The sequence below is a fragment of the Janthinobacterium sp. PSPC1-1 genome, assembly GCF_049897625.1.
GTDB classification, from domain to species: domain Bacteria; phylum Pseudomonadota; class Gammaproteobacteria; order Burkholderiales; family Burkholderiaceae_D; genus Janthinobacterium; species Janthinobacterium tructae.
In genome coordinates, this window is record NZ_JAFCWP010000009.1 from 114,896 (window position 1) to 228,427 (window position 113,532).

At 61.6% G+C, this 113,532-nt stretch carries 96 protein-coding genes and 4 tRNA genes (2 of these 100 only partly in view); 46 read left to right on the plus strand and 54 right to left on the minus strand.

All coding sequences use genetic code 11. The annotated features are described in order from the left end of the window. The 9 genes from ACP7EG_RS23745 to ahpF form a co-directional block, all read left to right on the plus strand. On the plus strand, positions 1-280 hold the 3' portion of the coding sequence (locus ACP7EG_RS23745) for a sugar ABC transporter ATP-binding protein (protein WP_426089548.1). It extends 1,271 nt beyond the left edge of the window; the window shows 280 of its 1,551 coding nt (coding positions 1,272-1,551); its start codon lies beyond the left edge, outside the window; the stop codon is at positions 278-280. An 18-nt stretch (positions 281-298) separates the two neighbouring features. Further along, on the plus strand, positions 299-1,270 hold the full coding sequence (locus tag ACP7EG_RS23750; protein WP_426089549.1) for an ABC transporter permease: 972 nt from the start codon (positions 299-301) through the stop codon (positions 1,268-1,270). A gap of 21 nt (positions 1,271-1,291) precedes the next feature. After that, complete coding sequence (locus tag ACP7EG_RS23755; protein ID WP_426089550.1) at positions 1,292-2,350, plus strand: LacI family DNA-binding transcriptional regulator; 1,059 nt, start codon at positions 1,292-1,294, stop codon at positions 2,348-2,350. Further along, a complete protein-coding gene (gene rbsK / locus ACP7EG_RS23760; protein ID WP_426089551.1) occupies positions 2,347-3,258 on the plus strand; it encodes a ribokinase in 912 nt (303 codons plus the stop codon). The genes ACP7EG_RS23755 and rbsK overlap by 4 nt, the downstream gene beginning before the upstream one ends. Before the next feature lie 4 nt (positions 3,259-3,262). Then, on the plus strand, positions 3,263-3,655 hold the full coding sequence (gene rbsD, locus ACP7EG_RS23765; protein ID WP_426089552.1) for a D-ribose pyranase: 393 nt from the start codon (positions 3,263-3,265) through the stop codon (positions 3,653-3,655). Between the two features lie 134 nt (positions 3,656-3,789). Further along, positions 3,790-6,597, plus strand: a complete 2,808-nt coding sequence (locus ACP7EG_RS23770) for an EAL domain-containing protein (protein ID WP_426089553.1) — start codon at positions 3,790-3,792, stop codon at positions 6,595-6,597. A gap of 176 nt (positions 6,598-6,773) precedes the next feature. Then, positions 6,774-7,172, plus strand: coding sequence for a DUF3597 domain-containing protein (locus ACP7EG_RS23775; RefSeq protein WP_426089554.1), 399 nt, complete (start codon positions 6,774-6,776; stop codon positions 7,170-7,172). A gap of 188 nt (positions 7,173-7,360) precedes the next feature. Next, positions 7,361-7,924, plus strand: coding sequence for an alkyl hydroperoxide reductase subunit C (gene ahpC, locus ACP7EG_RS23780; protein ID WP_034780873.1), 564 nt, complete (start codon positions 7,361-7,363; stop codon positions 7,922-7,924). Between the two features lie 98 nt (positions 7,925-8,022). Further along, positions 8,023-9,618, plus strand: a complete 1,596-nt coding sequence (gene ahpF, locus ACP7EG_RS23785) for an alkyl hydroperoxide reductase subunit F (protein ID WP_096232554.1) — start codon at positions 8,023-8,025, stop codon at positions 9,616-9,618. 69 nt (positions 9,619-9,687) lie between these two features. Here the strand turns inward: ahpF and ACP7EG_RS23790 are convergent, their stop codons facing one another. The 8 genes from ACP7EG_RS23790 to ACP7EG_RS23825 all read right to left on the minus strand — a co-directional run bounded on the left by ACP7EG_RS23790 (position 9,688) and on the right by ACP7EG_RS23825 (position 14,918). After that, positions 9,688-10,026 carry a CzcE family metal-binding protein gene (locus ACP7EG_RS23790; RefSeq protein ID WP_426089555.1) on the minus strand — a complete coding sequence of 113 codons (339 nt, stop codon included), beginning with the start codon at positions 10,024-10,026 and terminating at the stop codon, positions 9,688-9,690. Between the two features lie 134 nt (positions 10,027-10,160). Continuing rightward, positions 10,161-10,784 (minus strand): ABC transporter ATP-binding protein, encoded by a 624-nt coding sequence (locus tag ACP7EG_RS23795; RefSeq protein WP_426089556.1) that lies wholly within the window; start codon positions 10,782-10,784, stop codon positions 10,161-10,163. Next, complete coding sequence (locus tag ACP7EG_RS23800) at positions 10,775-11,878, minus strand: hypothetical protein (protein ID WP_426089557.1); 1,104 nt, start codon at positions 11,876-11,878, stop codon at positions 10,775-10,777. Before ACP7EG_RS23800 ends, ACP7EG_RS23795 begins: the two co-directional genes overlap by 10 nt. A gap of 159 nt (positions 11,879-12,037) precedes the next feature. Further along, positions 12,038-12,114, minus strand: a tRNA-Asp gene (locus tag ACP7EG_RS23805). Positions 12,115-12,171: 57 nt separating this feature from the next. Further along, a tRNA-Val gene (locus ACP7EG_RS23810) sits at positions 12,172-12,247 on the minus strand. A 217-nt stretch (positions 12,248-12,464) separates the two neighbouring features. Then, positions 12,465-12,541, minus strand: a tRNA-Asp gene (locus ACP7EG_RS23815). 54 nt (positions 12,542-12,595) lie between these two features. Continuing rightward, a tRNA-Val gene (locus ACP7EG_RS23820) sits at positions 12,596-12,671 on the minus strand. 99 nt (positions 12,672-12,770) lie between these two features. Further along, complete coding sequence (locus ACP7EG_RS23825; protein ID WP_426089558.1) at positions 12,771-14,918, minus strand: S9 family peptidase; 2,148 nt, start codon at positions 14,916-14,918, stop codon at positions 12,771-12,773. A gap of 142 nt (positions 14,919-15,060) precedes the next feature. On the opposite strand from ACP7EG_RS23825, the gene dinB reads away from it, so the two are divergent. Together dinB and ACP7EG_RS23835 are read left to right on the plus strand one after the other, a co-directional pair. After that, a complete protein-coding gene (gene dinB / locus ACP7EG_RS23830) occupies positions 15,061-16,245 on the plus strand; it encodes a DNA polymerase IV (protein WP_426089559.1) in 1,185 nt (394 codons plus the stop codon). 118 nt (positions 16,246-16,363) lie between these two features. Next, a complete protein-coding gene (locus ACP7EG_RS23835; RefSeq protein ID WP_071075042.1) occupies positions 16,364-17,260 on the plus strand; it encodes a recombination-associated protein RdgC in 897 nt (298 codons plus the stop codon). Between the two features lie 135 nt (positions 17,261-17,395). On the opposite strand, the gene ACP7EG_RS23840 is transcribed toward ACP7EG_RS23835, so the two are convergent. Both ACP7EG_RS23840 and ACP7EG_RS23845 read right to left on the minus strand, forming a co-directional pair. Continuing rightward, complete coding sequence (locus ACP7EG_RS23840) at positions 17,396-20,164, minus strand: TonB-dependent receptor plug domain-containing protein (protein ID WP_426089560.1); 2,769 nt, start codon at positions 20,162-20,164, stop codon at positions 17,396-17,398. Between the two features lie 521 nt (positions 20,165-20,685). After that, on the minus strand, positions 20,686-21,171 hold the full coding sequence (locus ACP7EG_RS23845; protein WP_034781194.1) for an asparaginase domain-containing protein: 486 nt from the start codon (positions 21,169-21,171) through the stop codon (positions 20,686-20,688). A 151-nt stretch (positions 21,172-21,322) separates the two neighbouring features. Between ACP7EG_RS23845 and ACP7EG_RS23850 the strand changes: the two genes are divergently transcribed. Further along, entirely contained in the window at positions 21,323-22,096 is a 774-nt protein-coding gene (locus ACP7EG_RS23850) for an L-asparaginase (RefSeq protein WP_426089561.1), read from the plus strand. Here ACP7EG_RS23850 and ACP7EG_RS23855 read toward each other — a convergent pair. Further along, positions 22,084-23,097 (minus strand): D-2-hydroxyacid dehydrogenase family protein, encoded by a 1,014-nt coding sequence (locus tag ACP7EG_RS23855; RefSeq protein WP_426089562.1) that lies wholly within the window; start codon positions 23,095-23,097, stop codon positions 22,084-22,086. The genes ACP7EG_RS23850 and ACP7EG_RS23855 overlap by 13 nt on opposite strands. A 328-nt stretch (positions 23,098-23,425) precedes the next feature. Here ACP7EG_RS23855 and ACP7EG_RS23860 point away from each other — a divergent pair, with 328 nt between their 5' ends. Then, the gene (locus ACP7EG_RS23860) at positions 23,426-25,297 is read left to right on the plus strand and encodes a phosphoenolpyruvate carboxykinase (GTP) (RefSeq protein WP_426089563.1); all 1,872 of its coding nucleotides are present in this window, start codon (positions 23,426-23,428) and stop codon (positions 25,295-25,297) included. A gap of 169 nt (positions 25,298-25,466) precedes the next feature. Next, entirely contained in the window at positions 25,467-26,003 is a 537-nt protein-coding gene (locus tag ACP7EG_RS23865) for a hypothetical protein (RefSeq protein ID WP_426089564.1), read from the plus strand. Positions 26,004-26,073: 70 nt separating this feature from the next. Here ACP7EG_RS23865 and uvrA read toward each other — a convergent pair whose 3' ends face one another. Then, positions 26,074-28,923, minus strand: a complete 2,850-nt coding sequence (uvrA, locus tag ACP7EG_RS23870) for an excinuclease ABC subunit UvrA (RefSeq protein WP_426089565.1) — start codon at positions 28,921-28,923, stop codon at positions 26,074-26,076. 381 nt (positions 28,924-29,304) lie between these two features. On the opposite strand from uvrA, the gene ssb reads away from it, so the two are divergent. The 4 genes from ssb to ACP7EG_RS23890 all read left to right on the plus strand — a co-directional run bounded on the left by ssb (position 29,305) and on the right by ACP7EG_RS23890 (position 33,104). Further along, positions 29,305-29,826: a single-stranded DNA-binding protein gene (gene ssb / locus ACP7EG_RS23875; protein WP_426089566.1), complete on the plus strand. Its 522-nt coding sequence runs from the start codon at positions 29,305-29,307 to the stop codon at positions 29,824-29,826. Positions 29,827-30,049: 223 nt separating this feature from the next. Beyond that, positions 30,050-31,495, plus strand: a complete 1,446-nt coding sequence (locus ACP7EG_RS23880; protein WP_426089567.1) for a UbiA family prenyltransferase — start codon at positions 30,050-30,052, stop codon at positions 31,493-31,495. A 2-nt stretch (positions 31,496-31,497) separates the two neighbouring features. Beyond that, positions 31,498-31,863 carry a hypothetical protein gene (locus tag ACP7EG_RS23885; RefSeq protein WP_426089568.1) on the plus strand — a complete coding sequence of 122 codons (366 nt, stop codon included), beginning with the start codon at positions 31,498-31,500 and terminating at the stop codon, positions 31,861-31,863. Next, positions 31,863-33,104 carry a glycosyltransferase family 39 protein gene (locus ACP7EG_RS23890; RefSeq protein ID WP_426089569.1) on the plus strand — a complete coding sequence of 414 codons (1,242 nt, stop codon included), beginning with the start codon at positions 31,863-31,865 and terminating at the stop codon, positions 33,102-33,104. The genes ACP7EG_RS23885 and ACP7EG_RS23890 overlap by 1 nt, the downstream gene beginning before the upstream one ends. 56 nt (positions 33,105-33,160) lie before the next feature. On the opposite strand, the gene ACP7EG_RS23895 is transcribed toward ACP7EG_RS23890, so the two are convergent. Both ACP7EG_RS23895 and ACP7EG_RS23900 read right to left on the minus strand, forming a co-directional pair. Further along, positions 33,161-33,577 carry a hypothetical protein gene (locus ACP7EG_RS23895; protein ID WP_426089570.1) on the minus strand — a complete coding sequence of 139 codons (417 nt, stop codon included), beginning with the start codon at positions 33,575-33,577 and terminating at the stop codon, positions 33,161-33,163. A 49-nt stretch (positions 33,578-33,626) separates the two neighbouring features. Continuing rightward, positions 33,627-33,866 carry a hypothetical protein gene (locus ACP7EG_RS23900; protein WP_426089571.1) on the minus strand — a complete coding sequence of 80 codons (240 nt, stop codon included), beginning with the start codon at positions 33,864-33,866 and terminating at the stop codon, positions 33,627-33,629. Here ACP7EG_RS23900 and ACP7EG_RS23905 point away from each other — a divergent pair, their 5' ends adjacent. Further along, positions 33,867-34,646, plus strand: coding sequence for an acetoin reductase (locus ACP7EG_RS23905; RefSeq protein WP_426089572.1), 780 nt, complete (start codon positions 33,867-33,869; stop codon positions 34,644-34,646). Between the two features lie 73 nt (positions 34,647-34,719). On the opposite strand, the gene ACP7EG_RS23910 is transcribed toward ACP7EG_RS23905, so the two are convergent. Continuing rightward, on the minus strand, positions 34,720-38,301 hold the full coding sequence (locus tag ACP7EG_RS23910) for a M1 family aminopeptidase (protein ID WP_426089573.1): 3,582 nt from the start codon (positions 38,299-38,301) through the stop codon (positions 34,720-34,722). 9 nt (positions 38,302-38,310) lie between these two features. Then, complete coding sequence (locus ACP7EG_RS23915; RefSeq protein ID WP_071075057.1) at positions 38,311-39,237, minus strand: ABC transporter ATP-binding protein; 927 nt, start codon at positions 39,235-39,237, stop codon at positions 38,311-38,313. A gap of 257 nt (positions 39,238-39,494) precedes the next feature. Here ACP7EG_RS23915 and ACP7EG_RS23920 point away from each other — a divergent pair, with 257 nt between their 5' ends. Further along, positions 39,495-40,004 (plus strand): GNAT family N-acetyltransferase, encoded by a 510-nt coding sequence (locus tag ACP7EG_RS23920; protein WP_426089574.1) that lies wholly within the window; start codon positions 39,495-39,497, stop codon positions 40,002-40,004. A 6-nt stretch (positions 40,005-40,010) separates the two neighbouring features. On the opposite strand, the gene ACP7EG_RS23925 is transcribed toward ACP7EG_RS23920, so the two are convergent. Then, positions 40,011-40,859 carry a hypothetical protein gene (locus ACP7EG_RS23925; RefSeq protein ID WP_426089575.1) on the minus strand — a complete coding sequence of 283 codons (849 nt, stop codon included), beginning with the start codon at positions 40,857-40,859 and terminating at the stop codon, positions 40,011-40,013. Between the two features lie 222 nt (positions 40,860-41,081). Between ACP7EG_RS23925 and ACP7EG_RS23930 the strand changes: the two genes are divergently transcribed. After that, positions 41,082-41,828: a metallophosphoesterase family protein gene (locus ACP7EG_RS23930; protein ID WP_426089576.1), complete on the plus strand. Its 747-nt coding sequence runs from the start codon at positions 41,082-41,084 to the stop codon at positions 41,826-41,828. Here the strand turns inward: ACP7EG_RS23930 and ACP7EG_RS23935 are convergent. The 5 genes from ACP7EG_RS23935 to ACP7EG_RS23955 form a co-directional block, all read right to left on the minus strand. Beyond that, positions 41,821-43,164, minus strand: coding sequence for a sigma-54-dependent transcriptional regulator (locus ACP7EG_RS23935; RefSeq protein ID WP_426089577.1), 1,344 nt, complete (start codon positions 43,162-43,164; stop codon positions 41,821-41,823). The two genes, ACP7EG_RS23930 and ACP7EG_RS23935, sit on opposite strands and share 8 nt — an antisense overlap. Beyond that, positions 43,157-45,064, minus strand: coding sequence for a sensor histidine kinase (locus ACP7EG_RS23940; protein WP_426089578.1), 1,908 nt, complete (start codon positions 45,062-45,064; stop codon positions 43,157-43,159). Before ACP7EG_RS23940 ends, ACP7EG_RS23935 begins: the two co-directional genes overlap by 8 nt. 121 nt (positions 45,065-45,185) lie before the next feature. Then, the gene (locus tag ACP7EG_RS23945) at positions 45,186-46,178 is read right to left on the minus strand and encodes a porin (protein ID WP_426089579.1); all 993 of its coding nucleotides are present in this window, start codon (positions 46,176-46,178) and stop codon (positions 45,186-45,188) included. A gap of 108 nt (positions 46,179-46,286) precedes the next feature. After that, positions 46,287-47,600, minus strand: coding sequence for a dicarboxylate/amino acid:cation symporter (locus ACP7EG_RS23950; RefSeq protein WP_071075063.1), 1,314 nt, complete (start codon positions 47,598-47,600; stop codon positions 46,287-46,289). A gap of 383 nt (positions 47,601-47,983) precedes the next feature. After that, positions 47,984-50,317, minus strand: a complete 2,334-nt coding sequence (locus tag ACP7EG_RS23955; protein ID WP_426089580.1) for a catecholate siderophore receptor Fiu — start codon at positions 50,315-50,317, stop codon at positions 47,984-47,986. Positions 50,318-50,611: 294 nt separating this feature from the next. Here ACP7EG_RS23955 and nudC point away from each other — a divergent pair, with 294 nt between their 5' ends. Together nudC and folE are read left to right on the plus strand one after the other, a co-directional pair. Further along, on the plus strand, positions 50,612-51,451 hold the full coding sequence (nudC, locus tag ACP7EG_RS23960; protein WP_426089581.1) for an NAD(+) diphosphatase: 840 nt from the start codon (positions 50,612-50,614) through the stop codon (positions 51,449-51,451). A gap of 74 nt (positions 51,452-51,525) precedes the next feature. Next, the gene (gene folE, locus ACP7EG_RS23965) at positions 51,526-52,092 is read left to right on the plus strand and encodes a GTP cyclohydrolase I FolE (protein WP_034781250.1); all 567 of its coding nucleotides are present in this window, start codon (positions 51,526-51,528) and stop codon (positions 52,090-52,092) included. Positions 52,093-52,145: 53 nt separating this feature from the next. On the opposite strand, the gene ACP7EG_RS23970 is transcribed toward folE, so the two are convergent. Beyond that, positions 52,146-53,114 (minus strand): IS1595 family transposase, encoded by a 969-nt coding sequence (locus tag ACP7EG_RS23970; protein WP_426089582.1) that lies wholly within the window; start codon positions 53,112-53,114, stop codon positions 52,146-52,148. Between the two features lie 94 nt (positions 53,115-53,208). After that, a complete protein-coding gene (locus tag ACP7EG_RS23975) occupies positions 53,209-54,051 on the minus strand; it encodes an AraC family transcriptional regulator (protein WP_426089583.1) in 843 nt (280 codons plus the stop codon). 170 nt (positions 54,052-54,221) lie between these two features. Here ACP7EG_RS23975 and ACP7EG_RS23980 point away from each other — a divergent pair, with 170 nt between their 5' ends. Next, the gene (locus tag ACP7EG_RS23980; protein WP_426089584.1) at positions 54,222-54,656 is read left to right on the plus strand and encodes a hypothetical protein; all 435 of its coding nucleotides are present in this window, start codon (positions 54,222-54,224) and stop codon (positions 54,654-54,656) included. On the opposite strand, the gene ACP7EG_RS23985 is transcribed toward ACP7EG_RS23980, so the two are convergent. Beyond that, positions 54,650-55,015: a hypothetical protein gene (locus ACP7EG_RS23985; RefSeq protein WP_035822978.1), complete on the minus strand. Its 366-nt coding sequence runs from the start codon at positions 55,013-55,015 to the stop codon at positions 54,650-54,652. The genes ACP7EG_RS23980 and ACP7EG_RS23985 overlap by 7 nt on opposite strands. Positions 55,016-55,342: 327 nt before the next feature. On the opposite strand from ACP7EG_RS23985, the gene ACP7EG_RS23990 reads away from it, so the two are divergent. Then, positions 55,343-56,989, plus strand: a complete 1,647-nt coding sequence (locus ACP7EG_RS23990; protein ID WP_426089585.1) for a methyl-accepting chemotaxis protein — start codon at positions 55,343-55,345, stop codon at positions 56,987-56,989. A gap of 1 nt (position 56,990) precedes the next feature. On the opposite strand, the gene ACP7EG_RS23995 is transcribed toward ACP7EG_RS23990, so the two are convergent. After that, positions 56,991-57,416, minus strand: a complete 426-nt coding sequence (locus ACP7EG_RS23995) for a hypothetical protein (protein ID WP_426089586.1) — start codon at positions 57,414-57,416, stop codon at positions 56,991-56,993. Positions 57,417-57,606: 190 nt separating this feature from the next. On the opposite strand from ACP7EG_RS23995, the gene ACP7EG_RS24000 reads away from it, so the two are divergent. Then, the gene (locus ACP7EG_RS24000; RefSeq protein ID WP_426089587.1) at positions 57,607-58,305 is read left to right on the plus strand and encodes a glutathione binding-like protein; all 699 of its coding nucleotides are present in this window, start codon (positions 57,607-57,609) and stop codon (positions 58,303-58,305) included. Positions 58,306-58,319: 14 nt separating this feature from the next. On the opposite strand, the gene uraH is transcribed toward ACP7EG_RS24000, so the two are convergent. After that, on the minus strand, positions 58,320-58,730 hold the full coding sequence (gene uraH / locus ACP7EG_RS24005) for a hydroxyisourate hydrolase (protein WP_426089588.1): 411 nt from the start codon (positions 58,728-58,730) through the stop codon (positions 58,320-58,322). Positions 58,731-58,741: 11 nt separating this feature from the next. Further along, positions 58,742-59,236 (minus strand): GlcG/HbpS family heme-binding protein, encoded by a 495-nt coding sequence (locus tag ACP7EG_RS24010; RefSeq protein ID WP_426089589.1) that lies wholly within the window; start codon positions 59,234-59,236, stop codon positions 58,742-58,744. A 142-nt stretch (positions 59,237-59,378) separates the two neighbouring features. Here ACP7EG_RS24010 and ACP7EG_RS24015 point away from each other — a divergent pair, with 142 nt between their 5' ends. Further along, positions 59,379-60,089 carry a heavy metal response regulator transcription factor gene (locus ACP7EG_RS24015; RefSeq protein WP_426089590.1) on the plus strand — a complete coding sequence of 237 codons (711 nt, stop codon included), beginning with the start codon at positions 59,379-59,381 and terminating at the stop codon, positions 60,087-60,089. Beyond that, positions 60,086-61,504, plus strand: a complete 1,419-nt coding sequence (locus ACP7EG_RS24020; protein ID WP_426089591.1) for a heavy metal sensor histidine kinase — start codon at positions 60,086-60,088, stop codon at positions 61,502-61,504. The genes ACP7EG_RS24015 and ACP7EG_RS24020 overlap by 4 nt, the downstream gene beginning before the upstream one ends. Before the next feature lie 117 nt (positions 61,505-61,621). On the opposite strand, the gene ACP7EG_RS24025 is transcribed toward ACP7EG_RS24020, so the two are convergent. The 3 genes from ACP7EG_RS24025 to ACP7EG_RS24035 all read right to left on the minus strand — a co-directional run bounded on the left by ACP7EG_RS24025 (position 61,622) and on the right by ACP7EG_RS24035 (position 67,941). Continuing rightward, a complete protein-coding gene (locus ACP7EG_RS24025) occupies positions 61,622-64,960 on the minus strand; it encodes a DEAD/DEAH box helicase (RefSeq protein WP_426089592.1) in 3,339 nt (1,112 codons plus the stop codon). 175 nt (positions 64,961-65,135) lie between these two features. Then, positions 65,136-66,842, minus strand: a complete 1,707-nt coding sequence (locus ACP7EG_RS24030; protein WP_426089593.1) for a methyl-accepting chemotaxis protein — start codon at positions 66,840-66,842, stop codon at positions 65,136-65,138. A gap of 208 nt (positions 66,843-67,050) precedes the next feature. Continuing rightward, entirely contained in the window at positions 67,051-67,941 is an 891-nt protein-coding gene (locus tag ACP7EG_RS24035) for a LysR family transcriptional regulator (protein WP_426089594.1), read from the minus strand. A gap of 120 nt (positions 67,942-68,061) precedes the next feature. Here ACP7EG_RS24035 and ACP7EG_RS24040 point away from each other — a divergent pair, with 120 nt between their 5' ends. Further along, entirely contained in the window at positions 68,062-69,255 is a 1,194-nt protein-coding gene (locus tag ACP7EG_RS24040; protein WP_426089595.1) for a serine hydrolase domain-containing protein, read from the plus strand. Continuing rightward, positions 69,252-70,433 carry an MFS transporter gene (locus ACP7EG_RS24045; protein ID WP_426089596.1) on the plus strand — a complete coding sequence of 394 codons (1,182 nt, stop codon included), beginning with the start codon at positions 69,252-69,254 and terminating at the stop codon, positions 70,431-70,433. Before ACP7EG_RS24040 ends, ACP7EG_RS24045 begins: the two co-directional genes overlap by 4 nt. On the opposite strand, the gene ACP7EG_RS24050 is transcribed toward ACP7EG_RS24045, so the two are convergent. The 3 genes from ACP7EG_RS24050 to ACP7EG_RS24060 all read right to left on the minus strand — a co-directional run bounded on the left by ACP7EG_RS24050 (position 70,398) and on the right by ACP7EG_RS24060 (position 72,481). Then, complete coding sequence (locus tag ACP7EG_RS24050) at positions 70,398-70,943, minus strand: DinB family protein (RefSeq protein WP_426089597.1); 546 nt, start codon at positions 70,941-70,943, stop codon at positions 70,398-70,400. The two genes, ACP7EG_RS24045 and ACP7EG_RS24050, sit on opposite strands and share 36 nt — an antisense overlap. A 33-nt stretch (positions 70,944-70,976) precedes the next feature. Next, entirely contained in the window at positions 70,977-71,576 is a 600-nt protein-coding gene (locus ACP7EG_RS24055) for a MarC family protein (RefSeq protein WP_071075094.1), read from the minus strand. A 116-nt stretch (positions 71,577-71,692) separates the two neighbouring features. Further along, a complete protein-coding gene (locus ACP7EG_RS24060) occupies positions 71,693-72,481 on the minus strand; it encodes an AraC family transcriptional regulator (RefSeq protein ID WP_426089598.1) in 789 nt (262 codons plus the stop codon). A 103-nt stretch (positions 72,482-72,584) separates the two neighbouring features. Here ACP7EG_RS24060 and ACP7EG_RS24065 point away from each other — a divergent pair, with 103 nt between their 5' ends. From ACP7EG_RS24065 to ACP7EG_RS24075, 3 genes are all read left to right on the plus strand, one after another. Continuing rightward, positions 72,585-73,502 (plus strand): DMT family transporter, encoded by a 918-nt coding sequence (locus ACP7EG_RS24065; RefSeq protein ID WP_426089599.1) that lies wholly within the window; start codon positions 72,585-72,587, stop codon positions 73,500-73,502. A 40-nt stretch (positions 73,503-73,542) separates the two neighbouring features. After that, a complete protein-coding gene (locus ACP7EG_RS24070) occupies positions 73,543-75,153 on the plus strand; it encodes a toxin-antitoxin system YwqK family antitoxin (RefSeq protein ID WP_426089600.1) in 1,611 nt (536 codons plus the stop codon). A 359-nt stretch (positions 75,154-75,512) separates the two neighbouring features. After that, positions 75,513-77,246 (plus strand): methyl-accepting chemotaxis protein, encoded by a 1,734-nt coding sequence (locus tag ACP7EG_RS24075; protein WP_426089601.1) that lies wholly within the window; start codon positions 75,513-75,515, stop codon positions 77,244-77,246. A gap of 22 nt (positions 77,247-77,268) precedes the next feature. Here the strand turns inward: ACP7EG_RS24075 and ACP7EG_RS24080 are convergent, their stop codons facing one another. After that, positions 77,269-78,411, minus strand: coding sequence for an AI-2E family transporter (locus tag ACP7EG_RS24080; protein ID WP_426089602.1), 1,143 nt, complete (start codon positions 78,409-78,411; stop codon positions 77,269-77,271). Between the two features lie 147 nt (positions 78,412-78,558). Then, positions 78,559-79,455 carry an AraC family transcriptional regulator N-terminal domain-containing protein gene (locus ACP7EG_RS24085; RefSeq protein WP_426089603.1) on the minus strand — a complete coding sequence of 299 codons (897 nt, stop codon included), beginning with the start codon at positions 79,453-79,455 and terminating at the stop codon, positions 78,559-78,561. A gap of 182 nt (positions 79,456-79,637) precedes the next feature. On the opposite strand from ACP7EG_RS24085, the gene ACP7EG_RS24090 reads away from it, so the two are divergent. After that, positions 79,638-80,399 (plus strand): SDR family NAD(P)-dependent oxidoreductase, encoded by a 762-nt coding sequence (locus tag ACP7EG_RS24090; RefSeq protein ID WP_426089604.1) that lies wholly within the window; start codon positions 79,638-79,640, stop codon positions 80,397-80,399. 3 nt (positions 80,400-80,402) lie between these two features. Here the strand turns inward: ACP7EG_RS24090 and ACP7EG_RS24095 are convergent, their stop codons facing one another. Next, positions 80,403-81,362 (minus strand): hypothetical protein, encoded by a 960-nt coding sequence (locus ACP7EG_RS24095; RefSeq protein ID WP_426089605.1) that lies wholly within the window; start codon positions 81,360-81,362, stop codon positions 80,403-80,405. Positions 81,363-81,493: 131 nt separating this feature from the next. Here ACP7EG_RS24095 and ACP7EG_RS24100 point away from each other — a divergent pair, with 131 nt between their 5' ends. Further along, a complete protein-coding gene (locus ACP7EG_RS24100) occupies positions 81,494-81,886 on the plus strand; it encodes a hypothetical protein (RefSeq protein ID WP_426089606.1) in 393 nt (130 codons plus the stop codon). On the opposite strand, the gene ACP7EG_RS24105 is transcribed toward ACP7EG_RS24100, so the two are convergent. From ACP7EG_RS24105 to dnaA, 5 genes are all read right to left on the minus strand, one after another. Continuing rightward, positions 81,865-82,926: a diguanylate cyclase gene (locus ACP7EG_RS24105; RefSeq protein ID WP_426089607.1), complete on the minus strand. Its 1,062-nt coding sequence runs from the start codon at positions 82,924-82,926 to the stop codon at positions 81,865-81,867. The two genes, ACP7EG_RS24100 and ACP7EG_RS24105, sit on opposite strands and share 22 nt — an antisense overlap. A 179-nt stretch (positions 82,927-83,105) precedes the next feature. Beyond that, positions 83,106-84,026: a bifunctional helix-turn-helix transcriptional regulator/GNAT family N-acetyltransferase gene (locus tag ACP7EG_RS24110; protein ID WP_426089608.1), complete on the minus strand. Its 921-nt coding sequence runs from the start codon at positions 84,024-84,026 to the stop codon at positions 83,106-83,108. Positions 84,027-84,169: 143 nt separating this feature from the next. After that, positions 84,170-86,668: a DNA topoisomerase (ATP-hydrolyzing) subunit B gene (gyrB, locus tag ACP7EG_RS24115; protein ID WP_426089609.1), complete on the minus strand. Its 2,499-nt coding sequence runs from the start codon at positions 86,666-86,668 to the stop codon at positions 84,170-84,172. Between the two features lie 153 nt (positions 86,669-86,821). Further along, positions 86,822-87,928 carry a DNA polymerase III subunit beta gene (gene dnaN / locus ACP7EG_RS24120; protein WP_034754341.1) on the minus strand — a complete coding sequence of 369 codons (1,107 nt, stop codon included), beginning with the start codon at positions 87,926-87,928 and terminating at the stop codon, positions 86,822-86,824. Positions 87,929-88,077: 149 nt separating this feature from the next. Next, the gene (dnaA, locus tag ACP7EG_RS24125; RefSeq protein ID WP_034781304.1) at positions 88,078-89,472 is read right to left on the minus strand and encodes a chromosomal replication initiator protein DnaA; all 1,395 of its coding nucleotides are present in this window, start codon (positions 89,470-89,472) and stop codon (positions 88,078-88,080) included. 513 nt (positions 89,473-89,985) lie between these two features. Here dnaA and rpmH point away from each other — a divergent pair. From rpmH to ACP7EG_RS24160, 7 genes are all read left to right on the plus strand, one after another. Continuing rightward, a complete protein-coding gene (gene rpmH / locus ACP7EG_RS24130; protein WP_010401996.1) occupies positions 89,986-90,120 on the plus strand; it encodes a 50S ribosomal protein L34 in 135 nt (44 codons plus the stop codon). Positions 90,121-90,143: 23 nt separating this feature from the next. Further along, complete coding sequence (gene rnpA, locus ACP7EG_RS24135) at positions 90,144-90,581, plus strand: ribonuclease P protein component (protein ID WP_096238200.1); 438 nt, start codon at positions 90,144-90,146, stop codon at positions 90,579-90,581. Next, entirely contained in the window at positions 90,578-90,838 is a 261-nt protein-coding gene (gene yidD, locus ACP7EG_RS24140) for a membrane protein insertion efficiency factor YidD (RefSeq protein WP_010401993.1), read from the plus strand. The genes rnpA and yidD overlap by 4 nt, the downstream gene beginning before the upstream one ends. A gap of 11 nt (positions 90,839-90,849) precedes the next feature. Then, positions 90,850-92,580, plus strand: a complete 1,731-nt coding sequence (gene yidC / locus ACP7EG_RS24145; protein ID WP_426089610.1) for a membrane protein insertase YidC — start codon at positions 90,850-90,852, stop codon at positions 92,578-92,580. 185 nt (positions 92,581-92,765) lie between these two features. Beyond that, positions 92,766-94,145, plus strand: coding sequence for a tRNA uridine-5-carboxymethylaminomethyl(34) synthesis GTPase MnmE (gene mnmE, locus ACP7EG_RS24150; RefSeq protein ID WP_096238198.1), 1,380 nt, complete (start codon positions 92,766-92,768; stop codon positions 94,143-94,145). Between the two features lie 9 nt (positions 94,146-94,154). After that, positions 94,155-94,460: a hypothetical protein gene (locus ACP7EG_RS24155; RefSeq protein WP_426089611.1), complete on the plus strand. Its 306-nt coding sequence runs from the start codon at positions 94,155-94,157 to the stop codon at positions 94,458-94,460. 92 nt (positions 94,461-94,552) lie between these two features. Continuing rightward, on the plus strand, positions 94,553-94,753 hold the full coding sequence (locus tag ACP7EG_RS24160) for a hypothetical protein (RefSeq protein ID WP_426089612.1): 201 nt from the start codon (positions 94,553-94,555) through the stop codon (positions 94,751-94,753). 18 nt (positions 94,754-94,771) lie between these two features. Here the strand turns inward: ACP7EG_RS24160 and ACP7EG_RS24165 are convergent, their stop codons facing one another. Together ACP7EG_RS24165 and ACP7EG_RS24170 are read right to left on the minus strand one after the other, a co-directional pair. Further along, the gene (locus tag ACP7EG_RS24165; protein WP_426089613.1) at positions 94,772-95,407 is read right to left on the minus strand and encodes an Hpt domain-containing protein; all 636 of its coding nucleotides are present in this window, start codon (positions 95,405-95,407) and stop codon (positions 94,772-94,774) included. 103 nt (positions 95,408-95,510) lie between these two features. Next, complete coding sequence (locus ACP7EG_RS24170; RefSeq protein ID WP_426089614.1) at positions 95,511-96,464, minus strand: CAP domain-containing protein; 954 nt, start codon at positions 96,462-96,464, stop codon at positions 95,511-95,513. A 238-nt stretch (positions 96,465-96,702) separates the two neighbouring features. Between ACP7EG_RS24170 and pssA the strand changes: the two genes are divergently transcribed. After that, positions 96,703-97,473 carry a CDP-diacylglycerol--serine O-phosphatidyltransferase gene (pssA, locus tag ACP7EG_RS24175; RefSeq protein WP_168208581.1) on the plus strand — a complete coding sequence of 257 codons (771 nt, stop codon included), beginning with the start codon at positions 96,703-96,705 and terminating at the stop codon, positions 97,471-97,473. On the opposite strand, the gene ACP7EG_RS24180 is transcribed toward pssA, so the two are convergent. The 10 genes from ACP7EG_RS24180 to ACP7EG_RS24225 all read right to left on the minus strand — a co-directional run bounded on the left by ACP7EG_RS24180 (position 97,470) and on the right by ACP7EG_RS24225 (position 107,245). Beyond that, positions 97,470-98,396, minus strand: a complete 927-nt coding sequence (locus tag ACP7EG_RS24180; protein WP_426089615.1) for an aldo/keto reductase — start codon at positions 98,394-98,396, stop codon at positions 97,470-97,472. The genes pssA and ACP7EG_RS24180 overlap by 4 nt on opposite strands. Positions 98,397-98,543: 147 nt before the next feature. Further along, positions 98,544-99,689: a D-alanyl-D-alanine carboxypeptidase family protein gene (locus ACP7EG_RS24185; RefSeq protein WP_426089616.1), complete on the minus strand. Its 1,146-nt coding sequence runs from the start codon at positions 99,687-99,689 to the stop codon at positions 98,544-98,546. A gap of 113 nt (positions 99,690-99,802) precedes the next feature. Continuing rightward, complete coding sequence (locus tag ACP7EG_RS24190; RefSeq protein WP_099761801.1) at positions 99,803-100,456, minus strand: alpha/beta hydrolase; 654 nt, start codon at positions 100,454-100,456, stop codon at positions 99,803-99,805. A 48-nt stretch (positions 100,457-100,504) separates the two neighbouring features. Further along, a complete protein-coding gene (locus ACP7EG_RS24195; RefSeq protein WP_034781335.1) occupies positions 100,505-100,822 on the minus strand; it encodes a (2Fe-2S) ferredoxin domain-containing protein in 318 nt (105 codons plus the stop codon). Between the two features lie 40 nt (positions 100,823-100,862). After that, a complete protein-coding gene (locus ACP7EG_RS24200; protein WP_426089617.1) occupies positions 100,863-102,050 on the minus strand; it encodes a VanZ family protein in 1,188 nt (395 codons plus the stop codon). A gap of 10 nt (positions 102,051-102,060) precedes the next feature. Further along, entirely contained in the window at positions 102,061-102,675 is a 615-nt protein-coding gene (locus ACP7EG_RS24205; protein WP_426089618.1) for an ABC-type transport auxiliary lipoprotein family protein, read from the minus strand. A 12-nt stretch (positions 102,676-102,687) separates the two neighbouring features. Then, on the minus strand, positions 102,688-103,647 hold the full coding sequence (locus tag ACP7EG_RS24210) for an MlaD family protein (protein ID WP_096238189.1): 960 nt from the start codon (positions 103,645-103,647) through the stop codon (positions 102,688-102,690). Continuing rightward, entirely contained in the window at positions 103,647-104,546 is a 900-nt protein-coding gene (locus tag ACP7EG_RS24215) for an ABC transporter ATP-binding protein (protein ID WP_426089619.1), read from the minus strand. Before ACP7EG_RS24215 ends, ACP7EG_RS24210 begins: the two co-directional genes overlap by 1 nt. Further along, a complete protein-coding gene (locus ACP7EG_RS24220) occupies positions 104,546-105,679 on the minus strand; it encodes an MlaE family ABC transporter permease (RefSeq protein WP_426089620.1) in 1,134 nt (377 codons plus the stop codon). The genes ACP7EG_RS24215 and ACP7EG_RS24220 overlap by 1 nt, the downstream gene beginning before the upstream one ends. A gap of 57 nt (positions 105,680-105,736) precedes the next feature. After that, entirely contained in the window at positions 105,737-107,245 is a 1,509-nt protein-coding gene (locus ACP7EG_RS24225) for a DUF4080 domain-containing protein (protein WP_426089621.1), read from the minus strand. Between the two features lie 141 nt (positions 107,246-107,386). Between ACP7EG_RS24225 and ACP7EG_RS24230 the strand changes: the two genes are divergently transcribed. The 3 genes in view from ACP7EG_RS24230 to ACP7EG_RS24240 are tightly spaced (each overlapping or abutting the next) and all read left to right on the plus strand, a layout consistent with a single transcriptional unit that may run on beyond the window. Beyond that, positions 107,387-108,997: a DUF2138 family protein gene (locus ACP7EG_RS24230; protein ID WP_426089622.1), complete on the plus strand. Its 1,611-nt coding sequence runs from the start codon at positions 107,387-107,389 to the stop codon at positions 108,995-108,997. Further along, positions 108,997-109,668 (plus strand): DUF1175 family protein, encoded by a 672-nt coding sequence (locus ACP7EG_RS24235; RefSeq protein WP_426089631.1) that lies wholly within the window; start codon positions 108,997-108,999, stop codon positions 109,666-109,668. The genes ACP7EG_RS24230 and ACP7EG_RS24235 overlap by 1 nt, the downstream gene beginning before the upstream one ends. Next, on the plus strand, positions 109,665-113,532 hold the 5' portion of the coding sequence (locus ACP7EG_RS24240) for an alpha-2-macroglobulin family protein (protein ID WP_426089623.1). It continues 686 nt past the right edge of the window; 3,868 of the gene's 4,554 nt are visible here — the first part of the coding sequence; it begins with the start codon at positions 109,665-109,667; its stop codon lies off the right edge, out of view. Before ACP7EG_RS24235 ends, ACP7EG_RS24240 begins: the two co-directional genes overlap by 4 nt.

Below are 113,532 nucleotides of genomic sequence, written 5' to 3' on the forward strand. Positions count from 1 at the left end.
CTGTCCCGTGATGCTGTTCGACGAGCCCACGCGCGGCATCGATATCGGCGCCAAGTTTGATATTTATCAGGTGCTGGCCGAACAGGCGCGCCAGGGCAAGGGCCTCGTCATCGTCTCGAGCGACTTGCGCGAGCTGATGCTGATCTGCGACCGCATCGCCGTCATGAGCGCCGGCAGCATCGTCGAGACCTTCGAGCGCGGTGCCTGGAGCCAGGACGCGCTGCTGTCGGCTGCCTTCTCCGGCTATTTGACCCCCACTTCCACTCCAGCTGCGGCCTGATCCGCCGGAAAGATTCCCATGACCACCAATTCCTCTCCTTCGTATCTGCAGCGCAGCCTGGCCGATCTGAAAAACTATGCGGGCCTGATCGGCGCTTTGCTCGCCATGTGCGTGCTGTTCTCGTTTGCCAGCGAAAACTTCTTTACCCTCGCCACCCTCAGCACCCTGTCGAACAACATCCCGACCCTGGTGGTGATGGCCGTCGGCATGACTTTTGTCCTGATCATCGGCGGCATCGACCTGTCCGTCGGTTCGGTGATGGCGCTGGCCGCTTCCGTGCTGTCGCTGGCCGTCGTGCACTGGGGCTGGCCTGTGTGGAGCGCGGCCCTGCTGGGCATGTTCGTCGCCGCCCTGTGCGGCGCGACGACCGGCCTGATTTCCGTCGGCTGGCGCATCCCCTCGTTCATCGTCTCGCTGGGCGTGCTGGAAATGGCGCGCGGCCTGGCGTATCAGGTGACCAATTCGCGCACGGAATACATCGGTAGCGCCGTTGACGGCATCAGCTCGCCCATCGCGTTTGGCCTGTCGCCGGCCTTCATCGCCGCCATCGCTATTGTTGTGATCGGCCACCTGGTGCTCACGCGCACGGTGCTGGGACGCCACTGGATCGGCATCGGCACGAATGAAGAAGCCGTGCGTTTGTCCGGCATCAATACGAAGCCGTCAAAAGTGCTGGTGTTTGCCTTGATGGGCTTTCTGGCCGGCGTGGGCGCCCTGTTCCAGGTCTCGCGCCTGGAAGCGGCCGACCCAAACGGCGGCGTGGGCATGGAATTGCAAGTGATCGCCGCCGTCGTGATCGGCGGCACGAGCCTGATGGGCGGGCGCGGTTCCGTCATCAGCACGTTTATCGGCGTGTTGATCATTTCCGTGCTGGAAGCGGGCCTGGCGCAGGTGGGCGTATCCGAACCCGTGAAACGTATCGTCACGGGTCTGGTGATCGTCGCCGCCGTGGTACTCGACACTTACCGCCGCCGCGGCGAGCGCGCATAATTACAGGAGAAAGCGCGGCCAATGGCAACCATCAAACAAGTGGCGCAGGCGGCGGGGGTGTCGTTTACCACCGTGTCGCACGTCCTCAACAATACCCGCCCCGTCAGCGACGCGGCGCGCCGCGCCGTGCTGGCGGCGGCGGAACAATTGCATTACGTGCCCAGCGCCCTGGCGCGCTCCTTGCGCAGCCGCAGCACGGGCACCATTGGCCTGATCATTCCGAATAATACGAATCCGTATTTTTCGGAAGTGGCGCGCGGCATCGAGGACAGCTGCTACGCGGCCGGCTACAGCGTGATCTTGTGCAATTCCGATGACGACCCCGTCAAGCAGCGCGACTACTTGAACGTGCTCTTGACCAAGCGCTGCGACGGCCTGATCCTGTCCGCGCTGGCCGACAGTGATGGCGAACTGCTGCGCAAGATGAAGGTGCCGGCCGTGCTGCTCGACCGCGCGCCCAGCGACCTGGCCATCGATGCCGTGGCCGTCGACAACCGCGCCGGCGGCGTGCTGGCCGCGCGCCATTTACTGGGGCTGGGACGCCGGCGCCTCGCTTGCATCGCCGGTCCCCGCGAAGTGAGCATTTCCAATGAGCGCATCGCCGGCGCGCGCAGCGCCATGGCGGACGCGGGCGTGGTCCTGGCCGACGCCCTGTGCCGCCATAGCGATTTCACGAGCGCGGGCGGCTATGCGGCCGCGCTGGATTTGCTGGCGTTGCCGCCAGACCAGCGCCCCGACGCCTTGTTCTGCTGCAATGACCTGATGGCTTTTGGTGCCCTGCGCGCCGCCGCCGAGCGGGGCATTGCCGTGCCCGTGGACCTGGCCGTGGTCGGCTTCGACGATATCGACCTGGCCAGCTTCGTGCATCCGGCCTTGAGCAGCGTGGCGCAAAACACGCGCGAACTGGGACACATCACGGCCGCCTGCCTGCTGGCGCGCATTGCCGACCCCACCTTGCCGCGCCAGCAGCGCAGCATCGCCCCCGAATTGCACGTGCGCGGTTCCAGCGTGGCCGCCACGGTAACTTCTGCTGTACCTACTTCTTCTCCTGCAACTGAACTGATGGGAATGACATCATGATCGTGGTTATCGGCAGCATCAATATGGACCTGGTCTTGCGCGTGCCGCGCATGCCCCTCCCCGGCGAAACCCTGACGGGCGGCGCGTTTCGCACCATTCCTGGCGGCAAGGGCGCCAACCAGGCCGTGGCCTGCGCGCGCCTCAGCGGCAAAGTGGCCGCCGGTGGCCAGCAAGTGGCCATGGTCGGCTGCGTGGGCGATGACGCGTTTGGTGTGACCCTGCGCGCGGCCCTGGTGGGTGACGGCATCATCGACAGCCACATCACCACCTTGCCCGGTGTCGCGTCCGGCATCGCCTCCATCCTGGTCGATGACAACGGCCAGAACAGCATCGTGATTGCCGGCGGCGCCAACGATCTGTTGAGCCCCGCGCACATCGACGCGGCCAAAGAGCTGATCGAGCAGGCCGATATCGTCGTGCTGCAGCTGGAAACGCCGATGGCCACCGTCGTGCACGCCATTAAACTGGCCCGTTCGCTGCGCAAGACGGTGGTGCTGAACCCGGCCCCGGCCGCCAGCCTGCCGGCAGGCGTGCTGGAACTGGTCGACTACCTGATTCCGAATGAAATCGAAGCGGCCATGCTGGCCGGCGTCAGCCCGCAAGGCGCGGATGCCAAGGCGCTGGCCGCCGCCCTGCAAAAGCTGGGCAGCGACAACGTCATCATCACGCTCGGCTCCAAGGGCGTGCACGCGGCCCTGTATGGCGGCGATTATGATTTCGCGGCCGAAGTGGTGCAAGCCGTCGACACGACGGCCGCCGGCGACACCTTCATCGGTGGTTTTGTCGCGGGCCTGGCGTCCGGCATGGACGAGGCGGAAGCGATTGGCCAAGGCCAGCGCGCAGCCGCCTGGAGCGTCACCAAGCCCGGTGCGCAAACCTCGATTCCCCACTTGCACGAGCTGTTCTGAGACCATGAAAAAAACACCACTGCTCAATATTGCTCTGTCGCAACTAATCGCATCGCTCGGTCATGGCGACATGCTCGTCATCGGCGACGCGGGCTTGCCGTCGCAGCCTGGCGTGCCCCTGATCGACCTGGCCCTGACGCGCGGCATTCCCGGCTTCATTGATACCGTGAACACGGTGCTGAGCGAAATGCAAGTGGAATACCATTTGCTCGCCAGCGAGTTACCGCAGCACAACCCGGCCATGGCGGCGCGGGTGGCGGCCCTGGCCTTGCCCGATGCGCGCCAGGTGACGCACGAGGAGTTCAAGCAATTGAGCAAGGGCGCGCGCGCCATCGTGCGTACGGGTGAGTGCAGTCCGTATGCCAACATCATTTTGGTGGCGGGCGTCGTGTTCTAGCGCAAATAATGGTGAAACTGTTTGCCAAAAACATCAACGTTATTGTCCTCACTGAAATAATTATCCTTCGGCAAAAGGGGCGGCTACAATAGCCTTACCCCTGCCAGCTCGGCAGTTTCCTGTGGTGTCCTGCCATGCCGATGAAAGCATCCGACGCTTTCCGCTGCTGTTTCAGTCTGCTGCTGTGCCTGGCCACGCCCGCCCGTGCGCTGGAACCTATCTCTTTGCAGCTCAATTTCACGCATCAGTTCCAGTTTGCCGGCTATTACGCGGCCATCGAGCAAGGGTATTACCGCGAGGCGGGGCTGGAGGTCAAGCTGGTTGAAGGCGGTGGCGGGCAGCTAGCCGAGGCAGCCGTGCTGACGGGCCAGGCCGAGTATGGCGTGGGCAACAGCACCTTGCTGCTCAGCCGGCTGGCGGGCAAGCCCGTGGTGGTGCTGGCTGTGGTGTTCCAGCATTCGCCCAGCGTGCTGCTGATGCGCCAGCATGGCGGCGCGCCCGACGTACGCAAGCTGGTGGGGGCGCCCGTGATGATCGGTGCGGCCGGCGATGTAGCTCTTGCATCTGATGAAGTATCGCTGTTCTTGCAGAAAATGGGCGTCGCGCCGCAGCAGATGCGCCACTTGCCGCCCAGCTACCGGATCGAGGATTTGATCGATGGCAAGGTCGACGCCATTGCCGCGTATTCCACCAACGAACCGGACTACCTGGACCGGGCGGGCTTTCCCTACTACCAGTTTACGCCGCGCACGGCCGGCATCGACTTCTACGGCGACAACCTGTTTACCAGCGAGTACGAACTGCGCCGCCATCCCGAGCGCGTCAAAGCGTTCCGCGCGGCCAGCCTGCGCGGCTGGCAATACGCGATGGCGCACCGCGAGGAAATGGCGCGTCTGATCCACGTCAAATACAGCCAGCGCCACGACCACGCGCATCTGCTGTACGAGGCGCAACAGATGGAATTGCTGCTGCAGCCCGTGCTGGTGGAACTTGGCTACATGAATCCCCAGCGCTGGCAGCATATCGCCGACACCTATGCCGCCATGGGCGTGCTGCCGCGCAATGCCACGGACAGCCGCGCCTACCAGGGCTTTTTGTATCGCCCCGTGCCGGGCGCCGACCTGGGCTGGCTGTATCTGTCGCTGGGCGTGGCGGGCAGCTTGCTGGCCGTGTCGGCCGCCTTTCACTTCAGCAACCTGGCACGCGAGCGCCGCCGTACGGAAGAAACCATCCGCCAGGGGGAATTGCGCTTTCGCACCATGTTCGAGGAAGCACCGATGGGCATCGCCCTGATCGATACCGTGAGCGGACAGTTTCTCGACATCAATCCGCGCTACCTGGCCATCGCCGGGCGCAGCCTGGAGCATATGAAGCGCTCGAGCTGGATGGAGATCAGCCATCCCGACGACGTGGCAGGCGAGCAGGCGCACGTGGCGCAGCTGCTGGCGCGGCGCATGCCGGGCTTTCGCCACGCCAAGCGCATCGTGCGTCCCGATGGCGACGTGGTGTGGGTCGATGCCTCGGTGACGGCCATCGCCACGGCCTGCCACGGTGGGCCGCACCACCTGTGCATGCTGGAAGATGTGACGGACAAGCGGCAAACGGAAGCGCTGATCTGGCAGCAAGCCAATTTCGATACCCTGACGCAGCTGCCGAACCGCCGCATGTTCCACGAGCGCCTGCGCCAGGCGCTGGCCCAGGGACGGCGCGATACGAGCCGCGTGGCCATCCTGTTCATCGACCTCGACCATTTCAAGGAAGTCAACGACACCCTCGGCCACCACCAGGGCGATATCTTGCTGATCGAAGCGGCGCGGCGCATCCGCGTGGGCGTGCGTGAGACGGATACGGTGGCGCGCCTGGGCGGCGATGAATTCACGGTGATCCTGTCCGATCTCGATGATCTGCAGCAAGTTGACCGCATCGCGCGGCAAATACTCGACGGCTTGCTGGCGCCGTTCTTGCTGGGGCAGGAGCAGGCCTTCGTCTCCGCCTCGATCGGCATCACCCTGTATCCGGACGATGCGGGCACGATCGAAGACTTGCTCAAGCATGCGGACCAGGCCATGTATGTCTCGAAAGGCGCGGGGCGCAACCGCTACAGTTATTTCACGCCCGCCATGCAGGTGGCGGCCGTCAACCGTATGCGCCTGGGGGCGGACTTGCGCACGGCCTTGCGCGAACAGCAGATGCAGCTGTATTACCAGCCCATCGTCGAGCTGCATGGCTGCACTATTGTCAAAGTGGAAGCTTTGCTGCGCTGGCACCATCCGCAGCGGGGCATCGTGTGCCCGCCGGATTTCCTGGCGCTGGCCGAGAGCAGCGGCTTGATCGTCGACATCGGCGACTGGGTGCTGCGCACGGCGGCTGCGCAACTGTTGCGCTGGCGCGCGCAGGGCCAGGCCATCGGCTTGCCGGGGCTGCAACTGTGCCTGAACCAGTCGCCGCTGGAGCTGCAGCGCGAAGTGGAGGCGCCCGGCACTTGGCTGCGCCAGCTGATGGCGCTCGATGTGCCGGCTTCGGCCATCGTGCTCGACATGCGCGAAGATGCGCTGCTGGGCGCCGGCAGCGGCAACGGCATGGCGCAGCGGCTGCAGCACTTGCGCGAGGCGGGCTTGCAGATCGCCCTGGACAACTTCGGCAGCGGCCCCGCCTCGCTGACGCAATTGCAGCAGTGCAGTATCGACTACCTGAAGCTCGACGGCGTGCTGGTGCGCAAGCTGGCGCCCGGTGCCAGCGAACTGGTGTTGTGCGAAGCCATCGTCACCATGGCGCACAGGCTGGGCTTGCAAGTCATCGCCGAAGGGGTGGAGACCGAAGAGCAGCGCGCGCGGCTGCTGGAAATCGGCTGCGATTTTGCGCAAGGCGAGCTGTTTGCGCCGCCGCTGGCCATCGAAGCGTTCGATGCGCTGCTGCATGCCCGGCGGCCCTTGCACCCTTGAAACAGGCGTGCCCTGCCACCAGATGTCCACTGGCCCTGCGGGACAGGGCTCCCGGCCTGAACGGGCTTATACTCGACAGGCTGGCGCCTGCGCCCGGCTCCAGCTGTCACCGGTTCGCGTCATGAACCGGGCGCGCAGGCAAACCTTCTTCCATTCACTCAACTCGAGGTGACCTCATGGGCATTTTCAGCAATATCTATAACAAAATCTTCCACCATGCGTCCGACGCTGCTCCGGCAGCCACGCCAGTGGCCGCTACCGACGCGCCAGCGGCGGCCGCACCGGCAGCCGCCGCTGCACCAGCGGTTGCCGTGCCGGTGGTGGACGTGGAAGTGGTGCTGGTCGACCTGGCCAGCAAGAACGCGGAAACACTCAATTGGCGCACGTCCATCGTCGACCTGATGAAATTGCTTCAACTCGACAGCAGCCTGGCTTCGCGCAAGGAACTGGCGCAAGAGCTGCACTTCGCGGGCGACACCAACGATTCGGCCAGCATGAATATCTGGCTGCACCGCCAGGTGATGATCAAGCTGGCGGAAAACGGCGGCAAGGTACCGGAAGAACTCAAAAACTAAAGACCCGGCGGCAGGAAGGGGAACCCTTTTTGTCGCTGTTCAATCCTGTGGGAACTGCCTATCATGGAGTTCCCATCATGTAACGATAGCTAAAACTAATTGAAACTATTGTTACAATCAATTTTGCATATGGGCTAAAACCCCTTACACTAGAGTCTTACTGATTCACCACACGAGAGGAAATGATTATGTCGCTCATCAATACCCAAGTTAAACCATTCAAGGCAACCGCATTCCACAATGGCAAATTCGTCGACCTGACGGAAGCGTCGCTGAAAGGCAAGTGGTCGGTATTCGTGTTCTACCCAGCCGACTTCACCTTCGTTTGCCCAACCGAACTGGAAGACCTGGCCGATCACCACGCCGAGTTCCAGAAGCTGGGCGTCGATGTCTACGGCATCTCGACCGACTCGCATTTCGCGCACAAAGCATGGCACGACACCTCGGACGCGATCAAGAAAGTGCAATACGCACTGATCGGTGACCCGACCGGTACCCTGTCGCGCAATTTCGAAGTCATGATCGAAGAAGAAGGCATGGCACTGCGCGGTACCTTCGTCATCAATCCAGACGGCTTCATCAAAGTGCTGGAAGTGCATGACAACGGCATCGGCCGTGACGCATCGGAACTGTTGCGCAAAGTTAAGGCAGCTCAATACGTTGCCGCTCACCCAGGCGAAGTTTGCCCAGCCAAATGGACGGAAGGCGCAGCAACGCTGACCCCATCGCTGGACCTGGTTGGCAAGATCTAAGTTTCGATGCACCACGTAGCAAACAAGTAGTTACCGCGATGCCGGACCGGGCGTCCGGCCCGGCATTCGCCTAAATATTTGTAAAGGAAGAAATAATCATGTTAGATGCAACCCTCAAAACCCAACTGAAATCCTACCTGGAAAAAGTGGTGTATCCGCTTGAGCTGGTCGCTTCTCTCGATGACAGCGCAAAAGCCCGCGAGATGAAGGAATTGCTCCAGGAGATAGTCCTGTTGAGCGACAAGATCACGCTGGTCGAGCGCCTTGACGCTGGCGTACGGGTGCCGTCGTTCAGCATCAACCGTACCGGCTCCGATATCGGCGTGCGTTTCGCCGGTGTGCCGCTGGGCCACGAATTTACCTCGCTGGTGCTGGCGCTGCTGCAAGTGGGCGGCCACACCATCAAGTTCGACGATGCTGTGATCGAGCAGATCCGCAACCTCGACGGCGATTACGAGTTTGAAACGTTTATTTCGCTCTCCTGCCATAACTGCCCGGAAGTGGTGCAGGCATTGAATGCCATGGCGGTGATCAACCCGCGCATCAAGGTCACCACCATCGATGGCGGCGTGTTCCCGAAAGAAGTGGAAGAGCGCCAGATCATGGCCGTGCCGATGATGTTCCTGAATGGCCAGCATTTTGGCCAGGGACGCACGAATGTCGAGGAAATCCTCGCCAAGCTCGACACCAACGCCGGCGCACGCCAGGCGGCAGCGTTGAGCAAGAAAGATGTATTTGATGTACTGATCGTCGGCGGCGGTCCTGCCGGCGCGGCAGCGGCCATCTACGCGGCCCGCAAAGGCATCAAGACGGGCGTGCTGGCCGAGCGTTTCGGCGGCCAGACCCTCGACACCATGGCCATCGAGAATTTTATTTCCGTCAAGGAAACCGATGGTCCGAAGTTTGCCATGGCGCTGGAACAGCACGTCAAGACCTATGACGTCGACATCATGAACACCCAGCGCGCCAGCAAGCTGACGCCAGGCAAGCTGATCGAGATTGAAACGGCGAATGGCGCCATCCTGAAAGCCAAAACCGTCATTCTGGCCACCGGTGCCCGCTGGCGCGAAATCAACGTGCCGGGCGAGAAGGAATACCGCAACCACGGTGTCGCCTACTGCCCGCACTGCGATGGCCCCTTGTTCAAGGGCAAGCGCGTGGCCGTGATCGGCGGCGGCAACTCGGGTGTGGAAGCGGCGATCGACCTGGCCGGCCTGGTAAAACACGTGACCCTGATCGAGTTCGGCGCGGAATTGCGTGCCGATGCGGTGCTGCAACGCAAGCTGCACAGCCTGCCTAACGTGACCGTGATCACCTCGGCGCAAACCACAGAGATCCACGGCGACGGCAAGATCGTCAATGGCCTGAGCTACACGGACCGGGTCAGCGGCGAGTCGAAAAAGGTCGAGCTGGAAGGCGTCTTCGTGCAAATCGGCCTGGTGCCGAACACGGAGTGGCTGAAGGGGACAGTGGCACTGTCGCGCCACGGCGAAATCGAAGTCGATGCCCGCGGCCAGACCTCGATCCCCGGCGTATTTGCGGCCGGCGACGTTACCACGGTGCCGTACAAGCAGATCATCATCGCCACCGGCGAAGGCGCCAAGGCAGCCCTGTCCGCCTTTGACCACCTGATCCGCTCGGACGACGAGGAAGTGGTTGAAGAAGCCGCAGTAAAAGAAGCGCTGACGGCATAAGCTGTCCAGCCGCAAAAAAAACCGGAAGCACCGCAAGGCGCTTCCGGTTTTTTTACGTGTAGAGGAGACTTAGCTGCCCGCGTACAGGGGATTGGCGGCGACATACACCTGCACGCCATCGACGGGCATGTCCTGCGGCGCGATCTCGCTCAGGGCGAATGTCGTTTGATGGTTAAAAGTTTGCACGTGCCAGGTAAAACGCTGGCCTGCGCGTGCGATGGTGACGGTTTCGCCGCGCGTGACGTTGATGTGGCGCGTGTCGGTCTGCAGCTCGATGCTGCGCTGGGCGGCGGCGTGCGGGGCGCTGCTGCCATAGTCGGCGGCCGTGCCCAGGGGGCCGGCTGCAATGGCCGAGGTGGCAAGGACGGCGCACAAAATCGCCAGGGCGCTGCGGTGGGTGTTCAACATAATTTCTCCAAGAATAAGCCATGCGCGGTGAGTAACCGTGCCGTGTTGTTGTCGTGGCTGCACCGGGATCGCCGGTTTTTGCAGCACGGCATCGTAAGCGTTTCTTGGGCGATTTGCAAAGTTGTATTTCCTGTCTATATTTCCACCGTCGCCGCCAGCGGCACGTCCGGCGCCAGGTGGCTGGTCAGCACGATGCACTGGCGCGCCAGGCGGGCCGGATCGGACAAGCGCTGGCGCAAGTACGCCATGGCGGATGCGTCGAGGCCATTGAACGGTTCATCGATCAGCAGCAATCGCACGGGCAAGGCCAGGGCCAGGGCCAGTTGCAGTTTTTTGTGCTGGCCCAGCGAGAGGGCGGTGATGCTTTGCTGCAAGGTGGACGTCAGGGCAAACGCGCTCAGCTCGTCGTTCAGCAGCGACTGGTCACTGCCCGGGTACAGGGCCAGGTGCAGGTCGAGAAATTCATGCACTTGCAGCCAGGGCAGGGCAGGCGCGTCGCCGCCGCAATAGAAGGCTTGCGCGCGGTAGGCCAGCGGCATGCAGCCGCTGTCGATGTCGTCCAGGCGGATGGCGCCGCGCGCGGGCAGCAGGGCGCCGCCCGCCAGTTTCAGCAAGGTCGTCTTGCCGGCCCCGTTCGCACCGCGCAGCCAGCTGATGCCGGGGCCGAATTGCAGATTGCAGCCCTGGAAGACGCTGTGCGTGGGGAAGTGAAAATCGAGGTGCTCGATGTGCAGGGTAGGAGAGGCATTCAATTCCATAATTCGCTTCCGATGGCGCTCAAGGCAAGGATGGACAGGACGACGAGGACGACTCTACCCCGCGCCGTGAGGCGGGGCAGGCCGACGATGGCCAGCAGGGCCACGCTGGCCGTGAGGGCGTAGACCGTGGTCACGCGCTGCTGCAAGGCGGCGGGATCGATGCAGTACAACAAGACGCCAGCACCCAGCAACACGGCAAACGGCGGCAGCAGGCTGGCGGCGCAAGCCAGGCGCGTCAAGGCCGTGTTGGCCAGGGGCCATGCGTTCAACGATGGACGCAGCACGGCGATCTGCTCGCGCACGGCCTTGTCGCCGCGGTCCGTCACAATGACCAGGCTGGCGCTGGCCAACAAACCGAGTAGCGGTGCTGGCACCAGGGGTGCGCGCAGCAGCCAGGCCAGCATGCTGGCGCCAGCCGTGACCAGCAGCACGCTTTGCTGGATGCCAATCACATTGTCATTGCGCCAGAACGGCAGCCAGAACAGCTGGCGCCACAGGAACACAGTGCGCCAGCGGGGAGGCTGCGGCACATAGGCCGTCATCGTGGGCGGGCGCGCCCTGTATGCGGGGCGCGGGGCGCGCAGGCGCTGCGCCACGATGAGTGTCGTCAGCAGCCAGGCCACCAGCCAGGCGGCGATGGTGGCGGCCATGCCGGGCACGACAACCGGGCGTAACCAGGGCGGCGACTGTAGCAGCCAGATGCTGGTCGAGACGGCATAGGCGAGGCCCAGCGGCAGCATCAACAAACCGGCCACGGCCACATCGGCTTGCCAGCGCAAACGCGTCGGCAAGGGCAGCTGGCGCAGCCAGGCGGCGGTATTCGCCGGCAACAGGCGCTTGCGCAGCAGCCAGGCGGGCAGGCAGGTCAGCAGGACTTGCGCGCCGACCACGCCCAGGGCGGCGGGCCAGGGCAGGGTGACGGCGAGAAAGCCGGGCAGGGCGATGACGCTGAGTAAGCCCAGCAGGACGGGACCGGCCAGGAACACGAGGATTTCCATGGAACTGGCCAGGCTGGCGGCAAATTGCAACAAAGCATGATGGGCCAGGCGCAAGCGCAGGACGAGGTAGGGGGAAAGACTGTGGGGCAGGCGCATCAGGCTGGAGCTGCAGAGTCAGGAGGAGCGCTGATTCTAACAGCCGGGGTCAGACCCCCGGACAAGTTAGCGTTGAGCTTGACGTTGGCGGTGTTGAGGGTCTGACCCCAGAATGGGAAAAGCCCTTCGGTTCAGAGAACCAAAGGGCTTTTCTTTTATTGGCGGAGCGGACGGGACTCGAACCCGCGACCCCCGACGTGACAGGCCGGTATTCTAACCAACTGAACTACCACTCCAAGCTCGTATGATCTGTGTTGCTGATCCATGAAGCACTGGATAATTTTCTGTATTGGTGGTGGGTGCTGAGAGGCTCGAACTCCCGACCTACGCCTTGTAAGGGCGCCGCTCTACCAACTGAGCTAAGCACCCGCATACCCAGAAAACTATCCCGACGTTTGTCACCACGTCTGGAAGAGGCACTATTATAGGGGGCGCTTTCGTGCTTGTGCAACTATTCTTGAGGGGGAAAAGCAGTTTTTTTGCTGAAAAGTGCAAAAATGTTCAAGCAAGGGAGTACGGACGTGTTTTTGGCTGCTGAAATGGGAAAAGCCCTTCGGTTCAGAGAACCAAAGGGCTTTTCTTTTATTGGCGGAGCGGACGGGACTCGAACCCGCGACCCCCGACGTGACAGGCCGGTATTCTAACCAACTGAACTACCACTCCAAGCTCGTATGATCTGTATTGCTGATCCATGAAGCACTGGACAGTTTTCTGATTTGGTGGGTGCTGAGAGGCTCGAACTCCCGACCTACGCCTTGTAAGGGCGCCGCTCTACCAACTGAGCTAAGCACCCGTTGCTTGTCTCAGAAAACCATCCCGACGTTTGTCACCACGTCTGGAAGAGGCGCTATTATAGGATGGCTAAAATCCTTCTGCAAGCGCTTTTTTCACATTATTCCGTGATATTCCATTGGGAGAGCATCCACGCCATATTAAACGCATTCTCGGCGATGGCGTTGTAGCGGCCCGAGGCACCGCCGTGGCCGGCGCCCATATTCGTTTTCAGCAGCAAGGGATTGCTGTCCGTCTTGTACGCGCGCAGCTTGGCCACATATTTTGCCGGTTCCCAGTACATGACCTGGCTATCGTTCAGGCCCGTCGTCACCAGCATGGCCGGATAATTCTTACGCGCAATGTTGTCGTAAGGCGAGTAGCTGAGCATGTAGTCGTAGGCCGCCTTCTGGTTCGGGTCGCCCCATTCCAGGTATTCGCCCGTCGTCAGGGGCAGGCTGGCGTCCATCATGGTGTTCATCACGTCGACGAACGGTACGGCCGCGTGCACGGCATGGAACAGGTCGGGGCGCATGTTGACGACGGCGCCCATCAGCAAGCCGCCGGCGCTGCCGCCCTGGATGATCAGCCGGTTCGGGCTGGTCCATTTTTCGCGCACCAGGTAGTCGGCGCTGTCGATGAAGTCATTGAAGGTGTTTTTCTTCTTCATCAGCATGCCGTCTTCATGCCAGGCTTCGCCCATGTCCGTGCCGCCGCGGATATGCGCCTGCGCATAGATGACGCCCCGCTCCAGCAGGCTGATGCGGCTGATGGCAAAACTGGCTTCCGTGGAAATGCCATACGAGCCATACGAGTACAGCAGCAGCGGCGCAGAACCGTCGAGCTTGACGCCCTTCTTGTAGACGATCCACAGCGGCACTTGCACGCCATCGCGCGCTGTCACCCACAGGCGCTGCGTGGTGTAGCGGCTGCCGTCAAAGCCGCCGACGATTTCCTGCTGTTTCAGTACCGTGCGTTTGCCGTCCTGCATGTTGACGTCGATGACGGTGGGCGGCGTGACGGGCGACTGGTAGGACATGCGAAATTGCGTGGCGGAAAATTGCGGCGTGCCGGCCGCCGTGGCCAGGTAGACGGGGTCGTCGAACTGCACCGTCTTCCAATTCTTGTGCGCAAAATCATAGATGCGCGCGCGGTTCAGGGCACGCGCCTTTTCCATCACCACCAGGTAGCCCTGGAACACGTCGATGGACTGGATCACGGCGTCCTTGTTGTGCGGCACGACGGGTTTCCAGTGTTTCGGCTGTGGCGCAGACAGCGGTGCGCTGACGACGCGGAAATTCTTCGCCTCCTTGTTGGTCAGAATATACAGCTGGCCGTCGCGGTGTTCGACGCCGTAGCGGTGGCCTTTTTCGCGTTTCAGCACGCTCTGGAAATTGCCTTCCGGCTTGTTCGTTGGCAACAGCAGCACTTCGCTGGTATCCGTGCTGCGCGCGGTGAGCACAAAGTAGCGCTGGTCGCGCGTGCGGCCCACGTTGATGGCGAATTGTTCCAGCGGCTCGTGGTAGACCTGCTGCGGCGTGCCGCCCAGGGCCAGGCGGAACAAACGGTCCGAACGCTTGGTGGTGGCGTCTTCCTGCGTCAGCATCAGCGTGGCATTGTCCGCCGCCCAGGCCAGGGACGTGACACGCGGCATGGTGTCGCCCAGCAACTTGCCCGTCTTCAAATCCTTGACATGCAGCTCGTACTGGCGGAAACCCGTCGTGTCGGTGGTGTAGGCCAGTAGTTGCTCATTCGGGCTGATGGCAAACGCGCGCACGGCAAAGAATTTGTGGCCTTCGGCCAATTGATTCTGATCCAGCAAGACTTCTTCGACCGCCTGCGCATCGTAGGCGCCATGTGCACCGACAGGGCGGCGGCAATGCAGCGGGTATTGCTTGCCCGCTTCCGTGCGCGTGTAATAGTAAAAGTTACCCTGGCGCGCAGGCACGGACAGGTCCACTTCCTGCATGCGGCCCTTGATCTCCGCAGTCACCTTGTCGGCCAGCGGCTGGATCGGGGCCGTGACGGCCGCCGTGTAGGCGTTTTCCGCATTCAGGTAATCGATCACGGCAGGATCAGTCTTCTTTTGCAGCCAGCGGTAGTCGTCCGTGACGAGCGTGCCGTGGCGCGTTTCTTGCCAGGCTGTCTTGGCGGCGACAGGGGCGGCGACAGGGGCGGCGGCATCGGCGGCCAGCGCTGGCGCCAGCGTGGACAGCAGGATGGATGAGCAGACGGCCAGGTGGCGCAAAGCTTGATGTGCTGTAGACAAGGGAACTCCTTTTTATAGTCGTGTCAGGATTGTAATCTTGCCATTGAGAAAAGCAACTGCGGTGCCCGTGCGTTTCAACTTGCATCCACGGGCATTTCCAGCGATACTGTATATAACTACAGTGTCCTGCCGCGAGGTGTCCTTGACCACATCTGCCTCCCCACTTCCCGAGCCACCCGTCGCCCGCCGCTGGATTGCTCACCTGGACATGGATGCCTTCTTTGCCTCCGTGGAATTGCTGAAATATCCGCAATTGCGCGGCGAAGCCGTCGTCATCGGCGGCGGCCGGCTGCAGCAACCGGTGCTGCAGGAAGATGGCACGCGGCAGTTTGCGCGCATGCGCGATTACGTGGGGCGCGGCGTCGTCACCACGTCGACCTATGCGGCGCGCAAGTTCGGCGTATTTTCCGCCATGGGCATCATGAAAGCGGCCAAGCTGGCGCCCGACAGCATCCTGCTGCCAGCCGATTTCGAGGCCTACCGTGAATACTCCGCCCGCTTCAAGCAAGCCGTGGCCCATCTGTGCCCCATCATCCAGAACGTGGGCATCGATGAAATCTATGTCGACCTGACGGAATACGGCGAGCAGGCGCCGGCCATGGCGGCGCGTCTGAAGGCGGCCGTGTTTGAGGCGACGGGCCTGTCGTGCTCGGTCGGCCTGGCGCCCAACAAATTGCTGGCAAAAATCTGTTCCGACCTGGAAAAGCCCGATGGCTTGACCATTTTGTCGCCCGAGGATATCGAAACCAGGGTCTGGCCCTTGCCGGCGAAAAAAATCAATGGCATCGGTCCGAAAGCGACGGCCAAGCTCGAAGCGCTGGGCATCGTCACCATCGGCGAGCTGGCGCGGGCCGACATGGCCATGCTGCGCACGCAGTTCGGCGACCTGTACACGGGCTGGCTGCGCCAGGCGGCGCTGGGCCTCGACGAGCGGCCCGTGCAGACGAGCCGGGAAACCAAGTCCGTCAGCCGCGAAACGACGTTCGAGCGCGACTTGCAGGTGGTGCGCGACCGCGCCACCCTGTCGGAAAAGCTGGAAAGCCTGTGCACACGCGTGGCGGGCGACCTGGATAAACAATCGCTGGCGGGGCGCACGGTGGGCATCAAGCTGCGCTTCGAGGATTTCAGCACCGTCACGCGCGACATCACCCTGCCCAGCGCCACGGCGGACGCCACCGCCATCCTGCGCGCCAGCCGAGATTGTCTGCGGCGCGTGCCATTTGACAAGAAAATTCGCCTGCTGGGCGTGCGTATCTCGACCTTGTCCGATCCGGCCGTTATCACTCGGCAGGCGCCGGCCCAGGCGGAGCTGTTTCCCGCCCTGTAGCGGCATTCCCTATTGATTACAAGCATCGCGCCAGTCCGCGCTTTTGACGGCATTCCCGTGTCGAAAGTGTAGAATGGCGTTCCCCTGGCACTACTGAAACAAACGGAAGACAAAAACTATGTGGTTCAAGAATCTTCAGATTTACCGCCTGCCCGCACCATGGGCTTATACGCCAGAACAACTGGAAGAGGCCTTGTCCTCGAACAAATTTACGCCGGCGACCAGCATGGATCTGATGCGCCAGGGCTGGGATACGCCACGCCCGAATGGCGGTCTGGTGCATGTGGTCAACAAGCAGATGCTGATCTTGCTGGGCACGGAAAAGAAACTGTTGCCAGCGACCGTCATCAACCAGGTGGCCAAGGCCCGCGCTGCCGAGATGGAAGAAGCGCAAGGCTTTGCGCCGGGTAAAAAGGCCATGAAAGAATTGAAGGAGCGCGTGGCCGACGAGTTGCTGCCGCGCGCCTTCAGCATCCGCAGCAATGTCTGGACCTGGATCGACCCCGTCAATGGCTGGCTGGTGGTCGATGCCGCCAGCCCGGCAAAAGCCGATGAAGTCATCAAGCTGCTGTTGAAAGCCGTCGATAAACTGCCGCTGGAAAGCCTGCGCGTGCAGCGCTCGCCCGTGGCGGTGATGACGGAATGGCTGCAGGCCGACGATGCGCCTGCCGGCTTCACGGTCGATATGGACACGGAATTGCGCGCCACGGGCGAGAGCAAGGCCACCGTGCGCTATGTGCGCCACACCCTGGAAGCGGACGACGTGCGCCGCCACATCGCGGCCGGCAAGCAGTGCACGCGCCTGGCCATGACGTGGAACGACAAGATCTCGTTCGTGCTGACGGAGTCCCTGGCCATCAAGAGCGTCAAGCCGCTGGACGTGATCAAGGAAACGGAATCGAGCACGAAGAACGACGACGAGCGTTTCGACGGCGACCTGATGCTGATGACGGGCGAGCTCGCCAAGCTGATGGCCGATGTGGTCGAAGCTTTGGGCGGTGAAGCAACTGCATAAAAGCAGTTGTACAGGTACGGAAAAGGAGCTGCCGCTCCTTTTTTTACGCCTGTGGAATATGTTGCTGCATAAAAAAAAGCGCCTTGCACGGTGAGTGCAAGGCGCTTTCGAAGCCAGCTAATTCAAGTTTTTATATTAGAACTTGTACGAACCGGTGATGTAGAACGTGCGCAGCATCGGATCGGCGTAACGCGGATCGAAGCCAACCTGGTGGCCGGACGACGCACGCAGCGACAGCGGCGGATTGCGGTCAAACAGGTTCTTGATACCGGCACGGATCGACGTTTTGTTGTTGATCGCGTAGCGGCCTTGCCAATCGAAGGTGATGTGCGACGGCACGTCCAGGCGGATTGTTTCTACGCCTTTGGTCTCGACGTTGTACACCTCGGTCAGGGCATCGGTGTAGCCATTGCGATAGTTCATCACCATCGTGTTGCTCAGCTTGCCGGTGTCCAGCGTGGCGGTCAGCTTGATCAGATCGCGGAACGTCACGGCCTGGTTGATGCCGTAGATGTTCAGGCTGCTGGTCCAGTCGTTACGCGTACCTGGCACGGTGTAGTCTGCCTTGAGCATGTGGGTGCCGTTCAGGTTCACGGTCAGGTTGCCGAAGTCCAGCTTCTTGCGCGCCGTCATGTCCCAGTCGATACCACGGTTATGCATTTGGCCGATGTTCATGGCCAGCGACTTGAATGCATAGAATGCCTTCGGGCTTTCCGCCGGCGTGAACATGGTGAAGTAATCCTTGTATTTTTCCGGATTCGAGAAGGCCAGCGATTCGGCCACCGACGATACGGCGTCAAAGATTTTCACATCCCACAGGTCGGCACCGAACGAGAAGCTCGAGTTAGGCTCGACACGGAAACCGGCCGTGAATTGCTTCGACGTTTCCGATTTCAGGTCAGGATTACCACCGGACAGGCGGTTGTATTGCTTTTTGCTGTCCTGGCAGCCTGCGGTACCCGGGAACGGGCAGTCATACGAGGTGGCGGTGAAGCCGGAGCTGACCAGTGGCTGGCCCAGGTCCAGCATGCTTGGCGCCTTGAAGCCTGTGCCGTAGGAGCCGCGGATCAACAACGATTGCACTGGCTGCCAGCGTGCCGACACTTTGTAGGTCGACGCGCTTTCGCTCTTGCCGGTAGTGGTGTGGGTCAAGCCATTGTCGACTGCCGACACATTGTCCAGTCGCGCGCCGATGGTTACTTCCACGGTCTTGGTGACAGGGGCCAGCAATTCGGCGAAGACACCATACGTTTTGCGGCTCAGGTCATAAGCCTTCTTGCTTTCAAAGCCATAGATGGTGTCCTTGGTGGCACCGGCATCTGGCGTTTGCTCGTAGCTGTATTCGCGGTAGTCGCCGCCGATGCCGATGTTGGCCATACCGCCTGGCAAGCTAAACACTTCACGCGAACCATGCGCATCCACGCCGCGCAGGGTGGTCGATGCGGTACGCACGGAACCGCTGAATTGCGAGTCGTTGATCAGTTGCTGAATCGCGGCCGATTGTTGGCCTGGCAACGCCAAGGGATTGAAATCCTTGTTGTTGAGCAAGGACAGGAGGTTCCCGCGTTTGGCATAGCCGCCGACGTAGCGCTCGTTGATCGCGTTTTTCGACCATGTCAGGCCGCTGCTGTAGTTCCAGCCGGCGAACTCGCCTTCGACGCCCACCACCAGATGCTTGGTGTCGGTAATCGACTGGCTGGCACGCGGGCCCCAGTCGACGAGGCGGTAGTTGGCGATGACCGACGACAGGCCGTCTTGCTGGGCCGTCGTCAGGCCAGGCTGGATATATTGGCCGTAGCTAGGCAATTGCGTGATCTTGCCGGTGTCTGGATCGCGGTTGAACAGCGTGATCGGCACCGGATTGGCGGCGATACGCGCCGTCAGGTCATAGTGCGACAGCGCCACTTCGGCAAAGGCCGTCATGTCGTCCGAGACCTTGTAGCTGGCGCGGGTAAACAGGCTGTCGCGCTTCGATTGCGGCACGATTTCCACCATCGAGGCGCCATCGAAACCGCATGCATTGGTATTCGTCTGCAAGACATAGCTTTGCGGTGCGCAATCGCCGTTGGCCTGTTTGTAGGGATTGTAGGTATAGCCCTTGGTCGGCTTGTTGTCCTTGAAGGACAGCGCGACGTTGGCCGGAGCTGCGGACGTGCTGGTATTGTTGTAGACGTAGTTCTTGCCGTTGCGGCTGAACGGAATGTAACCGCTGCGGGCGAACGAGCGGTCGGTGGCGCGCACTTTCTCTTGCTCGTCGTGACGATAGCTGACCATCACGTTGTAGCGGTCTTCATCCAGATTACCGAAACCGTAGGTGATGTTGGTATTCCAGCTATTGCCGCCGCCGCTGTGTTCGGGCGCGGTGTAGGTGGCTTCGACGTTGCCGCCTTGCATGTTCTTCTTCAGGATGAAGTTAATCACGCCGGCAATGGCGTCCGAGCCGTACAGGGCCGAGGCGCCGTCGGTCAGGATTTCGACACGTTCAACCGCGCTCATCGGGATGGCGTTCAGGTTGACTGTATTGTCGGCGCCTTGTGGCGCAATGCGGCGGCCGTTCAGCAGGACCAGGGTATAGCTTTCGCCGATGTCATGGATCGAGGCGCTGGTACGACCACCGGAATCGGAACCGGCTGCCGTGGCGCCGATCTGGAAACCTTGCATGGCAGGCAGATTTTGTACCAGGTCGGCAATCGTGGTGGCGCCGGTCTTGGCGATCGCTTCGAGCGACAGACGCTGCACTGGCAGTGCGCCTTCGACGGCAATACGCTTGATGCTCGAACCGGTAATTTCAACTTTTTGAATTGCTTCGTCCGCCATGGATTGGCCAGAGAACAAGACGCTGCCTGCCAGGACGGTCAGGGCCAGGCGTACGCTGCGCACGCCAATTTTTTCTTTAAATGCCATTGTAACAATTACTCCGTAGTAGTTTTAATAACGACAAGCGGTACACGAGCACGTATCCAGCCATCGGATAGATGACCAGCGGTGCTCGTGTACGGTAGGTGGAACCACGTCGGTGGGAGGTGGAAGACTACGTAGTGCAATATTGTTATAAATGCACTTATTGCTTGTCGAGGCGAACATTATGTCGTCTCAGCAAGAAAAAATGCACCTAAACCGTGTCAGATTTGGCAATAAATTATAGATACAGAAGAATATTTAAGCAAATTGTTAAATCACAGTTTTATATTTATAAATATCGGTGTTTTTATAAATGATAGCTGGTGTTTTTTTACAACATAAAATTATTGTATTGGCAATTTGATGTTTTACCTATAATAATTCGATGAAATCTGTTGTATTGCTGAATTTATGAAAAGTGAAAAACGTAAAAAAAGCCCGTCGAAAACGGGCTTGTTGAATTGTGACAGGATGTTAGTCAGACCGTTTTCCAGTCTGCTTTTTGCATCCTGCCTGCCATCGGCTTACAAGGGCTGGAACACGCCGGCGGCGCGGTTCTTTTGCACATTGTCCCAGGCGAAGATCTGGCCATTCATGGCCACGTACACGCCGGCTGGCAAGGTTTGCGCCACGCCGCAGGCAAAGCCCAGGTTGAACAGGGCATCGGAATTGTCGATTTCGTAGGGAATCATGGCGCCCGTCAAAATCACCGTTTGCTGCAGGTTCGCCGCGCCCAGCACTTGCGCCGTCTCGCGCATGGTGTCGGTGCCGTGGATGATGACGATGGCTTTTTCCTGTGCCGCGCGGCACGAGGCCAGCACGCGCTGGCGGTCCGCATCCTGCATGTCGAGCGAATCGAGCAGGGGCAGTTGCTCCAATGCGACGGGTGCCGTCATGCGCGCGCGGGCAATCGCTGCCGGCAAATGACTGTCGGAAAAGCCCAGGGTACCGTTCAATTCGTTGTAGTGTTTGTCGAAAGTGCCGCCGGTGGCGAGTATGCGCAAAGTCATGATGTGGTCACGATGTCAGTGGAGAATGACGCGCATGATAGCGTGGATTGTGTGCCTTGCGTGAATGGCGGGCCGTTGCAGATCGCATCTGGAAAATTTGGTCATCTGTGAGTACACTGGTTTCTTTGTTTGCCTGCCACCCCGACTCCGTATGAAAGCGCTCGCTCCCGGCACCGTTATTTTTCACCGCCACCGCGGCTATGGCGTCATCACGTCCGTGAATCTGCTGACGGGCTGGATCGCCGCCCGTTTCGGCAGCGAAGCGCGCACCCTGGACCTGAACCTGTCGACCGACGACGTGCAGTTTGCCGATGGCGAAGCGATCCTGTTTCGCCGCGCGCCGCCCGACCGCATGCCGCATGCGCGTCTGATGGCCATGGTGCGCGAGCTGCACCAGGCCGGCTATCAAAAACTGTATCTGTATTCTTGGCCCAAGCCGTCCGGCCTGCACTGGCGCTGGCATTTGTTTACGGGGCCGCGCGACTGGATGCAGCGGCCCTGGCGCGAAGGTTGGTACGGTTCGGGTGCCGATTACAACGTCAACCCCGTGATGGGCTGGGGCGATACGCCCGGTGCCACCACCGGCGAGCTGATCGATGCCCTGGCGCGTTTCGATCCGCAAGGCCTGGCGCAGGCGCTGGGACGGGACGACGACCATAGCGACTGGTTTGGCCGCGTCTGCGACGCTCTATTACCCAACTATATGTACAGCCTGGACATGCAGCGCACCCCGGGCGAGCCCTTGCAAGACATGCCGCCCGTGCCGGTGGTCGCCGTGCGCGCCGGCGTGGCGCCGTATGCCGGGCCGGACATCGCCTGGCCACCCGGCTGGGCCGGCCTGTGGCGCGGCCGGCACGCGCTGCCCGCGCCCGCCATCCGCATCACGGGCGAGCCTGACCTCATCAAGGGGTTTCAGCGCTCCTGAGGGGCTTGCCGCGCATGCTGCAACACCTCGGGATGGAGCAGGCGCGTGCATTCATGCTGCGCAAAATCGACGATGTTTTGCAAGGCGTAGCGGAAATACAGTTCATAGCTGTCACGCTCGACGTAGCCCAGGTGTGGCGTGGCCAGCACGTTCGGCAGCAGCAGCAATGGCGCACCTGGCGCCAGCGGCTCGTCCGTGAATACGTCCAGCGCGGCCGCGCCCGGGCGCCCCTGCTGCAGCGCCGCTTCCAGAGCGCCCTCGGCCACCAGTTCGGCGCGGCTGGTGTTGACGAAAAGCGAGTTTGGCTTCATGCGCGCCAGGTCCTCGGCTGTTACCAGGCCGCGCGTCGTCTCGGACAGGCGCAGGTGCAAGCTCAATACGTCCGCTTGTTCAAAGAAGGCTACACGCGAGGTGGCGGCCGTATCGCCGGCCGCGACGGCCGCCGCGCGGCTCGCTTCGCTGCCCCACACGAGAATGGTCATGCCGAAGGCGCGGCCATAGCCGGCGATCAATTGACCGATCTTGCCGTAGCCCCAGATCGCCAGGGTGCGCCCCTTGAGCACCGTACCGAGCATGTTGCGCGCCGGCTCGATGGATGACGTTTGCCACAGCCCTTCCTGTAAATGTTGCGCGTACGGCACGATCTTGCGCTGCGCCGCCATGATCAGCGCCCACGTCAGTTCGGCCGGCGCCGTGGGCGAGCCGATGCCTTCCGCGATGGCGATGCCCAGTTCCGTGGCGGCCGCCACATCGATGTGGCCGCTGACCTTGCCCGTTTGCGAAATCAGTTTCAGGTTCGGCAGTTTCGACAGCAAGGCGCGGTTGAAACTGCTGCGTTCGCGGATCAGCACCAGCGCGTCGAACGGCGCCAGGCGGATGGCCAGCTGACCCAGGCCCCGCGCCGTATTGCTGAACACTTTGACCTCGTGGCCATCGAGCAATTTGAAACAATCGAGGCCGCGCACGGCATCCTGGTAATCATCGAGTATGGCAATTTTCATGGTGGATGGCCGATTTTAGTAAGGATTTGGTAGGGAAATAACAGGATACGGGAAATGCTGAATAGCCTACTACATTAGTCAAGCTATTCTCCTACATTTTTGCGAGAATAGCTGATTGGCGGGTGTACAATCGCCGGCACTTTTGAAGCTTCCTGAGTATAGTTATAACGCAAACTGTTCCCGCAGCCTGGGTGCATGATCCAGGTAAACGACACCAGAGCCCTGCCCGCGTGAGGACGCCGCCCGCAGTGAGCCGCAGCCACCTCTCAACGATGCTGCCCGTCTTGCCGGAATGACCAGAATTTCTTTTATTGGTATTGGAGGTAATATGAATCAGCCCGTCATGGGTGGCGTCGCCGCACTCAACGTCCCAGCTTATATTAAACAACAGAAACTGATCAACTGGGTGGCCGACATTGCCGCGCTGACCAAGCCGGAGCGTATTTACTGGTGCGATGGTTCGCAGGAAGAGTACGAGCGTCTGTGTGCCGAAATGGTTGCCAGCGGCACCATGAAAAAACTCAACGCCGAAAAGCGCCCGAATTCCTATCTGGCCTGCTCGGACCCGAGCGACGTGGCCCGTGTCGAAGACCGCACGTATATTTGCTCGGCAACGAAAGAAGCGGCCGGCCCGACGAATAACTGGACCGAGCCTGGCGAAATGCGCCACACCCTGAACGGCCTGTTCGATGGCTGCATGCGCGGCCGTACCATGTACGTCGTACCCTTCTCGATGGGCCCGCTGGGCTCGCCCATCGCGCACATCGGCGTGGAACTGTCCGATTCGCCGTATGTCGCCGTGAACATGAAGGTCATGACCCGCATGGGCCGTGCCGTGTACGACGTGCTGGGCACCGATGGCGAATTCGTGCCGTGCGTGCACAGCGTGGGCGCACCATTGGCTGCCGGCCAGCAAGACGTGAAATGGCCGTGCAACAGCACCAAGTACATCGTGCATTTCCCGGAAACGCGTGAAATCTGGTCTTTCGGTTCGGGCTACGGCGGCAACGCCTTGCTGGGCAAGAAATGTTTCGCCCTGCGCATCGCTTCAAACATGGGCTACCAGGAAGCGCAGGCGTCCGACAGCAATCCGGGCTGGCTGGCCGAACACATGCTGATCTTGGGCGTGGAATCGCCGGAAGGCAAGAAGCATTATGTCGCGGCAGCGTTCCCATCGGCCTGCGGCAAGACCAACTTCGCCATGCTGATCCCGCCGGCAAGTTTTAACGGCTGGAAAGTGACCACCATCGGCGACGATATCGCCTGGATCAAGCCCGGTGCCGATGGCCGCCTGTACGCGATCAACCCGGAAGCCGGTTACTTCGGCGTGGCGCCGGGCACGAACGAAAAAACCAATTACAACTGCATGGCGTCCATGCGCGACAACACGATTTTCACCAACGTGGCGCTGACGGATGACGGCGACGTCTGGTGGGAAGGCTTGACGAAAGAAGCGCCAAGCCACCTGATCGACTGGCAGGGCAAGGACTGGACGCCGGCGTCCGGTACCAAGGCGGCGCACCCGAACGCGCGCTTCACTGTTGCTGCTACGCAAAACCCTGTGATCGACGCAGCCTGGGACGATCCGGCCGGCGTGCCGATCTCGGCCTTCATTTTCGGTGGCCGCCGCTCCACTACCGTGCCGCTGGTCACCGAAGCGCGCAACTGGGTCGAAGGCGTCTACATGGCCGCCACCATGGGTTCCGAAACGACGGCTGCGGCCGTGGGCCAGATGGGCGTCGTGCGCCGCGATCCATTTGCCATGTTGCCGTTTATCGGCTATAACATGAGCGATTACTTCCAGCATTGGCTGGACATGGGCGTCAAGGTGGGCAAGGTCAACCCGGCGGCCCTGCCGAAGATCTACTGCGTCAACTGGTTCCGTACGGACGAGGCCGGCAAATTCGTCTGGCCTGGCTTCGGCGACAATATGCGCGTGCTGAAGTGGATGCTGGAGCGCATCGAAGGCACGGCAGGCGGCGTGGAAAACCTGTTCGGCACGACGCCGCAGTATGGCGACCTGAACTGGGATGGCTTGCCATTCACGCAGCAACAGTTCGACACCATCACTTCGATCGACAAGGCGGCGTGGCGGGAAGAATTGAAATTGCATACGGAGTTGTTTGAAAAACTCGCGTATCATCTGCCGCAAGAATTGGCAGATCACAAGGCTGCGCTGGAAAAGCGGCTGAGTGCATAAAGTTTAGTAGTGGGGGAGAAACACGCCGGCAAAGACTGGCGTGCGATAAATGACACGCCGGCAATGACTGGGGTGCTAGCAAAAAGAGAAACGGCGCGGATTGCATGAGTAATCCGCGCCGTTTTTTATTGCCGGTATAATAATTGTCCTGTGGAAATTATTTGCTGTCATGCCTGCTCAAAACATAAAAAAAACGATCATCATCATTTGCACCGTGGCCGCCTGCCTGCTCGGTAGCAGCGCCCATGCCGAGCACCGCCAGGATTGCGAGAGCATCGAGTATGCCCGGCAGTATGGCGTCACGCTGGAAGCAGGGCTGAAGAGCAATGTCGAGCGCCTGCGTAAGCAGCAGGCGCACTATCACAAGACGCTCGATGGCATGCTTGCAGAAATGAAGCAAGGCGGTATCTGGTCCGATGAGGACGCCGGCCGTTTCTTCCAGACCGTGTGGACGGATGAAGAGGGCAAGGCGGTCGACACGCAGCGCCAGAAGGCTGGCGAGCGCTACAAAGTCCAGGCGATGGCGGCGCAAGCCTGGAATGGCCAACGCGGCCAGTCGCCGGAAATGCTGCGGGGCATGTGCCTGCTTGGGCCGCGCCTGCTGGAAGACGGTGCGGCGCTGTATGAGGCGCTTGAGTACTCCTGGGCCTACTTGCAGACGAAACTGGAACGCGTTGCCAAAGCAAACAAGGTGAGCAAACCCTGACGTTTGTGCGGAAACAAAAAATGGCGCGAATTGTCTGGACAATCCGCGCCATTTTTTCAAGTGTTGCAGCTTATTGCTTCAGCAGCGGCCCCAGGTATTTACCCGTCACGCTGGCCGGGTTCAACGCCACGTCTTCCGGCGTGCCCGTGGCAATGATCTGCCCGCCACCGGCACCCCCTTCAGGGCCCAGGTCGACCAGCCAGTCGGCCGTCTTGATGACGTCCAGGTTGTGCTCGATGATCACCAAAGTGTTGCCCTGGTCGCGCAGGCGGTGGATGACTTTCAACAGCAGGTCGATGTCGTGGAAGTGCAAGCCCGTGGTCGGTTCATCGAGGATGTACAGGGTACGTCCCGTGTCGCGTTTGGACAATTCCAGCGACAGTTTGACGCGCTGCGCTTCGCCGCCAGACAGGGTGGTGGCGCTCTGGCCCAGTTTGATGTAGCCCAGGCCCACGTCGAGCAGGGTTTGCAGCTTGCGCGCGATCAAGGGCACGGGCTTGAAGAATTCATGCGCCTCTTCCACCGTCATGCCCAGCACTTCCGTGATGCTCTTGCCCTTGTAGTGCACTTCCAGGGTTTCGCGGTTGTAGCGCTTGCCGTGGCACACATCACATGGCACGTAGACATCGGGCAGGAAATGCATTTCGACCTTGATCACGCCATCGCCCTGGCACGCTTCACAGCGGCCGCCTTTCACGTTGAACGAGAAGCGTCCTGCGCTGTAGCCGCGTTCCTTGGCCGTCGGCACGGTGGCGAACAGATCGCGGATCGGTGTAAACAAGCCCGTGTAGGTGGCGGGGTTCGAGCGCGGCGTGCGGCCGATGGGCGCCTGGTCGACGGAAATAACTTTGTCGAAATGTTCCAGGCCGCTGATCGATTCGTGCGGCGCCGGTTCCGTCTGCGAACCATACAAATGGCGCGACAGGGCCGGATATAAAGTATCGTTGACGAGCGACGACTTGCCGGAGCCGGACACGCCCGTCACGCACGTCATCAAGCCCACCGGCAAGCTCAGCGACACTTTTTTCAGGTTGTTGCCCGTCGCGCCAGTAATGACCAATTGCTTTTCCGGATTGCTGGCGTGGCGCTTGGCTGGTACGGCGATTTTCAGCTTGCCGTTTAGGTATTGCGCCGTCAGCGATTTCTTGTTCTTGAGAATGTCTTGCAGGGTGCCTTCGGCGATGATTTCGCCACCGTGCACGCCCGCGCCGATGCCCATGTCGACGATGTAGTCGGCCGTGCGGATGGCGTCTTCGTCATGCTCGACCACCAGCACGCTGTTGCCGATGTCGCGCAAGTGTTTTAGCGTTTCGATCAGGCGGTCATTATCGCGCTGATGCAAGCCGATCGACGGTTCGTCGAGCACATACATGACGCCCGTCAAACCGGAGCCGATTTGCGACGCCAGGCGGATGCGCTGTGCTTCACCGCCCGACAGCGTGTCGGCGCTGCGGTCCAGCGACAGGTAATCGAGGCCCACATTGTTGAGGAACTTCAGGCGCGAAATGATTTCTTTCACGACCCTGTCGGCGATCTCTTTCTTGGCGCCCGTCAGTTTCAGTTTTTCAAAGAATTCCAGGGTCTCGCGCAGCGGTTTTCCCGCCACCTCATAGATGGCGCGCTGCTGCTTGCCCGTGCCGACCTTGACGAAGCGCGCTTCCACGCGCAGGCGCGCGCCATCGCATGAGGGGCAGCATTTTTCATTGATGAACTTGGCCAGTTCTTCCTTGACGGCCATCGAATCCGTCTCGCGGTAGCGGCGCTGCAGATTGTTGACCACGCCTTCGAACGTGTGTTCCTTGATGACGGTGCGGCCCCGTTCGTTGACATAGGTAAACGGAATCACTTGCTTGCCGGAACCGTACAACACGGCTTGCTGGGCATTCAGTGCCAGCTGCTCGAACGGCATGTCCAGGTCGAATTCATAGTAGGCGGCCAGGTTCGACAGCATCTGGAAATAAAACTGGTTGCGGCGGTCCCAGCCCTTGACGGCGCCCGAGGCCAGCGACAGATTCGGGAACGCGACGATGCGTTTCGGGTCAAAGAATTCGATGTGCCCCAGGCCATCGCATTCCGGGCAGGCGCCCATGGGGTTGTTGAACGAGAACAAGCGCGGTTCCAGTTCCTGCAAGGAATAACCGCACACATTGCAGGCGAATTTATTCGAATACACGTGTTCCTTGGCGGTATCCATTTCGTAGGCGATGGCGCGGCCATCGGCCAGCCGCAGGGCCGTCTCGAAACTTTCCGCCAGGCGCTGCTTGATTTCCTGGTTCACCTTGACCCGGTCGATGACGACGTCGATCGTGTGTTTTTCGGTTTTCTTCAATTTCGGCAGGTCATCGACTTCATAGATTTTCGCCGCATGCGTGCCGCTCTGTACGCGAAAGCGCACGAAGCCCTGCGCCTGCATCTGCTCGAACAGGTCGACATGTTCGCCCTTGCGATTCGCGACGACGGGCGCGAGGATCATCAGTTTGGTGTCTTCCGGCATGGCCAGCACGGCATCGACCATTTGCGATACGGACTGGGCGGCCAGCGCGTTTTCCGGATGGTCGGGGCAGTACGGCGTGCCCACGCGCGCGTACAGCAGGCGCAAATAGTCGTGGATTTCCGTCACGGTGCCCACCGTCGAGCGCGGGTTATGCGATGTTGCCTTCTGTTCGATGGAGATGGCGGGCGATAAGCCCTCGATCAGGTCGACGTCCGGTTTTTCCATCAATTGCAGGAACTGGCGCGCGTACGCCGACAGCGATTCGACATAGCGGCGCTGGCCCTCAGCGTACAAGGTGTCGAAGGCCAGCGAAGACTTGCCGGAGCCGGACAGGCCGGTAATCACGATCAGCTTATTGCGCGGCAAATCGAGATTGATATTCTTGAGGTTATGCGTGCGAGCGCCGCGAATGCGGATCTGTTCCATGTGATTGCCTTGCTTTCAGTGAGTGGTGCGGCCGGCGCATTGTGCCTGGGTGCAGATGAGGAGCCACAACGGGTCAACCTGTAACTATAGCCGGGTTTTGCTCTGCATGCCTGAGGCGTCCATGGGCGGATTGCGCCGCCGGGCGAACGTGCCCCGACAAAGTTTGATACAGATGCGTGCAGATGTTTAAACACTGTATATAATACCAGTATTCAAGTTTCTTGTTTTCACCTGCCATGAAAAAAACGTGCTGCCGCACGGGAGAGGGCGTCCGCCAGAAAGCGTGTGCTTTGCGCCGCGTGGTCGCTTATAATCCTCGTTTAGTACACTAAACTAACGCGCGGGACACCGGCTCCCGCTGCAGTTCATCAGGAGTTATTCATGGCATCAGTCAACAAAGTCATCATCGTCGGCAATCTGGGCCGTGACCCGGAAATCCGCTACATGCCTAGCGGCGACGCGATCGCCAACATCGCCGTGGCCACTTCGTACAAATCGAAGGACCGCAACACGGGCGAACAAAAAGAATTGACAGAGTGGCACCGTATCTCGTTCTTCGGCCGCCTGGCGGAAATCGTCGGCCAATACCTGAAAAAAGGCTCGTCCGTCTACGTCGAAGGCCGTCTGCAAACCCGTAAATACACGGACAAGGACGGCGTCGAGAAGTACGCAACCGACATCATCGCGGAACAGATGCAAATGCTGGGCGGTCGCTCCGGCATGGGCGGCGACGCCGGCGGTGGCGATGACAGCTACGGTGGCGGTGGCGGCTACGACGCCCCGGCCCCGGCCCCGGCCCCGCGCCAGGCACCCGCTCCGCGTCCAGCCCCGGCACCGGCACCACGCCCGGCACCGAAGCCAGCACCGAACTTCTCGGATATGGATGACGATATTCCGTTCTAAGACGCAATACGGCTCATCTGTAAACAACGCCTCGCGAATCTTTGATTTGCGAGGCGTTTTTATTGGAGGTTTGGGTCTCTTTTCGGTGCTGCCGGCCTTCAGTTCAAACGGATAAGCGCTCTCTTCCTTGATCTATGTCGGTTATCGCCATCATGGCTCACCCTATAATTTAAGGACTGCTCTCGGCACTTCATCCGCAGTGCCACACCAGAATAGGGAGACCATGGTGGCTATTTCGACCAAAGCGCCCCTGGTTGTCGATCTTGACGGCACGCTGACGCCAACCGATACCCTGCTTGAATCCGTCGTCAAGGTGGTGAAGCAATCCCCGCTCAATTTGCTCCGCATGCCGTTCTGGCTCATGCGAGGGCGGTCAGGCTTCAAGGAAGCCATTGCAGCGCATGCCAGCATCTCGGGCGAACACCTCCCTTACCGTGCGTCACTGCTGGATTACCTGCGCGAGGAAAAGCGGAAGGGCCGCATGATTGTCCTGGCGACGGCGGCCCACCATTCGATTGCCTGCAACGTGGCCAGGCACCTGGGCCTGTTTGACAAGGTGCTGGCGACGCAAGCCGGTCACAACCTCAAGGGCAGGGCCAAGCTGCAAGCCATTCAGGAGCAGGTAGGGCCATGCTTTGTGTATGCTGGCGACAGCAAGGCAGATATCCCCATCTGGCAAGCCGCCAAGGCGGCGGTGCTGGTCGATGTCGCCTGGCGTACGGGCCAAACCGTTCGACGGCATGTACCGATCGAACGCGAGTTTCCGGGTGAGAGCGGCGGGTTGGGCGTGTGGATGAAAGCCCTGCGTGTCCACCAGTGGTTAAAGAATCTGTTGCTGTTCGTCCCCCTGCTGACGGCATTCTCATTCCTCGACCTGGGCAAGATGCTCACCATGGCCGTGGCCTTCATGGCTTTCTCCCTGGCCGCCTCCGCCAGCTACATGGTCAACGACCTTTGGGACCTGGAAAGCGACAGGGCACACCCCCGCAAGCGGCTGCGCCCTTTTGCCAGTGCCCGCCTGCCGATTCTGACGGGTCTGGTCGTGGCGGCGGCGGCGTTGCTCCTGGCCCTCGTTCTGGCCTTTTCGGTGTCCCATGCCTTCCTCCTGATGCTCCTGCTTTACCTCGTGCTGACCAGCGCGTATAGCTGGGTGCTCAAGGAATACGTGCTGATTGACGTGCTCATGCTATCGCTGCTGTATACCCTGCGCATCCTGGCCGGTTCGGTTGCCATTGGTACCGCCACCAGTTCCTGGTTGTTGGCTTTCTCGGTCTTCATGTTCCTCAGCCTCGCCCTGGTGAAGCGCTGTGCGGAGCTGCTCACCCTGGAAGAGAATGGCAAGGCAGCCACGCGTGGACGCGATTACCGGGTGACCGATCTGGCGGTGTTGTGGCCCCTGGGGGGCGGGGCGGCCCTCTCTGCCGTGGTGGTGTTCGGGCTGTTCATCAGTGCGCCGGAAACGCAGGGGCGCTATGGCACCCCGCAAATGCTGTGGCTAGTTGCCCTGGGATTGATTTACTGGCTTGCGCGCCTGTGGGTGAAAACATCCCGGGGGGAAATGCACGATGACCCGGTGATTTACGCCCTCAAGGACCACGCTAGCCGCATGACCGTATGCGCCATGGTGGCCATCATGCTGGGAGCGCATTTCCTCGTATTGGGTACCTAACCATGAAAACGCTCTGCATTGCCATCCTGAGCATCGCGCTATCCGTCATGGCGCAGTTCTCATTGAAGGCCGGCATGTCCGGTGCAGGGGTGAAGGCAATGATGGCAGAGCCCAAGTCTTTCATGACCCTCATCCATATCCTCACGGACAAGTATGTCCTGGGGGGCTTCTTCTTGTATGGCTTGGGCGCGGTGGCCTGGCTTGGCGTGCTGTCGCAATGGGAGGTGAGCAAGGCCTATCCCCTGGCAGGCCTGGGATTCGTGCTCACCCTGCCCATCGCTTACCTGCTAGGCGAGCAGGTAAGCATGTCCCGTGTGATTGGCGTGGCGCTGATCTGTGCAGGGGTGTGGTTGGTGGGGAGGAGTTGATGAATGATAAACATGATACCCAACAACAGCAAGATTGGCTGTGGCTGGCAATCATCGCAGGCCTCGGCTGTGCCCTGAGGGTTGCGGCGATGGCCGGCTTCCAGCATGTGCCAGAAAACGATGAACTTGCCTACAGGAGTATGGCGCTCAACCTGCTTGGCGGACACGGAATTGTCGACAGCATGGGCAACCATGCGATGTATAACGTGGGCTATTCCCTGTTTATTCTCGCCCCCGTCTTTTTCCTCTTCGGCGAAGACCTCCTGGCGGTTCGCCTGGTAAACATGTTCCTGGGAGGGGTGGCAATCATCCTGTGCTATCTGGTGGCCAAGGAAGCGGGCGCAGGCAGGTTGGGGCGTCGCATCGCCGCACTCGCCTGGGCGCTGTACCTTCCGAACGGCATCTATGGGATGTATCTGGCCAAGGAAAACTTGATGATTCCCCTGATGCTGGGGGTCATGTGGTGCGCACTGAGATTGGCGCGTCAGCCCTCGAATACAGTGGCAATCGGGTGCGGGGCACTCTTGGGTCTGTTGGCATTGACTGGCAATGCTGCCTTGTCATTGCTGGCGGTCGTTGCCTTGGCGTTGCTGCTGTCTCCCGCATCGATGGTTCAGCGGGTAAGCATGGCCATGCTCGCGCTGTCAGTTGCGTTGGTGATGTCTGGCCCATGGCTGCTCAGGAACCTGCAAGTGATAGGCGCACCTGTCTTGAACACCAATGGCGGCTTTAATCTCTATTTGGGTAACAACCCGGCTGCGACAGGCATGTTTGTTTCCATCTCGGAGACACCACGTGGCCCTACCTGGGATGCCCTTCGGAAAACGGGAGAAGTCCAGGCCTCCGAGACCTTGAAACAGGAAGCTATTTCTTGGGTGCAGGCCCATCCAACTGCGTTCCTGACGTTGGCCGTGAAGAAAGCGGCTTACTTCTGGACGCCCCCCTTCCATGAGGGCAAAGGAGATCAGTCGTCGGCAGAAAAGCTGGTTCGTCTTTTGTGGGCGATACAGTTCCTGGTCCTGCTTGCCGCTGCGATTGGGACGCTGCTGATTCCAAGGCTAAGAAATCGGCAGGTCGCCCTGCTCTGGCTGGCGCTCGCGTGCTACACCGGCGTTCACATGTTGTTTTACGTGATACTCCGATACCGTGAACCCATCATGCCGGTCCTGGCAGTGATGGCGGGCCTGGTGCTTGAATCACTTGTGGCCGCCCGCCCCCAGGCAGCGAATCTGGCCAGATAAGATCGGCGCAGTACTCTCGACTCTTTTGCGCCCCTTGCCGTCATGCTGACGCAGACTCAATCGCGCAGCCGCATCTCCAGGCTGTAATTCGCCACCGCATTCCTGCGTGCCGCGTTGCGCATCAAATATACCTGCACGGTGTACTCGCCATCGGCCGGCAGTTTCGCCTGGTAACTGTTGCCGCTGGTCGAGCCGATGAATAGGGCTTCGTCCTGGCCTGGCTGGCGGATGTTGAAGTAATTCGATGACTGATTGGTCTTGAGCTTGACGCTGAGGGTCTGGCCGGCCTTGCCAGTGAGCGTGTATTCGGCCGTGGCGTAGCCCTTGATTTTGCCTTTCACGCTGTGCGCGTTCTTGCCTGCCGTCAATTCGACGTTTTCCTTGTGGACCGGATCGGCGCTCCAGGCGGGCGTGGTGAAAACGAGGGCCGCCAGCAGCAGGCTGGCGCGGAGGGGCAGTGGACGACGCAGCATATGGCACTCCTTTGAACGTGGATGAATAAGCAGGTGATGATGAGGCCATTCATCTTACGCCAGCGGCTGTCAGGCGCCTGTACGGCAGCGCGCGCATGGCCAGTTCGAGGATGGGTTTTTTCCCCTTTCTTGATCCAGGTACTTTTTTTGGCTGCGCACGTTTCAAGCTGAGGAAAAATTTCAATTTCAGGTAGGCTGAAGTGTCACTACGCTGCGGAACCGGCCGCGGGCGCTGCTGCGCCGGACCGGTTTTTTGCTGCTCTTTTTCCCTGTACTGAAAGGAACGCAAATGGGTATTTCCGGAAAAGTCGCGCTGGTCACGGGTGCAGCGCAAGGTATCGGCAAGGCCATCGCCTTGCGCCTGGCCAAGGATGGCGCCGATATCGCGCTGGTGGATTTGAACCAGGACAAGCTGGACACGGCTGCCGCCGAAGTGCGCGCGCTGGGGCGCCGCGCCGTCACCTTCATTGCCGACGTGTCGCAGCTCGATCAGGTGAGCGCCGCCGTGGCGTTTGCCGAACAAGAATTGGGCGGCTTCGACATCATCGTCAACAATGCCGGCATCGCGCAAGTACAGCCCTTGCTCGACGTCACGCCGGAAGAAGTCGACCGCATCATGCGCATCAATGTGCAAGGGACGCTGTGGGGCATCCAGGCGGCCGCCAAGACGTTCAAGAAACGCCAGCAGAAGGGCAAGATCATCAATGCCTGTTCCATCGCCGGGCATGACGGCTTCGCCCTGCTGGGTGTGTATTCGGCCACCAAGTTTGCCGTGCGCGCGCTGACGCAGGCGGCGGCCAAGGAACTGGCGGCCGACGGCATCACCGTCAACGCGTATTGCCCCGGCGTTGTCGGCACCGACATGTGGGTCGACATCGACAAGCGCATGGCCGAACTGACTGGCGCCGAGCTGGGTGCGACGTACAAGAAATACGTGGACGGCATCGCGCTGGGACGTGCCGAGACGCCGGAAGACGTGGCGGGGCTGGTCTCCTTCCTGGCGGGGCCGGACTCGGATTACATGACGGGCCAGGCGCCGCTGATCGATGGTGGACTGGTGTACCGTTAAAACACTGACGGCATAAAAAACAGGCCACGCTGTCGGTGACGGCGTGGCCTGTTTGCGTTGGTTCAAGCAAGCCCTAATTGAACGTGATTTCCTTGCGGTTATCGCGCGGGACGCGGTCGATCATCTTGTTGTAAGGATCAACACCCACTTCGAACGGTTTGTCCTTCACGGTGATGGTGATCACCGGGTCGCTGCCCGACACCCTGCGCTTGTCCGTGAACAGGACTGTTTCATCCTTTTCTTTGGCGCCAGGGGAGCGCGCGAAGATGGCGATTTCCACCGGCTCGTCATAGGCACGCGCGCTTTCCTTGCCCTTGCCGTCGGACTCCAGCTTGGCCAGGTGCAACTGCATGGTGACATCCCACTGGCCATCCTTGCGCTGTACGGCCGACGCCTGCGTCACGCGGTTGTCGTAGAAGACGATCTTCTCGAACAGGTCCGTGATCAGCGCCTGCTTGTCCTGCGGCGCTTCGGCGCGGATGTAGGCCAGCAGTTCCAGGGTGGTGGTGAACGGCGCCTGCTGATAGCCCTTGTCCTGCAGATAGCGTTTCAGGGCACGGTTCAGGGCTTCCTCGCCGAGCTCGTCGCGCAGGCGGTAGAACACCAGGCTGCCTTTGTTGTAGTGGATGTATTGCTGTCCTTCCACGCGCGCCAGCGGCTGTTCCTCGATGGCTTCGCCGCCGCGCCCGCTCAGGTAGCGGTCCAGTTCATAGCGCAGGAAGCGGCGCATTTTTTCGCGGCCATATTCCTTTTCCATCACCATCAGCGCCGAGTACTGCGACAGCGATTCCATCAGCATGGTGGCGCCCTGTACGTTGGCGCCGATCACCTGGTGGCCCCACCACTGGTGTGCCATTTCATGCGCCGTGACGTAGAACACGTAGTCGATGTCATCCTTGTCGCGCAGGTCGGCGATGAAGCCGATGCCTTCCGAATACGGAATCGTATTGGCAAACGACTGCGCGAAGCTCTGGTAGCCGGGGAATTCCAGGATGCGCACCTGCTTGTGCTGGTAGGGCGTGAACTGGGTGGTGTAGTAATCGAGCGACTTTTGCACGGAGGTAATCATGCGATCCGTGTTATAGCCATGCTTTTTATCAAAGTAAATTTCGATCGGTACGCCATGCCATTCGCCTTTCTTTACCTCCCAGCGGGCCGACAGGTAGGCAAAGAACGGCATCATCGGCTGGTCCATCTTGTAGCGGTAATAGCGGCGGCCATCCTTTTCCCAGCTTGCCTGCAGGTAACCAGGCGCCAGCGCGATCTGCTCGCCGCTGGTGGAGACGGTGGTGTCGAAATTGATCCAGTCCGCTTCATTGCCAAAGACGGTGTTGCCGTAGGCCGACTTGTCTTCCAGCTTGGCCATGCGCTGCGGTTCGCCCAGGCCCCGTTTGCGCCGTTCGTTGCGATCCGTCAACTCCATTTCCTTCGCGTAGCCGAAGTGGGGGAAGAAGGCCTGGTTGTTGAAGAAGCTGCCGTTCAGGTTGACCTGGTCCGGCGCGCCGTCGTTGGTGAAACCCTGATGCGTGACGGCCACCGTGAAGTCCAGCGGCAGGGTGGCGCCCGGTGCCAGCGGTTGCGCCAGCTTGAGGATGCTGAAGCCGAGTTCCTTGTCGTCGAGCGCGACCTTGTGCTCAGGCAAGTTCAACCAGTGCGTTTCCAGGTCCGGGTTGAGCTGGATGCGCAGGGTGTCGAGTGGCTGCTGCGTCTTGTTTTGCAGCACGTAGTGGCCCTTGATCAACACCTTGCGTTGCTCAGGATAGATATCCACATCGGCCTGGATGTCGGTGATCTTCAGCTGCGGCAAGCCCTTGTATTGCTTGTACAATTTCTCGTAGCGGGCCTGCTTGTCCATGCCGATGTCCGACGTCTCGTACTTGTTCAGCACGTTCGTGTTGTAGAAGATCCAGCCGCCCGTGCCTGCCCAGCACAGCACGACTACGGCCAGAGCGGCGCCAGCGCGGCCTTGCAGGCGCTGGCGGGCCAGGCGCACGCGCGCGCGCCAGTCGACGGACAGGCCGCGCACCCAGAACGCACGGGCCAGCATGATGAGCGCCACGGTAAACAGGCTCCAGTACAGGGAGAACCAGGCCCAGCCGGTCAGGAAGTGGCCATAGCCATTCATGTCCGAATACTTGATGGCCGGCGTGCCGCCGAAGGCGTACAGATTGTGTTCCAGATGCAGCATGCCCAGCACGGCTTGCGCCACCATCAGCAGGATCACCAGCAGGTAGCCGATGAACTTGTTATTCGATAGCACTTGCAGGGTGAGGGCGCACAATCCCATCAACACGAAGAAGAGGGAACCGAGCAGGGTGCCTTTCAGGTACAGGCCCAGCTCCACGGGCGCACCGCCCTTGACGAGCTGGAAACCGATGGCGGTGATGACGCCCACCAGCAGGTAGCCGGCGATGACGCCGATCAGGGCCGTGCACTTGGCCAGCAGGGGCACCCAGCCGGGCACGGGCATGGCATCGCTGACGTCAGCGATCTTGACCTGGCGCTCCTTGAAGATCAGCTCACCCGCATAAAAGGTGACGATGATGATCAACAGGAAGCTGAAGCTGTTGTTGATGCTTTGTAACATCAAATGGGTCATCGGATACACGGCCGTGCCGTACATGTTCTTGCCCACGCTGGAGCCGGCGATCAGGTTGATGATGCCGAACAGCAGCATGACGAGGAAGGGCACGCTCTTGAAGACGCCGGCGGCATCGAAGCGCAGGATCTGCCACCACTGGCGCCAGGCCGTTGCCGGGGTAAAGGTGGGAATGCTGCGCGGCAGGTGCAGCGGCGCGGTGACGGCCGGCGGGGCCGCAGGCGTCTTGTGCTTGCCGAACAGGCGCTTGCCCGTGCCCGTGCGCTGCGGTTTGAAGAGGATCACGGTGGCGGCAAACAGCACGACGGTAATGCCCAGCCACAGCAAGCGGTTGGCCAGCAGGAAACCGGACAGTGGCGGCAGGCTGGCATTCGACTCGGCGGCCGTGAAGTAGCGCGTCATGCGGCCAAAGGCGCGCACGCCGAAGGGGTCGAGCAGCACGGCATACCATTCATTGTTGATGTCGCGCGTAAATACCCCGGCCATGGCCCACAGCACGAAAAAGCCCAACACGCCCACGTACACGAGCATCATCGAACGCGTGGTGGCCGCCAGCAGCATCAGCAGGGCGCCGATGAAGAGCAGGTTGGGGATGACGATGACGGCGAAGCTCCAGGCATACGCATGCAGCGAGAACGCGCCCACGCGCTGCGCATCGACCCAGGGCATGACGGGGCCGAGCATGGTGGCCAGGGCAATGGCGACGAAGATCACCAGGCAGGCGACAAAGCCGGCGGCGAAGCGGCCGAACAGGTAATCCCACTTGCGCATGGGCGTGGCGAACAGCATGTCGGCCATGCCCACTTCGCTGTCGCGCAGCACGGCGCCGGCGATGAAGACGGTGACGAGAAACATCGCCAGCAGGCTGAAGATGCCCAGCATCTGCGCCACCACCGTGGGAGCGTTGCGGTTGATGTTGCCGATGGCGCCACCGATCTGCACCGAGTCGCTGGTGGTGGCGCCAAAGGCCATCAGGGCCATGATGATTGCAAAGACCCACAGCAGCGGCTGTTTCAGCTGGTAGACGAGGTCAAACTTGAAAAATTCCTTCCACATGGCGGCCCCTTACGCTGCCACGGCGGCTGAGGTGGCCGGTGCGGCAGCGGGAGCAGCGGCGCCGTGGCGGGCAGCGTTGCGCACGTGCAGGAAATACACGTCTTCCAGATCGGCGGCGATCTGCACGAAGCCGCTGTCGGGCTGGCTGTCGGCATACACATTGATTTGCGGCTTGCCGCCCACCAGGCGCGTCGACAGCACGTTCAAGGTTTGCTGGTACTGCGCCAGTTCTTCCGTCGTGACACTGCGGCGCCAGACCTTGCCGTGCAAGGTATCGATGGCCGCCTGCGGCTCGCCCTGCACCAGCACCTGTCCCTTGACGATCATGGCCATGCGCGGGCACAGGTCCGTCACGTCATCGACGATGTGCGTCGACAGAATCACCACCACTTGTTCGCCGATCTTCGCCAGCAGGTTCAGGAAGCGGTTGCGTTCGTCCGGGTCCAGGCCGGCAGTGGGCTCATCGACGATCACCAGGCGCGGTGCGCCCAGCAGGGCCTGGGCGATGCCGAAGCGCTGGCGCATGCCGCCCGAATACGTGCCCAGGTTGCGCTTGCGCGCTTCCCACAGATTGGTTTGCTGCAGCAAGGCTTCCACGGCTTCCTTGCGCGGGCCCTTTTCCGTCAAACCTTTCAGGACGGCAAAGTGGTTGAGCAAGGTTTCCGCACTGACCTTCGGATAGACGCCGAAATCCTGCGGCAAATAGCCGAGCTGGCGGCGCAAGCCAGCCTTGTCCTTGAGCACATCGAGGCCATCGAAATGGATGCTGCCGCTGTCGGGATCTTGCAAAGTGGCAATGGTCCGCATCAGCGAGGACTTCCCTGCGCCATTCGGTCCCAGCAAGCCGAACATTCCGTTGGGAATCTCCAGGCTGACATCGTTGATGGCCTTGACGCCATTGGCATACGTTTTGTTCAGCTGTTTGATCGATAGCATGTGCAGCACTCTCCAGAGCTTGGGTCTAAAAAGCCGGCAGATACCTGTCTGCCGGTCTGTGCAAGGGGGTCGCCCCTGTTTTCTGTCAACCGCGATGGCGGATGTTACTTAAAGACAATAATATATAAGCAATTGGGAAAAAAGTAATCTTTTTGCGACCGGAGGCGGAAAGACGGGCATGAAATGCCCCAGGCGGGGATGAGTGACGGTGATAAGATCGCGCACTGGATCGACACCACCGTGGAGGAAAGCTTTTCATGCATGCCATACACAAGATCATCACCTTGCGCGCCATTGCCCCGGGCGAAGAGGAGGCACTGGCGCGGCTGTTTCAACTGTACTGTTATGACAATTCCGCCTGGAGCGGCGAGGCGCTGCTGGCCGATGGCCGCTACGATGTGTGCGATGCGGGGCTGGCGTCGTATGTGCACGCAGCCGGCCATTCGGCCAGCTGGATCGAGGTCGATGGAGAGTTGGCCGGTTTTTTCATCACGGAGCCTGGCATGGCGGGTGAGCTGGCAGTGCAGGAGTTCAGCGACTTTTTTATTCTGAAGCAATACCGGCGCCGGGGCGTGGCGCTGGAAGTGGTGCGCAGGGTGCTGCTGGACAGCGCGCAGACGTGGCTGGTGGCAACGTTTCGCGACGATGCCGCTGCCTGCGCGTTCTGGCGTCACGCGTTTGCATGTCTACCGTTTGCCAGGGTCGAGGCGTACGACGATGCGGCCTTGCCGCAGTTCCAGCTGACCTTGCTGAAACCGGCGGCCTGAGCGCGTTTAGAAGCGCACTTTCACATACGCCGACGGTCCCGTCAGGCGAATGTTCAGGTCGGCATTGCGTTCGCTGTCGCGGTGCAGCTTGATTTTCGAAATGCCGTAATCGGCCACGAAACCGATGTTCTTGAACGGAAACCATTCCACGCCGACATTCCCGCCGTAGATATGACCGTTGATGCGTCCGCCGTTTTTCTTGATGCCCGACGCTTCCACATACATGCGCAAGTCTGGCGTGAAGGCGTGGCGCCAGCCCACTTCCAGCAGCGGCGCAAACGCGTGCTCGCCGATGGAGTCGCGCGCCGTGGCCGTTTCGCCATTGACGACGCCGGTGGCCGTGCCGTTCAGGTTAGCATGGTAGTAGGCGGCACCCAGACCGATGCCGAAGGTGTCGTTGCCGCTGCCCAGCCACCATTTATAGGCCAGCTTGGCCAGGTCCAGCTTCAGATCCGCATTCGCCGTGGCCGTACCCGTGACGGGCTGGCCATTGATGATGGTCTCGCCCGTCAGGCTTGGCGTGTAGGATTTGTCGTAGCGGTAGTAGTCGAATGCCAGGCCGTGGCGGTCGCCGATCAGCACATCCGCCTTGATGCGCGGGATGGTCGTGTGGCTTTGCTTCGATTCGGGCGCGTCGATGCGGCCAAACTGTGTGTCGGCGCCGATATTGATGCGCGGATCGGCGGAAAATGCCCCGACCGAGATGCTGACACGGTCCAGCGTGGGCGATGGCTCGGCCCGCGCCGTGGCGGCCGCCGTGGCCATGCCCAGCACACCCAGCATCATGGCACCGCGTAAGGCGAGGTGGTGCGGACGTGGTGGGGACAGGCGGGCAGACACGGACATGGAAAACATGGGGCAACTCCTCAAAATAAAGTGAAAACTGTCGCGACGCTTGGGCGGCCCACGCTGGGCAACAGTGCAATGAGGAAATGGTAGCAATTGTTACTTTTGAATTACGTAGCCGCACGGCGCAAGTGGCCGTCGGATTTGTCCTACCGTGTGTAATAGCTGGTACCCACACCGGCATTGCCTGCAACGCAGGACGCGTGCAGAATGGTGCGCACAGGAGGAAACATGAGAATCGCCGCTATTTCCGATATCCACGGCAACCTGGAGGCGCTGGAGGCCGTGCTGGACGACATCGCCCGGCGTGGCGTGGACGTGACTGTCAACCTGGGCGATATCGTCTCGGGCCATCTGCAGCCGCGCGCCACGGCGGCGCGCCTGATGGGGCTCGACTTGCCCACCATCCGCGGCAACCACGAGCGCCAGCTGCTGGCTGATCCGGCGCGCATGGGCGTGTCCGACGCTTTTGCGCGCGCGCAACTGCTGCCCGAGCAACTCGCGTGGATCAATGCGCTGCCCGCCACCTTGCGCTTGCGTCACGATGTGCTGCTCGTGCATGGCACCCCGACAAGCGACCTCGTGTATTTTCTCGACAGCGTCACGCCGCAAGGCAGCCGCGCCGCTACGCCGATTGAAGTGGCCGAACGCGCGGGGGCGGCCGACGCGGCCCTGATCCTGTGCGGCCACACGCACATGCCGCGCCAGATGCGCCTGGCCGATGGCCGGCTGATCGTCAACCCGGGCAGCGTGGGCTTGCAGGCCTACGACGATGACCACGGCTATCCGCACGTGATGGAAAACGGCACGCCGCATGCGCGCTATGCGATTGCCGAACAGGCGATGGACGGCGCCTGGACGGCGCAGTTGCACGCCGTGGAATATGACTGGGAGCAGGCGGCGCGGCTGGCGCTGGCGAATGGCCGGCCCGACTGGGTCGTGCCACTGCGCACGGGCCGTGTCGGCGTACTTACCTGAACTCTTCGGCCACCAGGTTGTATTTCTGCATCTTGTGATACAGGGTCTGTTTCGGCAAGCCCAGCACCGTGCTCACCTCGCTGACGTTGCCGGAATATGCGCGTAGTTCCTGTTCGATCAGCGCGCGTTCGAAGCCGTTTACCTGCTCCGCCAGCGACAGTGGGCTGGCCTGATTGCCCGCCAGCAGGCTCGAGGCGCCACCGGCGATGCCCAGTACGAAGCGGTCGGCGATATTGCGCAGTTCGCGCACATTGCCGGGCCAGGAGTGGGCCATCAGGTTGCGCATCTGTGCGCTCGACACCACGGGCGCGGCGCGGTTGTAGCGGGCGGCGGCGGCCAGCACGAAGTGCTCGAACAGGATGGGAATGTCTTCGCGCCGTTCGCGCAAGGGCGGCAAATGCAGCACGATCAGATTCAGGCGGTAGTACAGGTCGCTGCGGAATTTCTGCTGCTGCGACAGTTCTTCCAGGTCCAGCTTGGCTGCCGCGATGACGCGCACGTCGACGGGCGTGGGCACATTCGAGCCCAGGCGTTCGATATAGCGTTCCTGCAGCACGCGCAGCAATTTGACTTGCAAGGACAGGGGCAGGCTTTCAATTTCGTCGAGGAAAAAAGTGCCGTGATCCGCGTGCTCGATCTTGCCCACTTGCCGCTTGGCCGCGCCCGTGAATGCGCCCGGTTCGTGGCCGAAGACTTCGCTTTCAAAAATGCTTTCGGGAATCGCACCGCAGTTGACGGCGACGAAGTTGTGCTTGCGGCGATGGCTGAAGTCGTGCAGGCAGCGGGCCACCATTTCCTTGCCCGTGCCCGTGTCGCCATAGATCAGCACGTCGGCAGGTTCGTCGGCAACGTCGAGTATCAAGCGCCGTATGTCGCGCATCGCCACGGAATTTCCCAGCAGGCGTGATTCGATGCCGCCGCCGTCCTCGAGCTGGCGGCGCAGGCTGTGCACTTCCAGTGTGAGTCGCCGCGTTTCCAGCGCACGCAGGATGACGTCGACCAGTTGCTCGGACGAATACGGCTTTTCGATGAAATCGTAGGCGCCTGTGCGCATGGCGTGCACGGCCATGGTGATGTCGCCGTGGCCCGTGACGAGGATCACGGGCAGGTTGGCATCGAGCGTCTTGACCGCTTGCAGCAATTCCAGGCCGCTCATGCCCGGCAGGCGCACATCGCTGACCACGATGCCGGGAAAATCCGGCGTCAGCAGTTTATAGGCCAGTTCGGCCGAGTGAAAGGCCAGCACGTCCAGGCCGGCCAGCTGCAGTGCCTGCTCGCTGCCTTCGCGTACGGTGGGGTCGTCTTCGACCAGCAAGACCTTCAAGCCGTCAAACATGTTTTTCCTCCTGCGTTGCAATCTGTAGTTCGATGGTGAAGATGGCGCCGCCGCCGGGGGCGTTTTCGGCGCGCAGCACGCCGCCGAACTGGCGCGTGATCTGTTCGGAAATGGCCAGGCCCAGTCCCAGGCCCAGTCCTTGCGGTTTTGTTGTGAAGAACGGTTCGAACAGGTGTTCGTACACTTCCGTCGACAGGCCCGGCCCCGTGTCGGCCACATGGATCAGCACGTGCTCCGGCGTGCATTCGACGGACACGCGCAGGCTGCGCACGTCGCTGCCGTTCATGGCGTCGAGCGCATTCGCGTACAGGTTCACCAGCACTTGCTCCAGGCGGTTGCTTTCGCACATGGCGAAGATGTCTTCGGGCGGCAATTGCAGGGTGAAACGCACATTTTCAACCTGCAGGCGGCGCTCGACCAGGAACAGGGCATTGCTGATCGCCGTGGGAATCGAGACGGAGGTCAGGCTGGTGGTCGACTTGCGCGCAAAAATCTTCAATTGACCCGTAATAGTCCCCATCCTGGCCGCAATTTGCGAGATCTTTGCCAGGTTGCGCCGCGCATCGTCGAGCCGACCCCGCTCCAGCAGGATGACGGCATTGTCGGACATGGTGCGCAGCGCCGTCAGCGGCTGGTTGAGTTCATGCGTGATGCTGGCCGACATCTGTCCCAGCACGGCCATCTTACCTGCTTGAAACAGTTCATTTTGCGTGATGTGGAGTTTTTGCTCGGCCTTGCTGCGTACCTCGATTTCCTGGCTCAGGCTTTGCGTCATGGCATTGAGTTCCGAGGTGCGTTCCTCGACCATGGCTTCCAGGTTGTCGTAGGCATGTTGCAGGTCTTCGCGGGCGCGCAATTTTTGCGCCACGGCCGCGCGGCGCTGGCGCAGGTAAAAGAACAGCAGCATGAAAAAGCCCAGCAGCACGCAAGAGAAGGCGGCCGCCGCGCGCGCGCTGGCTTTCGCCTGCGCCAGGTCGGATAAATAGATGAAGGTCCAACCTTGCGGCGACTTGAGCTTGATCTGCGTCATGACGCTGGAGCTGATCTTCGGTGGCGTATCGGCGTGTTCCTGCTCGCGCACGCTGATCACGCGCGCGCCATTGCCCAACTGGCGGTCGGAGACGAAGGGAATGGCTTCCAGCTGCTTCGAGTAATACTGGCGCGTGCGGTTGAGTTCTTCGACGATGGCGGGCGACAGCGGCGCCAGGGTCTTGTACTTCCAGTCCGCCATGGAACTGAGGAAGATCACGCCGTGCTCATCGGCCAGCATGACCTTGTCCGCGCCTTGCACCCAGCGTTTTTCCAGGGTTTCCAGGTTCACCTTCACCGTTGCCAGTCCCAGCATGTGGCCATTCTGGTAGATGCCATGGGCAAAGAAGTAGCCGGGCTCCAGCCGCGTCGTGCCGACGCCATAAAAACGCCCCGGCGTGCCCCGCAGGGCGTCCTGGGCGTAGGGGCGGAACGAGATATTGTCGCCAATAAAGCTGTCGGGCTGCTGCCAGTTGCTGGCGGCCCGCGTATTGCCGTCGAGGTTGCTGATGAAAATGGTCGACGATTTCGCCTGGGCATTCATCTGCTCCAGGTAATGGTTGACCGTATCGACCAGTACCGGGTCTTCCGGATGCTGCAGCAGGCGGATCACGTCGCGGTTCAGCTCCAGCGTCTTGGGCAGGAAGTCGTATTTTTCCAGCGCATTTTCCAGGCTGCTGACATACACCTCCAGGCGCTGCGCGCCGCTCGCCTGCAGCTTGCCGATGGCGATGCGTTCGGTCCAGAAATACACGAGCCAGACGGTGGCCAGGCAGGCGGCCAGCACCACGCCCCAGGCCAGCGTTTCGCGGCCCGAGCGTTGCGACAGGCGCTGGCGCCAGGAAAGGGAAGGTTTGTTACTGCTATTCATAAAATCAGCTGCCAACTTGCAAGAATCCACAGTATCGCATTTAAATATTGCGTAAAAAGAAAAAGCCGCCGGATATGCATCCGGCGGCTCACGCTTTTATTTTACGGACAGCTCAACGTCCTTAGAACGTGTGGCGCATGCCCAGGTTAAAGCCGCTGGTGCCGGTGCCATCGTCGGTGGCATTGCCAACCTTGTAGGTAGCGCCGTTCTTGTTGCTGATGTGGCCGTAACCTGTGTACAGGTCGCTGCGCTTGGACAGCGCATAGAAGGCGCCGATGGCCCACTGCTGGGCGTCACGGTTTGCATTGCTCTTGTCGTTGTGGCGGATGTACGACGCGACCAGCTTGGTGGCGCCGAACGGGGCGCTGAAGCCGACGAGGATGTCGTTGCTCTTGCTGTTGTCGAGGGCGCGGTTGTCGGCGTAGCCGAAGTTGCCTTGCAGCACGCCAAAGTCGTAGCGCGTGGCCAGCAGGGTGTTGCGCGTTTGCTGGGTCGCCAGCGCATTTTCCTGGCGGTGGTGCGTCAGGGTCACGTTCAGCGGACCGTCGATGTAGTGCACGGCGCCGCCCATGCTGCGGTTTTTCGCATTGTCGCCGGCCACTTCGCCAAAGCCATACGCCAGGTCGGCCGACAGCTTGCTCCAGGTCGGCGTGCTGTATTGCACCATGTTGTCGATGCGATAATTCGTCGCCATAATGTTCGATGCCGTGCCGGCCAGGCCGATGACAAACGGATCGGCCACGTCGCGCAGGGCCAGGTAGTACGGCGTATATTGGCGGCCCAAGGTGACGGCGCCGGCGCTGCCGGTCAGGCCGACGTATGCCTGGCGGCCGAACAGCCGGCCGCCCTGGCCCGAGGTACCGGTATCGATATTGAAACCGCTTTCCAGCACGAAGGTGGCGGCCAGGCCAGCACCGAGGTCTTCCTTGCCCTTGAAGCCGATGCGCGAGCCCGAGGCGACGCCGGAGGCGACGCGGTTCAGGCGGTCGCCGGCCGCATCCTTGTCGAACACCAGGCCGGCGTCAGCCACGCCATACATGGTCACGCTCGATTGCGCCAATGCGCCGCCGGAAGCTGCGCCAAGGGCCAGCAGGGTAAACAGGACTTTTTTCATGAAAATCTCTCTAATAAGTTGGAATGACTACTGATCGCACTACCTGACTGCTTGTTACTCAACATGGACAACAAATAAATGGCCCGCTTGTGGCGGGCCATGGCGCTATCAGGCTTTGCTAGCGTGGTCAGCTTCGCCCCAATGGCTTTCCGTGTTCTGGTTGGCGGCGTTGGCCGCGGCGGCTTCTTCCTCGGTGGCCAGGCCACCTTCCCACTTGGCGACGACGGCCGTGGCGACGGCATTGCCGACCGCGTTGGTGGCCGAGCGACCCATGTCGAGGAATTGGTCGACACCCATCAGCAGCAGCAAGCCCGCTTCCGGGATATTGAATTGGTTCAGGGTGGCGGCAATCACCACCAGCGAGGCGCGCGGCACACCGGCCATGCCTTTCGAGGTCAGCATCAGCAGCAGCAGCATGGTGATCTGCGTGCCGATCGACAGGTCGATACCGTAGGCTTGTGCAATGAACAGCACGGCAAAGGTGCAGTACATCATCGAGCCGTCGAGGTTGAAGGAGTAGCCCATTGGCAACACAAAACTGGAAATCTTGCGGTCCACGCCGAACTGGTCGAGCGCCGTCAGCAGTTTTGGATACGCCGCTTCCGAGCTGGCCGTCGAGAACGCCAGCAGGAATGGTTCGCGGATCAGGCCGACGAGCTTGAAGATGCGCGGGCCGATGACGACAAAGCCGGCGCCGATCAGCAGGGCCCACAGGCACAGCAGGCCCAGGTAGAAGCCGCCCATGAACTTGGCAAACGTGATCAGCACGCCCAGGCCGTGGGTGGTGATGACGGAGGCCATCGCGGCGAACACGGCCAGTGGGGCCAGGTTCATGATGGTGCCGGTGATGCGCAGCATGACTTGTGCCAGCTGGTCGACGACGGCTGTCAGGGTCTTGCCCGATTCGCCCAGGCCGGCCAGTGCGCCGCCGAAGAAGATCGAGAATACCAGCACTTGCAGGATTTCATTGTTGGCCATGGCCTCGATCGGCGACTTCGGCACCAGATGCGTGAAGAAATCTTTCAAGGTGAAGGCGGCCGTTTTCAAATTCGTCGACGCATGTACGTCCGGCAATGGCAGGCCCAGGTTGGTACCCAGCTGCATCAGGTTCGACAGCACCATGCCCAGCGCCAGCGAGACCAGCGAGGCAACCACGAACCAGCACATGGCTTTCAAGCCGATGCGGCCCGCCGTCTTGCCATCGCCCATGTGGGCGATACCGACTGTCAGGGTGGAAAATACCAGCAGCGCAATGATCATTTTGATCAGGCGCAAGAAGACGTCGGTGACGATGGAAATATTGCCAGCGATCTGAGCGCTGAGCTTGGCATCAGGGAAGGCGGTGTTGCATCCATAACCGACGGCAATGCCGAGGATCATGGCAATCAGGATGTACAGGGTTAATGGCCGTTTCTTTTTCATTTTGACTCCTCCGGTGAAACGCCGCTGTGAGCGGATTATTGATAGCGAGCAACTCAAGCTTGGAGTCAGTATTTCTCAAAAACAAGCCCTTGCGTGCCAGCGATTATTTGCAGCAAAACCTGTACATAGCAAAGGATATGCCTGAAATGGGAATTTGCGACCTAACTTCTTAAGTTGTTGATTTAAGGAAGCTTTTTTGTTGTCAGGATGTCGCAAATTGGCGTGCTTGCGCGAAATATTGGACGCGGCGGGTGATCGCTGTATGACTTTTCATACGCTAGTCGCGGCAGGGGGGAGGGCGGAAAAAAGACAAGATTATCAGGACAATAAAAAAGCCCCTCCGAAGAGGGGCCCGATGTGGCGCAGTTTCTATGCTATTGATTTCAGAACTTGATATTTGCCGTCAGGCTGAACGAACGGGGCTGGCCCGGGGTGTAGCGGAAACCGGACTTGTTGATGGCCGCCACATAGGTCTTGTCGGCCAGGTTGTAGGCGTTCAACTGCAAGTCGAGGTTTTTGTTGACGGTATAGGTTGCCATGGCGTCGAAGACCCAGTAGGCATCCACGCGGGCTGGCGTGCCGACGGCGCCATCGGTGCCGCGCAGCATTTCTCCCACGTAACGCGCGCCGCCGCCGATCTTCAAGCCAAACGGCAGGGTGTACGAAGTCCAGCTGGTGAACGCCTGTTTTGGCGTGTAGCTGAGGTTATTGATGCCGCTGGCCGTGACGACCTTGCCCGATTCGACCTTGGTATTCATGCGCGTGTAGCCGGCGCTGACCAGCCAGTTATGCATGATCTCGCCCACCACGCCGATTTCGATGCCTTCCACGCGCTTCTTGCCGGTCTGGTAATAAATGGTCGGGATCACAGGATCTTGTTCCACTTCATTCTTGACGGTGGTCTGGTAGACGGCGGCCGACAGCGACAGTTTTTGCTTCAGGAAGTCCCACTTGGTGCCGATTTCCTTGGTGGTGGTTTCCTGCGGGTCATAGTTCGGGTTTTGCGCGCTGTTGGCGCCCGTGCTCAGGGCGAAGTTGACGCCAGGCGGCGCTTTCGACGTGGCCAGCAAGGCGTACACGCTGCTGTCCGGCGTCGGCTTGTACATGGCCGAGATCTTGCCGTTGGCCAAGGTGTCGCTCAGGGTCAAATGGGTGGGAATCGGCGTACCGACGGGCAGTTTTTGCACTTGGCCTTGGGCCACGGCCGTTTGCAGGGTGACGGCGTCATAGGTGGTGTTGAAGTGGTCGAAGCGCACGCCGCCGTTGAAGATCCACTTGTCGCCGAACTTGACGGTGTCGAACACATACAGGCTTTGCGTGTTGACTTCGCCTTCCGTGAAGGCGCCGCTGCGCACGGGGTTGTGGCCGGTGACGGTGTCACGCGGATTCGGATGGTACAGATTGGCATCCGGCAAGGTGCCCAGGCTGGCGGGCACATAGCTGTAGTTGGTCTGCTTTTCGCTGGTGAACTCGGCGCCCGCCACCACGGAGTGCTTCAGCACGCCCGTGTCGAACTGTGCGCTGACCACGGTCTGGTTGGTCAGGATCGTGTTTTCCTGGTCCTTCACGGTGCGCAGCGAGCGCGCCAGGGTCCAGGTCGACGGATCGGTCGGGACCGGTGTCTTCAGGTTGACCTGGCTGCCCATGAAGGCCGTCAGCAGGTAGTCCTGCTTGGTCTTGCCGTAGCGCGTGGTGTTCTGGAGCTGTACGTTGGGCGAGAAATCATGGTCGATGCGCAAGGTGCCCATGTCGGCCTTGACCTTGTTGTAGTCCGCAGTGGAGCCGTAGAAATTCTTTGGATCGACCTTGGCCGCGCCGTTCAGGAAGGTGCGGATGACCGGTTGCTCCTTGGTGGCGACGTCCGGCGTCGAATAGCCAGGCAAGCCGATGGTCGGCACGCCGCCGTCGGGCACATTGTTTTGATCCACGTGCAGGTAGCTGGCCGTGATGCGCGTCGGTTTACCGATGCCGAAGGTGACGGTGGGCGCGAAGGCCCAGCGCTTGTTCTTGACTTCATCGCGCGCCGGATCGCCGCTGTCCTGCGTCATCAGGTTCAGGCGCAAGGCAGTACCGGTATCGGTGTCGAGGATGCGGTTCCAGTCGGCCGTGGCGCGTTTCTGCTTACCGCTACCCGCCGTCAACAGCGAATTGAAGGTGTTCGCCATGCTGGCCGTCTTGCTGACCAGGTTGATCGAACCGGTGGGCGAACCGCGGCCGCTGTCCGTGCCCGCCGGGCCCTTCAGTACATCGATCTGTTCGATGTTGAAGACGTCGCGCGAAATGGAGCCCACGTCGCGCACGCCATCGACATAGATGCTGCCGGATGAATCGAAACCGCGCATGTAGACGGCGTCGCCCGTGTTCGTGTTGCCGTTTTCGCCGAGGAAGAAGGTGCCGACGCCCGGCGTGTTGCGCAGTGCGTCCGTCAGGGTCAGCGCGCCTTGCTGTTCGATCAATTCCTTCTTGATCACGACGATGGTTTGCGGCGTATTGACCAACTCTTCCGTGTATTTCGGCGACGAGGCTTTTTCGGCCTTGAAATCATTTTCCTTGGAGCCCACGACCTTGATTTCGTTCAGGGTTTGCTGCGATGCCGGGGCACTCTGGCCGGCCGGGTCGGCCGCTTGGGCGGCGACGGGCAGCAGCATCACGGCCAGGGCGGCGCCGATGTGCTGGTTGAAACGGGTTGGGGCGTGTTTGCGGCTCTTGATTGCCATCTTGCTCTCTCGATAAGTTCAGGGTGGTGGTTCCTGGCTGGCTCTGCGCCGCTGTGCTTGGGCACGCGGGCAAGTGGCTGGCGATGGAGACGGAATAGGCGGTATTGTAATAACTGGGCGCTATTTCGTAAATGAGAATCGTTATCAGTATCGTTTACGCAACGGATTGGATGTACCGCAAAAAAAACACTGTCATGGCGCATGAATGCTTGCTTTGCTGCCTGGCCGCTGCTATGCGCGCAAGCGTCCGGCAGCGGGAGTATGATGAGCAACCTTTACAAATTGACTTTCAGCATGTTGCAGACTCCTGATGCCTTTGTCCCCCTGATCGACCCACCCGAACCGGCCCCGGCCGACACCGAGACGCTGACGTTTGTCTTTCACCGCGGGCGTTTATTGCTGCGTACGCCTGAGCTGACCCTGCCTACGGCCGCCGAGGCGGCCGCGCTCGATATCGACCTGAGCCGCGCCCAGCCCGTGGGCCTGTGGCAGGGCCGCTATTGCCAGACCGTCTGGACGGATGCGGAGCTGTTGCCCGCCGATAGTCCCCTGGCCTGGCACGGCATGCGTTCGCTGTTCCATGCTGTCGATGATGGCTTCCTGGGCCTGGCCAGCCGCGCCGTGCAGCTGGCCGAGTGGGCGCGCACGCACCGCCATTGCGGCGTGTGCGCCACGCCCATGCAGCGCACGCGCGGCGAACGCTGTTTTACCTGCGCCGCCTGCGGCATGCTGGCGTATCCGCGCATCTCGCCCGCCATGATGGTGCTGATACGCAAGGGCGACCAGGTGCTGCTGGCCATGCATAAAAACTCGCCATCGCAGCGTTTCAGTCCGCTGGCCGGTTTCCTGGAAGCGGGCGAATCGATCGAGGAAGCCGTGCACCGCGAAGTGATGGAAGAGGTGGGCTTGCGCGTGCATAACTTGCAGTACTTCATGAGCCAGTCCTGGCCGTTTCCCCATTCGCTGATGATTGCGTTTACGGCCGATTACCTCGACGGCGAGATCCGCCTGGACGAGAACGAGATCGCCGAGGCGCGCTGGTTCGGCCCCGGCGATGCCTGGCCTGAAGCGAGTTCCAGCGTGTCGATTTCCGCGCTGCTGGTGAGAGCGCACCGCCCGCCGGCAGTGTCGTAAAGCGGGGGCTGCTCAGGCAGCTTGCCGCATTTTCTATATACTGGCGGCAATTGAAAATTTTAGGGTGGTGTAGCATGTCTCAAGAAGAATTCTCCGAAAACGACTGGCGTCGGCTGATCAGCAGCCTTGGCGAAGATCCGCAGCGTCCCGGCTTGCTGGAAACGCCGGCACGCGTGGCCAAGGCGTGGAAGCACTGGACGTCCGGCTATGGCCAGGACCCGGTGGACTTGCTGAAAGCCTTTGAAGATGGCGCGGAACAGTACAACGAGCTGATCGTCGTGCGCGGCATCCCCGTCTACAGCCATTGCGAACACCATCTGGCGCCGTTCTTTGGCAAGGCCACCATCGGTTATGTACCTAATGGCAAGATCGTTGGCCTGTCGAAACTGACGCGCCTGGTCGATTGCTTCTCCAAGCGCCTGCAAGTGCAGGAACGCATGACGATGCAGATCGCCAATGCCCTGATGGAAGTGCTGGAACCGAAATCGGTGGGCGTGGTCGTACGCTGCCGTCACCTGTGCATGGAAAGCCGCGGCATCCGCACGCCGGGCGAAGAAACCATCACCTCGGCGATGCTGGGCGAGATGCAGCCGAACCTGGCGCTGCGCACGGAATTTTTGGCCCTGGCGCGCGAAGTCTGATTATTTAGGCGGCAATGCAGGACGAAGGCGGCTGATGCCGCCTTTTTTTATGGCTATGTCACCGTCAGATGTGGGAATGCTCCCAGGGTTGCCTTCAGTAATGTTTCTGGTGAGCGGATGCGCCGGGCGTCAAGGATCCAGCGCCATCCCAGGTAGTTCGGCAGGTAACGCGTCGCCACACCGTGAAAGGGCCGTAGCCATTCGCGCAAGCGGCTGTGATACGCATTGACGTTCTGCACATGCGCGGCGCCCCGCACGCGGATGCCGGCGCGCAAGTTGACGGCCTGATGGCTGATGCCCGCCTCCCTGGCGAAGGCCCGGTAGGCGGCATGGCCATCGGTCACCAGCAAAACATCCTTGTCGATGACGGGCAACAAACAATGGTGTAACTGCGCCTTCGTCAGCGCCCCTTTGCCCGTGACAAAATCGAGGGTTTGTCCCGTGCGGTCGCGCGCCACCAGGATACAGACCTGTTCATTGGAAATGCCGCGTTGGCGGGCATGGCCGCCCCGGCGGCGGGCTGGACGCGTCATTCGCCTGGCTCCCTTTTCCGATTCCAGCAGATATAACTCGTCGGCCTCGGCGATGCCATGCAGGCCATGCGGCCGGTCCGTCTTGGCGACCGTTAAAAAACGGTGGCGCCAGCGAAAGGTGGTGTTGCGGTGCACACCCAGCTGCTGAGCGGCTTGGCGCACCGAGGCGGAGTCGAGCAGACAATCGGCATACTCGATCCATAGCGCCTTGTGGCGCAAGCGGGCCAGCGGCGTGCCCGTCAAGGCATTGAAGGTACGCCCGCACGGCACGCAGCGGTAGCGTTGCAAGCCGTGTGCATGGCCATGCCGGTGCAGCTCAGGCGAGTGGCAGGCGGGACAAGCCAATCGCGGCTGCGCCACACTTTCCAGCAGCGCGACGGTCGCGTCGTATGGGGCATTGCCACGCAGCAGCGCCATTCCAGCCTGCCGCTGGCGTCGGTTCAACTGCGCAAACTGGGCGATAAAGCTGATCCATTCGGTTGGCCGCATGATCTGCTCCTTGTCAGGTGAGTATGCAGAGTCAGACAGCACTGTCAACGGAAGATTCCAGCATTTACCCTACTTACCGATGACAGAGCCTTTTTTATATTCTTCCGGATTCGCGTTGCGCCAGATAACGCGCTGGTGGCTTGCCCACCGCCTTGCGGAACATGGTGACAAAACCACTGGTGTTTTCATAGCCCAGTTCCAGCGCCACGGCTTTCACGCTGTGCCCTTGCGCCAGCCCTTGCAAGGCAAGGATGACGTGCAATTGCCGGCGCCAGCGGCCCACGCTCATGCCCATTTCCTCCAATGACTGCCGGGTCATGCTGCGCTCGCTCATGCCGATGCGCCTGGCCCATTCGGCCAGCGTGCTTTTATCGGCTGGCTGCGCCAGCAGCAGGGCGGCCAGGCGGCGCAGGCGCGCATCGCGCGGTATCGGCAAATGCAAGTCTTCCACCGGCGCCGAGGCCAACTCATCGAGCAGTGTGGCCACCAGGCGTTCCTGTGCGCCGTGCAGCGCGGTCAGGGTGGGAAAGCCGGCCGCCTTGGCGATCAGTTCGCGCAGCAAGGGCGAGACGGCGACGGTGCAGCAGACGGCGGGCAAGACCGGTGCCATGGTCGGCTCGACAAACAGGCAATAACATTCCGCCTCGCCCACGCCCTGCGCCGTATGCATCAGGCCGCCTGGTATCCACACGGCGCACTGGGGCGGCACGATCCACACGCCGCTTTCCACCTCGCAATGAATTACGCCCCGCGTGGCATACAGCAACTGCCCCTTGCGGTGCTGGTGCGGCGCATGTTCCGCGTCTTCGCGCACGCTGGCCAGGCCCACGGCCAGCAGCGGACGCAGCACGCCATCGACGTCGAAATCCATGAGGGAGGCCGAAGCGTCAAGGCCCAGCTGGGTGGAGAGCATGTTGGGCAGCAATGGATGGGGCATGCGCGGCGCCTTGGCTGGATTGAACAATATTATGGCTATTTTATGCAATGACGCGCGATGCCGCCAACGCTATCGTATGGGCATCCGCAGCCCCGCTTCAACGGCAACCGCCGCCGCCAGTGTTCTGATGAAGGTAAGGAGGAACGGCAACCCCCCGAAGGAGTCACACCATGCAGCTTGATTTATCCACTTTTCCCCTCGTCTGGATACGCCGCGAGGCAGCGCCTGTCCAGCCCGATATCCTGTTTGCCCAGTTCGACGCCTTGCTGGCGCGCCGCCAGGCGTTTGTCATCCTCAGCGAGGAAGGTTTTGACGAAGACGGGCATGAACACCCGCAAGCAGAGCGCAAGCGGGCCGCGCTCTGGATGAAGCAGAACAAGGCGGCCATCCGCGCGTATATTCAGGGCATGGTGCTGGTCGAACCGAGCGCCGCCAAGCGCCTGGCCGGCAAGGCCTTCGCCGTCATGTTCGGCAAGTTCTGGGGCTACCCCCTGCATTTCGGCACCAGCCGCGACGACGCGCTCGACATCGCGCAGCATTTGCTCAGGGCATGGCTACCGCCGCGGCTGCCGCCAGGCGATGGCGGCACGGCCGCGCATCAGTAACGATAATCGTTAATAAAGTGCTTGGTGAAGTTGTACTTGCTGCCGCCGTCGAGCAAGTCGACCAGGCGTTTCGGCGCCGAGGCCGACATGAAGGCGTCGGCCGCGCCGCCCGTGCTGCGGAACCTCATGCCGGGGCTGAGGATCTGGTTGGCACCGATTTTCAGGTGCTGGAAGCTTTTCGTTTTCTCATTGTTGAGGATGAAGTGCAATTCCTGCTTGAAGGTCAGGAAGGGAATCTTCAGCCACCAGCCTTCGTCCGTGCCATAGCTGGCGACGCTGGCAAAATGCGTGTTCTTGTCCGTCAGGGTGGGTTTGCCCAGACGGTCGTTGATGCGTTTCATGGCTTCATTCTTGGTCATGCTGTTCTTTCGTGATTCATCGTGATTCGTCGTGTATCCGCCGGTGTGCATTTTGACACACGCACGTCACCCCCGCCTGCCTTGCGATAGCCTATCTGCCTGCTTTTTTATTGCAACGCAGCATCAATTCTCATCAATTGTCGCAGCCCATTAACAACACTGTGGAAAAAACATTGCTTCCCAGCATTGTAAGTATCGGTCGTTCGAGCGTATGCTGGAAACGTCTGAACGGTGCCGCCAGAGCACCGTCGCCGCCGCATTCCTGGCCTGCCGAGCTGGAAGCAGGCCACGCCCCTTCGCCGCACAATAGAGAGTTGGAGACACAGCATGAAAAAATTGACGTTCCAGCAGAAGTTATGGATCCCCCTGATTTGCAGCCTGTTATGCATCACCGTTATTTTTGTCTATAACGCCCTGGAAATTCGCAAGATCCGCATCGAGGAGCGCAGCGCCGACCTGAGCAATGCCGCCGATCTGGGCCTGGGCGCCGTCAAGATGTTCGGCGACCTGGCCGCCAGCGGCGCCCTGACGCAGGAAGAAGCGCAGAAGCAGGCCAGCGCCGTCATCAAGAGCATGCGCTTTGGCGAGACCGGATATTTGTCCATCATCAACCTCGATGCCGTTGTCGTGATGAATCCCGCCGCGCCGCAAACCAACGGCAAGAACATGGCGGATTTCAAGGATGCCAATGGCACCTATTTGTACCGCGACATCGTTGCCGTCGGCAAGAGCGATGCGGGCAAGGGCTTCGTCCACTACTATTTCCCCCGTCCGGGCCAGAAAAATCCGGAACCGAAGATGAGCCGCGTGGTGGCCTACAAGCCGTGGAGCTGGACCATCGTGGTGGGCGTGTACATGGACGATATCGACGCGGCCTTCCGTCAGTCGCTGATCACCTCGCTGGGCGTACTGCTGCTGGTGTGCGGCTTGCTGGCCGCCGTCGTCGTGGCGATCAACCGCAGCCTGCGTCATGCGCTGGGCGGCGATCCCGAATATGCGGCCGACGTGGCTGCCCAGATCGCGAATAACGATCTGAGCGGCGCCGTGCGCACGCATGCCAACGACCGCCACAGCGTGCTGTATGCGATGAAAACCATGCAGGCCAACCTGGTCGACGCGATCAGCGAGATCCGCCACAGCGCCGAGACGATTGCCACGGCATCGAGCGAGATTGCCAGCGGCAATATGGACTTGTCGGCGCGCACGGAAATGCAAGCCAGTTCGCTGGAAGAAACAGCGGCCTCGATGGAGGAATTGACCTCGACCGTGACGCAAAACGCGGGCAATGCCGTGCAGGCGAATGAACTGGCGCAGTCCGCTTCCGCCGTGGCGCGCCAGGGCGGTGCCGTGGTGGCGCAAGTGATCGGTACCATGGACACCATCAACGCTTCGTCGCGCAAGATCGTCGACATCATCGGCGTCATCGACGGCATCGCCTTCCAGACGAATATCCTGGCCTTGAACGCGGCGGTGGAAGCGGCACGCGCGGGCGAGCAGGGCCGCGGCTTTGCCGTGGTGGCGTCGGAAGTGCGCAACCTGGCGCAGCGCTCGGCGGGTGCGGCGAAGGAAATCAAGGAACTCATCGGCGCTTCCGTCGACAGCATCGCGGCCGGCAGCGCCCTCGTCGCACAAGCGGGCACGACCATGGATCAGGTGGTCGCTTCCGTGTCGCGCGTGACCGACATCATGGCCGACATCACGGCCGCCTCGCACGAGCAAAGCACGGGCATCGGCCACGTCAACCAGGCGATCACGGAAATGGATAGCGTGACGCAGCAAAATGCGGCACTGGTGGAAGAGGCGGCGGCAGCGGCGTCCAGCATGCAGGATCAGGCGGCCGTGCTGGCGCAACTGGTGGCGCGCTTCAAGCTGTCGGCGCAGGAGCCGGCGACGGCGTCGCGTCTGGCTTCCAGTTCGGCTGGCGCGCCACGCGCCGTGGCGAAAAAGCCGCTGCGCAGCCTGGCGGCGCGCTGATTTACTGGGCTGGTGCCGCCGCTGGCGGCGCCGGCTCGAATTCCAGCTTGTCATCGACGACCACGAATTGCCCGACCGGTTGGCCCAGGTCGGCTTTCGGGTCGTTTTCCATTTCCGTCAGCTCATTGCAGGTCGTCGTTTCCGCCTGCCACAACTGCTTGCCCATACGGATATTCCACAGGCCATCACCGGCCGCAAACAGCTCCACCTTGATGTCGGCGGGTGTATCGGTGGACAGGATATGCCGGCGCTGGCATTGCGGCAAATTGGTGGCCATCAACTGCACTTCCACGCTATCCTGCCAAAAATAACGTTGCTCGCGGCGCACGGTCAGGGAATGGTCCTGGCCGTCGAACATATAGATGGCGAAGTCCTGGACACAGCCTGACAGCAGGACGGACAGCATGACGATCAGGAGTTTGCGCATGGTCGGCTTTCTTTGGTGGTTCTCGGGTATGTCGGCGTTCAATTCTTGCGGCGAGAGTGGGCGCTTGCTCGCATGGTAAGAGGGGCACGCGCCGTCTTGTTTTTCGCTTACGTGGCATTATATCCATGCACACCAGTTGCGGCGCGACAATAGTTACGCCCTCCCCATGCCAACGAGCTGAAAGACGACGATGATCGACCTGTATTACTGGACCACGCCCAACGGGCACAAAGTGACGATGTTCCTGGAAGAAGCGGGCATCCCCTACAACATCATTCCCGTACACATCGGCAAAGGCGAGCAGTTCAAGCCCGAGTTTCTTGCCATCGCGCCCAACAACCGCATCCCCGCCATCGTCGACCAGGCTCCGGAAGATGGCGGCGCGCCCCTGTCCCTGTTCGAGTCGGGGGCGATCTTGCAATACCTGGCCGAAAAAAGCGGGCAATTCCTGCCGGCGGACGTGCGCGGGCGCGCCGAAGTCATGCAATGGCTTTTCTGGCAAATGGGTGGACTGGGTCCCATGGCCGGGCAAAACCACCATTTCGTGCAATATGCGCCCGAACCCATCGAGTACGCCATCACGCGCTACGTCAACGAAACGAACCGGCTATACGGTGTGCTGAACAAGCGCCTGGCCGACCGCGAATTCGTTGCCGGCGACACGTATTCCATCGCCGACATGGCGATTTATCCGTGGATCGTGCCATACGCACGCCAGCGCCAGAAGCTGGAAGATTTTCCGCATCTGGCGCGCTGGTTCGCGGCCATTGCCGCCCGTCCCGCCACCGTGCGCGCGTATGCCCGCGCGGCGGAAATCAACGTGCAGCCCACCGTCAGCGGCGATGCGAAAAGCGTGCTGTTCGGCCAGACGGCGAAGACACTCGGCTAAGTTTCAGTTGCTCCTTAGTTACCCCGATACGTGGAAAAACCGAAAGGGCTGAGCAGCAGCGGGATGTGATAGTGCTGGTCAGTCTTTTCCACGTGGAATTGCACGGGAATTTCCGGGAAGAAGGTTTCCTGTTTCAGGCGCGCATAGTGTTCGCCTGTTTTAAACACGATGCGGTAGTCGCCCGCCTGCATGGGCGTCTCGGCCGGATACATGGCCGCGATGCGTCCCTGCGCATTCGTCACGCCACTGCTTAATTGTTTCCAGTCATTGTCCTTCTTTTGCTCCAGGGTCACCGTCACACCGGCCGTCGGCTGGCCGCTCTGCAGGTCGAGGATGTGCACGCTCAAGGGATTGGCGGCGGCCAGGGCCATGCTGGACAGGCTGGCGAAGGCCAGGATGGCGGTGATTTTCTTCAGGTAAGTCATCGTTGTCTCTTTCAAAGGGTAGGGGAATCGAGTTCTGGCATGGCGGCCAGGGCGGCATGGGCGCAGGCGCGGTCTTGCAGGGAGCCACCGCCGCCGGCCACGCCGATGGCGCCGACTACTTCGCCCCTGGCTCGCAAGGGCAGGCCGCCGCCCAGCAGCAACAGTTCCGGCAGTGTCGTCAAATTGGCCATGTCGGGATTGCCGCGCGCGGCCACGGCCAGTGCCTGGGTATCGTTTTTCGTCGACAGGGCCGTGTAGGCCTTGCGCCGGCTGGCCTCCGTGTTGTGCGGCCCGACGCCATCGGCGCGCTGCACGGCCACGACATTGCCGCCACGGTCCAGTACGGTGACGACGATGTGCCGTCCTTGCGCCTGGCACGCGGCCATGGCCGCATCGGCCAGCTTGTTGGCAGCTGCCAGAGAAAGATCATCGACCTTGCGCAGCTGGGCGTGCGCGGGGCTGGCCAGCAGGCACAGCAGGGTACTGCCGAGTAACAGGGTTTTCATGCGGCGGTCCGTTGAGTAAAGTGACGCCAGTATGGCCAGTGTTGCCCTACGAGAAGATGATCGCCGCATGACATTTTTATCATCCGCAGCGGCCTGCGCGCGGCGTAAAATGCTTCAACTTCCCACACGAAAGCCCCCACTCATGCGTATCCTGGTCATCGAAGACGAACCGAAGACGGGCGACTATCTGCTGCGCGGGCTGGCCGAGTCCGGCTTTACGGTGAGCCTGGCGCGCAACGGCCGCGACGGCCTGCACCTGGCTGGCACGGAAGCGCCCGACTTGATTGTGCTCGACGTGATGCTGCCCATCATGGATGGCTGGCAAGTGCTGCGCGCGCTGCGCTTGCAGGAAGGCGGCGCGGACGTGCCCGTGATTTTTCTCACGGCGCGCGACGAGGTGCAGGACCGCGTGAAAGGGCTGGAACTGGGCGCCGACGATTACCTGGTGAAACCGTTTGCCTTTGCCGAACTGGTAGCGCGCATCCGTACCCTGCTGCGCCGCGGGCCGCCGCGTGAAGACGACGTGATTCGCATCGGCGACATGGAAATCGACGTGATGAAACGCAAGGTTAGCCGGCAAGGCCAGCGCATCACCCTGACGGCGAAGGAATTCGGTTTGCTGCATTTATTGGCGCGGCGCCAGGGCGAGGTCTTGTCGCGTTCCATCATCGCTTCGCAAGTGTGGGACATCAATTTCGAGAGCGACACCAACGTCATCGACGCGGCCATCCGCCGCCTGCGCAGCAAGCTCGACGACCCGTTCGAACCCAAGCTGATCCACACCTTGCGGGGCATGGGCTATGTCTGCGAATTGCGCGCGCCGAACGCTCCAGACAGCGGCACCACGCAATGAAGCTGGCACCATTGCGCCGCTCGCTGACCCTGCGCGTCACGCTCGTCTTCGTGCTGATCGTGGCGCTCGTGTCGGCCGGGCTGGGCATGCATCTGTACCGCTCTTTTGTGGCGGAAATCGAGCGCCGCGATGACATTTTGTTGCTGGGGAAATTGCGCCAGATCCAGCAGCTACTGGGCAATGCAGGCACGCTCGACATCATCCGCGAGCGGCCCCAGTATTTCCGCGACACCATGAGCGGGCAAGAAAACTCGCTGGTGCGCATCGTGCGCGCCGATGGCACGCGTTTGATCGATGTCAATCCGCATGGCGAGACGGTGGCGCATGCTGTTCCCGTCGCCGTCGATGCGCCCGTGACGGCCAGCGCCATCGTCAGTTGGACCAGCCGCGACGGCTATCCGGCCAGGGTCGTGGCGGCCAGCGCGCGCATCGGTGACCCGGCGCAGATGGCCGACATTTCCGTGGCCCGCGTCTACGGTGACCGCACGGCCATGTTTGCCGCCTACCGCTGGCAGATCGTCGTGTCGGTTGCCATCAGCGCGCTGGTGGCGGCCTTGCTGGCCAGCGTGATGCTGCTGCGGGGATTGCGTCCGCTGCGCAATATCGCCGCGCATGCGGCCCTGGTGCGGCCCGGCAAGCTGGAGCAGCAACTGGAGGCGCGCGATGCGCCCACGGAATTGCTGCCCCTGATTCAGGCCTTGAACGCCATGTTGGCGCGGCTGCAGGAAGGCTATGCGCGGCTGTCGCAGTTTTCCGCCGACCTGGCGCATGAATTCCGCACGCCCGTCACCAATCTGCTGGGGCAAAGCCAGGTCATGCTGGCCCGCCCCCGCAGTGCGCACGAATATGAACAGCTGGTGTCGTCGAATGTGGAAGAGCTGGAACGGCTGTCGCGCATGATCGACAGCATGCTGTTTTTGGCGCGGGCGCAACAGGACGAGATGGTCCTGCTCAAGCAGGCGTTGTCCGTGCACGATGAATTTTTGCGCCTGGCCGATTTCTTTGAAGGCCTGGCCGAAGAGCGGGGGCTGGCGCTGGCTTGCCACGGCAGCGGCACGGTGATGGCCGAGCCGCAACTGCTGCGCCGCGCGCTGGGCAATTTGCTGTCGAACGCGATACGCCACGCGGCGCCGGGCAGCACGATTCTGTTGCGCTCGCACGCGACGAACGAGGGCGTGGAATTGAGCGTGAGCAACCTCGGCTCCGCCATTCCCGCGCGCCACTTGCCGCACCTGTTCGAACGCTTTTACCGCGCCGACCCGGCCCGCAGCGACTCGGCCGCCTCCACAGGATTAGGGCTGGCCATCGTCACGGCCATCCTGCAATTGCACGGCGGCAGCGCGACGGTCGCATCCGACGCGGCCGCCACGACGTTTACGTTGATGTTTCCGCTCCAGGAGCGTAGGTCGGATTAGCGCGCAAGCGCGTAATCCGACATCACCGCAGCGCCAACAATATTGTCGGATTACGCGTGGCTTCGCCCCGCTAATCCGACCTACATGCTAATCCGACCCACGCCTGACCTTCCCCGTTTAGCCCATTTCGACAAGGAACTCATGCATGCCCGTATGCGGCAATTGCGCACACGCTGGTGCAAAGTGCGGCAACTGTCCCCACAGCAAGGGGTTGCCGACGACGTACACATAGTGTTGCGCGCGCGTCAGGGCCACGTTGAGCAGGTTCGGCGTGGCCGCCGCCCATTGCGCGGCACCGGCCGTGCTGTCGTCGGCGCCCAGGACCAGCATCACCACGCTTTGTTCCTTGCCCTGGAAGGTGTGCACGGTGCCCACCATCTGGCTACTCCATTGACGCAATTCGCGTGCCGTCGGTGCCTTGCCGTAGCCGAGGCGGCGGTCCCAGTCCAGGTCGATGATGCGCGAGCGCAATTCGTTGCGCACCGCCTTGAACGGCGTAATCACATACATGTCGGGCAGCTTGCCGTCGCGGCGATACAGTTTCAGCAGCACTTCCAGCACGAAATCGAGCTGCACGGGCACCACCTGCTTGTAGCTGACGGGACCAAGAGCGTCGATCCAGCAGCTGGGGCCACGCGTCAGGCCGCGCGCGCCGGCCGGCGGCGTGCGGTCGCTCAAGCCGTAGACCATCTTGTCTTCGTAGGCGATACTATTGGCCAGCGAAAACATCGGCTCCACGCAGCGGCGGTGCACGCGCAAGGGGCTGCCTATCCACAGCGGCTGGGCGCTGCCGGCACCGACATGCGCGCCATAACGGTTGGCCTTGTCGGCCAGTGTCTGCACGGAAACGCTTGTCGGCGCGTAACTGCCATCCTGCGTATGCGGCGACAGGGCTGACAAGGTCTGCACGAGGCGGCCCGGCACTGTGAACACGGGTTCGATCTGCAGCGGGTCGCCCACGACGACAGCACGTTTTGCGCGCCACAGGCTGCCCAGCGCCGCTTGCGGCACGGCCTGGCCCGCTTCATCGATGAACAGCCAGCCCAGCGATTCCGGACCCATGCCCTGGAACTGGCGCGCGAACGAGGCGAACGTGGTCGACACGACAGGCACCACCATGAACAGGCTGTGCCAGACCATGGCGATGTGCGACTGGTCGTAGGCGCGCTTGTTTTTCAGCAATTTCGATACGGCCAGCAAGTTGCCGCCAAAGCCGGGACCGCCCTTCTTCGCCACTTCCGCCAGCCACGCTTCATGCAGGGCCAGGGCCTTGGCGAACAGGCGCGAGCGCAGGCGCGCCAGCGCCGGTTCATGCCACAGGCCGCCAATTTGCAGTGCGTCGCCGTCCAGCTCGTCCAGGGTGGCCGGGGCGATGATGGTGGGGAAACGCATGCGCGCGCGGCGCAGCAGTTCCGTGCTGTCATCCCATTCGCGCTGGCGCGACTGCGCCGTGCGCAGGGCGATGTGCAGGCTGTTGCGGGCGCGCTCGCAGCGTGGCTCCAGCTCGCCCTTCAGCAGCAGCTTGATGGCGGACACGTCGCGCGCGGCCTGGCGCTGCGCCTCGGCATTGGCGATGACGGCATCTTTGTAGGCACGCGCCGGGGCCGTGCGGAACAGGCGGGCAAAGAACCCCGGTTGCGTCAGCGCCACCAGGCGTTCCTCTTCCAGCAATTCCTTCTTGCTGGCGAGTAGGGTGTCCTGCTGCGCCAGCGCGCCGGACAGGGCGCCATTCGCCGCATCCATTTCTTGCTCGGCAGCAATCAGCGCTTGCTGGCTGGCCTGCATGAAGTCGGCTTCCGTGCAGGTGCCCACGGCTTGCCACAGGGCTGCGTACTGGGCGTGCTCGGCCAGGGTCTTTTCCACCACGTGTTCCGTTTCGCGAAACTCGCGCGCGGCCTGGGCGAAGCTGACGCCCTGGTAGCTGGCCAGCCATTGGCGGATATTTTGTGCGTTCGGCGTCTTGCGCGCCGTGGTTTTATCCCAGTCGTCGTCATAAAAATTGCTGACGAAGCGGCGGCGGTTGGCGCTATTGCCCAGCGCACAGGACATCAAGCCCCATGGCGCCTCTTGTTCGGCCAGAGCGCGGTTGGCGCCATTGCCGTCGGCCACGACCCGGCGCGCCACGCTTTCAAAGTAACGCGTGCGCGCCCATTCCTTGCCCAGCTGTTTCGGTTTCGGTAAGTCGCCGGAAATATTTTCCACCGCCGCATTGTTGGACGAGGCGACGACCATTTCAAAGCCCGTCAGTTCGGGCCGCAAGCGGGCGATGGTGATGGGGTCGCGCACGCCTTCGAAGGCCACGGCAACCTTGCCGATGAAGGCGTCGCCGGCGCGGTCCAGGCAGGACAGCACGCTGGCGCGGCGCACGATGTTGTCGGCGAACAATTCGCGTAGCAAGGTCGTCTTGCCCGTGCCGGGCGGGCCGTTGACGGAAAAGATGCCGCGTTCGCTCAAGCCCGTGCGCGCGCCATGGATGGCGAACTGCTGCATCAGGCTCATGGCGTAGCTGGCGTCTTCCAGCCAGTGTCCGCGGTTCATATTGGCCGGGTTGAGCATGGCGGCCAGCGCCTGGCGTCCGGCCGGGCTGTACAGGTCGATGCGTTCATCCTGCGCCAGCGGCGTCAGGTAGGCGGCGACCGTCGCGGGCAACTTGCCGCCACGCAAGGCGCGGATGATCTGTTCCAGGTCATCGAGGTAAAAACTGTTGAGGATATCGATGGACGGCTCCACCGCGTCGCCAAAGTCCAGGCTGCGGTTCTGGCTGGACTCAAGCGTATCGGCTTCCGTTACGGCGGCGCGTTTCTTGCGCGTGCGCAACTCCAGCACGGCCAGCGGTTGGCCGGCTGACGGGTGGAAACCGGCCCAGTCGCGCAGCAGGTCGGCCAGGGCCGCGATTTCCATGCCGGACAGGGGCGACGAGACATTGCCCGCCTCGTCCGTCACTTGTTGCGGGACACGGCTTGCCGCGAAATTGCGCAAGCTGTCTTGCAGCGCCAGCTGGCTGTCGCTGAAGGCGTCCAGGCTCAGGCCGGACCAGTCCGGCGTGCGCGCGCGGCCCAGCGCCCACGGTAACGTCGACACGGACACGGGGTCGAACTGCGGCTCGCCCAGCGCATTGAGATTCAGGCGGGCAAAGCACGAGCGTCCCAGCAGCTCTGTTTTTTCTGTTTCGGCGATGTTTTCCGGGCCGTTGGCCGGCGGACAAGCCTTGTTGATTTCCGCCTTGTCGAACACGCCGAGGAACAGTGAGAAGCCGTCGATCTCGCGGTCGGACGGGACTTGCCATTGCGTGGCGAACTGCAGCGGCAATTGCGCCAGCTGTTCGCGGTGCAGGAGACGCACGGTGGACTGGTCTTCAACGTCCGTGATTTGATTCAGGTCAAACGGGATAAAGAATTCGATCTTGTGCCAATACTCCAGGATAGCCAGGAGGCGCTGCTGTTCTGCCTGATTCATGATGACCAATATTTTTGTAAAGCGAGCGAGGATTGTAAAGCGTATGCGCGGCGCGTGTTTTGCACTTTCGCCTATTGCGCGGGCTTTGCCGCAAAAAAAGTGGCGATTGCGGACGAAAAAAAGCCAGGCAGCAACTTCCTGCCTGGCTTACACGTCTGGAGCTTGCTGCTATTACTTAAAACTCTTCCCATTCGCTTTCGGCACCAGCATTGCTGCGGCGTGCCGGCGCGGCCGCCACGGCCATGCGCGCGGGTGCGGGCTTGGCCGCAGGGCGTGCGATGGCTGGCGCTGCCGGTGCTGTGCGCACTGGCGTCAGCCTGGCTGCGCTGGCGACATGGTTGCCTGTCTTGAAGAAGCCCACTACGTGCGCCAGCTCGCCCGCCTGTTCCTGCATGCTTTGCGAGGCGGCTGCCGCTTCTTCCACCAGGGCCGCGTTTTGCTGCGTCACTTCATCCATCTGGGCAATGGCCATGTTGATCTGCTCGATGCCGATGGTTTGCTCGTGCGTGGCGGAGGTGATCTCGCCCATGATGTCGGTCACGCGCACGATGCTGTCGACGATGTCGCCCATGGTCTGTCCCGCTTCATTGACGAGGCGCGAACCCGTGTCCACGTTGGCCACGGAGGCGGCGATGAGTTCCTTGATTTCTTTTGCTGCGCCAGCCGATCTTTGGGCAAGATTACGCACCTCTGTTGCCACCACGGCGAAGCCACGGCCCTGTTCGCCTGCGCGCGCCGCCTCCACGGCCGCATTCAAGGCCAGGATATTCGTCTGGAAGGCGATGCCATCGATGACGCCGATGATGTCGACGATTTTCTTCGACGACGCGTTGATGGTGCCCATGGTGTCGACCACTTGCGAGACGATGCTGCCGCCGCGCACGGCCACTTCCGACGCGCTTTTCGCCAGTTGATTCGCCTGGCGCGCATTGTCCGCGTTCTGTTTCACGGTGGAAGTCAGTTCTTCCATGGCCGACGCCGTTTCTTCCAGCGAACTGGCTTGCTCTTCCGTGCGGGAAGACAGGTCGAGGTTGCCGGCGGCAATTTCGCTCGACGCCGTGGAGATCGCGTCCGTGCCATGGCGCACTTGCGCCACCACCCCCAATAAGCTGTCGTTCATGGCTTTCAGGGCGCCCAGCAGGCGGCCCGTTTCATCGCTGGAATTGACGACGATGTGCGACGACAAGTCGCCGGACGCCACGGTTTCGGCCACACTGACTGCCGCATTGATGGGCTGGGTAATCGAACGCGTGATGATCCAGGCAACAAAAGCGCCCAGCAGCACGGCCACGCTGCCCAGGGTAATCATGTAGGCGCGCGCGCTGGCGCTCAGCGTTTCGGCATCCGTCGCCGCCTGCGCCGCCTGTTCGCCTTCATACGCGACCAGGCTGTCGAGCGCGCCCAGCACGATCTTCAGGCTGGGTGCCGCCTGCTGCGTCAAAAAGGCGATCGCCTCTTCCGTCTGGCCCGCATTGCGCAGCTCGATGACTTTGTTGTTCAGCGGTGCGCCCGATTTCAGGGCTGCGTCCAGCTCGGCCATCAGCGCCGTTTCCTTGTCCGTCGAGATTTTCTTTTGCAAGGTTTCCTTGGCGGCGCCGTATTTCTTGCGCGCTTCGCCGATTTTCGCCAGTTCCGCCTGTACCAGCGCTTCCGTCGGCGCCACCACCACGCTGGTGATCGCCAGGGTAATGTTGCGCACGTTGTCGCTCATGGTGTTGGCCGCAGCCATCTTGACGTTCTTGTCGGCCACGATGTCGTGGGTGCGTGCGCTCAGTTGGCCCATCGAGTACAGGCCGACGAGCAAGACGGCCACCAGCAGACCGAGGACGACAGCAAACCCGATTCCGAGGCGGGTGCCGATTTTGAATTGTGTGAGTGACATGATTGCTTTCGTGGTGCGGAAGTGAGAGAAAACGTCGACAAGCCTGGACTACGGGTTTATACGTACCGGCGGCGAGTCTGTAATTGTTCCTCAAAATTTCGCACTGCAATACAAAAACTTGTATCAAGTCCCCGAAAAGTATGAAATTTGGTAGCAAATTAAATAAGTTGTCGTGTGGAAACAACGAGCGCGGCGTCAGCAGGAAACATCAGCGCTGGGGAAACATGTGGATGGCCAGGAAATCGATGAAGGCGCGCAGTTTCGGCGTCAGGTGGCGGCTGCTGGGCCACAGGATGCGCAAGGCGCCGTCGTGCTGGTGGTGCGCATCCAGCAGGCTGTGCAAGCGGCCCGCGTCCAGTGCCGCGCGCACGGCAAAGTCGGGCAGGGCGGCGATGCCCAGGCCGTTTTCGGCAAAGTGCAGCAGGGTCTCGACATTGTTGCAGTTCAGTAGCGCCGGCAAGCCCGCCGCGTGCAGGGCGGGCCACTCGGGCAGTGGCCAGGCCTCGACCTTGCCGCTGCTGGGAAATTTGTACAGCAGGCAAGTATGGCGCAACAGATCTGCCGGCAGCACCGGTGTGCCGTGCTGTGCCAGATAGGCGGGCGCTGCCACCAGTTGCAGCTGGAACTGGCCCAGCTGGCGGCTCATCAGGCGGCTGTCGGCGCTCTCTCCCGCGCGCACGACGGCATCGTAGCCTTCCTCGATCACGTCGACCCGGCGGTCGCTGAAATCGAGATCGAGTTCCACTTGCGGATAGGCGCGCGCAAAGGCCGCCAGCACGGGATTGAGCAAGCTGCCCACCAAAGGCAGGCTGACGCGCAGCCGGCCTTGCGGTGCGCTCTTGCTGTTCGTCAACTCCAGCTCGGCCGCTTCGATCTCGCCCAGGATGCGCCGGCAGCGCTCGAGAAACACGCTGCCTTCGCTGGTCAGTGCGATGCTGCGCGTGCTGCGGTGAAACAGGCGCACGCCCAGCCGCTCTTCCAGCCGGGCGATGCTCTTGCCGATGGCCGAGGCGGAAATACCCAGCACGCGGCCCGCTGCCACGAAGCTGCGCGTTTCCGCCGCCTGCACGAAGGCCGTGAATCCCGCCAGGTTATCCATGTCGTCCCTTGTCATCATTGATTGCGGATGCCAACGTCCGCACAGACAGAAACTATAGCCTGTTTTTCTTTGATCGCGCCTGCCTTACCTTGGCAGCTCGATCAATTGAAAGGCTACGCCATGATGTACAACTTCTCTTCCGCGGCCTTATCCGCCCGCATCGATCCCTTGCTCGATGCCGTCTTGCAGCAGCGCCTGGTGGGCGCCGTGGTGCTGGTGCGCCAGCGTGGCCAGGAAATCTATCGCCGCGCGGCCGGCTACCTGGACCGCGAGGCAGGCACGCCCATGGTTGAAGACGCCATCTTCCGCCTGGCGTCCGTCAGCAAACCCATCGTCTCTACGGCCGCGCTGGCGCTGGTGGGGCAAGGGCGCCTGGGCCTGGACGACCTGGTGGCGCGCTGGCTGCCATATTTTGCACCGCGCCAGCCGGATGGCACCGTGGCGGCCATCACCGTACGCCACTTGCTCACGCACACGGCCGGGCTCGACTACGGCTTCTTCCAACCGCCGGGCGGCGCGTATGCGCAGGCTGGCGTGTCCGATGGCATGGATGCGTCGTCCGTCAGCCTTGAAGAAAACCTGCGCCGCCTGGCCACCGTGCCGCTGGCGTATGCACCGGGCGAGCGCTGGGCGTATTCGATTGCCACCGACGTGTTGGGCGGCGTGATCGAAGCGGTGACTGGTTTGCCGCTGGCGCACGCCGTGGCACAGCTGGTGACGGCGCCGCTAGCCATGCGCGACACGGGTTTTATCAGCACGCAGCCGGCGCGCCTGGCCGTGGCGTATGCGGACCGCGCAGCGGGAGAATTGCAGCCGCGGCGTTTGCTGGACGAAGGCGAAGACCATCTGCCGTTTCTCGATGGCATGGCAGGTTTTACGTTATCGCCGGCGCGCGCGCTCGACGCGCACGCCTACCCGTCCGGCGGCGCCGGTATGCTCGGTTCCGCTCTTGATTTCATGCGCCTGCTGGAAACCTTGCGCCAGGGCGGCGCACCCCTGTTGCCGCCTGCGCTGGTGCGCCAGATGGGCGAAAGCCAGACGGGAGGCTTTGACTTGCCGTTCTGGCCGGGCCGTGGCTTCGGCCTGGGTTTTACGGTATTGACCGATCCGCAACTGGCCGCCACGCCGGAAGCGGTGGGAACGTGGCGCATGGGCGGCACGTATGGCCACTCGTGGTTTGTTGACCCGGCCCGCGAACTGTCCGTGGTGGCGTTCACGAATACTGCATTGGAAGGCATGGCGGGACCGTTCGTGATGGAACTGTGCCAGGCGATTTATGGCAGCAAGGAAGCTGGCGTGGAGCAAGCGCAATGAGGCCCATCGTTTTCCTCGCGCTGGGCCTGTTCGGCGTGTATTGCATCGAGTTTGGCGTGGTGGGCATCTTGCCGATGATTATGCAGCGCTATGGCGTGACGGCGGCGCAGGCGGGCTCATTGGTGAGTCTGTTCGCCCTGGTGATCGCCGTGGGCGGGCCCTTCCTCGTGCTGCTGGCCACGCGCTGGCGCCGCAAGCGCGTGTTGATCGCCTCCCTGCTGGTGTTCGCCCTGGCCAGCGTGGCCTCTGCGTATGCACCGCGCTTCGAGCTGCTACTGGCGCTGCGCATGGTGCCGGCCCTGTTCCACCCCGTGTATTTCTCGCTGGCCATGGTGGCCGCCGCCGCCCTGTATCCGCCGCAGCAGGCGGCACGGGCCGGCGCGCATGCGTTTACGGGCACCAGCATGGGCATGGTGCTGGGCATTCCGCTGACGACGTGGATCGCCGCCCAGTATGGCTATGAGGCATCGTTCCTTGCCTGCGCACTGGTGAATGCGCTGGCGGCGCTGGGGCTATACCTGTTCCTGCCGGACACGCCGCAGGAGGCGCCGATGGCGTATGGCCGCCAGTTGGCCGTGCTGCGCAAACCCGCCCTGTGGTTCACCATTGCCGCCGCCGTGCTGGTGTTTGCCGCCATGTTTGCCGTGTATGCGTATGCGGCCGCGTATCTGCAGCAGGTGGCGGGCTTGTCGGCGCGCCAGACGGGGCTGGCGCTGGTGGTGTTTGGCGTGGGCGGCGTGGCCGGTAATCTGTTCGCGGGGCGCCAGCTGGGCACGCACGTGCTGCGCACGGTCTTGCTGCAGCCCGTGCTGCTGGGGCTGGCGTACTGGCTGTTGTATGAGTATGCGGGCGGCGATATCGGCTGGGTGGCCCTGGCCGTGTTGCTGCTGTTCTGGGGCGCCGCGCATACGAGCGGGCTGATCGTGACGCAAGTGTGGCTCAGCAGCGAAGCGCGCGAGGCGCCCGCGTTCGCCATCGGCGTGTATATCGCCGCCATCAACCTGGGCGTGACGCTGGGCGCGCTGGCCGGCGGCATGGCCATCGAGTCCTACGGCATGCGGGGGGCGCTGGCCTGCGGCGCGCTGTTGGGTACCTTGGCGCTGGGGGTAATCCTGCTCAAGGCATGGCTGTATCGCCTGCCCTCAGTCGGCAATATGGTTGGGGATGCGAAACAGTAGATCCGTGTCGCCGATGTCCACGCCCGCTTGCGACAGCAGGGTGCTGGCCTGGCCCCGGTGGTGCGTCTGGTGATTGAAGAAATGCATGAGCAGGCTGAAGAATTCGCGCCGGTTTGGTCCCTTGCTGTTGCGGTAGTCCAGCAAATGATCGAGGTCTTCTTCGCGGATGGAGGCAGCCCAGTCGATGATGAGCTGGTCCAGCCACAGCCGGTGCGCGTGCATGGCGGCAAAATCCTCGGCCGCGAACAGCGGGTGCGTGAGCGAGGCGGGCGGCGTGATGGCGCGGATGGGGTCGAGCATGGGGAAGCCGGCCGGGTGCCTGGCGAAGCGCTGCAGCCACAGGGTGTCGCCCACCATCACGTGGTTCAGGGTAGCCAGCAGGGAGCCGAAAAAGGCGCCCCGCTCGCGCTGCAGCTCGCCGGGCGGCAAGCTGGCCGCGGCCGCGTAGACTTTGGCATTCATCCACTGGTTGTAATCGGCCATCAGGCAAATGTGGGCGCAACGGCTCATGGACAAACCTCTGTGAATGAATGAAAGGCTATTTTATACAGACTTCAAAAATGCGCGTATGCCGGCCAGCAACATTTCAATGGCCATCGCCGTCAGGATCAAGCCCATCAGGCGCTCGAACGCCGTCATGACCCTTGGACCGAGCGCCCGCTGCAAGCGTTCGGCGCACAGGAAGACGGCCAGCCAGACGACGGCCACGGCCGTCAAGCCCGCCACGTGGGCGATCACTTCATTGACTTCGTGCGAGGAAAACAGCAGCACGGTCGCCAATGCCGACGGGCCGGCCAGCGCGGGGATGGCCAGCGGCACGATGAACGGTTCGCCGCCCATCTCGTGGTCGCTATTGCCGGCGTTGGGTTGTGGAAACACCATGCGCATGGCGATCAGGAACAGGATTACGCCGCCGCCGATGCGCAGCGCCACTTCCGACAATTGCAAGGCGTTCAGGAAATGGCGGCCGAAGAACATAAACAGCAGCAAGATGCCGAAGGCGATCATGCACTCGCGCACCACGACTTTCCAGCGCCGCTCGACCGGTACCCGCTTCAGGGCATTGACGAACAGGGAAACGTTGCCGAACGGGTCGGTGACGAGCAAGAGCAGGATAAAAGTCTGGAAGAAATTCTGTGTCATGGTGATGTGATTGAGGTCAACACCGCTGCCAGGATGGGCGCGGTGCGATAAGGCTTGCGATGATAACAAGAGCGGCGGCTATCGCCCATGATTATTGATGCATAGCAGCATTTTTTTTACGCGGCGATGACTTTTGCCTGGTAAAACGCGGTGGGCGTGGTGCCGAAATGTTTCTTGAACATGGCCGCAAACGCACTCTGGCTGGTGTAGCCATTCTCCATGGCCACGTCGATGACCTTGCTGCCGTGCGCCAATTGTTCCAGCGCCCGCAGCAAACGGGCCTGCTGGCGCCACTGGCCAAAGCGCATGCCCGTCTGTTTCTGGAACAAGCGGTGCAGGCTGCGCTCGGTGATCGCCAGTTCCTGCGCCCAGTGCGCTACCGTCACTTGCTCTCCCGGTTGTGCCATCAGCCGCGCGCAAATACCGCGCAGGCGCGCATCCACGGGTAAGGGCAAATACAGGGGCAGCACGGGCAGGCTGTTTAGCTCGTGCAACAGCAATTGCAGCAGATGCCAGTCGCGGCTGCCTTCCGTGAAATCGGGCGCGATATCGACGGCCGCCACGATCAGTTGCCGCAGCAGGGGGCTGATGTCGAGCACGCAGCTGTGGCGCGGCAGCAATGGCGAGCTGGCGCAATCGATGAAGACGGTGCGCATTTTCACCGCGCCGCTCATGCGCACCTGGTGCGCGATGCCGGGCTGCAGCCATACGCCGCGCGTGGGTGGCACCACCCAGCGCCCGCCCTGCGCCTCGATGGTCATCACGCCCTCGATGGCGTACAGCAATTGCGCATGCGTGTGGCGGTGCACGGAAATCACGTGGCCATGCGCATAGTCGACGGCCAGCGCCATGGCGCGCGCCGTGACGGGCAGCAATTCCTGAAAGGCGGCGGAGGTGCAATCCATAAAAACAGGGTCAGTTTTGCGATAGGTACAGACATCTTAGCGCGAGAAAGCGCAGCGCGCCTGCGGCATGATGGTTCCCCCGCAATTATTTATGGAGCCTCGCATGCCTGTGCGCGCCTATCTGTATCCGTTTCTGGCCATGCTGCTGTGGGCCGGCAACGTCGTCGTCTCGAAGCTGGCTGCATCCAGCATCGCCCCCACGGCCATCACCTTTTATCGCCTGGTGCTGGTCTTGCTGGTGATGACTCCGTTTATCGCCCGCCCCCTGTGGCGCAACCGCGCCGCCATCCGGCGCCAGTGGTGGCAGCTGGCCCTGTGCGGCGTGATGTCGATGGCGCTGTTCCAGAGCCTGTCTTACCGCGCCGCCGAATCGACGACGGCCACCAACATGGCCATCGTCACGGCGCTGGCGCCCCTGATGACGGCCCTGCTCAGCGTGCTGCTGCTGGGTGAGCGATTGACGGTGGGCATGGCGGCCGGCGGCGTGCTGTCGTTTGGCGGCTTGCTGTACCTGGTAGGGCGCGGCGATATGCTGGCCCTGTTGCAGCAGGGCGTGCATGCGGGCGACGCGCTGATGCTGCTGGCCTGCCTGATCTTCGCTTTGTATGGCGTGCTGTTGCGCCGCTGGCGTCTGTCCATTCCTGCCTGGCAAGCCATTTATTGCCAGGCGCTGGCGGCCCTGGCGTGCATGCTGCCGCTGTTCCTGCTGCTGCCGCCCGGCAGCGCCAGGCTGGACGCCACCACCTTGCCCCTGATCGGCTATGCGGGCATCGGCTCGTCCATCGTGCTGTCCTACCTGTGGATCGAAGGCGTCAAACTGCTGGGGCCGAACCGCTGCAGCATCTACGTCAACCTGCTACCCCTGCTGACGGCCTTGCTGGCCATCGTCTGGCTGCACGAAAGCATGCATATATATCACCTGGTCGGCGGCGGCATCTCGCTGCTGGGCGTGCTGCTGGCGCAGACGGTGCAGCGACCGTTGTTTGGCCGCTACCGTCCTGGGGTGTCCGGGACTGCCTGAACGGCCATGCATAATGGCGCTTTTGGGCAGTGGAGTTGGCATGCGGAAAATATTTGGGATGAGCACGATGGCGGCGCTGCTGGCGCTGAGTACCCTGGCGCCAGCGCAGGCAGCGCCGCGTTTTTATGAGGGCATCCCCATGGCCACCGCCAGCGCCATCGAGCGCCGCGATGGCGGCGTGGTGCTGGCTTTCCTGCGGGAAAATGGCGAAGTCAACGGCTACTATTGCCAGTGCAATGGCATCAGCGAAAAACGCATGAACCTGGACAAGTACGGCAAGGCCAGCATCGAAGCCGTGTTCCAGCTGGACCTCGACAGCGAAGGCGAAACCACCTTGGTGCTCAGCCGCAGTGCGAATGCCTATGGCTTGCATGCCTACCGTTACGAGCGCAGCGGCGGCAGGATGTTCAAGGTGACCACTTTGCAGCCCGCGCTGGACGCCATCGTGCGCGGCGCCAAGGTCATGGATGAAGCGCGGGTACGCGCGGCGCTGGCGTCCCTGCAGCTGATCGATTACAGCATCGCGTATGCGCCCTCGGGCGTTGCCGAATTCGACGCCATCGAGCATGCGCACGGCACCCTGGTCGGCTATTTCAATATCGACGGCGAGTTACTGCCGGGCAAACCGGCCGACGCGCCCGCGTTTGCCTATAAAAAAACCTTCCAGGAAAAGGAGGGCCATGCTCTGACCGTCACGTATCTGCTGGGCAAGGGCTGGGAAGGGGGCCGCGCGCCCAGCTACCACGTCAAGTGGATCACCTGGGAAACGCAACCGCAGCGCTTTGCCGCCAGCCAGGATGGCGTATTTGTCGAATACGACGTGAATTACTGCGTGGGCAGCGTGTTTGCCCGTGGCCTGTATGTGCAGGGCAAGCGCACCGGCGTATGGCACTTCGAAGAGCCGGACACCATCCGCTCGTCCGGCGCCTTTGTCGACGACAAGGCCGAGGGGCCGTGGACGTATGAAAGCGGCGACGAAACCACCACGGGCATGATGCAGCGGGGCCAGCGCACGGGCCGTTGGGAAGTGAGCCCGGGCGTGGCTGAATGGCGCGCAGCGGACATGCACAGCTTCACCGGTTATGACCATTTTGTGAAAGACCGTTTGAACGGCCCCAGCGAACGCCGCATCGATGGCGTGGTGCAATGGCAGGGCAACTATGTGAATGGCAAGAAACAGGGCCAGTGGGTCGAACCTGGCGGTGGCGGCAACTACGTCGATGACGTGAAACAGGGACCATGGAAAAAGGCGACGCCGGACGGCGGCCGGCAAGTGCTGACCATGCTCGATGGCAAGCCCGATGGCAAACTGGAGCAGTATGCGGCCAGCGGCCAGCTGGAACTGGTCGAGCATTACCGCCTGGGTGTGCTCGATGGCACGATGGAAAGTTTTTATCCGGATGGCAAGCGGCGTTACCAGGGCAGCTTTGCCGACGGCAAGCGCGATGGTGCGGAAACCCTGTTTTATCCCGATGGCGAATTGCCGCAATTTCACCGCAACTGGAACAAGGGTGTGCTGCACGGCGTCAACATCGAACATTTCCAGAATGGGAAACCGAAGCAGATCGGCGCTTACAACATGGGCAAAAAAACGGGCCGCTTCCAGTATTTCCGCGACGATGGCCAGCTCATCGAAGAAACCATGTATTAACTTGCTGATTAACATACCTGGCATGCCGGCGCGACCGCGCACGATTGCGGCATGCCAGTTCTGCGCAAAAAACATCATCCACTTGTTACAAAGCGTGAAAATCCCGGCTGCATATTGCTACAGCGAATTTTTCCCTGTATCTTGCAATCAGGAAATTAAAAGTACAGGAAACCTCAACCCTGTTGCCCTGTATTTCACTCCTGACGATGATGAGCGGGCCGCCTTCCCCCCAGCCGCCACTCACGCTCCATCGACCGAATTTTGTCCTGAACAATGAAGAACTGCCTCGCCCATCTGGCGCTTGCCGTCATCCGTCCGGCATGCCCAGGCATGGTTGCGCCCTTACCAAGGAAAATTGCATGCTGTCGAATATAACAATAAAAATGCGCCTGATTGCCACCATGAGTGTGCTGGGCTTGCTGATCGCCTTGCTGGGCGTGATGAGTATCATCAGCCTGAAATCGGCCAACAACAGCCTCAACGAGGTCTACAGCAACCAGCTGGCGTCGACGCAAGCGATCGGCGAATCGCAAATCGCCCTGGGCCGCGCCCGCTTCACGATGGACCGCGTGATGGTGCACCCGGATGCGGCCGATGCCAAGGAGACCCTGGCGCGTGCCGAACAATTCCTGGAAGCGTCCAACAAGTCCTGGAAGGTGTACCTGGGCTTGCCGCAAGGCGTGGACGAAAAGCGCCTGTCCGACGACATGGACAAGAAGCGCAGCGACTATATCAACAATGGCGTGCTGGTCATGAGCAAGGCTTTGCGTGAAGGTAACATCGAACAAGCTGACGGCTTGATGATGAAGGGGCTGTCGCCGCTGTACCGTACCCTGGACCAGGCTGCCGAAACATTGACGCAATTCCAGGCTACTTCGGCCGCCGCGATGTATGCGGAAAGCCAGGCTAGTTACCGCACGCAAGTGACCATGGCCATCATCGGCATGCTGGTGGGCGCCTTGCTGACGATTATTTCCAGCTTCTTGCTGCTGCGTGCCATCTTCGGCCCGCTGGATCAGGCCCTGCGCCATTTCGGTGCTATTGCCGACGGCAACCTGGCCAATGATATCGTCATCACGCGCAACGACGAGATGGGCGCCCTGCTGACGGGCTTGCAGAAAATGCAGGAACGCCTGTCGACCACCGTGCGCGGCGTGCGCGACGGCAGCGGCGCCATCGCCACGGCCAGCAATGAAATCGCCTCGGGCAACCTTGATTTATCGAGCCGCACGGAACAGCAAGCGTCCAGCCTGGAAGAAACGGCCTCCTCGCTGGAAGAGCTGACCTCGACCGTCAAGCAGAATTCCGACAATGCGCGCCAGGCGAACCAGCTGGCCGTCTCCGCTTCGGACGTGGCCGTCAAGGGTGGCGCGCTGGTGGCGCAAGTGGTCGATACCATGGGCACCATCAGCGAATCGTCGAAAAAGATCGCCGACATCATCGGCGTGATCGATGGCATTGCCTTCCAGACCAACATCCTGGCCCTGAACGCGGCTGTGGAAGCGGCGCGTGCCGGTGAGCAAGGTCGTGGCTTTGCCGTCGTCGCCACGGAAGTGCGCAACCTGGCGCACCGCTCGGCCAGCGCCGCCAAGGATATCAAGGTGCTCATCGAAGCGTCGGTGCAGAACGTGGGTGCCGGCAGCGCGCTGGTCAGCCAGACGGGCACGACGATGGACGAAATCGTCTCCAGCATCCGCCGCGTGACGGACATCATGGGCGAAATCAGCGCCGCCGGCCGCGAGCAGGAACTGGGCATCGGCCAGATCAATCAAGCGGTGGCGGAAATGGATACCGTGACGCAACAAAATGCGGCACTGGTGGAAGAAGCGGCAGCCGCTTCGGAATCGATGCAGGAGCAGGCGGCGGCGCTGGCCGAAATGGTCAGCATCTTCAAACTCGACGCCGCCCACAGCGGCCCGGCAGCGGCCAAGCCTGCCTTGCGCAAGCCTGTCGTGGCCGCCGCCAGCACAGCCTTGAAACGCCCGGCCCTGCACCTGGCACCGGCCCGCGCTGCGGCAGCACCTGTCGCGGCCGCCAAGCCGCGTCCAGCCAAGCCCGCCGCAGATAGCAGCGGCGAGTGGGAAGAGTTCTAAGTGACTGCTTAAATTACTGCGCTTACAGGGCCACCTTGCTGCCCTGTTCCTGCAGCAGCGCCGCCTCGGCCAGGGCCTGGGCGCGCGCTTCCTCTGCCGCCTGTTCCGCTTTCTCATGCGCATCATGGCGCGCCTGCAAGGCCGCTCGCGCGCGCACGAAGACGATCTTGATGGCCGCCATCACGGGCACGGACAGGAAGATGCCCACCACGCCCCCCAACTGGTCGCCGGCCAGCAAGCCGACGATCACCATCAGCGGGCTCACTTCCACGCCTTCGCTCATCAAGTACGGGTTGACCACGTAATCCTGGAACAAGCGGTAGGCGGCGATAAAGCCGATCAGCCAGAACACGTGATCGTAGCCGCTGAAACCGGCCACGACTACGGCGATGACGGCCGCCGCCAGCGGGCCGGCAAACGGGATGAATTCCAGCAAGGCGGCGGCGCCCGCCAGCAGCAGGCTGTACGGCACGCCCATCAGGGAAAAGGCGATGCTGTACGACACAAAAGTGGCGATCGACAACAGCAGCAGCGCGCGTACATAGCGCGACAGCAAGATGTCGAGGTCATCGATGATGGCGCCCCAGAGTTTCTTGTTCGGCCGGTTCAGCAAGGACAGCAAGCCATCGCGCATGTCCGGGCCTTCCTTGATCAGCAAAAAGCTCAGCACGGGCACCAGCACCAGATAGATCAGGTTGCTGGCCGCATGCATGACGGTCAGGCCCAGTTCCTTCGCCAGCGGCATGGCTTGTCCCGTACCGCTGCTCAGCTGTGTCTGCATGAACGACAGCAGGCGCGCGCGCAAGGGTTCCATGAATTCCGGCAAGGGGATGCGCTCGGCAAAATTATTGCCTTTAAGCAGTGTTGGCAATTGATCGCTGAGCTTGATCGCCTCTTCCTCGATGCGCGCCCCGAAAATGGAACCCAGTATCGCCACCAGCAAGATCACCACCAGGAAGACGATGCCGATATTGGCCGTGCGCGGCAGGCGCTTCGGCCCATAGCGCTCCAGCAGCCCGATCAGTGGATACACGAGATAGCTGAAGAAAATGGCAAACACCACCACGATCAGGGTCGACGAGACCTTGTAGGTGAGGAAGAGCAGGAAGGCGATGAGGAAAGCCGTCCATACCATCTTGGCGACGCGCAGATTAAAACCGAACATAAGAATTCCTTAGACAGAGTTGCTGCTCAAGCGTGGTTGAGCTTGAGTTCAATAGATGCGCAGGGCAGGGATTCGGCGTAGCCGCACAGTAAGAAATCATACTGCAAAATAGCAAAATGCCATTTGCCTATGCGTGGGGGCAATCTTTCAGTGCTGTATGACATCACCCACCACCCGTTCGCGGCTGGGGGGCGTACCGAACATGCGCGTGTATTCGCGGCTGAATTGCGAGGCACTTTCATAGCCCACCTGATACGCGGCTTGCGAGGCATTGGCCGCGCGCGTGACGATCAGGCGCCGCGCTTGTAGCAGACGCAGCTGTTTTTGATATTGCAGCGGCGTCAGCGACGTGATGCTTTTGAAGTGCGCATGGAAGGACGAGACGCTCATGCCGGCCAGCGCCGCCAGGCGCCCGATACCGATGGGGGCGGTAAAATCCGCTTGCATCAGGTGGATGGCTTCGGCGATGCGCAGGGTGCGGCTGTCGGGCGCCACCAGGCGGCGTAATTGTTCGCCTTGCGGGCTGCTCAGCAGCCAGTAATACAGTTCGCGCAGGATGGATGGCGCCAGCATGGCGATGGCGCGCGGCTGGCCCAGCAGTTGCACCAGCCGCAGCAGGCAATCGGCCGCCTGCTCTTCCAGCCGTCCCACGAAGACGCCCAGCGCCGCCGTGCCCGGCGCGACAGCCTCTCCGTCGAGCTGGCGGATCACGTCTTGCAACAGCTTGACGTCGAGTTCGAGGATTAGCGCGAGGAAGGGATGCTCCGGTGTGGCGTGCGTCACCCTGCCAAGAATAGGCAAGTCCACGCTGACAATCAAAAATTCCATGGCGCCGTAATCGAACAGCGCATCGCCCAGCATCACTTGCTTGGCGCCTTGCACGGCCAGGCACAGGGCGGGCGTGTACAGCGCATAGGCGGGCAGGGTTTTTTCGCCTATGCGCATCAGTTTCAGCGCTGTGATATCGGTCGCATAAAAGCCATCCGGCGTGTTGCGCGTTGCGGTATGCGCGGCGATGGCGGCCGCCAGTGGGGTAGTGGACATGGCATTCCTGGTCTGATAGCAGCAACGGTGCTGACTTTTTTTTGTGCAGCCATCGTAGCGTGCCTGTTCGTCGGCTGGCAAGCGGCTTGGAGTTTTAGGCATGGAATGTGGAGTTTTGCCTATTCACGCGGATCGCCTGCGGCGCGACACTGGTCTCCTCTTCACCCACCCAAGGAATGCACATGTCAACCACTCAAACAATCGCACTGGTGACGGGCGCCAGCCGCGGCCTGGGCCGCAATGCCGCCCTGCACTTGGCCCGGCAAGGCGTCGATGTCATCCTCACCTACCATGCGCAGCGTGGCGAAGCCGAAGCCGTGGCGGCCGAAATCGGGCAACTGGGCCGCCGCGCCGCCGTCTTGCAACTCGACTGCGGCGACGTGGCCTCGTTCGATGGTTTTTCGCATGCGCTGCAAGCCATCTTGCAAGGCTGGGGCCGCGATACCCTGGATTATTTGGTCAACAATGCCGGTATCGGCCTGATGGCGCCGTTTGCCGATACCAGTGAGGCCATGTTCGATCAGCTCATGAATATCCATTTCAAGGGCGTCTACTTCCTGACCCAGACTCTGCTGCCAGTGATCGCCGATGGCGGGCGCATCCTGAACCTGTCGAGCGGCTTGACCCGCTTCAGCTTGCCGGGCATGTCGGCCTACGCGGCCATGAAGGGCGCGGTCGAGGTGATGACGCGCTACCTGGCCAAAGAATTGGGCGCGCGCGGCATCACCGTCAACACGGTGGCGCCGGGCGCCATCGCCACGGATTTCGGTGGCGGCGACGTGCGCGACAATCCGCAGACGAACCAGTTCATCGCCGCGCAAACGGCGCTGGGCCGCGTGGGCCAGCCGGATGACATCGGTGCCATGATCGCTTCGCTGTTGTCGGACAGCAACCGCTGGGTCAATGGCCAGCGCATCGAAGTCTCGGGCGGCGCCTACTTGTAGGAGCTATTCTTTCTTCCAGCTGGCCACGTTGATGAAGACGCCGTTTTCCTTGTCCGGCTCGCGCAAGGTCACCGTGTAGCGGCCGCTGGCATCGCTGCCCGTAAACACGACCTTGTCGTCATGCCCCTTCACTTGGGCGCCCTTGGCCAGCTTGGCGTAGGTGTTGAGCACCCAGTGGAAATCGGCATAGCTGCGCAGGGTGATGTCGGCATCGGGCATGGGCTCTTCGCCGGCCTCGGCCGTTTCCGTGGGCGTGCGCATGGGCAAGCCCGCCAGGCCGGCCGGTGCGATGAGTTTGCCGCCGCTGGAACTGCTGTTCAGTTCCGCATTCGGCAGCAGCAGGTGCAGCAAGCTGGCGGGAAAGCCGGGCGGCACGTCGTTCGGCTCCCAGCCGGGCTGGCCGGGGCGGGTGGTGATGTATTCCACCACAGCAATGCTTTGCTGCTGCTCCGGCGCAGCCTGTGCCAGCATCGGTGGTCGCTGCCGCGCCCAGACCAGCAGCGGCGCGGCCATCTCGTCCTCTGCACCTGGTGGCAGGAACAGTGTCAGCACGGCATGCGTGGACGGCAGGCAGGCGGGGGCACAATGGCCATTGACGAGGCCCAGCGCCAACAGCTTGCGTTGCGGGTCGAACAGCATGGCGGCGCGCCATGCTCCGCGCGTGCCGGCATCGATGGAGGCCAGCACCGAGCGCCCATCGGGCAACATGGTGCGCGCGATGTCGTCCAGTGACTGCATGCTGTCGAGTACCTGGAGCGCGACCAGGGTGTCGTCCTGCGTATAGCTGCCACGCGCATAGCCGAGCAGCCTGAAGACGTCGGCGCGGATCTCGGGATGCGCGCTCAGGGGCAGCGGCGGCGAGGGCACGGGCACGGTGGCGGCCACGAAGGCGGCATCCTCGGCAGAAATGGCTTGCGCCATGCTGGAAAGCGGCAGGTACAGGGCAGCGCACAGTGACAGCATGTGCAGAGTGAATTTTCCTGGGGTGTTCAATGGCAATCCTTGTCGAGACGCCATGCCGATCCGCTTGCCGGCATGCGCGCGCCGCGATCTTAGCACTCCAGGAGTGAAACTCTTTCTGCTAAGCTTGGCTATTGAATCACTGTCCCCCCGTTGCCATGGCCAAGATCACCATTTCCTGCAGTATCCCCGTCGACGATGAGGCCGTGACCGAGTTCCTGTACAAGTACGTGCTTCAATCGCGTGTCGGCGCGGCCAGGAAATTGCGCATGGGAGAGAAGGGCTGCTTCTATACCTGTTCTTTGTACACGGACGAGCACGCCAAGGTGAGCCGTTTGATCCGCCGCATGCTGGCCTTCTTTGAGAGCAAGAACATCCCCTTGACCATCCTCAAGATCGGCGCCCGGGACAGCTGGGATGAGGTAGACCCCGAGCAGCGCGACCCGTGGAAGATTTCACCGCAAGCCTTGCTGGCGCTGCTCGATGCCACGCCCAACGGCGATGTTCAGGCGGCGTTGAGCACGTAGCGGTTCTTGCCGCTTTTCTTGGCCTGGTACAAGGATTCATCGGCACGCCGGTAGCTGTGCGACAAGTCCGCTTCCTTGATCATTTCCGCCATGCCGATGCTGACGGACACCTTGCGTTCCGGTACGAAAGCCGCCTCGACGCTGTCGACCAGTTGCGCGGCAAAGGCGCAGGCCGCGTTCTTTTCGCCCAGGTAGATGATGGCGAATTCCTCGCCGCCCAGGCGGCCGCACAGGTGCTCGCCCGACAGCCCCGCGATGACGTCGGCGATCTTTTTCAGCACCTCGTCGCCCGCGTCATGGCCGTACACGTCGTTGATTTGCTTGAAGTCGTCGATGTCGATCATTAAAAAATACGCGGGTGTGTGCGCCGTACGCTGCAGGATGCGGGCGCTTTGCGTAAACATGCGTCGATTGTTGAGTCCGGTCAAGCCATCCTTGTAGGCCATCGTCGCCAGTTCGCGCTGGGAGCGGTAGTTATGGATGCGCAAGACGAGAAAATAGATATTCAGCGCCAGGCCGATGATCACGCTGATGGTGACGGCCAGCACGGGCCAATGCTGGTCGGCCTGGCCCGCATGCACGGGAAACTGCCCCAGCCCCACGATGGCCCATACGCCCAGCGAGACGCCCAGGTAATACGCGATGCCGCTGAAGATGGGGGCCGTCGTCAAGGTGATCATCACGCCCAGTGGCAACACCCAAAAAGCGGGGTCTTCCGTGCCCAGCATCAGCACGCGAAAGCCGAAAGCGATGAACAGCACGCTGATGGTACCGCTGACGATGATCGCCTGCAGCGACCTGGCATAGACGGTCAGCAGCAGCCCCACCAGCATGCCCGCCACGCCCAGCGCCGCCTGCGCATGATCGAGCGAAGCGCGCGACAAGGTCAGGCTGAACGTGACCAGCCAGCAAGCCAGGCCAAACGTCAGGATCGCTATCGAAATGAAATGCAGTTCCTTGAAAAAGCGCTGCTGCTGCTCCCGTTCTCCTGAAAAGAACAGGTAATAGAAGGCAGGAGACAGGCTGCGCGAAGTGAACATTGCATTTGTCCAGGCAGACAACACGCCTTGCGGCAAGGCCGCCTCCCGGCAACGGCAGGCGGCATGGCGCGCGTACAAAAGTAGTTGCGCTCAGGAACTAGTGTACTGGTTTCTTGGGGGGATTGGTGATCCAGGCGAGGAAATTGGCGGCCAGTGTTCTGCCGCCGCCACAGTGAGCGTCACAGCTCGCGCGTCAGCACCTGGCCGACCAGGTCCTTGCCAAAGCTGTGATGCGCTTCTTCCTCGACCAGCTGGAAGCCAGCCTTGTCGTAGATGCGGCGCGCGCCGGTGAGGATGCTATTGGTCCACAATACCATGTTCGTATAGCCGACCTGGCGGCTGAAGCGCAGGCATTCATCGACCAGCCGGCTGCCGATGCCCAGGCCGCGCGCGCACGGATCGACATACAGCAGGCGCAGCTTGGCCGTCGTGTCGTCCTGGCGCACGATGAAGACCGAACCGATCACCTTGCCGTCCTTCTCGGCGATCCAGCAGCGCTCACGGACCGGGTCGAATTCCCGCACGAATTTGGCAAGGATGTCGGCAACGAGTGCCTCGTACTCGTTGTTCCAGCCATATTCCTGCGCATACAGCACGGCTTGCCGGTGGATGATCCAGCCCATGTCGCCCGGCTGCGGGTTGCGCAGGATATAACTGGACGACGTTTCTCCGAGCAAGCCCTGGATTTGGCCCATGGCAGCGACCAGTTCCTGCTGCACCGTTGGCGGCAAACGTTCCAGCATGGCCGTCACTTCGCGACGCGAGGCATCGACCAGGGGCGCGAGGGTGCGCTGTCCCTGTTCGGTCAGCTGCAATTGCGCCGCGCGTGCATCCGTGGGCGAGCGCGTCTTGGCGATCAATCCCTGTTTTTCAAACCCGGCAATAACCCGGCTCAGATAGCCCGCGTTCAAGCCCAGCTCGCGGCACAAGTCCGCGCTGGTCAGTTGCTCCCGGTGCGCCAGTTCATACAGGATGCGTACTTCCGTCAGCGAAAATGCGCTGTCTAGCAAGTGTTCATGCAGCACGCCAATCTGGCGTGTATAGAAACGGTTGAAACGACGCACGATCTCCGTGCGCTCGCTGAGTGATTCCGTGGACATTGCCGGCTCCAGTTGCTTGCTTATGGTAGATTATTGATTGCTTTTGGCAAGTATGTCAATATGGTAGCAGGATTTTGACGTGCATAAAAAAAGCGGCCCCGAAGAGGGCCGCCTTGGCTGTCACGAAAACCAGGGAAGCTGGCTTACACGTCGATATTGCCCGCCCGCAGCGCATTATTCTCAATAAACGCCCTGCGTGGTTCCACATCATCGCCCATCAGCGTCGTGAAGATCTGATCCGCCGCAATCGCGTCTTCGATCTGCACCTTCAACAAGCGGCGTACGGTCGGGTCCATCGTGGTTTCCCACAGCTGGGCCGGGTTCATCTCGCCCAGACCTTTGTAGCGCTGTTTCGAGACGGTGCGTTCGGCTTCGTCGCGCAGCCATTGCATGGCTTGGTGGAAGTCGACCACGGCGATTTCCTTCATGCGTTCGCCTTCGCCGCGGCGCACGAAGGCGCCTTCGCCGATCAGGCCTTCGAAGGTGGCGGCGCCGCTGCTCAGCACGGCGTAGTCCGGGCCTTGCACGAAGTCGGCGTCGATGGCCGTCACTTTGATGTTGCCGTGGTGCATGCGCTCGATGCGCAGCATGTGTTTTTCCGACAAGTCGTCGGAACGCACATGCACTTTCACGGCGCTGTCGTTGATGGCCGTCTGCAGGGCCAGGGCGGAGGTTTCCGCCAGGTCCAGGGTCGACAGGTCCAGCTGCACGCCCGTCATGATGGCCGTCAGGGCGGCGCGGTCGATGACGCGCGTCAGACGCGTCATGATGGTGTTCGACAGGTTGAACTTGCGCACCAGTTCCGTCAGCGTCTCGCCGGAAATGCCTTCCGCGCCTGTGCGCGGCACCAGCACGGCCGTGTTCAGCGCCACCGTCATCATGTAGCTCGCTTCTTCGGCGTCATCTTTCAGATAGCGCTCGTCGCGGCCCGATTTCACTTTGTACAGTGGCGGTTGCGCGATGTAGATGTGGCCGCGCTCGACCAGTTGCGGCATCTGGCGGTAGAACAGGGTCAGCAGCAGGGTACGGATGTGGGCGCCGTCGACGTCCGCATCGGTCATGATGATGATGCGGTGGTAGCGCAGCTTTTCGACGTTGAATTCGTCCGGTCCGATCGAGGTGCCGAGCGTGGCGATCAGGGTGGTGATCTGCTCGGACGACAGCATTTTCTCGAAACGGGCTTTTTCCACGTTCAGCACTTTACCGCGCAGCGGCAGAATCGCCTGGAACTTGCGGTCGCGTCCTTGTTTTGCCGAGCCACCTGCCGAGTCACCCTCGACGATGTACAGTTCGCACAGGGCCGGGTCTTTTTCCTGGCAGTCGGCCAGCTTGGCCGACAGGCCCAGGCCATCCATGATGCCTTTGCGGCGCGTCAAGTCGCGGGCCTTGCGGGCCGCTTCACGGGCGCGTGCCGCTTCGACGATCTTGCCGCAAATGATCTTGGCGTCGTTCGGTTTTTCTTGCAGGTAATCGGCCAGGGTCTTGGCGACGATCTCTTCGACGGGGCCGCGCACTTCTGACGACACCAGCTTGTCTTTCGTCTGCGACGAGAATTTCGGTTCTGGCACTTTCACGGACAGCACGCAGGTCAGGCCTTCACGCATGTCGTCGCCGCTGATTTCCACTTTCGCCTTTTTGGCGAACTCGTGTTCATCGATGTATTTGTTGATCACGCGCGTCATCGCCGCGCGCAAGCCCGTCAGGTGGGTGCCGCCGTCGCGTTGCGGGATGTTATTCGTAAAGCACAGCACCTGTTCGTTGTAGGCATCGTTCCACTGCATCGACACGTCGACCGAGATGTTCGTGCCCTGGTCCGACAGGCGCTCGCCCGTGGCCTGGAAAATGGTCGGGTGCAAGACCGACTTGGCCTTGTTGATGTACTCGACGAAGCCGCGCGTGCCGCCTTCGAAGGCGAAGATTTCTTCCTTGCCCGTGCGCTGGTCGGACAATTTGATCTTGACGCCATTGTTCAGGAAGGACAGTTCGCGGATGCGCTTGGCCAGGATTTCGTAGTGGAATTCCACATGCGTGAAAATCTCTTCGTCGGCCCAGAAATGCACGTCGGTGCCGCGCTTGTCCGTTTCGCCGATGACCTTGATCGGCGAGGTGGCGATGTCGCCCACCATGACGATCTGGCGGTCTTGCGGCACGCCGCGCACGAATTCCATGTGATGCACTTTGCCATCGCGGCGGATGGTCAGTTTCAGCAATTTCGACAGGCCATTGACGCAGGATACACCCACGCCATGCAGACCGCCCGATACCTTGTACGAGTTCTGGTCGAACTTGCCGCCCGCGTGCAGCTCGGTCATGACGATTTCCGCCGCCGAACGCTTCGGATCGTGCTTGTCGTCCATTTTCAGGCCGGTCGGCACGCCGCGGCCATTGTCGGTGATCGAGATCGAATTGTCGCTGTGGATGGTGACGTGGATGTCCGTGCAGTGGCCGGCCAGCGATTCATCGATGGAGTTGTCCAGCACTTCGAATACCAGGTGGTGCAAGCCGGTGCCGTCCGAGGTGTCGCCAATGTACATGCCCGGGCGTTTGCGTACGGCTTCCAGACCTTCCAGGATCTGGATGGAGGAGGCGCCGTATTCTTCCGTGATGGCCTGGATCGGGGTGTCTTGTGGATTCTCGGACATGGACTGCTTTCTCAAATAACGATTGCTGATTGATTCGGGGCTGCTGGCTGATGACCGTAGGTCGGGTTAGCCGGAATGGCGTAACCCGACAGACGGCGATTCAGCATGTCGGATTACGCTGCGCTAATCCGACCTACGTCACTGCTGTGGTCTTTAGATCCGCATCGGCATGACGACATACTTGAAGTCGGCATTGTCCGGGATGGAGATCAGGGCGGACGAGTTCGAGTCGCCCAGCGCGATGTTGACGTATTCGCATTTCAGGTTGTTCAGCACGTCCAGCAGATACGTCACGTTGAAGCCGATGTCGACGGAATCGCCGCCGTAATCGATTTCCAGCTCTTCGACGGCTTCTTCCTGGTCCGCATTGGTCGAGCTGATCTTCATGCTGCCCGGGGTGATGATGCAGCGCACGCCCTTGAACTTGTCGCTGGTCATGATGGCGGCACGTTGCAGCGAGCGCAGCAGTTCATCGCGGCCGATGGTGAAGTCGTTTTTGTAGCCTTTTGGAATCACGCGCGTGTAGTCGGGGAACTTGCCTTCCACCAGCTTCGAGATCAGCTCGATGTCGGCAAAGGTCAGTTTCACCTGATTGGCGGCGATGTCCAGCTGCACCGGTTCATCGTTCTCTTCCAGCAGGCGCTGCAGTTCGATGATGGTCTTGCGCGGGATAATCACTTCCTGGCGCGCAAACGTCTGCTCGGTGGCGACCTGGCAAAACGCCAGACGGTGGCCGTCGGTGGCCACGGCGATGACATTATTGCCATCCAGAACCAGCAGCAAGCCGTTCAGGTAGTAGCGGATGTCTTGCTGCGCCATCGAGAAATGCACCATGTTGAACAGGTGCTTCAGCGTTTTCTGCGGCAGGGTAACGCTGGCGTTGTAGCTTTCCGCCTGTTGCACGGTTGGAAACTCTTCCGCCGCCAGGGTTTGCAGGGCGAAGCGCGACTTGCCCGTTTGCACGGTCAGGCGCTTGTTCAGCAGGGTCATCGTGACGTCGCCCGATTCGGGCAGGGCGCGCAAAATGTCCAGCAGCTTGCGCGCGGCCACGGTGGTGCCGGTAACGTCCGCACCGGAACCGATTTCCGCGTGCGTGGTGATCTGCACTTCGGTGTCGGTCGACAGGAAGGAGACATTTTCACCGTCTTTGCGGATGAGGATATTGGCCAGAATCGGCATAGTGTGCCGACGCTCGACAATACCGCTCACGATCTGCAGTGGCCGGAGAAGGGTATCTCGGGTGGTTTTGACCAATTGCATATTTATCCTCAATGTATAGGTTGAACAGTACGATGTTTAACGTATTAATTTAACAATTGTTGCCATAGGGAGCCCCGACAGACCGGCTGCGGCGCCCTCCCAGATGATAAGGGTAAAGCACGTTTTGAGCCAGTCTTGCCAAATGGTGCTTAGCCCTTCAACGTTTGCTCCAGTACATGCAATTCGTGGTTGCATTCCGGGTTCTTGGTGCGGTCCAGCGCGATCTTGCGCACGGCATGCAGCACCGTGGTGTGGTCGCGGCCGCCGAACAGCTCGCCGATTTCCGGCAGGCTCTTCTGTGTCAATTCCTTGGCCAGGTACATGGCGATCTGACGCGGCCGGGCGATATTTGCGGGCCGGCGCTTGGAATACATGTCGGCTACCTTGATATTGAAGAAGTCGGCCACCGTTTTCTGGATGTTTTCCACGGAAATCTGGCGGTTTTGCACCGACAACAAGTCCTTCAGGGCTTCCTTGACGATATCGATCGTGATGTCCTTGCCATGGAAACGCGAGTACGCCAGAATTTTGCGCAGCGCGCCTTCGAGCTCGCGCACGTTCGAGCGCAAGTGCTTGGCGACAAAGAAGGCCACGTCGTCGGAGAAGGTCACGCCTTCCTGCTTGGCTTTTTTCAGCAAGATCGCCACGCGCATTTCCAGTTCCGGCGGCTCGATGGCCACCGTCAGGCCCGAGTCGAAGCGCGAAATCAGGCGGTCGTCCATGCCCGTGATTTCTTTCGGATAGGTATCCGAGGTGATGATGATCTGTTTCTTTGCGGCAATTAATGCCTCGAACGCATAGAAAAACTCTTCCTGCGTACGGCTCTTGCCGCCAAAGAACTGGATATCATCGATCAGCAGCATGTCGAGCGAGTGATAGTAGTGCTTGAAATCGTCGAAACCCTTGCGCTGGTAAGCGGTCACTACGTCGCGAACGTACTGTTCTGCGTGGATGTAGCGAATCTTCGCGCCCGGATTGTCGGCCATCACCTGGTTGCCGATGGCGTGGATCAAGTGGGTTTTACCCAGGCCGACGCCGCCGTAGAAGAACAGCGGGTTATATGACACGCCCGGATTGTTCGCCACCTGGATGGCGGCGGCGCGCGCCAGCTGGTTGGCCTTACCCGTCACGAAGCTGTCGAAAGTCAGGTCGGTGTTGATGCGGCTCTGCTCGCGGCGCGGCGCCGCGCCGATGCTCAGTTCCGGCACGCTGGGCTGCGGTTCCGCGGCGCGCGCGCTGGGCGCGCCGCCATTCGGATCGCTGGCCGGGGTGCTGGCGGTGACGGGCTTCTTCGGCAGGGCCAGGCGCGGGTCGAGCACGAACTGCACTTCCGTGGGCGCTTCGAAGTACTGTATGGCCAGCGCAGTGATGCGGCTGGCGAACTGGGTCTTGACCCAATCGAGCTTGAAGCGATTGGGCGCAGCAATGCGCAGCTTGCCCTCTTCGTAATCGAGAGGGATAAGCGGTTTGATCCACGCACTGAATTGTTGCGGTGTCAGCTCCAGTTCCAACTGCGCGGAACAGGCCTGCCAGAAATTATCCATGTATGTCTATGTGAAAAGGTGTGGGAGGGCGTATCGATTCTGCCCTGCGTTCACCGTGTTGCAAGGCCGGCGTCGCGCGAGGGCTCGCCACACGTAACGCGCTATTCTACTCCCGACTGCCAAAGTTATCCACAGGCACGGCTGTTATTTTTCTGTGGCGGGGTGGGGCGCCGTGTGTATAAGAGGCGACTTATCCCCCGGTTATCCCGATGCAGGCAGTGCTGGCGCGGCCTGTGGCGGGGGCGTGCCGGTGGATGGGGTCCGGCGCGAAAATTTCCAGGCGATCACTGCAATCCTTGACAAGAGGGGGGCATATGCTGAATAATTCAGGGTTCCCCGCCCGTATTCCGTGTTTATTCATTTGGAACGACAATATGGACTAAGCGTGGATTAAGCGGGCGATGAGATTGGCCAGCTTGTGCCTTGGCATAAGTGCGCGATTGTCATTGGCACCAAAAACTGACGGGACGTCAGACCCGATTTTGCATTTTTTTTGTTTTTAGCGAGACCAACATGAAACGTACTTACCAACCTTCCGTCGTTCGCCGCAAGCGTACGCACGGCTTCCGCGCTCGTATGGCTACCCGTGGTGGCCGTGATGTGCTCAACGCACGTCGCGCAAAGGGCCGCAAACGTCTGGCCGTATAGGCTTGTCGTTGACAGCTGATCGCGTGGCTAGCTGTACTCCAGTCGGCAATCAACGCGAAGGTTCACACGACTTCGCGCGCGTTCGGCGTATCGTTAAAACGGATGAATTTTCATCCGTTTTTCGTTTGCGCCCTTCGCAAAAAACAGCGCATTTTGTGCTGTACACCCGACACAATCAATTGCCGCATGCGCGGCTGGGCGTCGTTGTGGCGAAGCGTTTCGCGCCACGCGCGGCGACCCGCAACACGATCAAGCGCGTCACGCGCGAGCTGTTTCGCAACAGCGCGATGCCGCCGGTCGACTGCGTGGTGCGTTTGTCGCGCGCCGTCAACAGCAAGGATGGTCCGGCCACCACGACCAAGCTCAAAGCCGAGCTGCGTGAAGAATTGGGCCGCCTGTTCGCGGCGCAAATCGCCGCCCAGGCCCGTTCTGTTGCTGCGCCACCACCGTCCGCGCCATGAAAACCCTGTTGCTGTTCCTGCTGCGCGCTTATCAGTTGCTGATCAGCCCCATGCTGGGACAGAATTGCCGTTTCTATCCGAGCTGTTCGCATTACGCGATGGAAGCGCTGCGCGTGCACGGTACTGCCAAGGGCAGCCTGCTGGCTGCCAAGCGGCTGTGCCGTTGCCACCCCTGGAATGAAGGGGGCGTCGACCCGGTGCCGCCGGCCGATTGCAAACAATCTTCAACGACCGCTTGCGGTTGCAACCACTCCTGACAAATACCCTAATGGATATCAATAAACGTACCATCCTGTGGATCGTGTTTTCCGTCTCGCTGGTAATTCTCTGGAACGAATGGATGATCTCGAACGGCAAGCCGTCGATGTTCTCCGCGAACACGGAACAAACCGCCAAGGCGCCTGCGACCCCTGCCAAGACGGCTGCCCTGCCAGCTGCGGCAGGCGTGCCTGCCCTGCCGGGTGAGGCTGTCGATCCCGCCGCGTTCAAGCGCGAAGTGATTACCATCACCACCGACGTCATCAAGGTCGACATCGACACCCTGGGCGGCCAGGTCAAGCGTCTGGAATTGCTGAAGTTCAAGGGCGCGGGCAATCCGGGCTGGTTTGGCGGTTGCTTCGGCCTGTTCAAGGTATGCCAGCCTGACGACGGCAAGCAAAACGAAGTGCTGTTCGACGAAGGCGCGAACCATACTTACCTGGCGCAATCGGGCCTGGTCGGCGGTCCATTCCCTACCCATGCGAGCGGTTTCACTGTGCAGCCTGGCGTACGTACCCTGGCCGATGGCAAGCAAATTCAACTGGTGATGGAAGCGGTCGAAGGCGGCGTCAAGTTGACCAAGACGTTTACCTTCAAGCGCGGCGACTACGTCATCGACGTGCGCCACGACGTGGCCAACGTGGGCGCAGCGCCCGTCACGCCCCAGCTGTATCTGCAACTGACGCATGACGGCAACAAGCCGGTCGGCGACTCGTTCTTTAACAGCAGTTTCACGGGCCCGACCCTGTACACGCCGCAAGACAAGTACCAGAAGCTGACGTTCGAGAAGATCGAAAAAGCCGCCGTGGAAGACGAGAAGAAGGGCAACGACAACGCCATGAAGGGCCTGCACCCGGCCACGGCGACTGGCGGCTGGTTTGCGATTTCGCAACATTTCTTCGTTTCCGCCTTTGTTCCGCCTGAAAACGTCAAGCGCGACATCTTCACCAAGAAGGTCGGCACCAACCTGTACGCCATCGGCAACGTGCTGCCTCTGCCTACCCTGGCGCCAGGCGCCACGGCCAGCATGGACAGCAAGCTGTACTCAGGTCCGCAAATCGCGCATCTGCTGGAAAACGTCTCGCCTGGCCTGGAACTGGTCAAGGATTACGGCTGGCTGACCATCATCGCCAAGCCGATGTTCTGGGTCATGGAACAGATCCACAGCGTGCTGGGTAACTGGGGCTGGACCATCATCGCCTTCACGATCCTGATCAAGCTGGCGTTCTTCCCCTTGTCGGCTGCCGGCTACCGCAGCATGGCCAAGATGAAACTGGTCACGCCGAAGATGCAAGCCATCCGCGAACGCTTCAAAGGCGATCCGCAAAAGATGAACCAGGCCACGATGGAGCTGTACAAGACGGAAAAGATCAATCCGCTGGGCGGCTGCCTGCCGATCCTGATCCAGATGCCCGTGTTTATCGCGCTGTACTGGGTGCTGAACGCGTCCGTGGAAATCCGCGGCGCGCCATGGATCGGCTGGATCACCGACCTGGCCCAGCATGACCCTTGGTGCATCCTGCCCGTGCTGTACGCGATCTCGATGTACATCACGACCAAGCTGAACCCGGCCCCGGCCGATCCGATGCAAGCGAAGATGATGCTGTTCATGCCTTTGGCATTCTCGGTGATGTTCTTCTTCTTCCCGTCGGGCTTGGTACTCTACTGGGTCGTCAACAACGTCCTGTCGATCGGCCAGCAATGGGTGATCACCAAGAAATACGCGCCTGCCGCCAAGTAATTCCGGCCAGCGAACAGAAAGCCCGCCTAGTGCGGGCTTTTTAATTCTTGTGGGTCGGATTAACGTGGCAAGGCCACGCGTAATCCGACACTATCGCCAGCGTGTGCTGCGTCGGCTTACGCGCTGCGCGCTAAGCCGACCTACGTTGCTGCACCTTCCCTTGCCGTACCTATTACAATATCCCCATGAAACTCGACTCTTCCCCTATCGCCGCCATCGCCACCGCCCCAGGGCGCGGCGGCATCGGCGTGGTACGCGCCTCCGGCAAAAACCTCGCTCCCCTGATGACGGCCCTGTTCGGCGCGCAGCAACTCAAACCGCGCCACGCCACCTATTTACCGTTCACGGAAAGTGACGGCAGCATCATCGACCAAGGCATCGCCATCCACTTCAAGGGCCCGCATTCGTACACGGGTGAAGACGTGCTGGAATTGCAGGGCCATGGCGGCCCCATCGTGCTGCAGCTGCTGCTGGCGCGCGTGCTCGAAGCGGGCAAGGACAACGGCTTGCGCCTGGCCGAGCCGGGCGAATTCACGCGCCGCGCCTTTTTGAATGACAAGCTGGATCTGGCGCAAGCCGAAGCCGTGGCCGACCTGATCGACGCGTCCACGGAAGCGGCCGCCAAGTCTGCCTCGCAATCGCTGTCCGGCGCGTTCTCGAAGACGATCCACGCGCTGGTGGAGCAGGTGACGGGTTTGCGCATGCTGGTCGAGGCGACCCTGGACTTCCCGGAAGAAGAAATCGATTTCCTGGAAAAATCGAACGCCCGCGGCCAATTAAAGGCCGTCATCGAAGCGCTGAATAAAGTGTTTGCGCAGGCGGCGCAGGGCGCGCTGCTGCGCGAAGGTCTCAATGTCGTGCTGGCGGGCCAGCCCAACGTGGGTAAATCGTCGCTGTTGAACGCGCTGGCGGGCGCCGACGTGGCGATTGTCACGCCGATTGCCGGCACCACGCGTGACAAGGTCAGCGAAACCATTCAGATCGAGGGCATTCCGCTCAACATCATCGACACGGCTGGCATCCGCAGCGCGGGCGATACCATCGATGCCGTCGAGCGCATCGGCATCGAACGCACCTGGGGCGAAATCGGCAAGGCCGACGTCATCCTGCACCTGCTTGACGCAGATCATGGCCCCACGCTGGCCGATGAAAGCATCGTCGCCGCCTTCCCCGAAGGCGTGCCCGTGGTGCGCGTGTGGAACAAGATTGATCTCTCTGGCCACAAGCCCGGCGTGGATGCCTTGCCGGATGCCACGCACGTGTATCTGTCGGCGCACGAACACATCGGCATCGACTTGCTGCGCGCCGAGCTCTTGCGCATCGCCGGCTGGCAGCAGACGGGCGAATCGCTGTACCTGGCGCGCGAACGCCATTTGATTGCGCTCAAGTCGGCCGGCAAGCACCTGGACATCGCCGCCGCGCACGCGGCGCAGGACGACCAGTCGTTGGACCTGTTCGCCGAAGAGCTGCGTCTGGCACAGGTGCAGCTGTCGAGCATCACGGGTGAATTTTCACCTGACGATCTGCTGGGCGTGATCTTCAGCCGCTTCTGCATCGGCAAATAAGGAGGTTCGATGAAGCTGCTGCTTGTTCTGCTGTTCAGTTGCCTGCCCCTGCTGGCTGGTGCACAGGAAAAACTGCCGAAGGATGTGGCGCAATTTATTGAGCAGGCGCAAATGTGCGAGCACTTTGCCGGCGAATGGGATGATAACGACAAGGCGCGCCAGCGCGAGATCACGCAAGCCATCGAACAATCGTGCGGGCTTGCGCAACGGCAGTGGAAGCGCCTGGCTGCCAAGTATGCGGGGCAGCCGAAGTGGCAAAAAATCATTGCCGAGAATGCCAATGATGCGGTGCGCAGCTATCGAAAGCAAGGCTAGCATCTGCGCCGTTGAGAAATGTCATGAAGTCCAAACTGCGCTGACGTAATCTTGCTGAGCGGCCTTGAAGTGCCGCTAGGAAAGGAAGCGCCATGGACAGCAAACAGCCGGATGTCGTGGAATGCGAGGATGAGGTAGTGGCGCGCCCACTGCCCGGCATGCCGGAATTGATCGCCTCCTTGCCGCCGAAAGGCGCATGTTGGTATTGCGACAAGCCGCTAGACGCCGTGCGCCGTTTCTGTTGCAAGAGTTGTGGCGTGGCGTATGCGGAAGAGGCGCAGTACAGCAGCTGAGCGGTGGCGGGCTGAGCGTTAGCGACGCCGCAGCAGCGCCGCCAGCGCGCCGTCGAAGTCGAACTCATGGGCAGCGGCCGCCACTTCCTGGTAGACGTGCACACCCAGGCTGGCGGCCAGCAGGCTGGCCGAGTTTTCCAGGATGTCGATGGCAGCGCCATCGCCTTCGCGCAGATGGCTGGCCAGGCGCGCCAGCAGCAGCTGGATGGCGGGTGCGGCCGGGTCGGGCGCCACGTCCTGCGCCGCCGTGTGGGTGCTCTCCGGTGTGCCCAGCATGCTGCTGACCGCGCCGAGCAATTGATCCTGCGCAAGTTCCAGCTGCAGCATCTGCCGGGCCAGGTCGGGCGCCTGCGCACGCAGCGCCGACTCCAGGGTTGTCGCCAGGCCGTGCACGTGGCGGGCACCGATCATGCCGGCAGCGCCTTTCAGGGTATGCGCCTTCAGGCGCGCGGAAGCATAGTTGCCGGTATCGAATTCGGCGCGGATCTGGCACGGCGTGGTGCCGTGGTCATGCAGGAAGCGGCGCAGGATTTTCAGGTACAGGATGCGGTCGCCCATGATGCGGCCCAGTCCGTTCTCGACGTCGAGAATACGGACCATGTCGGATGCCGCCAGGGCGGCATCATCATCGCAAGTGGCGTGTGGTTTCAGCATGCTGTGCAGAGAGCCCCAAAACTTGTCACTGTCGTAAAGCAGGAACCGCTATTTTACATCCTGTCGTGCTCAACATCGCGCCCGCTTGGCGCCAGCCTGCAGCCTAGCGTGTCGTGAATGACCAGCTGCGCGTGATGTCCGCGCCATTGACTTTGCCGATGAAACTCACGTCATAGCTGGTGTTTCCGGTCAGGGGCGCCAGCGGAATGATGGATGCGGCCGAGACCGGCGTATGCGCATCGTTGCCGCTTGTGAGCAGGCGTACCGTCAGGTCCGCGCCGGCACCACGCTGGCGCACGCTGAACGCCGTCACGCTGACTGGCGTGCCGTAGTTGGCATGCACACTGATCGGGTAGCCGACCACATCCTGGTTTGGCACGGGATCGGGTGCTTCGTTATCGCTGGAAAAACTGACGGCCACTTTTTGCTGCCCGCTGAAGGGATAGGTGACGATTTGCGCCGCCGGCAGCCCGGGGCCATAGTTGCGGTTGCTTGCCAGGTCGGTGGTGAAATACGCGTAGCCGGCGCCACTGACAGCCGCGCCCGCGCCACCCTCCCTGAAGAGCGGCTCGAAAATGACGAAGCGGTGATAGATGGCCGTGACCAGTTCTTCCGCCAGGTAAAAGCCGGACGTGTTGCTGGCGCCGGCGATGACTTCGCCCTGCAGCGACGTGACGACGTAGCCGGCCTTGGCCAGGCGGTCGCCCAGTGTGACGCCGGTAAAGCCGGGCTTGCCCAGCACTTGTTCGTGCGCCACCGTATTGTTGAGGTTCAGATAGCTGGAATGGCCCAGGGCGGCGCTGTCGATCAATCCATTGCGTACCAGTGGCGACAGGCCGATCTGGCTGCGCCGGTAGTTGAACCAGTTGAAGCCATCGGTGGCAATATTGTTGCTGAGCGCGGGAGCGCCCGGCTCCTGTACCAGCTGCCCGGGAGGGGGCGAGGTGCTTTGCCCAGCATTGCTGCTGTCGCTGCTGCCTCCGCCACAGGCGCTCAACAGGGCTGCGCTCAGCAGGGCGGGTATCCAGCGTTTCCAACGCAGTGACGAGACAATCAAGTTGACTCCTGTATAGGTAGGCGGACAGAGGTGGAGGCCGGCGTGCTGCCCGGTGAAACGATTCTAAGGCATTTTGATCTGCCGTAGAGCATCCATGAAAAGATATGTCGCGCGCTCGTGCGCGGACGCTCCCGCAGCTGCGCAGGGTAGAATGAGCGCAGCGCAGCGTTTGCCGCTGCATTGCCTCACTCCCGCTACTTTGATTGCCCATAATTTGAACACCTTGCCCAAGTCGCGCCTGCAGCGCGCCAAATACGCCTTGCCCAGCATGGTGACTTTGCTGTCGATAGCCTGCGGCTTTGCCAGCATCGTCATTTCCGTCGATAACGCCCCGGTGGGCGACGCGGATGCCTACCGCCTGGCGGCAGCGCTGCTGGTGCTGGCCGGCGTGTTTGATGCGCTCGACGGCTATGTGGCACGCCTGACGAACACCAGTTCGCAGTTCGGCGTGCAGCTCGATTCCATCGCCGACGTGATGAATTTTGGCTGCGCCCCCGCCGTCTTGTTGTACTGCTATGGTTTTGTGCAGATGGGCGTGCACGATCCGCTGCTGCTGCGCTTTGGCGGCATGGCCAGCTTCTTCTTCGTCGCGTGTGGCGCCATGCGCCTGGCGCGCTTCAATGTGAATGTGGGGCGCACCGACCCCCTGTATTTCGTCGGCATGCCGATCACGGCCGGCGCCGCCTGCGTAGCGGCCGTGGTGGTGGCCTGGCCGGCACCCATCGATTCCATGCTGCACAGCTATCTGCTGATGCTGTTGCTGGTGGGCGTGGGCAGCCTGATGGTGTCGACCTTGCGTTTCCCCAGCTCCAAGCAAAAGAAAAGCCTGGCCGCGCTGCTGGTGCTGATCGTGGCTATCGCCCTGCTGGTGTGGCTGAAGACCAGCTTCTTCGCGCTGTTCTTCGCCGTCTACATCGCCGCCACCCTGGCGCTGAACCTGGCGTGGTATCTGGGCTGGCGGGGCATTGCGCTTCCCCAGGTTTTCAATGACCCGGATGAAATAGACTAAGCCACCTCGTGCCCGCGCGCGGCGCGCAGGATGGCGAACCAGTCGCTGCGGCTGAGCGTGAACTGCGTGCCTTCCACTGCCACGCCCACCGCCTCGATGCGGCCCGTGCCCGTCAGCGGCAGGGGCCGGCAAGGCAATTGCATGATCCACGCAAACACCACGCTGGCAAACGGCCGCTGCAGCTGGTCGGCGATCTGCTTGATGACATTGCGCAAGTTCTCCACATTCGCATCGCCCCCCTGGAACAGCCTGCCGCCGGCCAGCGGCGACCAGATCATCGGCGCCACTCCCACGTCCTGCAAGCCGTCGAAGGTTTCGTCGAACAGGGGCGCCACGTGCAGCGGCGAAAATTCCACCTGGTTCGTCACCAGCGGGAAGCGCCGGTGCAGGCACTCGAACTGGTGGCGGCTGAAATTCGATACGCCAAAGTGCAGCACCTTGCCATCTTGCTTCAATTGGCTGAAGGCGCCAGCGATTTCGTCGAAATCCATCAGCGGGTCGGGACGGTGGATCAGCAGCAAGTCCAGGCGGTCCGTGTGCAGCTGGCGCAAGGTCTGTTCCACGGAGCTGGTGATGTGCGCCGCGCTCGTGTCGTAATGCTGGATGGCGTGACCGGGGCGGTGCGGCGAGAGCAGCTTGATGCCGCACTTGCTGACCAGCTCCATCTTGTCGCGCAAGCCCGGCTGCAGGGCCAGCGCTTCGCCGAACAAGCCTTCGGCGCTGTAGTCGCCATAGATATCGGCGTGGTCGAAACTCGATACGCCCAGCGCCAGGCATTGCTCGATGAAGGCCAGGCGCTGCTGCGCCGACATATTCCACTCGCCGATGCGCCACATGCCGGCGACGATGCGCGACAGTTCGGGGCCGTTGGCACTCAAACGGCTGCGTGGTGCTTGCAGGCTGGCGGGAATTACATGGCTCATGGGCTGGCTTTCTGATGGTGGCGTGAAGGGATACCCTACGATTATAGCCAGCTACGCTACAGCATGCTGTGGAGAAAGCGGCGGCGAGACAGACGAAAAAAATGCCCGCAGCATCTGCGGGCATTTTTTATGGAATACGAGAACGAATTACTTCATCCACAGGCGCATCGAATCCCAGGCGCGGCCGAAGATCGTGGCCTGGTTGATGGTTTCCAGCGCCACGACAGGCAGTTCCAGCAGGACTTTATCGTCGACCATCATTTTCAGTTTGCCGACAGGGGCGTTCTCGGCCAGAGGCGCGACCAGCGGGTCCTTGCGTTCCAGCACAGGTTTCATCTTGGCAGCCATGCCTTTTGGCACGGTGACGAGCACGTCGCGGGCGAAACCGATTTTCACGGTGCCTTTCGAGCCCTTCCACACTTCCGGCGTGGCCACGGCCTGGCCTTTCGAGTACAGCTTGACCGTATCGAAGTTCTGGAAGCCCCAGTTCAGCAGCTTCTGGCTTTCCTGCGTGCGGGCCTGGTCGGAGGTGGTGCCCAGCACCACGGAGATCAGGCGGCGCTCGCCGGTGCCGCCTGGACGGCGGGCCGACGCGATCATGCAATAGCCGGCTGCTTCCGTGTGGCCCGTCTTCATGCCATCGACGGTCGGGTCCAGCCACAGCAGGCGGTTGCGGTTAGGCTGGGTGATCTTGTTGTACGTAAAGCTTTTCACGGAATCGATTTTGTAGAATTCCGGATAGTCGGCGATCACGCGCTTGGCCAGCACGGACAAGTCTTGCGCTGTGGAATAGTTCTCCGGGCTAGGCAAACCATGCGGATTGGCAAAACGCGTGTTTTTCAGGCCCATGCGTTGCGCTTCGCGGTTCATCAGCACGACGAAAGTGCCTTCATCGCCGGCAACGGCTTCAGCCAGCGCCACGGCGGCGTCGTTACCCGATTGAATCATCAGGCCATGCAGCAAGTCGTCGATCGACACGGGCGTGGCCGGGTCGATGAACATCTTCGAGCTGCTCGAATCGACTTTCCAGGCGCGCACGGAGACATTCACTTTTTGGTCCAGCGCCAGTTTCTTTTCGCGGATGGCGGCAAACGTCAGGTAGGCCGTCATGATCTTGGTCAACGATGCCGGTTCGATGCGCGCGTCCGGATCTTGCGAAGCAATGATCTGGCCACTGGTGGCATCAAGCAACAGCCAGGACTTGGCGGCGATGGTCGGGGCTGGAACGCTCTGGGCGAAGGCGGCGGATAGGAAAAGTACACTGGAGGCCAGTGCCGCTAAAAGTTTTTTCATGGAGGCTGGTCTGCGAAAAAGATGAAGGCTGAGGGCCATGTTGTTGCTACTGACATGGCCGCGTGGAAAAAACGGATCAATTATAGCTGCGGAGGCGCTAGTAAGCCCACACTTCAATGATCATCGGCTGCGATTGCGGGTTTGTCACCATGCCACAGCGCAATCACGAGGTTCTTGATGTGGTTGAGCTTGCGGTGGAAAAAGTGGTCGGCGCCGGGGATCACGATCACGGGAATGTCTTGTGGACGGGCCCAGTCGAAGACGGCGGACAGGGGAATCGTGTCGTCCAGTTCCCCGTGGATCAAAATGCTGTCGGCCGGAATGTCGGCCATGGCCCATTTTCCGGCCGCGCTGCCGATCAGCGCCAGGCGCTCGACGGGCGTGCCGGCGGCGGCCAGGCGTTCCTGCAGTTTTGATTGCACGAAGGTGCCGAACGAGAAACCGGACAAGGCCACGGGCAAGCCCGGATACAGGCCGACCATGTGTTGATACAGCAATTGCATGTCGTCCGTTTCGCCCGCGCCATGGTCATGCACGCCTTCGGAAGCGCCCACGCCGCGGAAGTTGATGCGCGCCACCACGTAGCCGAGGGCGACAAACGCGCGCGCCAGGGTTTGCGTGACCTTGTTGTCCATCGTGCCGCCGTACAGCGGGTGTGGATGGGCAACGAGGGCGATGCCGCGCGGAGTGTCTGCCGGGAAATCGAGCAAGCCTTCCATGCTGCCTGCATGGCCGGCGAGGGTAAATTTTTCCGAGTTTCTGTTCATGATGCTCATACTGGTTGCGTAGGCTTAAATTAGGATTAAATATGCGGCTTAGATTTTCAGGCGTTCGACGATCTTGCCGCCCACCAGGTGCGTATCGATGATTTCGTCGATATCGCTGGTGTCGACATAGGTGTACCAGGTCGCTTCCGGGTAGATCACCAGCAGCGGGCCTTCCTCGCAGCGGTCCATGCAGCCGGCCTGGTTGATGCGGATCTTGCCCGCGCCATTCATGTCGAGTTCCTTGATGCGGCGCTTGCAATGCTTTTGCGCCGCTTCCGCGCCATGGTCGCCGCAACTGTTGCGGCCGTCTTCACGTTTGTTCATGCAGAAAAAAACGTGGCGTTCAAAATACGGTGCGTCGCTCATACTATGCTCCTGCTGAATCGTCAATGCGCAATGATAACGCTTATGGGTGGTCTTCGCGACGCTGGCGCTGCACGTCATCCTGCCGGTTCAGGCGGTGCGAGGGCAGGCACAGGAACCACAGGGCCATGAAGGGCCACAGCAAGGCCAAAAATTGCGCCGCGCCATTGAAGTTCAGGAACTTGCCTTGTACCCAGCCTTGCAAGGTGGACATGAAGTACGGGTTGATCGGCGTTGTATTCACCATCACCAGGCTCAGCAGCAAGGTGGCGGCCGCGATGCGGCGCTGCGCCACATGGGGCGCGAAGGCCAGGCCGCCCAGCATGATCAGGCCGATCAAAAAGCCGCCCTGGGCACCCGGCGTGATCCAGACGAAGGCGTTTTCGGGCGAAAACAGCAGGGCGCTGGCCATCGAACGCACGATCAAGGCGGCGGCGATGAGGATCAGCATCAGCGCGGCGCGCGGTGCGGCGCGGCGCAGCAGGCATAGCAAGGTGAGCACGGCGCCCGTCATGCCGCAGGCCGTGATGATGGTTTCTGATAGCCAGTATTGCTCGACAGTTAATATCACATCGGGACGCAGATACGCGGCCAGGTCGATCTCCATGCCCATCAGGCTGGAGGCCCAGTCCGACAGGATGGGCAGCAATTGTCCCAGGCCGAACAGATAGCCTTGCGGATAGATTTGCGCCAGCGGCCACAGCGCCAGCAGCACCAGGCCCTGGCTGGCGTGCTGGGCAAACCAGCGCTGGCGCACGCGGTACAGATGGCTATGGTCGAGCAGCTTGCGCGCCGTCAGGGCGCCGATGATGGAACCGATAAGGCAGCCGGCCGAGTTCGTATAAAAGTCGAGATTCGACGACACGCGGCTGGGCAAATAGGTTTGTACGGCTTCCATGCTACCGGAAATCAACATACCGCACAGGCTGGCGATCACGACGGCAAAGAAACCAGTAATCCTTGGAAACAGCGAGTACACGATCAATGCGCCCAGCGGGATATAGCCGACGACGTTGATGCCCACGTCAAAGCCCGTCCAGTAGCGCGGCATGCGCGTGTTTTCCAGGAAAGTCAGCGGCGACAGGCCATTGCTGTGCCAGCCCGTGAACGGGAACCAACTGGCGTACACGATCAGGAAAACGTAGGCGAGCAGGGTCGCGCGCGATACGGGCGACGAGCGTGCGGGCGGTAGTGGCGCTGGCGGGCTGGCGGAGGCTGCGGGGTCGGTCATTGTGCTGCGGTCACTCTTTCGGCAGGTTCAGTGTGCCCAGCCATGCCAGCAGGTCGGCGGCGATGGCGTCCGAGGCCGCCGCCAGCGCCTGCGCGCCGCCCTGTGCATCGGCACTGCCGGCCGGGCCGCTGCGGCTGAAGGTTTTCTGGTCGATCAGGCGGTGGCCGCGGAACAGCGAGGCGCGCAGCGACACATGGCCGCTGCTTTGCGTCTGCGTATCAAAGTTTTGCGAAAAATCGTCGACATCGATGCGCAGCAGGGGCATGCCGGCGGCCGCGTCCGTGGTTGACAGCACTTTCACGCCGCTTTGCGCCACGCGCGTTTTCAGGCGCTGGCTCAACAGTTGCAGCGGCGGCGTGTTCCAGCGGTTGTAGGCGTACGGACGCGACTGCTGCGCGTCGGCGTACAGCAGCCGGTAATACATGCGCTGGCTGTCCAGCCACGAAGGGCCGTTGGCGTCGGCGATCACCAGCACGGGCACGGCTGGCGCCGCCGCTGGTGTTGCCGCCATCGGCGCTGCCGGGCCGAAATCATAAAACGTGGGCACGGGGCCGCGGCTGGCGCAGCCGCCCAGCAGGAAAGCGCCGGCCAGGATGAGTGCGCTGAGTTTGCGTGGGATATGCATGCGGTGTTCTCCTTATTTGCCCGGCGCCGAAAAACCGGGCTCGCCCGGACCGGGCGGGATGTCTGGGGCGCCGAACAAGATGCTCTGCGGCTGTTCATTGAGCGTGCTCATGGTGGTTTTCAGGGCGCGCATGGAGGAGCGCGCCTCGCCGCTCAGCTCGATTACCTGCGGCAAGACTTCCAGCGACACGCCGTTGGCCACCGTTTCCACCGAATTGCCGACCCGGTCGACCGTGCCATTGACCTTGTCGAGCACGCCGCCTGGCGCCTGGATGTCGTTGCCCAGCTTTTTCCACGTGGCCGTCAAATCCGACACGTTCTTGCTGGCCGTGCTGACGGCCGTCAAGGTTTGGCGTGTTTGTTCCGTCAGCTGCGGCAATTGCGTCAGGGTCGGCTCCAGTTGCTGCGGAATGGCGCCAAAGGCCTTGGCTGCCTTGCCCACTTCATTGAAGGCGCCCAGCATGGCCGCCTGGTTGTCGGGGCTGAGCAGATTATTCACCTTGTTGGTGATCTGCTCGGCCTGGTCGAGGATGCGCTTGCCGCGTTTTTCCAGCTGGTCGAGCAAGCCGGCGCGCAAGGGGATCAGCGATGGCTTGTCCTTGCTGGTGCCCAGCAATTTCGAACCCACGTGCTCGTCGTCGAGCTGGATGTAGGCGATGCCCGTCACGCCCTGGTAACCGAGGCTGGCAAAGGTGGTGTCGGTGACGGGGGTGTCGGGCGCCACGCTGATGTGCACGAGGATTTGCCCCGCCTTTTGCGTGTCGAAATCGATGGCGTCGACCTTGCCCACTTCCAGGCCCCGGTAGCGCACGGTCGCCTGCGGGTTCAGGCCTGGCACGGACAGGGTGGTGGCGAGCAAATACGGCACTCTTTCCACGCGGTCGCGGTTGAACCAGACGCCGAACAGAATGGCGGCCACCAGCAGGGTGAGTGTAAAAAATCCCGTCATCAGGGCATGTGATCTGTTTTCCATTACTTCTCCGCTTTCTTGTCTGTGCCGGCATCGTCGCCTGGCTGCGCCGTCTTGCCTGCCGCCGCCTGTTTTTCATCAAGGACGGCCAGCGCGCGCTTGCCGCGGTCACCGAGGAAAAATTGCTTGATGAACGGGTGGTCCACTTCAATCACCTCGCGCGTGGGGCCGATGGCGATCACGTGTTTTTCCGCCAGCACGGCGATGCGCGTGGACAGGGCGAACAGGGTGTCGAGGTCATGCGTGACCATCACCACCGTCAAGCCCAGCTCGCGGTGCAGCGACTGGATCAGGGCGACAAAACTTTCCGACAGATCCGGGTCCAGGCCCGCCGTCGGTTCGTCGAGGAACAGCAGCTTCGGTTCCAGCGCCAGGGCGCGCGCCAGAGCCACGCGCTTGATCATGCCGCCCGACAAGTCCGACGGCATTTTCAGCGCATGTTCCGGACCCAGTCCCACCATGTTCATCTTTAATAATACCGCGTCGTGCACCAGCGCTTCGGGCAGCACGCGCAATTCGCGCATCGGTTGCGCCACGTTGTCGAACACGGTCAGGGCCGAATACAGGGCGCCTTGCTGGAACAGCATGCCCCAGTGGTTGCGCAATTGCTGCAACTGGTCGGAACTTGCTTTGTTGATATCTTCGCCAAAGACTTTGACGCAGCCCCGTGCCGGATGTTCCAGGCCCAGCATCTGGCGCAGCAGCACCGTCTTGCCCGTGCCGGAGCCGCCCACGATGGAGAGGATTTCGCCCCGTTCGATTTCCAGGTTCAAGTCCTGGTGCACGACGGTGCGGCCGAACTTGGTCCACAGATTGGTGATTTCCACCACGGGCGCGCTGCCATGCAGGTTGAACTGGCCGTCCTTGCCCGTGCCACAAGCGATATCGGTGTCGTCCGCCATCAGTAGCCCACTCCATTGAAGACGATGGCGAACACGGCGTCGGCCAGGATCACCACGGTGATGGCCGTGACGACGGCGGTGGTGGTGCCGTGCCCCAGGCTTTCCGTGTTGGCCTTGATGCGCAGGCCGAAGTGGCAGGAGACGAGGGCGATCAGCATGCCGAAGATGACGCCCTTGCCCAGGCCGATCATGTAATTGGCCAGCGGCACGGCGTCCGGCAGCTTCTGGATGAAGTAGCGCGCCGACAGATTCAATTCCACCTTGGCCGCCACCATGCCGCCAATCAGCGCGGCCGTATCCGTCCAGATGACGAGCAGGGGCATGGAAATGGCCAGGGCCAGCACTTTCGGCATGATCAGGCGGAAACCGTGTGAAATGCCCATCACCAGCATGGCGTCGAGTTCTTCCGTGACGCGCATGACGCCCAGTTGTGCCGTGATGGACGAGCCCGAGCGGCCGGCCACCAGGATGGCCGCCAATAAGGGCCCCAGTTCGCGGATGACGCTCATGCCCAGCAGGTTGACCAGGTAAATGTCGCCGCCAAAGGCGCGCAGCTGCTGCGCCGACAGATAGGACAGCACCACGCCGATCAGAAAGCCGACCAGGGCGGTGATGCCCAGCGCCTGGAAGCCCGCATGGAAGATATTGGCGGAAATTTCGCGCCATGGTCCGCGCATCGGATGGCGCGCAAAGCGGCCGATATCCTGCGTCACCTGGCCGACAAGGGCAATAAAACCCTTCAAATGTTCGAAAAACAGCAGGATGGTCATGCCCAGCTTCATCACGGGCGTGAGGCGGTTGGCGCGCGAAGGCGGCGTCTCCAGGGGGCCCGTCTCTTCGATGCGCCGGAAAAACTCTTCCTGCGACGGCGCCAGGGTCAGCTGCGCGGGACGCTGCTTGCCCCAGGCATTCCAGAACAGCTGGGCGCCGATATGGTCCATGCTGTCGATAGACGACAGATCCCATTGCGTCTTCGCATCGCCCTGCAGGGGCTTGAGCTGGGCGTCGATGGCCTTGATGGCATTGTCATGCGCGAGCGCGTGCACCTGCCAGGTGCCGCTGGCAGTGACAAGGGCTCCCTGTTGGGAGCTGGTCTGGGAGAGGGTCAGTTTCGGCGATTGTACAGTCGGCATCGTGCCAGTTTAAGGGAGAATGGCGCAGACCGCCACCGATGTTCAATCGTCACGCTTTCAGGAGGCCAGATGGCGCGCCTGCCGCTGCGGTATTGCCGCCTCCAGGTGCGCCTTCGGCTGGTCGCTGGTTTTGGCGTGGTTTGCCGCTTGCGCGCCGCCCGCATAGTCGCTGGCCACGAGGGCATTGGCCTCGACCGTGCTCATGCCGCGCGTCTGCAGCCATTGCGCCACCAGCTTGGCCAGGCGCTCCATGGCGATGCGGTGCGTGGCGTCCGTATGGGCGTACAGCCAGTTCGAAAAGTCCATGAAGTTTTCAAACGGCGACTCGCCCAGCATCCATTGCACCGTATTGGCGAAGCGGCCCGAGTTGGCGACCAGGTCCCAGTAGCGGGCGAAGCGCACCAGGCGCTGCATGCTCATGAAATCGAGCTGCTTGTTGGCCAGGATGGTGTACGGCGGGTGCGGGTCGAACACCATGCCGTAATTTTCCGTATGGCGGATGATGGGCGTGCCACGCAGCCGCTTCAAGATACCGAACTGGATTTCATGCGGTTTCAAGGCCACCAGCTTGTTGAAGCCGGCCGCAAAGCTCGCTTCATCCTCGCCTGGCAAGCCGGCGATCAAGTCCACGTGCAAGTGGGCGTTTGATTCTTCGCACAGCCAGCGGATATTATCGGCCGCCTTTTGATTGTCCTGCTTGCGGCTGACCAGCGCTTGCACGTCCGGATTGAAGCTCTGGATGCCGATCTCGAACTGCAGTGCGCCGGGCGGGAACTTGCTGATGCCTTCTTTCAAGGCATCGGGCAGGTGGTCGGGCACCAGCTCGAAGTGGGCATAGATCGGGTCGTCCGGATTGGCCTCGATCTTGTCCAGAAAGAACTGCATGATCTTCAAACTGGTCTTGATGTTCAGGTTGAAGGTGCGGTCGACGAACTTGAACAGGCGCGCACCGCGCGCATGCAAGGACTCCATCTCGGCCAGGAAGTTCTCCAGCGCGAAGGGCCAGGCCGTCTTGTCCAGCGCCGACAGGCAAAATTCGCACTTGAACGGGCAGCCGCGCGACGCTTCCACGTAAATCGTGCGGTGGCGGATATCGTCATCTGTATACAAGGAGTAGGGCAGTTGCAGTTCCGCCAGCGGGGCTTGCACGCCGGCATGGATCTTCATCAGCGGTTTCGGGCCGTTGAGGATCTCGCCGCACAGCTTGGGGAAGGTGACGTCGCCCCAGCCCGTGATCAGGTAGTCGGCCAGCTTGACGATCTCTTGCTCACCTGCCTCGTGCGACACTTCCGGCCCGCCCAGCACGATGATGACGTCGGGCGCCACGCGCTTGAGCATGGCCACCAGTTTGGTGGTTTCCTCGACGTTCCATATATACACGCCAAAACCGATGATGCGCGGCTTGTTCGTCAGGATGCGCTCGACCAGTTCTGTTGTCTTGGTGCCGATGACGAATTCCTGCAGCCGCGTCTGCGCCTGCAACGGCCCCATATTGGCCAGCAGATAGCGCAATCCCAGCGAAGCGTGGGTATAGCGGGCGTTCAGGGTGGAGAGCAGGATGGTCATGGCAGCGATGGAAACGGCGAAACCGCTATTTTACGCTGTCGCGTCACCGGTGCGCTGCGGCCACAAATGCCATGTTACCATTTGTCAATAATTACCAACTTGGCAATGCTTCGGCAGGGCAACAGGGGATACACGGTGCTGGTGAAAAAAGTACTCAATAACAAGGTCCTGCTCGGCTCACTTGCTGGCGTGGCGCTGGTGGCGGCTGCGCTGGTCGGCTACCGCGCGTTTGGCTGGGGCGCGATGGGGCTGGTCAACAGCCTGAAGCTCGATTTGTCCAGGCCCGACGCGCTGGTCCGCACGAAAAGCCTGTCGGCCTTGCCGCGTGACCTGCTGACGGTGCCGCTGGCGCGCGACGTGCTGCGCGAGGATTTCCTGTTCTATTACGAGCAAAGCGAAGACCGGCTGGGGCTCAAGGGCAGCCTGCGCCGCATCGCCTACGAACATGAACTGGGCTGGGGCGACCAGTTGCTGCGCATGGTGCTGGACCAGCCGGCGGAAGTGGCCTTGTGGCGCGACGCCGACGGCTCGCTCAAGCATTTCGCCATCGCCGTGTCGCGCAGCCAGTTGACGCGTTTGCTGGAGGAGGCGGGCAAGATCGCCTTGAAGGATACGCAAATGCGCGTGGCCGGCAGCTTGCGCGTCGATGGCGACAGCGTGCCCGTGTACGCACTCAATTACGCCTGGCAGCGCACCTTGCTGTTTGCCGCACATGGCCAGCGCCTGGTCATCCTGTCGCATCCCGGCATGCTGTATGGCGGCAGCGATAGCAAGCATGGCGATGGCACGGCCGAGAAAACCGTGGCCAGCCTGCTGGCGTCGGAGCCGGCCAAACAGAACGTTTTTCATGCGCAGTTCCATCTCGATAACGCCGCGCCCGAGGGTCACAGCATCGCCGTCAAGGCGGACTTCCTGTCGTTCGGCTACCAGCCCTTCTTTGGCGCGCTCGAAGCGTTGCGCTTCGATTTTCAACACGGCGCCTGGCAGTCAAAGGTGCTGCTCAATGCCGATAAATTGAAAAACGGCGGCTACGACAGCAGCTCCCTGTGGCCGCAGCTGCCGCATCATCCCAGCGCCTGCTTCAGCGTGCCGGTCGACTGGACCGCGCTGCAGCCCGTGCTCAAGCGCCTGGGCAGCAAGACATCGGAACCGGTGGTGCCGCTGGCCCAGCACTTGCAAGGGCCCGCCGCCGCCTGCTGGTACGGCACTTCGCGCCTGCATACGCCCGTGTTCGTGGCCACGCGCAGTGCGCAGGCCGGTGATGACGCTGTATATGGCAGCCTGTTCGAGGCGGCCATCGGCGGCAAGGATCCCGTGCGCAAGACTACCGGCAAGGATAGTAAAGGTGAGTTTGTGCGTTGGGAGCGCAGTGTCGCCACGGCCCTGGGCCAGTCCACGCCGGCGCTGGCCGTGGCCGGCAATACTGTTGTCTTCTCGGCCGACGGCAAGCTGGTGGACCAGGTGCTGGCCGTGCGCCGCAAGCAGGCGCCGGCCGCCAGCGACCTGCTGCCTGACGCTTCCCGCACCATCGGCCTGATCGCGCCGGCATCGCTGGCCCGGCTGATCCAGCTGGAAGCCTTCGATACCCTGCCGGCGAATAATGAACCGGTACTGCGCGCAGCCGCCAACGAACACCTGGTGCCGCGCCTGAACGCCTTGAAAAAATATCCGCCGCTGCGCATGGTGCTCAAGCGGCAGCCAGCCAGCGGCACGTCATGGGAAACGCTGGAATGGCAGGAGACTGCGCGATGATGGTGCGGCATGCGCGCCGTGCCGCCTTGCGCTGGCTGGCGGGAGGGGCTGCCGCTGTTGCCTTCCCCCATGCCTGGGCCCTGCGCGCGGCGGCCGAGCCGCAAGTGCAACTGTCGCAGGCCCAGAGCCGCGCCTTCCAGGCCTGGATGCTGCGCATCGTCAACGCGCAGATCGAACGGGGACCGTCGCCGCGCTGGACGCACCGCGATTGCGCCGGCCTGGTGCGCTTTGCCGTCAACGAGGCACTGAGCGTGCATGACGCGAAGTGGCTGCGCGCGAACGGCATCGCCAGCGACCGGCGCCTGCCGCCCGAGCTGGAGCTTGGCGCGGCCCAGACGGCCTTGCGCAATCGCTGGGTGCAAACGGGCGGCAAGGTCGGCCACTTTGTCACGGCGCTGGCGCTGGTGCAGCACAACAGCCGTTTCATCGCCCGCGAAATCAGCCAGGCGCTACCCGGCGACCTGCTGTTTTTCGACCAGGGCGACGAACAGCACCTGATGGTCTGGATGGGGGCGCGCATCGCTTACCACACCGGCACCGTCACCCCCGACGACAATGGTCTGCGGACCGTCGATATCAAAGAACTCACGAGCTGGAAGGACACGCGGTGGCAACCTGTGGTCAACAATCCGAATTTCGCCGGTGTGTTCCGGCTGGCGTTCCTGTCATGAAGCCTATTTTTCTCGTGAAGCTGCTATATGCCAGCTTGCTGGCGCTGCTCATGCTGGGCAGTGCCTCCGCGCAGGAGCGCGAGTCCAGCAACTACGCCACCTTCAAGGGTGAGCCCTTCTTCCTGCTGTCGGACGCCAGTTACGGCAGTCTTGATGAAGCGCGCGTGCGTCTGGAAGTGCCGGGCCGCGACATGGGACGCATGAACCTGGAAGCGTATTCCGGCGCTGACATCGTCGTCTACCGCGTGCCCGAACCGATGGAATTCCTGAAAAAACAGCGCAATCTGCACCGTATCCAGGTGGAGGGCAATTACCAGGGCGAAGGCCTGGCCAACACCTTGAGCTTTCTGTGGGATAGCTGGTGGAAGCAGTCGCGCCTGGCCTGGCGCAAGCTGTTTTCCGGCGAGGCGCGCCGCGCGGTAACGAAGGAACAGCCGCAGCTGGCCACGAATGACGCCATCCGCCGGCCGACCGTGTTCGCCAACCATCCGCAGTACAAACCGATCAAGGGCATGGAGCTGGTTGACAGCTTCCGCTATCCGATCTGGCAGGCCAAGGCCATCGCGCCGCCGAAAGGCGTCAAGCTCGATGGATCGAGCAGCGACTTCATCGTCGCCGGCGCCGGCAATGTGATGATCCCGCTGGGCAAGCGCAAGCCGGGCTTGTACCTGGTCGAAGCGATCATCGGTGAGCACCGCGCCACCACCCTGGTGTTCGTGTCGGATACGGTGGCGGTGACCAAGGTATCGTCAGGCCAGATGCTGGTCTGGACGGCGCGGCGCGACAACAGCGCCGCCGTGGCCGGCGCCAGCGTGGCGTGGACCGACGGCACCGGCGTGCTGCAGTCAGCGGTCACCGGTGCCGACGGTGTCGCGTCGCTCGAGCGCGGCAGTCCCGAACATACGTATGTGCTGGGTCAGGACCGCGCCGGCGGCGTGTTCGTGTCCGAGAATTTTTACTATGACAGCGAAATCTATAACACCAAGATTTATGCGGTGACCGACCGGCCCCTGTACCGGCCCGGCGATGAAGTTAACGTCAAGTTCCTGGGCCGTGAATTTACGTCGGCGCGCGCATCGCAGGCCGCGGCCAGCGCGCCTGTCAGTCTCACCGTGCTCAATCCGAACGGCACACCGCTGCTGACGCAAACGCTGCAGCTGTCCGGTGACACGGGCGCCGACACGCGCTTCCGCCTGCCTGCCGAGGCGACGGCTGGCGGCTATGAACTGCGCTTCAATTACAAGGATGGCGTATATGGCGCGGCCTTCCGCGTGGCCGAATATATCAAGCCGCACTTTGAAATCAACGTCCAGCCATCGAAACCGGAATTCAAGACGGGCGAGGTGGTCAAGGGCAGCATCGCGCTGCGCTACCCCGATGGCAAACCCGTGAAAAATGCGAAGATGACCCTGTCGCTGCGCGGCCAGCAAAACACCATGGTTGAGGGGGAGCTGCGTTACAGTGGCCTGTTCCCGGTATCCCTGAAAACCGAGGAAGTGACGAGCGATGGCAGCGGCAATGTGGACTTCACCTTGCCGCCGGCCGCCGATCCCTCGCGCTACATCTTGACCGTGCTGGCGACCGATGGCGCGGCCTACCGCGTCAAGGTGACGCGCGAGCTGATGATAGAACGCTCCAGCAGCAGCTACCAGTTGAAGGCCACGCGCCAGTTTTCCGATCCGGGACAAAACGTGCATTTCGATTTGCTGGCCGACGGCCAGGGTGCGGCCAAGCCCGTTCGCTGGCAGATGGTGCAGCTGGAAAAACAGAGCAAGACCGAGGGCGCGTTCGATCCCAACGCCAAGGGCTGGGACGTGACATTTCCGGCCTCCGGCTCGTATCAGCTGGCGCTGCGCGACGAACGCGGCAACTTGCTGGCCGCCGCCAGCCACTGGGTTTCGGGGGATGGCGTGCAGACGACGCCGGGCAGCATCGAGATCGTATTGGACCGCGCCCGCTATCGTCCGGGCGACACGGCCGAGGCCTTGATCACCTTCTCCGACAAGGTCGACCAGGCGCTGTTCACGTTAGAACGTGACAAGGTGGAACACCATGGCTTGATGGCCGGCGCCGCTGATTGGTATCAGGCGCAGCGCGTGGCGCCGCGGCAGTGGAGAGTGCGCATCCCGGTAAAAGAAGAGCACGGCCCCAACATGACGTTCTCGGTGGCCTACACGCGCAATGGCGACTTCGTCTTCGAGAACGCCGGCCTGCAAGTGATCGAGCCGCGCATCGCGCTGCAGTTCAAGAGTGACAAGGAGGTCTACCAACCGGGCGAGAAGGTGACCCTGGATGTGAAGGCCACCCTCGATGGCAAGCCCCTGAGCACCCAGGTGGCGCTGGGCGTGGTCGATGAAATGATCTATGTGCTGCAGCCGGAAATCGCGCCGGATATCGGCGACTTCTTCTACCATCCGCGCCGCAACAACGTGCGCACCACGGCCAGCCTGTCTTTCATCAGCTACGACATGGCGCAGGGGCGCACGGCCGGCGCGCCCGCGCGCCACAACTACAACGAGCGCGGCGTCAAGGTGCTGGAACGTCCGCGTCGCGACAATATCGACACGGCTTACTGGGCGCCATCGCTGAAGACCGATGCGAATGGCAACGCACGCGTGAGCTTTACCATGCCCGACGCGCTGACCCGCTGGAGGATCACCGGCCGCGCAATGGATAGCCAAGGTCGCGTCGGCCAGCGTACTGCCTATCTGCGGTCGGACAAGAATTTCTATGCCAAGTGGACGGCGCCTGACTGGATGCGCGCCGGCGATGCGCCGCGTGCCTCGGTGGCCGTGTTCAACCAGACGGGCAAGGAGCAGGTGCTCGACGTGCTCCTCTCTGGCGGGGCGCAGCCGAAGACGGAAAAACTGTCTGCCAAACCGGGTGTCAATTACGTTGAATTTCCGCTCGCTGCTGCCGCTAGCGGGCCGCTGCGTCTGGAGTTAAAACAGAACGGCAAAGTGGTCGACGCGTTAGAGACGGCCATGCAAACCTTGCCCGCCGCCTGGAGCAGCCCGCGCTCGCTGGTGCTGCCGCTCGATGGCTCCACTGCTGATACTCCACTCAAGCTGCCGGCGGACGCGCGCAATATCCGCGTCTCGTTCGCGCAGGGCGCGGCCAGCCACTTCGCGCGCATTGCCGACGACTTGATCGACTATCCGTATGGCTGCGTGGAACAGACGGCGAGCCGCTTGATTCCGCTGGCGCTGGCCACGCAAAGCCTGGGGCCGGACACCGGCGCGGCAAGCGAACGCCTGCAAACGCTACTCACGGCGCAGCGCCTGCGCCTGGTCTCCATGGCTGGTCCGAACGCCGTCTTTGGCTGGTGGGGCAACGCCACGGCCGGCAATGCCTTGATGACGGCCTACGCCTATTACGCCGACTGGTACGCGGCGCGCGCGCTGCACATCGAGTTGCCGCCCGAGCACTGGAACAAGCTGCTGGCCGTCTACAGCGAACATGGCTTGAAGGATGCGATGGGCGACCGCGCGCTGGTGTTGTGGATGGCGCGCGAGATGGGCCTGCCCACGCAGACACTGGCTGCCGGCCTGGTGGACGACAGCGCCATCGCCGTCCTGGGCGGCAAGCCGCGCCTGGCAGGCGACAGCGGCAGCCTGCTGCTGGGCGGTGCCTCTGACCGCGAAGCGCAATCGATGGCGCTGGGCCTGGTGGCGCTGGTCGCCAGCCAGAATGGCATCGCCTTGCCGCATGGGCTGCAGCTGCAAGTGGCCAGCGCCTGGCAAGTCTTGCGCGAATCGAAAGCGCCTGTGGCGCAGGCCTTGCTGATGCTGGCTGGCGAAGTGCCCCCATCGCAGGCCGACGCGGTGCTGGCCGGCGTGCGCGCCGAAATGCCGACCCTCGACC

What these genes read in the sequence shown, in the direction of transcription:
- ACP7EG_RS23920 (WP_426089574.1), top strand. Translation starts at nt 39,495, where the DNA reads ATGCATGCCATACACAAGATCATCACCTTGCGCGCCATTGCCCCGGGC.
- uraH (WP_426089588.1), bottom strand. Translation starts at nt 58,730, where the DNA reads ATGACTTACCTGAAGAAAATCACCGCCATCCTGGCCTTCGCCAGCCTG.
- ACP7EG_RS23955 (WP_426089580.1), bottom strand. Translation starts at nt 50,317, where the DNA reads ATGGCAATCAAGAGCCGCAAACACGCCCCAACCCGTTTCAACCAGCAC.
- ACP7EG_RS24020 (WP_426089591.1), top strand. Translation starts at nt 60,086, where the DNA reads ATGAAGCTGGCACCATTGCGCCGCTCGCTGACCCTGCGCGTCACGCTC.
- ACP7EG_RS23860 (WP_426089563.1), top strand. Translation starts at nt 23,426, where the DNA reads ATGAATCAGCCCGTCATGGGTGGCGTCGCCGCACTCAACGTCCCAGCT.
- ACP7EG_RS23995 (WP_426089586.1), bottom strand. Translation starts at nt 57,416, where the DNA reads ATGCGCAAACTCCTGATCGTCATGCTGTCCGTCCTGCTGTCAGGCTGT.
- ACP7EG_RS23985 (WP_035822978.1), bottom strand. Translation starts at nt 55,015, where the DNA reads ATGACCAAGAATGAAGCCATGAAACGCATCAACGACCGTCTGGGCAAA.
- ACP7EG_RS24075 (WP_426089601.1), top strand. Translation starts at nt 75,513, where the DNA reads ATGCTGTCGAATATAACAATAAAAATGCGCCTGATTGCCACCATGAGT.
- ACP7EG_RS23795 (WP_426089556.1), bottom strand. Translation starts at nt 10,784, where the DNA reads ATGGAATTGAATGCCTCTCCTACCCTGCACATCGAGCACCTCGATTTT.
- ACP7EG_RS23950 (WP_071075063.1), bottom strand. Translation starts at nt 47,600, where the DNA reads ATGAAAAAGAAACGGCCATTAACCCTGTACATCCTGATTGCCATGATC.
- ACP7EG_RS23885 (WP_426089568.1), top strand. Translation starts at nt 31,498, where the DNA reads ATGAAAACGCTCTGCATTGCCATCCTGAGCATCGCGCTATCCGTCATG.
- ACP7EG_RS24220 (WP_426089620.1), bottom strand. Translation starts at nt 105,679, where the DNA reads ATGCCGACTGTACAATCGCCGAAACTGACCCTCTCCCAGACCAGCTCC.
- ACP7EG_RS23975 (WP_426089583.1), bottom strand. Translation starts at nt 54,051, where the DNA reads ATGCCCCATCCATTGCTGCCCAACATGCTCTCCACCCAGCTGGGCCTT.
- ACP7EG_RS23880 (WP_426089567.1), top strand. Translation starts at nt 30,050, where the DNA reads ATGGTGGCTATTTCGACCAAAGCGCCCCTGGTTGTCGATCTTGACGGC.
- rbsD (WP_426089552.1), top strand. Translation starts at nt 3,263, where the DNA reads ATGAAAAAAACACCACTGCTCAATATTGCTCTGTCGCAACTAATCGCA.
- ACP7EG_RS24010 (WP_426089589.1), bottom strand. Translation starts at nt 59,236, where the DNA reads ATGAAAACCCTGTTACTCGGCAGTACCCTGCTGTGCCTGCTGGCCAGC.
- ACP7EG_RS23910 (WP_426089573.1), bottom strand. Translation starts at nt 38,301, where the DNA reads ATGTGGAAGGAATTTTTCAAGTTTGACCTCGTCTACCAGCTGAAACAG.
- ahpC (WP_034780873.1), top strand. Translation starts at nt 7,361, where the DNA reads ATGTCGCTCATCAATACCCAAGTTAAACCATTCAAGGCAACCGCATTC.
- ahpF (WP_096232554.1), top strand. Translation starts at nt 8,023, where the DNA reads ATGTTAGATGCAACCCTCAAAACCCAACTGAAATCCTACCTGGAAAAA.
- ssb (WP_426089566.1), top strand. Translation starts at nt 29,305, where the DNA reads ATGGCATCAGTCAACAAAGTCATCATCGTCGGCAATCTGGGCCGTGAC.
- ACP7EG_RS24185 (WP_426089616.1), bottom strand. Translation starts at nt 99,689, where the DNA reads ATGAAAAAACTTTTAGCGGCACTGGCCTCCAGTGTACTTTTCCTATCC.
- ACP7EG_RS23840 (WP_426089560.1), bottom strand. Translation starts at nt 20,164, where the DNA reads ATGGCATTTAAAGAAAAAATTGGCGTGCGCAGCGTACGCCTGGCCCTG.
- ACP7EG_RS24210 (WP_096238189.1), bottom strand. Translation starts at nt 103,647, where the DNA reads ATGGAAAACAGATCACATGCCCTGATGACGGGATTTTTTACACTCACC.
- ACP7EG_RS24060 (WP_426089598.1), bottom strand. Translation starts at nt 72,481, where the DNA reads ATGGATTGCACCTCCGCCGCCTTTCAGGAATTGCTGCCCGTCACGGCG.
- nudC (WP_426089581.1), top strand. Translation starts at nt 50,612, where the DNA reads ATGTTGCAGACTCCTGATGCCTTTGTCCCCCTGATCGACCCACCCGAA.
- ACP7EG_RS23940 (WP_426089578.1), bottom strand. Translation starts at nt 45,064, where the DNA reads ATGAATAGCAGTAACAAACCTTCCCTTTCCTGGCGCCAGCGCCTGTCG.
- ACP7EG_RS24190 (WP_099761801.1), bottom strand. Translation starts at nt 100,456, where the DNA reads ATGAACAGAAACTCGGAAAAATTTACCCTCGCCGGCCATGCAGGCAGC.
- ACP7EG_RS23945 (WP_426089579.1), bottom strand. Translation starts at nt 46,178, where the DNA reads ATGAAAAAAGTCCTGTTTACCCTGCTGGCCCTTGGCGCAGCTTCCGGC.
- ACP7EG_RS24180 (WP_426089615.1), bottom strand. Translation starts at nt 98,396, where the DNA reads ATGAGCCATGTAATTCCCGCCAGCCTGCAAGCACCACGCAGCCGTTTG.
- ACP7EG_RS24155 (WP_426089611.1), top strand. Translation starts at nt 94,155, where the DNA reads ATGAAGCTGCTGCTTGTTCTGCTGTTCAGTTGCCTGCCCCTGCTGGCT.
- dnaA (WP_034781304.1), bottom strand. Translation starts at nt 89,472, where the DNA reads ATGGATAATTTCTGGCAGGCCTGTTCCGCGCAGTTGGAACTGGAGCTG.
- ACP7EG_RS24160 (WP_426089612.1), top strand. Translation starts at nt 94,553, where the DNA reads ATGGACAGCAAACAGCCGGATGTCGTGGAATGCGAGGATGAGGTAGTG.
- ACP7EG_RS23935 (WP_426089577.1), bottom strand. Translation starts at nt 43,164, where the DNA reads ATGTTTGACGGCTTGAAGGTCTTGCTGGTCGAAGACGACCCCACCGTA.
- ACP7EG_RS24095 (WP_426089605.1), bottom strand. Translation starts at nt 81,362, where the DNA reads ATGCTGTCACTGTGCGCTGCCCTGTACCTGCCGCTTTCCAGCATGGCG.
- ACP7EG_RS23915 (WP_071075057.1), bottom strand. Translation starts at nt 39,237, where the DNA reads ATGCTATCGATCAAACAGCTGAACAAAACGTATGCCAATGGCGTCAAG.
- ACP7EG_RS23865 (WP_426089564.1), top strand. Translation starts at nt 25,467, where the DNA reads ATGCCTGCTCAAAACATAAAAAAAACGATCATCATCATTTGCACCGTG.
- ACP7EG_RS24040 (WP_426089595.1), top strand. Translation starts at nt 68,062, where the DNA reads ATGATGTACAACTTCTCTTCCGCGGCCTTATCCGCCCGCATCGATCCC.
- ACP7EG_RS23930 (WP_426089576.1), top strand. Translation starts at nt 41,082, where the DNA reads ATGAGAATCGCCGCTATTTCCGATATCCACGGCAACCTGGAGGCGCTG.
- ACP7EG_RS23750 (WP_426089549.1), top strand. Translation starts at nt 299, where the DNA reads ATGACCACCAATTCCTCTCCTTCGTATCTGCAGCGCAGCCTGGCCGAT.
- ACP7EG_RS24215 (WP_426089619.1), bottom strand. Translation starts at nt 104,546, where the DNA reads ATGGCGGACGACACCGATATCGCTTGTGGCACGGGCAAGGACGGCCAG.
- ACP7EG_RS23925 (WP_426089575.1), bottom strand. Translation starts at nt 40,859, where the DNA reads ATGTTTTCCATGTCCGTGTCTGCCCGCCTGTCCCCACCACGTCCGCAC.
- ACP7EG_RS23790 (WP_426089555.1), bottom strand. Translation starts at nt 10,026, where the DNA reads ATGTTGAACACCCACCGCAGCGCCCTGGCGATTTTGTGCGCCGTCCTT.
- ACP7EG_RS24105 (WP_426089607.1), bottom strand. Translation starts at nt 82,926, where the DNA reads ATGTTCACTTCGCGCAGCCTGTCTCCTGCCTTCTATTACCTGTTCTTT.
- ACP7EG_RS23890 (WP_426089569.1), top strand. Translation starts at nt 31,863, where the DNA reads ATGAATGATAAACATGATACCCAACAACAGCAAGATTGGCTGTGGCTG.
- ACP7EG_RS23845 (WP_034781194.1), bottom strand. Translation starts at nt 21,171, where the DNA reads ATGACTTTGCGCATACTCGCCACCGGCGGCACTTTCGACAAACACTAC.
- ACP7EG_RS23980 (WP_426089584.1), top strand. Translation starts at nt 54,222, where the DNA reads ATGCAGCTTGATTTATCCACTTTTCCCCTCGTCTGGATACGCCGCGAG.
- ACP7EG_RS24080 (WP_426089602.1), bottom strand. Translation starts at nt 78,411, where the DNA reads ATGTTCGGTTTTAATCTGCGCGTCGCCAAGATGGTATGGACGGCTTTC.
- ACP7EG_RS23855 (WP_426089562.1), bottom strand. Translation starts at nt 23,097, where the DNA reads ATGAAAATTGCCATACTCGATGATTACCAGGATGCCGTGCGCGGCCTC.
- gyrB (WP_426089609.1), bottom strand. Translation starts at nt 86,668, where the DNA reads ATGTCCGAGAATCCACAAGACACCCCGATCCAGGCCATCACGGAAGAA.
- ACP7EG_RS23775 (WP_426089554.1), top strand. Translation starts at nt 6,774, where the DNA reads ATGGGCATTTTCAGCAATATCTATAACAAAATCTTCCACCATGCGTCC.
- uvrA (WP_426089565.1), bottom strand. Translation starts at nt 28,923, where the DNA reads ATGGAACAGATCCGCATTCGCGGCGCTCGCACGCATAACCTCAAGAAT.
- ACP7EG_RS24030 (WP_426089593.1), bottom strand. Translation starts at nt 66,842, where the DNA reads ATGTCACTCACACAATTCAAAATCGGCACCCGCCTCGGAATCGGGTTT.
- ACP7EG_RS24195 (WP_034781335.1), bottom strand. Translation starts at nt 100,822, where the DNA reads ATGAGCGACGCACCGTATTTTGAACGCCACGTTTTTTTCTGCATGAAC.
- yidD (WP_010401993.1), top strand. Translation starts at nt 90,578, where the DNA reads ATGAAAACCCTGTTGCTGTTCCTGCTGCGCGCTTATCAGTTGCTGATC.
- ACP7EG_RS24110 (WP_426089608.1), bottom strand. Translation starts at nt 84,026, where the DNA reads ATGTCCACGGAATCACTCAGCGAGCGCACGGAGATCGTGCGTCGTTTC.
- ACP7EG_RS24090 (WP_426089604.1), top strand. Translation starts at nt 79,638, where the DNA reads ATGTCAACCACTCAAACAATCGCACTGGTGACGGGCGCCAGCCGCGGC.
- dnaN (WP_034754341.1), bottom strand. Translation starts at nt 87,928, where the DNA reads ATGCAATTGGTCAAAACCACCCGAGATACCCTTCTCCGGCCACTGCAG.
- ACP7EG_RS23895 (WP_426089570.1), bottom strand. Translation starts at nt 33,577, where the DNA reads ATGCTGCGTCGTCCACTGCCCCTCCGCGCCAGCCTGCTGCTGGCGGCC.
- mnmE (WP_096238198.1), top strand. Translation starts at nt 92,766, where the DNA reads ATGAAACTCGACTCTTCCCCTATCGCCGCCATCGCCACCGCCCCAGGG.
- ACP7EG_RS24205 (WP_426089618.1), bottom strand. Translation starts at nt 102,675, where the DNA reads ATGCATATCCCACGCAAACTCAGCGCACTCATCCTGGCCGGCGCTTTC.
- yidC (WP_426089610.1), top strand. Translation starts at nt 90,850, where the DNA reads ATGGATATCAATAAACGTACCATCCTGTGGATCGTGTTTTCCGTCTCG.
- ACP7EG_RS24025 (WP_426089592.1), bottom strand. Translation starts at nt 64,960, where the DNA reads ATGAATCAGGCAGAACAGCAGCGCCTCCTGGCTATCCTGGAGTATTGG.
- ACP7EG_RS23970 (WP_426089582.1), bottom strand. Translation starts at nt 53,114, where the DNA reads ATGCGGCCAACCGAATGGATCAGCTTTATCGCCCAGTTTGCGCAGTTG.
- ACP7EG_RS24055 (WP_071075094.1), bottom strand. Translation starts at nt 71,576, where the DNA reads ATGACACAGAATTTCTTCCAGACTTTTATCCTGCTCTTGCTCGTCACC.
- ACP7EG_RS23850 (WP_426089561.1), top strand. Translation starts at nt 21,323, where the DNA reads ATGAAAGCGCTCGCTCCCGGCACCGTTATTTTTCACCGCCACCGCGGC.
- ACP7EG_RS23800 (WP_426089557.1), bottom strand. Translation starts at nt 11,878, where the DNA reads ATGCGCCTGCCCCACAGTCTTTCCCCCTACCTCGTCCTGCGCTTGCGC.
- ACP7EG_RS23755 (WP_426089550.1), top strand. Translation starts at nt 1,292, where the DNA reads ATGGCAACCATCAAACAAGTGGCGCAGGCGGCGGGGGTGTCGTTTACC.
- rpmH (WP_010401996.1), top strand. Translation starts at nt 89,986, where the DNA reads ATGAAACGTACTTACCAACCTTCCGTCGTTCGCCGCAAGCGTACGCAC.
- ACP7EG_RS24165 (WP_426089613.1), bottom strand. Translation starts at nt 95,407, where the DNA reads ATGCTGAAACCACACGCCACTTGCGATGATGATGCCGCCCTGGCGGCA.
- ACP7EG_RS24085 (WP_426089603.1), bottom strand. Translation starts at nt 79,455, where the DNA reads ATGTCCACTACCCCACTGGCGGCCGCCATCGCCGCGCATACCGCAACG.
- ACP7EG_RS24065 (WP_426089599.1), top strand. Translation starts at nt 72,585, where the DNA reads ATGCCTGTGCGCGCCTATCTGTATCCGTTTCTGGCCATGCTGCTGTGG.
- rbsK (WP_426089551.1), top strand. Translation starts at nt 2,347, where the DNA reads ATGATCGTGGTTATCGGCAGCATCAATATGGACCTGGTCTTGCGCGTG.
- ACP7EG_RS23990 (WP_426089585.1), top strand. Translation starts at nt 55,343, where the DNA reads ATGAAAAAATTGACGTTCCAGCAGAAGTTATGGATCCCCCTGATTTGC.
- ACP7EG_RS23770 (WP_426089553.1), top strand. Translation starts at nt 3,790, where the DNA reads ATGCCGATGAAAGCATCCGACGCTTTCCGCTGCTGTTTCAGTCTGCTG.
- folE (WP_034781250.1), top strand. Translation starts at nt 51,526, where the DNA reads ATGTCTCAAGAAGAATTCTCCGAAAACGACTGGCGTCGGCTGATCAGC.
- ACP7EG_RS24000 (WP_426089587.1), top strand. Translation starts at nt 57,607, where the DNA reads ATGATCGACCTGTATTACTGGACCACGCCCAACGGGCACAAAGTGACG.
- ACP7EG_RS23905 (WP_426089572.1), top strand. Translation starts at nt 33,867, where the DNA reads ATGGGTATTTCCGGAAAAGTCGCGCTGGTCACGGGTGCAGCGCAAGGT.
- ACP7EG_RS23835 (WP_071075042.1), top strand. Translation starts at nt 16,364, where the DNA reads ATGTGGTTCAAGAATCTTCAGATTTACCGCCTGCCCGCACCATGGGCT.
- ACP7EG_RS24015 (WP_426089590.1), top strand. Translation starts at nt 59,379, where the DNA reads ATGCGTATCCTGGTCATCGAAGACGAACCGAAGACGGGCGACTATCTG.
- ACP7EG_RS24200 (WP_426089617.1), bottom strand. Translation starts at nt 102,050, where the DNA reads ATGACCGACCCCGCAGCCTCCGCCAGCCCGCCAGCGCCACTACCGCCC.
- ACP7EG_RS24035 (WP_426089594.1), bottom strand. Translation starts at nt 67,941, where the DNA reads ATGGATAACCTGGCGGGATTCACGGCCTTCGTGCAGGCGGCGGAAACG.
- ACP7EG_RS24235 (WP_426089631.1), top strand. Translation starts at nt 108,997, where the DNA reads ATGGTGCGGCATGCGCGCCGTGCCGCCTTGCGCTGGCTGGCGGGAGGG.
- ACP7EG_RS24050 (WP_426089597.1), bottom strand. Translation starts at nt 70,943, where the DNA reads ATGAGCCGTTGCGCCCACATTTGCCTGATGGCCGATTACAACCAGTGG.
- ACP7EG_RS24225 (WP_426089621.1), bottom strand. Translation starts at nt 107,245, where the DNA reads ATGACCATCCTGCTCTCCACCCTGAACGCCCGCTATACCCACGCTTCG.
- ACP7EG_RS24070 (WP_426089600.1), top strand. Translation starts at nt 73,543, where the DNA reads ATGCGGAAAATATTTGGGATGAGCACGATGGCGGCGCTGCTGGCGCTG.
- ACP7EG_RS24045 (WP_426089596.1), top strand. Translation starts at nt 69,252, where the DNA reads ATGAGGCCCATCGTTTTCCTCGCGCTGGGCCTGTTCGGCGTGTATTGC.